Genomic DNA, 115,343 nt, shown 5'->3' with positions numbered 1-115,343 from the left:
CTTCGGAGTGGCCCGCGTCGTCCTCGGCATCTGGTCCTTCTTCGTCCCCGTGCTCGCCGAGACCGGCATCGGCACGGTGGCCGGGTTCCTCACCGGCTGCCTCGTCGTCTGCGGAGTCCTCGGCTTCTTCATGCCCAACACGACAGGGCGGACACTCGAAGAGATCGAGACCGGGCGGGCCACCGTGCGTGCCTAGGCCCTCTCGTCCGGACCCTGCCGGTGCCCGCACCCGACCCGTCACAACCCTACGGAGACACACCATGTCCGGCTCCGCCCTCGCGGCCGTCCAGGAGGCCTTCGACTCCCTGGTGATCGAGACCCCTTCGTGGGGATACGGCAACTCCGGCACCCGCTTCAAGGTGTTCACCCGACCCGGTGTCCCACGCGACCCGTACGAGAAGCTGGACGACGCGGCGCAGGTCCACCGGTACACCGGCGCCGCCCCCGTCGTCTCGCTGCACATCCCCTGGGACCGCGTACCGGACTACGGGCGGCTCGCCGCCCACGCCCGGGAGCGGGGCCTGCGCATCGGCATGATCAACGCGAACGTCTTCCAGGACGACGACTTCAAGCTCGGCTCGGTGACCCACCCCGACTCCGGGGTGCGCCGCAAGGCCGTCGACCACCTGCTGGAGTGCGTCGACGTCATGGACGCCACCGGCTCCGACGCGCTGAAGCTGTGGTTCGCCGACGGCACCAACTACCCCGGCCAGGACGACCTGACGGCCCGCCAGGACCGGCTCGCCGAGGCGCTGGAGCAGGTGTACGCGCGGCTGGGCGACCACCAGCGCATGGTCCTGGAGTACAAGCTGTTCGAGCCAGCCTTCTACGCCACCGACGTCCCCGACTGGGGCACCTCCTACGCCCACTGCCTCAAGCTGGGCGCCAAGGCCACGGTCTGCGTGGACACCGGGCACCACGCGCCGGGCACCAACATCGAGTTCATCGTGGCCTTCCTGCTGCGCGAACGGAAGCTGGGCGCCTTCGACTTCAACTCCCGCTTCTACGCCGACGACGACCTGATGGCCGGCGCCGCCGACCCGTTCCAGCTGTTCCGGATCCTGTACGAGGTCACCAGGAACGGCGGCCTCGACCCCGCCCGCGACGTGCGGTTCATGCTCGACCAGTGCCACAACATCGAGGCCAAGATCCCGGCGGTGATCCGCTCGGTGACGAACGTCCAGGAGGCCACCGCAAAGGCGCTGCTGGTCGACCACGAGGCGCTGCGCACCGCCCAGCGCGAAGGCGACGTGCTGGAGGCCAACGCCGTGCTGATGGACGCCTACCACACCGATGTGCGGCCGCTGCTCGCCGAGGTGCGCCGGAGCAAGGGACTGGCCGCCGATCCGTTCCGCGCCTACCTGGAATCGGGTCACCACGAGCGCATCGCCGCCGACCGCGTCGGGGGGCAGCAGGCGGGCTGGGGAGCCTGACCCGCCCACCTCGATGCAGACCGTGGCCGCCCCGGCCCCTCCACCACAAGCCCCGAAGGAACCGCGATGCCCGCCGCACACCCCGCAGTCGACGCCCTGCTCACGCGAGCCCGTACGCTCGGCTCGGACCCCCGCAACACCAACTACGCCGGGGGAAACGCCTCCGCCAAGGGCACGGCGACCGACCCGGTCACCGGCCGCGACACCGAGCTGATGTGGGTCAAGGGCTCGGGGGGCGACCTCGGCACCCTCACCGAGGACGGCCTTGCCGTGCTGCGCCTGGACCGGCTGCGGGCCCTGACCGGGGTGTACCGAGGCGCCGCGTACGAGGACGAGATGGTCGCCGCCTTCGACCACTGCCTGCACGGCAAGGGCGGCGCCGCCCCCTCCATCGACACCGCCATGCACGGCCTGGTCGACGCCGCCCACGTGGACCACCTGCACCCGGACTCCGGCATCGCGCTGGCGTGCGCGGCCGACGGCGAGCAGCTCACCGCCGACTGCTTCGGCGACAAGGTGGTGTGGGTGCCCTGGCGCCGCCCGGGCTTCCAGCTCGGCCTGGACATCGCCGCCGTCAAGCAGGCCCACCCGCAGGCGGTCGGTGTGATCCTGGGCGGGCACGGCATCACCGCCTGGGGCGAGACGTCCGCGGAGTGCGAGGCCAACTCGCTGTGGATGATCCGTACCGCGGAACGGTTCCTCGCCGACAACGGCCGCACCGACCCGTTCGGACCGGCCCTGGACGGGTACGGTCCGCTGCCCGAGCCGGAACGCCGCGCCAAGGCCGCCGCGCTGGCCCCGGTCATCCGCGGTCTCGTCTCCACCGACGCGCCGCAGGTCGGCCACTTCGACGACTCCGCGCCCCTGCTGGAGTTCCTCTCGCACGCCGCGCACCCGCGGCTGGCGGCCCTGGGCACCTCCTGCCCCGACCACTTCCTGCGCACCAAGGTCCGCCCGCTCGTCGTCGATCTGCCCGCCGACGCGCCCGTCGAGCAGGTGGCGGCCCGCCTCGCCGAGTTGCACACCGCCTACCGCGAGGAGTACGCGGCGTACTACCGGCGGCACGCGGACTCCGACTCGCCCGCGATGCGCGGGGCCGACCCGGCGATCGTGCTGGTGCCCGGTGTCGGCATGTTCTCCTACGGCAGGGACAAGCAGACCGCCCGCGTCGCCGGGGAGTTCTACCGCAATGCGGTCGACGTGATGCGCGGTGCCGAGGCCGTCTCCTCCTACGCGCCCATCGAGGAGGCGGAGAAGTTCCGTATCGAGTACTGGGCGCTGGAGGAGGCCAAGCTCCGGCGGATGCCGCAACCCCAGCCGTTGGCCACCCGCATCGCCCTGGTCACCGGCGCCGGCTCCGGCATCGGCCGGGCCACGGCACAACGGCTCGCAGCCGAGGGGGCCTGTGTCGTGGTGGCCGACATCGACGGCCGGGCCGCCGACACGGTGGCTGCGGAACTGGGCGGCCCGGACCACGCGGTGGCCGTCACGGTCGACGTGACCGACGAGGAGCAGATCGCCGCCGCCTTCGCCGAGGCAGCCCTGGCCTTCGGCGGCGTCGACCTGGTCGTCAACAACGCGGGCATCTCGCTGTCCAAGCCGCTGCTGGAGACCACCGCCCGCGACTGGGACCTCCAGCACGCCGTCATGGCCCGCGGCTCCTTCCTCGTCTCCCGCGAGGCGGCCCGCACCATGAGAGTGCAGGGCATGGGTGGCGATCTGGTCTACATCGTCTCCAAGAACGGCGTCTTCGCCGGCCCGAACAACATCGCCTACTCCGCCACCAAGGCCGACCAGGCTCACCAGGTGCGGCTGCTGGCCGCCGAACTCGGCGGGGACGGCATCCGGGTCAACGGCGTCAACCCCGACGGGGTCGTCCGCGGCTCCGGCATCTTCGCCGGTGGCTGGGGCGCCCAGCGGGCCAAGGTGTACGGCGTCGCGGAGGAGGAGCTCGGCGAGTTCTACGCCCGGCGCACCCTCCTCAAGCGCGAGGTGCTGCCCGAACACGTGGCCAACGCGGTCTTCGCACTCACCGGGGGCGACCTCACCCACACGACCGGGCTGCACGTGCCGGTCGACGCGGGTGTCGCAGCTGCCTTCCTGCGCTGACCACCGGCACTGACCGGCACTGACCGGCACCGACCAGCGCTGCTGAGACACCGTCACGCCTCCACCGCCTGCGCCGGTGCCCCGCGGCAGCGGGGCACCGGCCCGTTCCCGAAGGCCCTCTCATGACCGCCAGCTTCGCCGCAGTGGACCTGGGTGCCACCAGCGGCCGTATCATCGTGGGCACTGTCGGCACCGCCGGGCCCGGCACCCTCGACCTCACCGAGGTCCACCGCTTCCCGCACGCCCCGGTCCGTCTGCCCGACGGCCTGCACTGGGACCTGACGGGCCTCTACGGCAACGTCCTCGCCGGGCTGCGCGCGGCAGGCCCCGGCATCACCTCGCTCGGCATCGACAGTTGGGCGGTCGACTACGGGCTCCTCGACGCCGACGGTGCGCTGCTCGGACTGCCCTACAGCTACCGCGACCCCCGTAGCGGCCCGGCCGTCGCGCGGGTGCACCGGCTCGTCCCCCCGGCCGAGCTGTACGCCCGCACCGGGCTCCAGCACCTGCCCTTCAACACCGTCTTCCAACTCGCCGCCGACCACGGCACACCGCGGCTCGCCTCGGCCCGGACGCTGCTCCTCCTCCCGGACCTGCTGACGTACTGGCTGACCGGGACCGTGGGCGCCGAGGAGACCAACGCGTCCACCACCGGGCTCCTCGACGCCGTCACGGGCACCTGGTCGGACACGCTCATCTCCCGCCTGGGGCTGCGGCGTTCGCTCTTCCCCAAGCTGCGCCGACCCGGCGAGCGGGCCGGGACACTGCTGCCGCACGTGGCGGCCGGAACTGGACTGCCGCCGACCGTTCCCGTGGTGACCGTCGCCTCGCACGACACCGCGTCCGCCGTGGCGGCAGTGCCCTTCGAGGAGGAGGGGGCGGCATTCATCTCCTGCGGCACCTGGTCACTGGCCGGACTCGAACTCGACGCGCCCGTACTCACCGAGGCCTCCCGTGCGGCCGACTTCACCAACGAGCGGGGCGTCGACGGGACCACGCGCTACCTGCGCAACATCATGGGTATGTGGCTGCTGGAGGAGTGCCGCCGCACCTGGGACGACACCGACCTGGCCGCACTGCTCGACGCGGCCGCCGCAGCCGCTCCGTTCGCCGCCCTCATCGACCCGGACGACCCCGCATTCCTCGCCCCCGGCGACATGCCCGCGCGGATCGCCGCCGTGCTGGAACGCACGGGCCAACCGGTGCCCGGCACCCGCGGCGGGCTGGTGCGCTGCATCCTGGAGAGCCTCGCCCTCGCCCACCGCCGCACCCTGGCACAGGCTGCCGAACTGGCCGGGCGCACGCTGAGCCGCATCCACCTGGTCGGCGGCGCTTCACGCAACGCGCTGCTGTGCCAGTGGACCGCCGACGCCACCGGGCTGCCGGTCACCGCGGGGCCGGCCGAGGCCACCGCGCTGGGCAACCTCCTGCTCCAGGCCCGGGTGCACGGCCTCGTCGACAGCCTTCCCGGGATGCGCGCCCTGGTCGCTGAACGGCTCCCCCTCGTCCGGTACGAGCCGCGGCACACCGCCGCCTGGGACCGGGCCGCCGAACGGCTCGCCGGCGCCCTGCGCACATGAGTCTGCTGGGCTCGCGGTCGTCAGGCCGGGGCCGACGACTCCCGGCAGGGTCCCGGTGGTGTGCCGGGTGACTCGTACGGTCGGGAGCCGCCCCACGGTGCCGGGGGCCGTGCGTCAGGGCTTGCGCGCGACCCCGCCCCAGCCGGCCCGGTCGGTGGCTGTCCCGGTGGTCGCCTCCGGCTTCCAGCGCGGCCAGGAGGTGTAGCCGGGGTCGACCAGCTCAAGACCCGCGAAGAGCTCGACCGTCTGGGAGGGTTCACGGAAGATGTACGGGATGGCACCCGAGCGGTTGTACTCCTCCTGCACCCGCCGGTGCTTCTCATCTGCTGCGGTCGAGTGGCTCAAGGCCAGCCAGCTGCCCGACGGCAGCGCTTCCATCACCCGGTGCACGAGCCCGAGTGCCTCGTCCCAGTCCACGATGTGCCCCAGCACGTCACTGATCACCACGGCGACGGGCGCGGACAGGTCCAGCGTGTCACCGGCCCCGCGCAGCACGAGGTCCGTGTCCTCCATGTCCGCTTCGACGTAGGAGCTGGCGCCCTCCGGGGTGCTGGTGAGGAGCGCGTCGACGTGCGTGATCACGAGGGGGTCGTGGTCGACGTAGACCACCCGGCACTCCGGTGCGATGCGCTGGGCGATCTGGTGCGTGTTGTTGCTCGTGGGCAGGCCGGCGCCGAGGTCGAGGAACTGCCTGGCCCCCTCTTCCTGCGCCAGGAAGGTCACCGCACGGCGCAGCCAGTCGCGGCTCTCCGGAGGAAAGCGGCGCATGGGTGGATAGGTGTCGAGGTAGCGGTCCCCTGCGATGCGGTCGACCTCGTAATAGTCCTTCCCTCCCGTCCAGTAGTTCCAGATACGGGCCGAGTGCGGGACCGTGGTGTCTATCCTGCGGCGCGGCCGTGGTCCGTCGATCATGCGCGGTCTCTCTCAGTCGGTGGCTCTCGTCCGGTGGCTGCTCCGTCACGGAGCCCGAGGAACAACTGCTGGCTGAGGGAGGCCTGTTGGCCCCGCCGTCAGCCCCCACCCTAATCCTTGCGGGTGCTCGGTCACGCACCGCGCCGCGGCGGTCGTTCCGCAGCATCGCCGGGGGCGGGGGCGCCCTCCGGTGCCTGCACGAGGCGTTCACCGCCTGGCGCGGCCTCGCGGCGAGGGAGCAGCGGCACGGTACCGAGGAGGAGGACACCGGCGAGCGCGATCGCGGTACGGACGCCGGTGGCGGCGGCCAGCAGGCCCCAGGCCGCGGTCATTGCCGCGATGGCGAGGCTGCTGCTGACCGCCCACGCGGACAGGGTGCGGGCGACCCGGTCGGGTGCGGTGTGGTCCAGGCGGTAGGTGGCCAGCACCGGGTTGAAGACCGCGCAGCTCGTCACCAGTCCGAGCTGGACGACGATGACGAGCGCCACCCCCGGGACTCCGGGGCCGACGAACACCATGCCGAGCAGCCAGCATGCCCGAAGCGCCCCGGACCCCACCAGCACCCTGTGCTGCCCGCACCGCGCCACGAGCCGGTGGGCCATACGCGAGCCGATGAGCCCACCGGCACACGGGAGGGCGAAGACCAGGCCGTACTGCCAGGGCGCGAGGCCGAGATGCTCCAGCAGGAGCACGGCGAGCAGCGGCTCGGTCGCCATGATCAGCCCGTTGACCAGGACGGCGTTGCAAAGGAGCGGCCGCAGCGCCGGGTGGGTCAGGATGTGGCGCCAGCCCGCCAGGAGGTCGGCCCCGCGCAGCCGGTGCCCCCGGGTGCGGACGGGGCGGGGTTCGCTGCCGCCGACGGCGCGGAGGCCCAGGGCCGAGAGCAGGTAGCTGACCGCGTCGGCCAGCACGCCGGCCACCGGACCGAACAGCGCGATCGCGGCCCCGCCGAGCGGCGGCCCGACGACGGTCGAGGTCCATGTCGTCGACTCGAACCGGCCGTTGGCCACCAGCAGGTCCTCCGGGGGGACGAGCGCCTTGAGATACGCGCCGCTCGCCGCCCTGAAGACGATGTCGGCCGCCGCGGCGACGACGGAGACGAGGAGGAGCTGGGCGAAGCTGAGCAGGCCGAGCGCGAACGCCGCGGGGACGCTCCCCATCGCCGTGAACCGGACCAGGTCCATCGCCACCATGACCGGCCGCTTGCGGCGGAACTCCACCCACGGGCCGAGCGGCACCGCGACCACGGCCCCCACCACCCGCCCCACGGCGGCCAGGGCCGCCACCTGTGTCGGCCCGCAGTGCAGCACCAGGATCGCCAGCAGGGGGAACGCCCCGAACCCGAGCCCCGTGCCGTACGCGCTGACCGCGTACGCAGCCCACAGCCACCCGAAGCGCCGCCCCAGCGCCCGCCTGCCCGTCGTTCCCACCGCGCCCTCGTCCCGCCCTGGCCACCACCTGCTGACCGCCGGTATCCAAGCGGGGCGCGGCGGCCGGGATCAAACAACCGAGCGGCCCGCGGACACAACCAACGGGTGTGCGGATACGGTGGCCGGTGTGGATCTCGCAGCCGTGCGCACCTTCGTGGCCGCCGTGGACACGGGGCGGTTCCAGGACGCGGCCGTGGCCGCGTCGATCAGCCAGCAGGCGGTCTCCAAGCGCATCGCCACGCTGGAGAAGGCCCTGGGCGTGCGGTTGTTCGCGCGTACCGCGCGCGGAGCGACGCTCACCGTCGACGGGCATGCGTTCCTGCCCCACGCCCGGGACCTCCTCCGGGCCGAGGAGCGTGCGGTCGCCTCCGTGCGCCCCGGCAGCCGCCCGCTGCGCGTCGACGTGATCGGGCGGCGCCTCGGCCCGGCCGCCCTGGTCCGCGACTTCCATCGGGCACACCCCGACGCACGGCTCGATGTCGTGACCCTTTTCGACGCCGATGCGGCCGTCGACGCCCTGCGGTCCGGCACCGTCGACGCGTCCTTCCGCGCCGTCACCATGCCGGGCCGGCAGCTCCCCGACGAGATCGGCGCCGTAAGGGTGTACGACGAGCCCGTGCAGCTTGTGACCGGGCAGTCCCACGAGCTCGCCGCCGCCACCACGGTCACGCCCGCCGACCTGGCCGGGCACCGGATCTGGATGCCGGGCCTCGTCCCCGGGACCGAGTGGGCCGCCTACTACGACGCCCTCGCCGCCGCGTTCGGACTCACCGTCGAGGTGGCCGGACCCGACTTCGGTACCGCACCCCTGCTGGAGACCATCGCCGCCTCCCGTTCACTGGCGACCCTCGTCGGCGAGCACACCCACCTCCGGCTGCCGCGGGGAGGTGCCTTCGACGCCGGTCATGGCAGCCACGGGCTGCGGCGCATCGCCCTCCGGGGCCCCCAACCGGTCTACCCGCACTCGCTGATCCGGCACCGCGCCAACCCGCACCCGCTGCTGGCCGCCCTCCACGCCCACCTGTCCACCGGCCGCTTCCAGCACTCCGCCGACGCCACCTGGAGTCCGACGTGGGCCTAACACTCTGAGCCGACACGGCACCCACCACCGGGCCGTGCCACCATGCCGGTCCCGGTGCTCCCGTCGTGCCGCCCCGCGTGCGGGTACGCGTGCACCGGCGGCAGCCCGGGCAGCACGCCGGGCCACACCGCCTCCAGCGCCTGTGCGCTGGGCGCGAAAACAGCATCCAGGTTCGCCACGGCGTGCGGATCGTGCCACTCCCACCGAAGGAAGCGGTGCGGCTCGGGCAGCCCGAGCGTGCCCGTCCAGGAGGCGACGCGGACCACCGCCGAGATCCGGCACACGCCGTCGCGGTCGTCGTGCAGAAACGTCAGCAGGCGCGCCCCGCCCGGCGCCGCTGTCAGGCCGGTCTCCTCCGCCAGCTCCCGTACTGCCGCGGCCGTGACGGCCTCGCCCTCCTCCACCCGGCCGCCAGGAAGCTCCCACATGCCGTGCCGGGAACGTCCCAGCAGCACGCGCCCGCAGGCGTCGGTGACGACGGCGCACGCACCGAGGGCAGCATGCGGCTCGGGCCGGCCCTTCTCGGCCGCCGTCCAGGTGTCCACCGGTCCACGCAGTACGAGAACGGCCAGACCTTCCACGTCGAAGCGCTCAGCCTCTTGCCAGCCCCGCACCAGCAGGCCGATCTCCTCCTCGTCCAGGGCGATACGCCGTCGCTCCCGCGGCGTGTGCGCCGCCACCGGGGTGACCACCACCAGGGCACCACCCGGCCGCAACCGGGCCCCCAGGTCCCGCACCACGCGGGTGCGGTCGTGCAGGAACGCGTACACCAGCCGCAGGGTGATCAGGTCGTATCCTTCGGCGTTCAGCCCGGCCGGGGGACCGTGCTCGATGTCGGCCTCGTACCACCGCACCGCCTCGGCTCCCGCCCGCTCCGTGCGGGCCCGGGCCAGCGCGCCCCGGGCGAAGTCGACCGCGTCGACGGTGTAACCGAGACGGGTGAGGAAGACCGCGAGTTCGCCGGTGCCGCACCCCACGTCGAGTGCCTGTCCGCCGTCGGGGGCGGGTACGTGCCGTGTGAGCAGCTCGCCTTCCTCGGGACCCAGAGGGCGGAAGCCGTGTCCGGCGGCGTAGTGCTGGGACCAGTCGGCTCGGTCGTGTGCCACAGGCGGTCTCCTTCTCGGCGGTCGGGTGGGCCTGACGCGTCCTCAGCGGTGGTCGGTGGTCTCCTCACGCAGGTGGTCGGTGTGGCGGGTGAGGGCGTCGAGCCGGGCGGCGAGCTCGGGGTGGCCGGTGGCCAGATGGGGGCGCACTCCGGCCAGCGGGTCGACGAGGGCGGCGGCGTCGTGCCGTCCCAGGGCCTGCAGGAGCGGGGTGCGGGCCTCCTCCGGAAGGTCGGCGAGGGCGGTGATCTGCCCGGCCAACTGACGCAGGCCGGCGGCGTTGCCGCGGGCCCAGGCGGTGACGGTGCGGTCTGCGGCGCGGCGGTCGCGGGTGGCCTGGACGCGCTGCTCACCGGTGGTGCCCGGGGCGCCGGGGCGCAGCCGCAGGTAGCGGCGCTCGGCGGCCTGTCGGCTCGCGACCCCGAGGGGATGCGCCAGATCGGCCCAACTGGCCCCTGCCGCGCGGGCGGTCTCGATCAGCCCGGTCTCCCAGTTGGCGAGCCGGTCGCGTACCTCGCGGAGGACGAGCAGCGCGGCCAACGCCTGCTCGGAGCTGGTCGGGGCCCCGGTCCGTGGTCCGGGCCGAGCGGTCTGTGCGGTACGGAGGGCCTCCTCGATCGCGCGGAGTGCCGCTTCCGCCGCGGGGAAGGACGGGGGAGAGGGGAGGGTCTCCGACTCTTCCGCAGGCATGTGTCACCACCTGCTCCTGTCATCTCGCCGATGACGGACGAGGTTGTCATCTTTCTGACGACATGCTACAAGAGAAGACAGAAGAAGACAGGTGCAGGCATGAGGCGGAAAGCGGTCTGAACTCAAGCGGAGGTGTCCCACATGCTCAGGTGCACCGGTCCCTGCTGTGCGTCGGCCCCGGCGCACGCACCCGTGGCCCGGCTGGCAGACGTGTGGCGTCCGGGCGAGCGGCACCCGCTGACCCCCGGCTGAGCACCGCGGGCGGCGCCACCACACCGGCGTGCTGACGCCGCCCCCTCGTTCGGCGAACGGGCCGAGCCTTGCGAACACGCAGCCCACCGCGCGGCACGCAGGCACGGTCACGGCTGAGTGGGAGAGGGCACCGCGCTTCCCGGAGCGCGGTCGGCCGAGGACGACGGAAGCACCCTTCTCGATGCCCGCCCGCTGTCCGCGCATTCCCCGCGCGGCCTTGCACGCACACCGGCCACCGTCGTCCGGGCACCGCCGAGCCCCCCGTCCCGCCGGCCGCCGGGCCGGAGAAACCGCACCGCGAAAAATCCATACGGCGAAAGGCTTCACCCACCGATGCAGCCCATGACGTTCCCGCTGATGCTCGAACGGATCCGTTACAACGGCGCCTATCCCACCCGTGAGCGGGCGGAGGAGGTCGCAGCCACCGTTCTGGCCGCGCTCGGCCGCAGACTCAACGGTGAGGAACGCGTCGAACTCGCCGCCCGCCTCCCGCGCGAGGCCGCCGAGATCCTCACCGCTCAGATCCCCGAGCCCGAGCCCCTGACCGGCTGGGCCTTCGTGAAGGAACTGGCCACCCGCACCGGCGGCACCCACGCCACCACGCGCTGGGACGTCGGTTCGGTCCTCGGTGTCGTCGCGGAGCTGGCCGGCTCGGAGATCCTCGACCGCGTCCTGGCCCGGTTGCCCTCCGGATACGCCCTGCTCTTCGGCCGCGTCGAACTGACCCCGGCCGCCTGAACGTTCCCCGTGCGGGAGTCGAGGCGCGGCGCTGGAGGACCCGGCGGGAGCGCGGGCGCGGACCCCGCGCCTGCCGGGCTGGGGCGGTGACGGTCCCCGGGCGCCGACGGGACGTCCGGGGACCGCGGTCAGGCGGCTTCCGCCTCGGTGCGGAACTCCAGGTGACCGTCCGCGACCTCCACCAGCAGCCGGGTGTGCGGCTGCAGTTCGCCGCCCAGCAGCATGCGCGAGAGCCGGTTGTCGACCTCCCGCTGGATGGTGCGCCGCAGGGGCCGGGCCCCGTACTCGGGCTGATAGCCCTCGTGGGCCAGCCAGTCGACGGCCTCGGGGGAGAAGTCGATCGACAGGTCCTGGGCGTGCACCCGTCGCCTGGTCTCCTCCAGCAGCATGTCGGTGATCTGCCGCAACTGCGTGTCGTCGAGACGGCGGAAGATGACGATCTCGTCGATGCGGTTGAGGAACTCGGGCCGGAACTGCTCTCGCAGCGGCCGCAGGATCCGTTCGCGCCGGCCCTCCTCGTCGGCGTCCTCACCGGCACCGAAGCCGAGCACCGCGCCGCGTCCGGTGATGGCCTCGGACCCGAGGTTGCTCGTCATCACGATGACGGTGTTGCTGAAGTCCACCGTGCGGCCCTGCGAGTCGGTCAGCCGTCCGTCGTCCAGTACCTGGAGCAGCATGTTGAAGACGTCCGGGTGCGCCTTCTCGATCTCGTCCAGCAGGAGCAGCGAGTAGGGGTTGCGCCGCACCGTCTCGGTGAGCTGCCCGGCCTCCTCGTGACCCACGTAGCCGGGCGGGGCGCCGACGAGCCGGCTGACGGTGTGGCGCTCCTGGTACTCGCTCATGTCCAGCCGCACCATCTTGTCGTCGCTGCCGAACAGGCTCTCGGCGAGCGCCCGGGCCAGCTCCGTCTTTCCGACACCGGTGGGGCCGAGGAAGAGGAAGCTGCCGATGGGACGGTCGGGGTCGGAGAGGCCCGCGCGGGAGCGCAGCACGGCGTCGGAGACGGCGGCGACGGCCTCGTCCTGGCCGATGACCCGCCGGCGCAGGTGCTCCTCCAGGCCCAGCAGGCGGTCCTTCTCGTCCTGGGTGAGGTTGCTGATCGGGATGCCGGTCTGCCGGGAGATGATGTCGGCGATGTCCTCGACCGTGACCTCGGCGATCCGGTGGCCGTTGCGGCTCTCCTGCCTGTCCTCGTCCCGGCCGATGGAGGACTCCAGCTCGCTGAGCCGGTCGCGCAGCTCCTTGGCCTTCTCGTAGTCCTCGGCGGCCACCGCCTGGTCCTTGTCCCGGCGCACCTGTTCGGCCTCGCGCTCCAGGGCCCGTACGTCGGTGCCGCGGGTGGCCGTGCGCAGCCGTACCCGGGCCCCGGCCTGGTCGAGCAGGTCGATGGCCTTGTCCGGGAGGAAACGCCCGGTCAAGTACCGGTCGGACAGCTCCACCGCCGCGACCAGCGCCTCGTCGGTGTACCGCACCTGGTGGTGCGCCTCGTAGCGGTCGCGCAGTCCGCGCAGGATCTCCACGGCGTCCGCGACGGTCGGCTCGGGCACCAGGACGGGCTGGAAGCGGCGGGCCAGCGCGGCGTCCTTCTCGATGTGACGACGGTGCTCCTCCAGCGTGGTGGCACCGATGACGTGCAACTCGCCGCGCGAGAGCGGCGGCTTGAGCATGTTGCCGGCGTCCATCGAGCCGCCCTCGGCGCCGCCGCCGCCCGCGCCGACGACGGTGTGCAGCTCGTCGATGAAGAGGATCAGGTCGTCGGTGTGGGCGCGGACCTCGTCGATGATGCCGGTCAGCCGCTCCTCGAAGTCGCCGCGGTAGCGGGTGCCGGCCACGAGGCTGCCGAAGTCGAGCTGGACGACGCGGCGGCCCAGCAGGTTGTCCGGCACGTCGCCCTCGGTGATGCGCTGGGCCAGCCCCTCGACGACGGCGGTCTTGCCCACGCCGGCCTCACCGATCAGCACGGGGTTGTTCTTGCCCCGGCGGGCGAGGATCTCGATGGTCTGCTCGATCTGCTCGTCGCGGCCGATGACGGGGTCGATCCGGCCCTCACGGGCCAGCTCGGTCAGGTCCCGGCCGTACTTGTCGAGGTTGGGTGTGTTGCTGCCCTCCCGCGTCCCCGGGCCGTGTGCCGCGGCCTCCGCGCCACCCTGACCCGCGGCCTGGCCACCGCTGCCGGGGGCGGCGAAGCGCGGGTCGAACCGGGCGGCGTTGAGGATCCTGCCCGCCGCGGAGTCCCGGTTGGCGGCGAGTGCGACGAGCACGTGCTCGGCACCGATGTAGGAGGCGCCGCGTGCGCGGGCGATCTCGTGCGCGTCCAGCAGCGCGCGCTTCACGGCGGGGCTCACCGAGATGGAGCTGCGCGGCGGGCCCTCGTCGGCCTCCCGGTCGATCTCCGCCGCCAGTGCGTCCGGGTCGGCGCCCGCCCGCTCGACCATGGTGTGGGTCGGCTCCGCGGTGAGTGCAGCACGGAGCAGGTGCTCGGTGTCCAGGTCGCTGCTGCCGTGCTGGGCCGCGTACGAGGCGGCGTCGGAGACGAGCTGCCGGGCCGGCTCGCTCATCAGCCGGAAGAAGTCGAGGGAGCGCGGATCGCTGCCGCGCCGCCCGTCGCCCCCGGACGGGTTGCCGCCCCCCAGGAAGCGCGCGACGAACTCTTCGAACGGGTCCCGACCGAAGCCTCCGGGACCCATGTACCCGCTGGTCATGGAGTATCCGTCCCGCTGACCCGACCGAGCCGGGCCACGCTGTGTCGACTGCAAGTGGCTACCGACCGGGGTTCCCGGGAACGCCCGTACGACACTCCCGCGGCCCCGGCGACCGGGCGCACACGGACTGCTCACACTCGGACACCCGGCGGTCCGCCGTCAGCGTTCCAGCAGGGTGCCCAGCGGGCCCAGGTCCAGGTTGAGCTCGTCCCGGGTCAGCCCGTGCTGTTCGCACAGCTCGTCCATCCGTTCGTCCAGCAGCATCAGCGTCGTACCGATCCGTTCGATCTGCTCGTCGGAGACGTCGTCCTGGTCGCAGCGGTGCAGCGCCTGGCGCTCCATGAGCTGGCGCAGCAGCTCCACCACGGTCAGGACGAGGCAGACCAGGTCCCGTCCCACCCGGTCGGGGTCCAGCTCCAGCCGCCCGGTCGACCCCCGTGCGTCCCGCTGCCCGGCCGCGGGCCCGGGCGCGGGCGAAGGCGCGTCCGCGGCCGGAAGCGCGTCATCCGGTGTGGGCCCGGGTACGGAGGCGCGGGGGACGGTCACAGCGGTCCTCCGTCGCCCCAGGGGGCCGCGACCCGCTCGTTGACGGAGGACAGCAGGGCGTTCAGCGACAGCCGCACCAGCGGCACCTCCGCGATCGCCAGCACCAGATCGCCGCTCACCACCACGCCGGTGTTGAGCACCCGGTCCAGCAGGTCCACCAGAGGCACCCCGAGCGGCGCCCCGCTGTCGGGGCCTTCCCAGGGCACGGCCTCGCCCACCTGGCTACCCACGGGCATCAAGCTCACCTCCGTCCACGAACGAGTACGGCACCCACGGGCCGGTCAGCTCCACCTCGACGGCCCGGCACTGCGGGCTCTCCCGCAGCCGGCGGACCGCCTCGGCGACCTCCGCCTGCCGCCCCTCCGCCACCAGGTACGCGGCGTTGAGCAGCTGCGCCCCGCGGTCGCCGCCTTCCGTCTCGTGCGAGCGGAGCCGCCGCGAGGCCACGGCCAGCCCGCCCAGCGCGCGGTCCACCGCCTCGGCGGCGCCCAGACCGGCCTCCTGGCGCCGCTCGCGCTCCCGACGGGCACCCCGCACGCGCTCCAGGTAGGCGTGCGGCCGGACGCGATGAGGCGGCCGGACGCTCCGAGGCGTCGGGAGCCGCAGCAACCGGCCCCTGCCCCGCCCCCCGCGGCGGCTCGGACCCGGCCCTCGGCCCTGGCCCCGGTACGGGCCGAGCCGCGGAGGAGAGGCGCTCCTCCCGCCGTGCGAAGACCTTCACGCCCCATTCGACCCGGCCGGTGATGCGGCGGAGCGCCGAGCGGAAGCGGTCCGCGTCGGCGCTCAGCGCGGCCACCGCCCGCTGGTCGCCCAGGTAGAGGGTGGCCAGCGGCAGGGGGAGCGTCGGCGCGGAGGTGGCAGCGGTGGCGACGACCGCATGGTGGGCGCGGGCGCACCGTTCCAGTTCCGCGCGGTCGGCGAGTCGTTCCCGCAGCGCCTCCTCGCCGAACGCCTCCGCGGGTACGTCCTGCACCACCGCCTCCAGCTCGCCGAACGGCAGCAGCCGCACCGGTGCGCCCGGGGCGTGACCCGGCAGGTCCGCGAGCACCCGCGGGTCGCAGCCCGTGCAGACGGCGAAGACGTAGCTGGCGGTGGCGGTGGCAGGGGTGGGAGGCTGCGGCAGGTCGGCCGCCGCCGGGTGGGCGTCCGCCTGCGGCGCGGGTCCGCGTACCGTCCGCGTCATCTGTGAGGCCCTTCCTTCACGTGGCTCCAACTGCGGCTCCGGCCCTCGTCCCAGTTGGTCTCCCGGCGCGGGGCGTGCCGCTCCCGGCCGTCCTCTTCGGGGGCCTCCAGCTCCGCGATCCGCTCCCGCAGCCGCCGGTTCTCGTCCTCGACCGCGTCCCGGTGTGCGCGGGTGGAGAGCGCGGGGTCGGTCTCCCACCAGTTGATGCCCGCCTTCTTCGCCGTCTCGACGGAGGAGACGAACAGCCGCAGCCGGATGGTCAGCAGCTCGATGTCCAGAAGGTCGATCTTGATGTCGCCCGCGATCACGATGCCCTTGTCGAGGACGCGTTCGAGGATGTCGGCGAGGTTGGCGGGCCCGGAGGGGGTGGAGGGCGCGTGGGAGAGGGGACGCTCCGGGGTGCGCTCCACGGTGCGTTCCGTCACGGCCGACCTCCCTCCTTACCGCCGGTCATCGTCGTCGTCCTCCTCGTCGTCCTCTTCCTCCCCGTCCTCCCCGTCCTCGTCGTCCTCGTCCTCGCCCTCGCCCTCGCCCTCGTCCTCGTCCTCGTCCTCGTCGGGCCCGCGGTCCTCGTCCTCGTCGCCGTCCTCGCCCTCCTGCTGCTTGCGCTCCTCTTCCTCCTGCTGGACCACCTCGTCGTGGCTGCGGGAGACCTCGCCGTCGCGGATCTCGCCGCGCCAGCCGTCCACCTCCTCCGACTGGAGGGTGACGTAGCGCTGGAAGTGCTTGAGGTCGAGACGGAGCCGCCGGCCCTGGGCCCGCCAGATGTTGCCGGTCTTCTCGAAGAAGCCGGAGGGGTAGTACTCGACGACGACCGTGACGCGGGTCAGGTTCTCGTCGAGGCGGTGGAAGCTGACCGCGCCGTTCGTGGTGCCCTTCGAGCCCTCGGACGACCACACGATGCGCTCGTCGGGGATCTGCTCGGAGACGGTGGCCTCATAGCTGCGGGTCGACGGCCAGACGCGGACCTTCCAGGTCGTCTTCGTCTCGTCCTGCTCGTCCCGCGAGACGCTGCTGACGCCGTTCATGAAGCTGCCGAAGTCCTCGAACTGCGTGAAGTGGTCGTAGACCACGCGCAGCGGCCGCCCGATGTCGACGTGCTCGATGATGTTGATGGCCTTGAGGTCGCCGGCCTTGCTGCCGCCCCCGCCCATGCCGACCGCCTCCTTGGCCTTGTCGGCCACCTTGTCCTTGGCGCCCTTGGCCTTCTCGGAGACCAGAGCCTTGACCGGGTTCTCGCCCTTCATGGCGCGGGCGGCCGTACCGGCCAGATCGCCACCGCCCGCTTCCTTGAGCTTGCTCGGGTCGGCCAGGTCCGTGAGCTTGTCGGTGACCTTCCCGACGACCTGCTTGCCGGCCGCGCCCAGGTACTCCATGAGCTCGTTGCGGAGAGCCTCCAGGGGAGACCCGCCGTCGCCGCCCGTCGCTTTGTCCTGCTCAGCCATGGCGCTCACCTCCTGCGGCCGGGGCGGTCGGCGGACTTCTTGGCCGCACTGCCGGAGGACCGGCGCACCGACCCGCCCGAGGACCTGTCCGCCGACGAGTTCGCGGACCTCCCGGCGGACCTGCCCGCCGACCTCCCGGCGGACCTGCCCGGCGGCCTGCCGGCGGACCTGTCCGGCGACTTCCCGGAGGACGGGCCGGGGCGCGCCTTCTTCCGCGGCTGTTCGCGCGGCTGCTCGTCCTCACCCCCGTCGTCGCCCTCGCCCGCTCCCGCGTCGCCCTCCGGCCCGTTCCCGGACTCCTCGGGCTCGTCGTCCTCGTCCTGCGGACCGCCCTGGCCTCCGAGCCGTTCCGTGCGGGACCTGAGCGAGTCGGTGAGGCTCTCGATTCTGCGGTTGGCGACCGAGCCGGCCGCCGTCCGCGCCGCTTCCATCATCTGGTCCTTGACCTGGTCGGCCAGCTCCGCGAACTGGGGTGTCTCGGAGATCTTCCGGACGCCCTTGCTGATCAGTTCCTGCGGGTCGAGGCCGAGGCGGCGTCCGGCCAGCAACGACCCGAGGGCCAGCGCCAGCTTCGCCTTCTTGGTACGGCCGAGGAAGTAGCCGCCCGCGACACCCGCGAGAACGGCCGTTTTGCAACTGTCGGTCATGACTGGTTCCTTGCGCTCGATGGCGTCCCGGTCTCGTCGGGCGGTGCGGGGTGGGAGGTGTCGGTACGGGCGCGGGCCACGGCGCTCGACGTGCCCTGTTCCAGCAGGTCGAGCAGGCGTTCCTCCTCGCGCTCGAACTCCTCCTCGGTGAGCTCTCCTTCCTCGTACGCCCGGTTGAGCTCACCGAGCTGGGCCCGGACCGTCGCCGGGTCGCACAGCTCCTGCTCCGCGACGTCGAGCAGCCGGCCGGCCACCCACTCGACGCCCCGTACCGGCGCCAGCGGCAGCAGCAGTACCCCGCTGAAGAGCCCCACCGTCAGCTCCCCGCGATGAGGTGCTGGGCGGGGGCGGCGTCGGAGGTGCCCGGTTCCCGGCCCTCCCGGGGCACGAAGCTGTAGCAGGGCAGCGGCCCGGTCAGCCGCAGTTCGACCTGCTCCCGGTGGGCGGCGGCGAAGCGCTCCGCGTGCCGGCGGAACCGATCGCCGCGGGTCTGCGGTACGAGGAAGGAGGCGTTCAGCACACATCCGGGGACATCGGGCCCGCGTACCACCTCGTCGGCGAGGGCGCCCAGTTCCCGCAGAACTCTGTCCGCGGCCTCCGCAGCCCGGCGGGACAGCCCCTCGGCGACGGCCTGACCGAGCCGCACGTTGCCCTCGTAGGAGGGCCTGCTGCGCACGTCCGCCGCGAGTCGCCGCACGGCCGCGTCGTCGCGTACGAGGGCCTCGACAGCGGACTGGACCGGCATCGCCTTGAGGTTCATCTCGGTGCGGCGGTCCAGCCGCCGCAGCGCCGCGAGGTGAGTGGCGGACGCGGCGGCGACGGCCCGCTCCACCTCGTCCGCGTCCTCGGCGATCATCCCGAAGCGCATCGGCAGCACGGGGCCCTCGTTGCCGACGGCGGTCAGCAGGTCCTGATGAGCCATCAGGTCCCGGCGCCGCGCCCGCAGGTCGGGCGGCGTCTCGCTGACGAGCGCCGCCAGCGTCCCCACCGGCAGCAGCCGCACGCGGGCCGGCGGTCTGCCCACCCCGCCGGCGTCGGCCGGGAGTGTGCGGCCGGCGTGCACGATGCCGTACACGTAGAGGCGGGACGGGGGAGAGGGAGGGGACGTGCTCATGGCTCAGGCCTCCTGGGTGCGTCGGCTCGTGCGGGAGCCGCTCCGGGAACCGGCGGAGGCCCGGGAGCGGGTGGAGGCCCGGGTGCCGGAGCCCGTGGTGCGGTGTTTGCGGGGGGCCTCCTCGGGCTCCTCGTCGTACGCGTCGAACGAAGTGTCAGCAGCGTCGGCGGCCTCGTCCTCGTCGCCCATCCCGATGGCGTCCTTGACCTTGCCGCCCACCGACTTCGCGGCCTTCTTCGCACCGCCCCTGGCCGCGCCGCCGGCCATACCGGCGAACAGGTCGGGCACCGTCCTGCTGGACGCGTCCTGGTTGAGGTCGAGCCGGTTGCACACTTCGGCGAAGCGCAGATAGGTGTCGACACTGGCGACCACGATCCGGGCGTCGATCTTGAGGATCTCGATGCCGACGAGCGAGACCCGCACGAAGATGTCGATCACCATGCCGCGGTCGAGGATCAGCTCCAGGACGTCGTAGAGCGTCCCGGCGCGCGGAACGCAGACCGCGGCTTCGTTGTAGGTGGTGGTCGTCATGGCTGGCTCTTCCTCTCGGACGGTGCGGCGCCGTCAGTCGTCGCTCGCGCCTCGCCGGTAGCGCCTGATCCGCCGGTACTGGACGAGCTGCCCGTGGCTGTCGAGCTCCACCTCGTAGGTGGCCAGCAGGCTGGTGGTGTCCGGGATGCGCGGCACCTCCAGCACGTCGACGTGGACCCGCCAGCCGTGCTCGGCCTTGCGGACGGCGGAGACGCCCTCGGCCCGGTGACCGATCAGTCGGCCGAGGCTCCGGGCCGCGCGCCGCGCCGCGCCCTCCGGCCCTCCGGAATCGGTGGCGGAAGCCGACGTGTCGCCGCCCTTGGAGGACGACTTCGACGACGGTTTCGAGGTTTTCGCGGCGGTGCGGGTCCCTCGTTCACGTTGCTCCGGCATGACCACAGTCTGTGCAGGGCGAGTCGCTGTCGGCACGCGGAGCTGATCCATCCGGGTCCGCCCCGGGGGGCCGGAGCCGGCTCCGTGTCACCTGGCGCTGCCGCGCTGTCCCTGAAACCGGTGTGTCTTGCGGGACTGGTGGTCCAAACGGCTTCGGCCGGCGACTGGATGCTCCTGGGGACCGGGCCCGGGCCGCCGGTGCGAGCCGTGGGGCCGCCTCGACCGAGCCCGTCGAGGTGGACGTCACCGCCTTCCACCGGCGCCGGCAGTTCACCCACCCGGCCCCGCGGCGGCAGCAGGGACAGCGGGCGCCGCCACCCTGGTTGTGCCAGCCAGTCTCCTCGTGGCTGCGGGGGAAGCGGCCCTTGAGCCGGAGCCCCGTCGCGCGGTGGCAGTCGCAGCAAGACTCGTCGCAGCGGACGATCCACCGGCCCTCCTCGTCCGGACGGTCCGCCTGGTGGGGACGACGAGGGAGGGCAGGTGGCCGTCACAGCAGTCGTCCGCAGCGGCGGATGACCCCGGCGCCCGGCCGCGTCCGGGACCGCGCACCCTGCCGGGCTGCGTGTCCCAGGGCGCACAGACGGCGGAGGACTCCCGGTCGGTGCGTCCTCGCCGCCGACTGGCTGGTGTCGCTCACCGTCGGCCGCGTCGACCCCACCGTCTTCGACTCCGATGCGTGGAACATCGGCTACCACCACCCGTTCTGGTTCTACGGCCAGCCGGTGGTCTACCTGAGGTCCTGCCCCTGCTCGCGGGCTTCGGCGAGGTGTGGGCCGTCCTCGCCGACGCCGGTTCTGCTGTTGCAAGGGCACCGTCGTCTCCCTGCCGGCCTTCGCCCCCGCCTGTCGAAAAGCGTGCGGCGTGACCGCGTGTTCGCTACCGGCCAGGTGACCGATGCCTACTGCTCGCTGACCCCCATCGCGCTGCCGACCACGGTGCGCTGGTCCGGGCCGCCGGGTCGCTCGCCCTGCCGCTGTCCGTCGTGCTGCCCGCACCCGTTCCCGGCCTCGCGCGGCCGGGAACGGGTGCGGGCCCGGGTGAGAGATGCCTGTGTCGGCGGCCACAGGCCCCCGCGCGAGGCCGTCGTGGACGGATGAGCAGACCTTCCCGCAGGGGAGGCCTGGTCATCGGCGGCGTTGCTCCTACGTGAGGTCGATGACGGCGCGGTAGCGGGCGTGGCCGCCGCGGACGTGGTCGACGGCGTGGTCGATCCGGTCGTGGGGGAACACCTCGGCCTGGGCGTGGATGCCGTGCCGCGCGGCGAAGTCGAGGAGTTGCCGGGTGACGGCGGGCGGGCCGACCACGGCCGAGACGAGGGACTTCTCCTCCGGCAGAATGCTGAGTTGGCTGATTGTGAACGGGTTGGTGGGAACGCCGACGACGCACAGCTTGCCGCGGGGGCGCAGGGCGGTGAAGTAGTCGTCCCAGGGCAGGTCGGCTCCGACAGTGTCGAGGATGAAGTCGAACTGCCCTGCCGCCTGGGGAACTTCGTCGGAGGACATGAAGATGTGGGCCCCGAAGTGTCGAGCGTCCTCGGCCTTGTCGGTGCTGGTGGAGATGGCCGTTACGTGACAGCCCCATGCGGCCAGGATCTGCAGAGCGATGTGTCCCAGGCCGCCGACGCCCACCACTGCGACGCGGTCGGTGGGCCGCACGCCGTGGCCTACGACGGCGTTGAAGACGGTGGTGCCCGCGCACAGGAGTGGGGCCGCCTCCTCGGAGGCCAGCGCAGGCGGGATCGGTGGGACATGGCGCCAGTCGCCGGCCCGTACGTGGCTGGCGAAGGTGCCGCCTCGGTCGCGGAAGATCACGTCGTCCCTCGCCGCGCACAGGTGCTGTCGGCCGGTCAGGCACCATTCGCAGTGGAAGCAGGATCCGGCGACGGCGCCCACTCCCACACGTTGGCCGACCTGGAGCTGTGTGCGGTCGACGGCGGCCCCGATCGCCGCGACGACGCCGATGCCTTCGTGACCGGGCACCAGGGGGAAGCGGGCCTGCCCGTAGTGGTCGTCGATCATGCCCAGGTCGGTCTGGCAGATGCCGCTGTGGGTGAGCGCCACGTCAACTTCCAGTGGGCCAGGTGGAGTCGGTTCGTACTCCCTGGCTCGGACGGGTCCTCCGGCCCGGTCGACGGTGTAGGCGAGGACAGTCATGCCGTGGCTCCCCTGGGGTGGTGGCGGCGCAGAGTGGAGCTGAGGATGCGGTCGAGCGCGCGGTCGGGCAGGAACCGGGTCAAACGTGTGATCAGGGCGGCATCCCGGCCGGCGGTGTAGCGGGTGCGCGGTCTGCGGGCGGTCACGGCCTTCGCGATGACCCGGGCGGCGGCGTCGGCGGTCAGGCCCGACGCAGTGCCCGAATCCATCAGCTTGTTGTTCGCCTGGACCAGGTCGCCGTAGCGCGCGTGCTGCTCCGGTGTCATACGGGCAGCCAGCTCGTTCGCCGTCGCGGTCCCGCGGGCGGCGATCCTCGTGCGGACGCCGCCGGGCTCCACCACGACCACCTGTACGCCCAGCGGCTCGACCTCCCGGCGCAGCGCGTCACTGACTGCCTCCAGCGCGAACTTCGCGCCGGCATACGCGCCGTACGTGGCCATGGCGACCTTGCCACCGACCGAGCTGATGTTGACCACACGCCCCTTGCTGCCCAGCAGCGCAGGCAGGAGTGCCTGGAAAACGGCGATGTGACCGAACAGATTCACCTCGAAAACGCGCCGCCACTCCGGCATCGGCAGGGATTCGACCGGGGCGTTCACCTGGATACCGGCGTTGTTGACGAGCGCGTGCAGCGGGCGTGGGTCGTCGGCGACCCGCACGGCAAGTGCCTCCACGTGCTCGGGTTTCGTGATGTCGAGGAGGACCGGCTCGATGCCGGCCGACCGGGTGGCGTCGGCGTCCCGGTCGTGCCGCACACCGGCCAGGACGTGAAAACCCTGGCGGGTCAGTTCGCGAGCCGCCGACGCGCCCATGCCCGTGGAGGCTCCGGTGACAACGACCAGCTTCTGGGCTTCGGGTGATGTCATGGCATGTCCAACCGTGGGGGGGTTATGCGGGTGAGCCGAGGACGAGGGTGAGCGCGAGGTCGAAGTGCCGGGCGCGGTCCTCGGGCGGGAGAGTGAGGTGCTTGATGCCGGTCGAGACGGCAAGCAATTGCCAGGCGAGATCCTCGGCGGAAGTCCCTGGCGTGCGTTCCGGTGCCCCCTCGGCACGGAGGACGGCGGCCACCGCGTCGATGACGAAGCGTTCCAAGTCGTGCACGAGCGAGTCGCCCACCGTGTGTGCTGCGACGAGGAGTTCACTCAGCTCCTCGCTGGTCGTGGTGGCGGCGGGCCCGTGCAGGGCAGTGAGGGCGCCCAGCAGTCGCTCGCGCGTCGAGACGTCCGCTCTGGCCAGTTCCTGGGCGACGGTGGCCTGGGTCCGGGCCACCACCCGCTGGAGGCTGGCCTGGAAGAGCTGTTGCTTGTTCTTGAAGTGCAGGTACAGCCCTTGACGCGAAAGCCCGGCCGCTGCGGCGAGATCGTCCATCGAGGTCTTCCGCAGCCCGTACCGCAGGAAGACCGGCACCGCCGCGTCCGCGATCTCCTCACCGCGTGACCGGCCCTGTTCGTCCTCGCCCGCCATGCCGGCACCTGCCCTGGTCACTTGCGTGTCGTCCAACTCTTCTTTCAAGCTTTACAGAGTGAGACCAATCTGTCCAGTTCGGCAAGTTGAGTGGGCAGGCGAACCCGCCGGGCGCCAGGCACTTCCCGTCACCTCGCCGCTGCGACCGCGCCTTCGAAGCGGGAGCAACGACTTCTCGACCTGCTACAGCCCGTCAGGAACTGGCCGACTCGCGCCCCGCAGACGGACCGACGCCTGCTTCACCACAGAGAACACGGTCTCGGTGACCTGACGGGGCATGCCCCTTTCCCGTGAGCGATCCGCGCGGGCCCGCCGAAGGGCCTCAGCGGCTGGGCGGCGCCGGTTCCGTCCCTGGCGGTGTGGTGCCTGCGACGGGCAGTGAGGTGGCGGGCTCGGGCAGGGCGCGGGCCAGCAGCCACGCCAGTGCCGGCATGGCGATGAGGGGTGCCAGCGCGGTCCGCAGCGACGTGGCGTCGGCGAGCGTGCCGATGAGGGGTCCGGCCAGTCCGCCGATGCTGACCGTCAGCCCGAGGGTGACGCCGCTGGCGGTTCCCACACGGCTGGGCAGATAGTCCTGGCCGAGGGTGATCTGGAGGGAGAAGGGGAGGTACAGCCCCGCGGAGGTCAGCGCGACGCACACGTAGAACCCGGGGCCCGGCACGAGGACGGTACCGGCGACGGCCACCACGGCCACCAGGTAGGCGCGCCGCACCACGGCCACCCGGCCCCACCTGTCGGCCAGGTTGCCGCCGAGCACGGTGCCCACCGCGCCGCCCAGGTAGAGGACGCACAGCGCGGCCGTACCCGCCGCCGTGCCGCCCCCGGTGCGCTGCTGGGCGTAGAGCGAGAGGAAGGTGCTCAGCCCGACGAAGGCGACGGACCGGCAGACGACGGCCAGCGACAGCTTGACGAAGGCGCGCGTGTCGTCGCCGCCGGCCCGTGAAGGACCGCCGGCCCCGCGGCGGGCGGACCCCGACAACGCCCGCAGAACCGGCAGACACAGCACGCTGCCGGCCAGGGCCGGCAGCACGAACAGCGGGGTGAGCCGAAGCCCGCCCGTCGCGACGACGGCGGCCACCATCAGGGGTGCGGCCGCGAATCCCAGGTTGCCGCCGAGCGAGAACCAGCTCATCGCCGAGTGCCGCGCCCCGCCGGCGATCCGGGCCACGCGGGCCGACTCGGGGTGGTAGGCCGCGATGCCGATCCCGGAGACCGCCACGAACACCAGCGTCAGCGCGTACGACCCGCTCAGCCCGCTCAGCGCGATGCCCACCCCGCCCACCAGGGTGCTCACCGGCAGCAGCCAGGGCATCGCCCACCGGTCGGTGAGCGCCCCGAACAGCGGTTGGGCGACCGAGGAGAGCAGGGAGGCGGCCAGAACGAGGCCGGAGGCGGCGGCGTAGGTGTAGGAACGCTCCGCGACGAAGAAGGGCACGAGAGCGGCCACGGCGCCCTGGTAGACGTCCACGCAGCCGTGCCCGACGGACAGCATGAGCAGGGAGGCCCGTCCGGCTCCCCGCGCGCCACCCGCCGACGTGTCGTTCGCCGACGTATCGCTCGGCGACGTATCGCTCGGTGATGTGGTGCTCGGTGGTGCGGCGCTCGGCGGCATGTCGCTGCTCGGCGGGGTGTCGCTGGGCGGTGTGTTTCTCGGCACGGCACCAACCATGGGCGCCCGGACGCCTGTCCCGCTTCCGATAAACTGCCAACCACTGATGGAAAACCGCCAGGCGCACCCCACCGACCCGACAGGCCCCCTCCGTCGGCCGGGCCGCGTCCGCCACGAGACGAGCGCCCCGACCCGTTCCCGATGGCTGTCGCCCGGCGAGGTCATCGACCCGCACCGCCACGACGAGCACCAGATCGTCTACGCCGCCCGCGGCGTGGTGGTCATCACGACCGACGCCGGTTCCTGGGTCGCCCCGGCCAACCGCGCCCTGTGGGTCCCGGCCGGCACCGTGCACGCCCACCAGGCACGCGGGGACCTGGAACTGCACCTGGTGGGGGTGTCCGCTGCCGTCAACCCGCTCGGGCCGGCGGAGCCGACGGCGCTGAGTGTCGGCCCCCTGCTGCGTGAACTGCTCCTCGCCCTCACCCGCGCACCCGTGGACGACAGCCCCGAGCGGCGCCGGCTGCGCGCGGTCCTGCTGGACCAGTTGCGGGCCTCGCCGCAGCAGCCGCTGTACCTGCCCGAGCCCACCGCCGCGCGGCTCAAGGCCGTGTGCGACCTCCTGCACGCCGACCCCGCGGACAACCGCACCCTGGCGCAACTGGGCAGGCAGGTCGGCGCGAGCGACCGCACCCTCTCCCGGCTGTTCAAGGCGGACCTGGGCATGACCTTCCCGCAGTGGCGCGCGCAACTGAGGCTGCATCACGCGCTGTTGCTGCTGGCCGAGCACACCCCGGTGACGACGGTGGCTCACCGGTGCGGGTGGTCGTCCGCGAGCGCGTTCATCGACGTCTTCCGCCGCACCTTCGGCCACACGCCCGGAACGCACCAGCTCTGACCGTCCCGGGCACCGGGGCCGCAATACGGATGCGGCCCGGCACCCGCTGTCCTACGCTGGGAGTGCAGCCCGGGTGCGCTGGCCGTGGTTACTTCCTTCAAGAGGACGATGTTGAGGGTTCAAGCCCCGTCATTCACCCTCTACTTGGAGTCCCGTGACCTGCGGAAGAGCAGGTCACGGGACTCTTGTGCGTCGGCCGAACGCGGGCAAAACGCGGCCGGACCTTTCGGGCTAGCTTGCCCCCATGGCTGCGATCAGGAAGCGAGTCCGTCAGGACGGAACAGAGTTCTTCCAGGTCCGCTGGGTCGAGGGTGGCCGGAGGGGATCTTGGCAGAACGAGAAGTTCGCCGATCTGACGAGCGCGGAGACCTTCAAGAAGCTCGTCGACGCACACGGGCAGTGCTGGACCTACGGCTGGGTGCCTGGCGAAGGCTTTGTTGAGCCCGAACAGGACTCCGACGAGACTCCGTTGCTCGACTGGGCTCGAAGGTATGTGCATCGCCCCACCGGCATCGATGAGAGGACGCGCTCGGACTACCTCCGCGAAGTCGAACGCCATCTGTCTCTGATCGTGCACACCCCACACGCCGGCCAGGCAGTAACCGCTCGGGGGAGGAGAGCTGAGGCGCACGGCGCCGTTGCTGTCGCTCTTGCCGTCGCGGTTGCCGTTTTCTGCTGTTACGACGTGGCTCCCGCTACGAGGCGGCTCCCGCTGGAGCCCGGGCCTTCGGTGGAGCCGCGGCGCTCTTCTTGGCGCCGGGCACCACCACATCCCGCATGACCAACAGCGCCGCGAAGGCGAGCAGTCCGCCGGCGCCGCCCGTCCAGGCGACGGTGGTACCGATGGTGCCGCCGACTCCGGTGGCGAGGTGCTGGCTCATCAGGGTCTGGGCGAGCGCCAGCCCGAAGGCGCCGCCGATCTGCTTCATCAGCGCCGCACCGGCGGTCGCGGTGCCCATGTCGCTGTGTGGGGCGGAGCTTTGGGTGGCGATGGCAAGCCCGCCCATCGCCGGCCCGGTGCCCAGCCCGACCAGCAGCAGCCATACCGCGGTCAGCGGCAGCGAGGTCGAGGTGCCGAGGAAGAAGAACGGCATCGCCCCCGCGGTCATCAGCACCGCACCGCCCAGCAGCACCGGTTTCGTCCTGCCCCACGTCATGACGGCGGCGGCGGTGAGCCGGTTACTGACACCCATACCGACCATCATGGGCAGCAGCAGCAGTCCGGAGACCGTCGCTGAATTGCCCCGCGCATGCTGGAAGTAGAGCGGCAGCAGAATGCTCACCGGCATGGACGCGGCCTGGAAGAAGAAACCGGCGCTCAACAAGCAGAAGTAGCTGCGGCGTTGGAACAGATGTAGCGGCAACACGGGCACCTCGGCCCGCCGTTCGACCGCGACCAGCAGAATCAGCAGCACGATTCCGCCCAGCCCGCAGCCCAGCACCGCCGGGTCCGTCCAGTCCACGCTCCCCGCCGCGTTGCCCTTGAGGCTGAGCGCGACGAGGACGAGCGACAGCCCGGCGGACAGCAGCACGATGCCGCCGAGGTCGAGCCGCCCGGAAGGCACCGATTCGGGGCGCCGTTCGGGAAGGACCAGCGTCAGGATCAGCCCGGCGGCGAGACCGATGGGCAGGTTGATCCAGAACGCCCAGCGCCAGCCCGCGTGGTCGGTGAGCAGTCCGCCGATCAGCGGGCCGCCGACCAGCCCGGCGATCATCATGGCCGCCATGACCGTCTGCATCCGGATCATGCCGTGGGAGCGCCCCGGCGGATACAGATCGCGGATCAGCGCCATGCCGAGGGTGAGCAACGAGCCCGCACCGAGGCCCTGCACGCTGCGCGCCACGATCAGAAACGGCATGGAACCGGCCAACCCACAGGCCAGCGAACCGATCAGAAAGGTGGTCAATCCGGTCAGCAACAGCTTGCGCCGCCCGTAGAGATCGGAGAAGCGGCCGTAGACCGGCACGCTCACCGACGAGGTGAGCAGATAGGCGGTCACCATCCAGACATACCAGGTGCCGGAGCCGCCGATCTGCTCGACGATACGGGGCAGCGCCGTGCCGACCACCGTGCCGTCGAGCATCGCCAGAAAGGCGGCGCCCAGCACGGCGGCGGCGATCAGACTGCGCCGCCGGCCGGTCAGCGCGTCGTACACATCCGTCGTCACTCAGCCTCCTCGGTGAGCGCACCGTGCAGCAGGACCTCTACCAGTTCCGCGGGAGTCATGGGCTCGGTGGAGCGGTGCCGCGCCTGGGACAGCAGCATCAACTGGGAGTGCTCGGCAAGCTGTTCGGGCGGCAGGCGCAGCGACGCACGCTCCGGTTCGAACAGTGCGGCCAGCGCCCGGCGCGGTCCGGCCAGGCCGGCTTCACGGTCGGGGCGCTCGCCGTCCGGCCCGTTCTCCTCCGGCCTCCTGTCCTCCGGGGAGGGGCGCTCCGGCCGGCCGCGGGCGCTGGCCATGGCGCCGGCGACGGCGCCCATGTGCTCGAGGTAGCTGCTCATGGTCTCGGCTGCTTCGGTGAGCCGGTCGCCGAGCGGCTGCTCGAGGGAGATCGCTTCGAGGTGGGCGACGGTGTCCTCGGAGCGCAGGGCCTCTGCCGTGCAGGCGGCCAACAGCGCGTTCGTGTTGGGGAATACGCGGAATACCGTGCCTTCGCCGATGCCGGCGGCGCGGGCGACCTGGGCGGTGGTGACGGACGAGCCGTATTCGACGACCAGGGGCAGGGCAGCCGCGACGATCGCGCTGCGGCGCCCTTCGGGGCTGACGGGTGCGGCGCGACGGCGCTTCGGTGTCTCGGACATGCCGCCAGAGTACGGAGTGAGTGCTCACTCCGTCAAGAAAACGGCTGTTCTTTTTCACCGCGCACTGCCCGACCACACACCTATTGCGCGGCCCGTTGGGCTTGTGCCGCCGCCGTACCGCCCGTCTGTCAGCGCCACGCCCCCTTCAGCAAGGGTCGATGACGGTTCGAGGGCTCGCCGCGATCCTTTGCGGGCATCCGACGGAGGGGAACATGCCGACTCGGACGAACAACGACATCCTCAGCAAAAAGCGGCTGTTGGAGATGATGACGGCGTTCAAGACGACGTATCTGCTCCGCGCCGCGATCAAGCTGCGGGTCTTCGACTGCCTGGCCGCGGGACCGGCCGACCCGGACGACGTGGCGGCGATGCTGAAGACCGACCCGCGGGGGACGCGCATACTGCTGCGGGCACTTGCCGCCGCCGGACTGCTGGAGGCGGACGGCGAACGCTTCGGCCTCCCCGAGGGGACGGCAGACCTGCTGGTGACCACGAGCCCCGACTACTGCGGCGGCATCGTGCACGTCGCCGCCGGAGACAGCGAGTGGGACGCCATGCGGGATCTGGCGGACACCGTCCGGCACGGCGGCACCCTGCTCGACACCGACGCCGAGTCCCCCGACTTCTCGTACTGGGTGGACTTCGCCACCCATCTCACCTTCGCCACCGAGCCGGGCGCCGACCTCGTCGCCGAGACGGTACTGCCGTGGGCGGCGGACCGGGAGGCGCTGGACGTACTCGATGTCGGCTGCGGGCACGGCCTGTTCGGGCTGACGCTCGCCGCCCGCGATTCCCGCGCCACCGTCACCTGCCTCGACTGGAGCGACGTACTCGACGTCGCCGCGACGCACGCGAAGCGCCTCGAGGTGCAGGACCGTACGCACTACCTCCCGGGCGACGCCTTCGAGGTGGACCCGGGCGGTCCCTACGACGTCATCGTGCTCGGCAACTTCCTGTTCCAGTTCTCGTTCCGAAGCGGCATCGAACTACTGCGGCGGCTCGGCAGCGCGCTCAAGCCGGGGGGCGGCATGGTGATCGTCGGCTTCACCACCGGCGACCGCAGCCCGGCCGAGGAGTACCACGCGCACATGCTCAACCTGCTGATGCTGTCCTGGACCAGCCAGGGCGAACTGCACTCCTCCGCGATGTACCGGAAGATGCTGGCCTCCGCCGGACTGGCTCGCACGGAAGAGCATGAGCGGCCCGGGCTGCCGCTGCCAGCGTGGCGATCAGGCTCTCCGGCGGTGCGGTGCCGGTGTGGTCAGCGCCAGTCTGGGAAGAGCCGGTCTGGGACAGCGGGGCGGTGGTCATCGGGCTTCTCCTTGAGGGGCCGTGGCCGTGACCGGGTCCGGGGTACGCAGCCGTGCGGGGTCGAACAGCTCGATGGGGTGCGCGGTGCTGCCGTCGAGCGCGAGATCGGCGGCGGGCCGGAAGCTCCATCACAGGACAGGGCTCATGGGAACGGCGAAGCTGCGCGCCCGCTCAGCTCCCTGCGCCCGCTGCCTCACCCGATCAGGCACCGCAAGCAGCCGCCGTCCAGGGCTTCGGAAGATGCGTTTTCGAGGCCGTCCGTGTGCCGAGCCGCTGCCCGACAGATACGTGACTCAGAGCTCACCCGTCGTCGGACGTGAGACGTTTGGCCGTGGCCAAACCGGGCGTCATACGGCGCTGCGGAGCAACATCCTCCGACACCCTCATGCACATATTTGTCCAGGTTCTCGATTGCATCGCAGGTCACGATCAGAGCACAAAAATGGTTCGAGTCCCGTCACCGGCTCTCCGGCCGGTGTAGCTCAGCCGGCAGAGCGCGTTGTGTCACCGCTGCCGACATGGATCACAGGGCTGTCTGCCGTCCCCCGCCCGGGGCGCGGGTCAGTCGCGGAACGAGCCGTCCGCGCGCCGGGCGTGGTGGGACAGCAGGTGCCCGCACTGGGGGCAGTGACGTCGCAGCCCCCGCTTGAGGACGTACCCGATGCCCACCGTGCACAGGTACATCAAGCCGACCGCGCTCGCCTGCACGAGCTTTCCCAGCCCTGATTTCGTGCACGTCCCGCAGTCGCGGCAACCGGAAGCCATGGCATTTCCCCTCGTGTTCTGTCCTGCTGATGTCGCTGACCAGTAGGACGCGCGCGGCGAGAGGCAGGAGGGCCCCGGGAACCGGGTGGGGACAGGACGGCAACCGGACGGGGACCGGGCCGTGACGCAGGCCCGGGCGCGGGGAGCAGCCCTCAGTCGGCGGGCGTCTCCGTGCGGTCCCCGCCCCACCGGGTGTGGAACACGCCCTCGCGGTCGGTGCGCCGGTAGGTGTGGGCGCCGAAGTAGTCGCGCTGGGCCTGGGTGAGCGCTGCGGGGAGCCGGTCGGCGCGCAGCCCGTCGTAGTAGGCCAGCGCCCCCGAGATGCCCGGGGTGGGCACCCCGTGTCGGGCCGCCGTGGCGACGGTCTCCCGCCAGTCGTCCTGCGCGGCACCGAGTTCCCCGGCGAACTGCGGGTCGGCCAGCAGCGTCGGCAGACCGGGCCGCTCGGTGAAGGCGCCACGGATCCGGTCGAGGAACGCGGCCCGGATGATGCAGCCCGCCCGCCAGATCGCGGCGACGGAGGCCGGATCGATGTCCCAGCCGTACTCCTCGCTGCCCGCCCGGATCATGTCCCAGCCCTGCGCGTACGAGATGACCTTCGCCGCGTACAGGGACTGTTCGAGCCGGGCGGCGAAGCGTGCCGCCTCGTCGTCCGCCATGCGCGCCGGCTCCCCGCCGACGGACTCGCCGCCCGGCCCCGGCAGGGAGGCTGCCGCCTCACGCAGCTCCTGGTGGCCCGACTGCGAGCGGGCGAAGACCGCCTGGGCGATGCCCGGCACCGGCACGCCAAGATCGAGCGCGGTCTGCACCGTCCAGCGGCCGGTGCCCTTCTGCTCGGCACGGTCCGCGACGACGTCCACGAAGGGGCGGCCGGTGTCGGCGTCCGCGTGGGTGAGCACTTCGGCGGTGATCTCGATGAGGTACGAGTCGAGCCTGCCCTCGTTCCACTGCCGGAAGATGCGGGCGATCTCGGCGGGGGAGCGTCCCGCGACCTTCCGCAGCAGGTCGTAGGCCTCGGCGATCAACTGCATGTCGGCGTACTCGATGCCGTTGTGCACCATCTTCACGAAGTGCCCGGCCCCGTCGGGTCCGACGTGCGTGGTGCACGCCGACCCGTCCGGCGCGCGGGCCGCGATCCGCTCCAGCAGCGGGCCCAGCGACGCGTACGACTCCGCCGAGCCGCCCGGCATGAGGCTCGGCCCCCGCAGGGCTCCCTCCTCGCCGCCGGAGATCCCGGTGCCGACGAAGTGGATGCCGCGCTCGCGCAGCGCCGCCTCACGTCGACGGGTGTCCTCGAAGTGTGCGTTGCCGCCGTCGACGATGACGTCCCCGGGCTCGACCAGCTCCGCGAACTGCTCGATCACCGCATCCGTGGGGCGGCCCGCTTTGACCATCACCACCAGGCAGCGCGGCGGCTCCAGCGCCGCGACGAACTCCTCCGGCGAGCTCGTGGCCACGAAGTCGCCCTCGTCCCCGTACTGCTCCACCAGCTCCCGCGTGCGGGCCTCCGTACGGTTGTGCAGCGCCACCGTGGAACCGTTGCGGGCGAGGTTTCGCGCGAGATTGCGCCCCATCACGGCCAACCCGGTGACACCGATCTGCGCCGAAGCTGTCATCTGCGGAGTCCTTCCGGAGTGCGTCGTTCCCTTCGGGTACCTGCGCCCCTTCGCGGCCCGAGCCCGTCAGGGCCGGTGGCGTCCAAGGGCGTGCGGCACGACTGCCCTTTCGATCGTCCCCCGACACGCCCGTGTCCGCCTGTCCGCGCGTCCGCCCGCCTCCCTCGCTGCGCCGCGGGCCTCACTTCGCGTCGGCGTAGCACTTCACGACGGCGCTGGTGAAGGCGAACCGGACGGGAGTCGGACCGAAAGCGGCCTCGGCGGCCTGCTGCCCGGCCTCGTCGACGGCCGCGCGCACCTGCTCGGCCTCCTCGGCCGGGCAGTGCACGATGACCTCGTCATGCTGGAAGAACACCAGCTCGGCGGCCAGCTCCGCGAGTCGCTGCCGCAGCCCCGCCAGCATCAGGACCGCCCAGTCGGCGGCGCTGCCCTGCACCACGAAGTTCCGCGTGAAGCGCCCCCGCGCCCGCGCCGCCGAACCGGCCCGTCCGGGTCCCTCCTCCGTCGCCGCGAGGCCCTCACCCGCCTCCGGGCCCGTGCCGGGGGCCTCGTCCTCCGGCCCCGCACCGCCCCCGCTTCCCACGGGTGGGCAGGTGCGGCCCAGATGCGTACGCACGAGGCGGCCCTCCTCACCGGCCCGGGCCGCCTCGTCCACGTAGGCGACGGCAGCGGGGAAGCGTCTGCGCAGCGCCGCCAGGTTCTTCAGGCCGTCACCGCTGGTCTGGCCGTACACGGCGCCGAGCAGGGCCAGCTTGGCGCGGGCGCGGTCGCCGGAGAACGCCCGCTCCGACAGCGACGTGTACAGGTCGCGTTCGGTGCTCGCCACCGCCATCAGGCCCGCGTCGCGCGAGACGGCCGCCAGGACGCGCGGCTCCATCTGGGAGGCGTCGGCGACCACCAGGCGCCAGCCCGGGTCGGCCACCACGGCGCGGCGCACCACCTTGGGGATCTGCAGCGCGCCGCCCCCGTTGGTCGTCCACCGGCCGGAGGCCGCGCCCGAGGGAACGTACTCCGGACGGAAGCGCCCGTCCCGCACCCACGAGCGCAGCCAGCTCCAGCCGTGCGCGGTGTAGAGGCGGTAGAGCTTCTTGTACCGCAGCAGGGGCTCGACCGCAGGATGGTCCACCTTGCGCAGCTCCCACGCACGCGTCGAGCCGAGCCGGACGCCGGCCCGCGCGAAGGCCTGGAGCACCTCGGCCGCCAGGTCGGGCCGCACCCTCACCTCCGGACCGAACGCCTCGGAGACCTCCTCCTCCAGCTCCACCAGCCTGCGCGGCAGGCCACCGCCCGCGTACCGCTCGCCCAGCAGCTCGGTGAGCAGGGCGCGGTGGATCTCCGCACTCCACGGCACCCCGGCGTGGCTCATCTCCCCGGCGACGAGGGTGCCCGCCGACTCGCCGGCCAGCAGCAGCCGCATGCGTGCGGGGGACTGTGTGCGCGCCGTACGGGCGAGCTGCGCCGCGTACACCTCCAGCAGCGCCTCCAAGGGGTCGACGCCCTCGGGAAGCGGCACCGGGCCCGTCTCGAACAGGGACGGCTGCGGGTCCGTCTCGCGGTGCGCGGGCTGCCGGTCCGGCGGTACGGGCTGCCCGTGCAGGCGTGCCCACGCCGCGGGCAGCGACCGAGGGTCCCCGGCCCGGCCCTCGTGTCCGAGCAGCAGTGCCTCGGCCGCCTCCACGTCGTAGCAGCGCTCCACCCGCACGCGGGCCGCCAGCAGCCCGGCCTGCACCTGCGGCGTCGCCCGCCACACCCAGCGGGCCACCCGGGGCCGGGCGCTCACCGCGGCCTCGGCCGACTCCTCCGTCCGTACGGGCCCCGCGGGGCGTCCGCGGACGTCCACGGGGCAGATCCGCACCCGGCCACCGCCCACCGTGGCCAGCGCCCACCTCCCGGTGGCGGCCTCCCGGCCTGCCGCGCCGCGCGTCCCCGACTCCTCCGTCATGTCGTGAGTGTCCCAACCGCCTGTGACATTCCGCGGCCGTGAGAGCGCGCGCCCCCGGTCGGGCCGCCGTCGCCCGGCCGGGCCCGCTCAGGCCGACATTCCCTCCGGCTTCGGAGACACTCGGTGCCGGAGGAGTCTTCTTCCGGCCGAGAGGGAAGCCATGGACATCTCAGGGATCATCAGCGCGCTCGTCGTCGGCATCGTCATCGGCGCGCTCGGACGGCTGGTGCTTCCGGGCAAGCAGCGGATCGGGTTCCTGTGGACGGTCCTCGTCGGCATCGTCGCCGCGTTCGTCGGTACCGCGATCGCCGGTGCCGTGGGCGTCGCCGACACCCGCGGGTTCGACTGGATCGAGCTGATCATCCAGATCGCCCTCGCCGCGCTGGGAGTCACCCTGCTGGAACGCATCCGCGCGGGGCGCGGAGTGCGCCGCTAGGCGAGCCGGTCGCCGGCAGCCGACGCGGGCATCCCATGAGCCCACGCTGCGGGGGTGTCGAACGAGGAAGCGGTAACTCCGCACGCTTCACAGTGCGTTGAGGGCGACGCCTCGGCGGCGGGCCGTCGGCGGTTCACCGTCTACGCCCTCCTGGCGCCGCTCGCGCTGATGCTGGCCGCGGTGAACCTGCGGCCGTTCGTCGCCAGCCTTGGGCCGGTACTCGAAGAGGCCCGGGCCCAAGACTGGGGGTGAGCGCCACCACCGCCGGGCTGCTGACGTCGATGCCCGCGCTCTGCTTCGCCCTTGTGGGGTACGCGGCTCCGCGGCAGTTACCTGCTGTCGATCCCCGGGCCCGTACTGGTCGGGGCGCTCTACGACCACACGGCCGGATGGCGGGCGCCGTTGGCCTTGATGGCGCTGCTCATGGTGTGCCGGACCGTGGCGGGTTCCTGGCGGGGCGCGACCGGCAGATCGGCTGAGCCTCCGGCACCGCGCGCCTGCACACGCAACGGGTGGCGGGCCGCCGGCCCACCACCCGCGCGCAGGAGGCGCCAGGCCCCCTCCGTCGTCGGACGGCCGTTACTTGACGGCCTTGATCAGCTCCCCGTCCGCCGTGTCGCCGCTCAGCTCCCAGAAGAACGTCCCGGCCAGGCCCTGTTGCGCGGCCCAGTCGCCCTTGGCGGCGATCGTCTCGGGGGTGTCGTAGCTCCACCACTGGTCGCCGCAGTGGGCGTAGGCGGTGCCGGCGACCTTGCCGGTGGCCGGGCAGCGGGTCTTGAGGTCCTTGTAGTCCTCGATGCCCTGCTCGTACGTGCCCGGTGCTGGACCTGTGGCCGTGCCGCCCGGTTCGGACTGCGTCACCCCGGACCAGCCGCGGCCGTAGAAGCCGAGCCCGTACAGCAGTTTGCTGCCCGGCACGCCGAGCCCCTTGAGCTTGGCGACGGTTGCCTCGGTGTCGAAACCCTCCTTCGGGATGCCCTCGTACGAGGTCAGCGGGGAGTGCGGGGCGGTGGGGCCCTGCGCGTCCCAGGCGCCGAAGTAGTCGTAGGTCATCGGCAGGTACCAGTCGACGTACTGTGCCGCGGTCTTGTAGTCGGTGGCCTCCAGCTTGCCTCCGGGGGAGGCGTCGGCGGTGATGGCGGCGGTGACGAGCTGGTCGCCGAACTTCCCCCGCAGCGCCTTGAGTACGTTGCCGAACGCGTCCCGGCCGCTGGTGTCGCAGGACAGGCCGCAGGCGTTCGGGTACTCCCAGTCGATGTCGATGCCGTCGAAGAGACCCTTCCAGCGCGAGTCGTTGACCAGGTTGTAGCAGGACTCGGCGAACGCCGCGGGGTCCTGGGCCGCCTGGCCGAAGCCGCCCGACCAGGTCCAGCCCCCGAAGGACCACAGCACCTTCAGGTCCGGGTGCTCCTTCTTGAGCTTGATGAGCTGGTTGAAGTTGCCGCGCAGCGGCTGGTCCCAGGTGTCGGCCGTCCCGTCGACGCTCTGGTCGGCGGTGTAGGCCTTCTCGTAGTCGGCGTAGCTGTCGCCCACCGTGCACTTGCCGCCCTGGACGTTGCCGAAGGCGTAGTTGATGTGGGTGAGCCGGTCCGCCGAGCCCGAGGTCTCGATGTTCTTGACGTGGTAGTTGCGCTGGTAGACGCCCCAGTTGGTGAAGTAGCCCACCGTTCTGCCCGCTGCCGCCTGCTGCTGCGCGGCGGCGGAGTGGGGTGTCGCCGCCTGCCCCTGGCGGGTGCCGGCCGATGCCGTGGCCGACAGCAGAGTCGTCGCCAGCAGGGCCGCGCAGACCGCGCCGAGGAGGGCGAGGAGTCCCCGGCGGCGGGGGAGCGGAGAGGGCACGCGTGGGGTGCCGGGGGCGCGTGGGGAGGGGGGTCTGTCCGGTCCGAGCATGTGTCACCTCGCGTGTGGGATGCGGGGGTGTGAGTCGTGCTGCGGCCGTGCGTGTGTCGTACGTTCCGGGAATGTAGAAGGACTAGACCAGTGAGTCAATGGTTCGGACCAATCCTCGTCGTTCCGCCCTCGGCCCCGCTCACACCTCCCCGCGCCGCACGGCTCCCGCCCTGACGCCGGTGACGGCGGGCCCGCGATCGGGCATACTCCAACTCGCCGCAGCCGCTGATCAGCCACCGTCGCGATCCGACGGTGCACCATCACGGCTGAGGCAGCGGCACTCCCGGCCCCGCGCGGCCGGTGCCCCCTCGGCGACCCGCCACACCCCGGCGCGCTCGTCGTACTTCCCGAACCGAAGGAGAGCGCGCACCATGCCCCAGGACGGCCCCCAGCCGGTGGAACGTGAACTGCCCACGGACGAGGCGCGTGATCTGCTGGGCCTCGTACGCGAGTTGGTGCAACGCGAGATCAGGCCCGTGGCGGCCGAGGAGGAGGCCGTCGGCACATTTCCGCGCGCGACCTTCCGGCTGCTGTCGAGCTCCGGGCTCCTCGGGCTCCCCTACCCGGAGGAGCACGGCGGCGGGGAGCAGCCCTACCAGGTCTACCTCCAGGTGCTGGAGGAGCTGGCGGCCGCCCGCCTCACCGTCGGGCTCGGCACCAGCGTGCACTCGCTGGCCTGCCACGGGCTCGCCCGCTTCGGCAGCAAGGAGCAGCGCACCACATGGCTGCCCGACATGCTGGGCGGTGGCCTGCTCGGCGCCTACTGCCTCTCCGAGCCCGCCTCCGGCTCCGACGCCGCCTCGCTGCGCACCCGCGCCGTGCGCGACGGCGACGACTGGGTGCTGACCGGGACCAAGGCCTGGATCACGCACGGCGGCGTGGCCGACTTCTACACCGTTCTGGCCCGCACCGGCGAGGACGGCCCCCGCGGCATCACCGCCTTCCTCGTCCCCGGTGACGCCGAGGGGCTGAGCGCCGCACCGCCCGAGCGCAAGATGGGGCTGACCGGCTCGCCCACCGCGCAGGTGCACTTCGACGGGGTGCGGGTGCCCGACTCGCGCAGGCTGGGCGACGAGGGCCAGGGCTTCACCGTCGCCCTCTCCTCGCTGGACGCCGGCCGTCTGGGCATCGCCGCCTGCGCCATCGGGGTCGCCCAGGCCGCGCTGGACGAGGCGCTGACCTGGACGGTGCAGCGCCGGCAGTTCGGGCAACCTCTCGCGGACTTCCAGGGTGTGCGGTTCACGCTTGCCGACATGGGCACCCAGATCGAGGCCGGCCGCGCCCTCTACCTGGCTGCTGCCCGACAACACGACGCGGGCGAGCCGTTCTCCCGGCAGGCCGCCATGGCCAAGCTCTTCTGCACGGACGCCGCCATGCGCGTCACCACCGACGCCGTGCAACTGCTGGGCGGGTACGGCTACACGGTCGACTTCCCCGTCGAGCGGTATCTGCGCGAGGCCAAGGTCCTCCAGATCGTGGAGGGCACCAACCAGATCCAGCGCATGGTGATCGCCCGCCATCTGGCGGGCCCGGAGAGCAGGAGCTGAATCCGCGCGGTGCGGCCCGGGGCCGCACCGCGCGGCCCCCGCCTGCACACGAGCGCGCAAGAGCACCGCCCCGATCCGTGCCAGGAACCAGGGAGGACTCACATGACGTCGGTCGGATCGCGCTTCACCCGCCGCGGCGGCATCCGTACGGCAGCCGCGGCAGCCCTCGCCCTTCCCCTCGCGGCGGGCGGCGCCACCGCGCACGCCGCAGCCGCGCGCACCACCGCCCCGCGTGGCCTCCCCGCCCCGGCGCCACGGTCTGCGGAGGGCGGGGGCGGCGGCTCGCGGGCGCTCCGCCTCATGACGTTCAACCTCCGCTACGCGGCCGAGGAGCCGCCCGACAGCTGGCCCGAGCGGCGCCCGGTCACCCGGGCGCTCCTGCGGCGCGAGCGCCCGCACCTGCTGGGTACGCAGGAGGGGCTCTACCCGCAGCTCAAGGACATCGCGGGCGACCTGGGCGGCTCCGGCTACGACTGGATCGGCACCGGCCGCGAGGGCGGCAGCCGGGGCGAGTTCATGGCCGTCTTCTACGACGTCCGCCGACTGCTCCCGCTCGCCTACGACCACTTCTGGCTCTCCGGCCAGCCCGCGCTGATCGGCTCGGCCACCTGGGGCAACACCGTCGTCCGGATGGTCACCTGGGTGCACTTCCGCGACCTGGCGACCGGCCGGGAGCTCTACCACCTCAATACCCACCTGGACCATCTGAGCCAGTACTCGCGTGAGCGCTCCGCCGCCCTGGTCACCGAGCGGCTGGGCGGGCTCGACCCGGCACTGCCGCAGGTGGTCACCGGCGACTTCAACGTCCCGGCCCACGGCAACACCGTCTACGACATGCTGCTGGCCGACGGGAAGCTGACCGACACCTGGGAGGTCGCGAAGCGCCGCAGCAAGCTCTACGGCACCTTCCACGGCTACGAGCCGCTGGTGCCCGACGGCGACCGCATCGACTGGATCCTCGCCACTCCCGGTGTCCGCGTCCGGCGTGCGGAGATCAACACCTTCTCCCTCAACGGGCAGTACCCGAGCGACCATCTGCCGGTGCAGGCCCTCGTGGAGCTGTAGGCCACGGGCGGGGCAGCCGCCCGCTGGGGCGCGGGAGAGCGGCGAGGGCGGGCCCTCAGGTGCGGGCCGCCGCCCGGACCTCGTCGACCACCTTGGAGCTGAGCGCCGCCCGCACCAGTCCGGCCGCCAGCGGTGCCAGCTCGTCCTTCTTCACCAGGCCGGCCAGCTTCTCGGCCGACGTGGGCAGCCCCAGCTTCTCCGCACCCTGGAGCGCTTTGCCGTCCAGGTAGGGCTGGTACTCGGGCCAGACCGTCTGCGCCTCGCGCAGGAAGATCGAGACGCCCGTGGGCCCGATGCCCGGCACCTCGCGGAGGGCGGCCTGCGGGTCGTCGCTCCGACGCAGCCTGCGCAGATCGCCGCCCCACTTGTCGAGCACGAGCTCGGCCCCCTGCCCGAGCATGGTGGCCGTGCGCTCGTCGTAGCGCCGGTAGCCGCCCTCGCCCAGCGCGTCCACCCGCTGCTGCCAGGTGGCCTCCGCCATCCGCTTCGGGTCCTTCATGCCCGCCTTCGTGAAGGCACGGGCGCTGGCGACCGCGATGTCCGCGCGGATCCGGGCGGACAGCAGCATGGAGAGCACCAGCAACTGGTACAGCGGCATCGGGGTGTCGCGCAGGGTGATGCCCGCCTCGTGGGCGTACGTCTCGCCGTGCTGCTTCAGCAGTTCCCTGACCACCGCCTGCTGCCGCTCGGGGCCACCGCCGCGGCCGCCGTCGGCGCCGGACTGTTTTCCGGTGTTTCTGCTCCTGGTACCGCCCGCCTTGCCTGCGGTGTCGCTGGACCTGCTCCTGGTGCTCGTGCCGGCCATGTCCGTACCTCCTCGGCGCCCGGGTCCCCCGTCGTACGGGGCTCACGCAGGCTCCGTACACGGCTACCCGGTCAGCTCTTCCTCACGGAGACCCGCGCGAAAACGCCGGGTCTCCCGGATGTCCGGCCGGGGCCCGTGCGCTCTGGCCGCCGCCCGCCCGGGCCGGCTTCCGGCGCGGACCCGGCGCGGGCACCGCGCTCCGCCGCCACGTCGAGGAGCAGCGCGCCTGCTGCCAGTGGGTCGTCGCCCACCGGCCCCGCTCACCCGTCATCGAGCGTGCCTTCGCCTGGCTGGAGGCCAACTGGTCCGACGAGGAGGGTGAGCCGGTGGTGTGCTGGGGCGACGCCTGGAGCGGCAACATCGTCTTCGACGGGTTCCGCCCGGTCGCCGTCCTGGACGGGGAGATGGCCGCGCCCGGCCCCCGCGAACTCGACCTGGCCTGGATGGTGTACCTGCACCGCATCTTCCAGAACCTGACCGAATCCGGCGGACAGACCGGCCTGCCCGGGCTGCTGCGCCGCCGGGTGGTGGAGCGGCGCTACGCGGAACCGACCGGCCACCGGCCCCGTGCCATGGATTTCCACACCCTCTACGCGGCGCTACGGCACGCCGTCGTGATGCTCCGTAGCGCCTACCGGCGCGTCCACTTCGGCGAGTGCGCGCCGCCCCACGACCCGGACGACCTGATCATGCACCGCGCCGCGTTGGAGGCGATGCTGGAGGACCGGTACTGGACCGCGGAGCGGGCAGGCGGCGAAGAAGGGTGACCTCGATGCGGCTGAGAGGCCGGTGACCCGTGGCCCCGGTGACCTCACGTCACCTGATGACCGGTACTGGTGTGCCGCCCGTCACCTCACCGCAGCGGGGACGCGTCCCGCCGGGCGGGAGCCGGGAAGCATGACGTGGGAGAACGGCTGGGTGCGCCAGTCCAGCCCCTCGGGCAGTGTCAACAGCTCGCTGACCGTCCGCTCGGTGGGCTCCCTGTCCCACGGTGCGGCCTCCGCCACCGGGCGACCGGACCCCTGGCACACCGTCAGGCCGAACGGGTTCCACGGCGAGGCGCACAGCCCGTGCCGGGGCAGTTGCTCCTCCTGGGAGAAGACCGCGATGGCCTGGGCGCAGTCGGGACACTTGACGCGGAGAGCTTCGTACATCTCTTCCTCGAAGACGGATCCGGGCGGCTCGTCGGAGCCGTCCAGGGCGTCGGAGTCGTCGAAGACAGCGACCGCCTCGCCCGGCTGAGCGTCGCTCTGGTGAGCGGACTCCTGGCGGGCGGAGCGGGATTTCGTCGTGCGCATCTGATCCCCCTTGATGGAACGGCCGGGCTCATGGCTCCGGCCACAGCAAGCACTTCCCGTCGTGCCGCACCCATAATCGCCCAGCACCGCAGGACGCCGATGCATAAGTGTGGCCTTCATCACATACCTCATGGTGCCCTGTGCCACTCCCGCGCGCCGCACGCCACGGCGCGCCGCTTCCGTGCGCCGGAGCACACGCGCTGCACCGGGGGCGCGAGGGCAGTACGGTGATCCGCTGTGGAGGAACTCGACCGTCAGATCGTGGAACTGCTCGTCAAGGACGGGCGGATGAGCTACACCGACCTGGGCAAGGCCACCGGCCTGTCCACCTCGGCCGTGCACCAGCGCGTGCGCCGCCTCGAACAGCGCGGCGTCATCCGCGGCTACGCCGCGCTCGTGGAACCCGAGGCGGTCGGGCTGTCCATGACGGCGTTCATCTCCGTCAAACCCTTCGACCCCAGCGCCCCGGACGACATCGCCGACCGGCTCGCCGAGGTGCCCGAGATCGAGGCGTGCCACAGCGTCGCGGGGGACGAGAACTACATCCTCAAGGTGCGCGTCGCCACCCCCATCGAACTGGAGCACCTGCTCGCCCGGATCCGCACCCTGGCCGGCGTCTCCACCCGCACCACCGTGGTCCTCTCCACCCCGTACGAGGCCCGGCCGCCCCGCCTCTGACACCGGCGACCCCGCGCGGCGGCGGGGCGTCAGGAAGCGGGAGACTGTCCCCATGAGCGACAGCGCAACCCCTTCCAGGCCCCGCACCCTGCTGCTGCGCGGCGGCGAGGTCCACAGCCCCGCAGATCCGTTCGCGACCGCGATGGTGGTGGAGGGCGACAGCATCGCCTGGATCGGCTCCGAAGGCGCTGCCGACTCCTTCGAGGAGAACGTCGACGAGGTCGTCCACCTCGACGGCGCCCTCGTCACCCCCGCCTTCACCGACGCCCACGTCCATACCACGGCGACCGGGCTCGCGCTGACCGGCCTCGACCTGTCCGGGGCCGCCACGCTCACCGAAGCGCTGGCCCGGATCCGCGCCCACGCCGAGGCCCGGCCCGACGACCGGGTGCTGCTGGGCACCGGCTGGGATGCGAGCGCCTGGCCGGAGCAGCGCCCTCCCGGCCGCGCCGAGCTCGACGAGGCGACCGGCGGCAGGCCCCTCTACCTGACCCGGATCGACGTGCACTCGGCGCTCGCCACCACCGCCATGCTCGACATGGTTCCGCAACTCGCCTCCCGTGCGGGGTACCGGCCCGACGCGCCGCTCACCGGCGAGGCCCACCACGCCGTCCGCGAGGCCGCCCACGCCACCCTCACCCACCGGCAGCGCGCCGAGGCCCAGCGCGCCGCCCGGGACCACGCCGCCTCGCTCGGCATCGGCGCCCTCCACGAGTGCGCGGGCCCCGACATCTCCGGTGCGGACGACCTGACCGCCCTGCTCGCGCTGGCCGCCGAGGAGCCGGGCCCCCGGGTGTACGGCTACTGGGCCCAACTCGTCACGACTGCAAAGGAGGCGGAGCAGGTCAGGGAACTCGGGGCGCGCGGCGCGGCCGGTGACCTGTTCGCCGACGGGTCCCTCGGCTCCCACACCGCGCACCTGTGCGCCCCCTACGCGGACGCGCCGCACACCGCAGGCAGCGGCCAACTCGACGTCGACGCGATCGCCGCCCACGTCGCCACCTGTACCGAAGCCGGGCTCCAGGCCGGCTTCCACGCCATCGGGGACGCCGCGGTCCAGGCCGTCACCGACGGCGTCCGGCGCGCCGCGCGCACCGTCGGCCTCGCCCGCGTCCGTGCGGCCCGGCACCGTGTCGAGCACGCCGAGATGCTGACCGCGCACACCGTCTCCGAGTTCGCCGACCTCGCCCTCACCGCCTCCGTGCAGCCCGGTTTCGACGCGGCCTGGGGCGGCACGGACGGCATGTACGCGCGTCGCCTCGGTGCCGAACGTGCCGCCACCCTCAACCCGTACGCGGCACTGCTCCACGCCGGGGTGCCCCTTGCTCTCGGCTCCGACAGCCCCGTCACTCCGCTCGGCCCCTGGGAGGCCGTGCGGGCCGCGGCCTTCCACCGCACGCACGAGCACCGGATCTCCGTCCGCGGTGCCTTCACCGCACACACCCGGGGCGGCTGGCGGGCCCTCGGCCGCGACGACGCGGGCGTCCTCGCCCCCGGCGCCCCCGCCGACTACGCCGTGTGGCGCACCGGGCCGCTCGTGGTCCAGACGCCCGACACCCGCGTCGCCAACTGGTCCACCGACCCGCGCTCCGGCACCCCCGGGCTGCCGGACCTGACTCCGGGCACCCCGGCGCCGGTCTGCCTGCGCACGGTGGTCGCCGGACGGACGGTCCACGCACGGCCGTACGAGTGATGCGCAGGGGGCCGATAGGGCCGATCGGGACCCCCTGTGCGCCCCGCCCCGCGCGCTGTTCTCGCTACTGACCTGCTGATTTGGCGAAACACCCCAGGTCGCTGGGCTGTTGACAATCCTCGCCCGGAGCCCGGTAGGTTCGGCCGAGTCCACCACAGGACGTCCGACCGGGGAGCTTCCGCGCTGTCGTCGAATCCCGCTGGGCCAGGGGTGGTGTACCGCACCGGCGCACCACCGCTGCGAGCCAGGTCCAGCGCCCGCGACAACGAGGACAGGTACTGATCCGCCGGTCGGCGGGTGTGACCCGGGACGGGGCCCGGACGCTCAGTAGACAACGGCTTTCGGTCGATCCGCAGCCAGCGGGTCCCAGGTCGGCCCGAAGGGCGCCGGGCCCCGATCCGTAGACACCGCGCGCGTACTGCGCGTGCGGCTACGGAGCGTCGCCCGGCCTTCTTCCTGTGCCTTCCCCGGCTTTGCGGTCCCGGCCCCCCCTCGTGGCCCCGGCGCGTTGTACGGTCACCTCACCACCGAACGACCTGCGAGGAAGGCCGCGACCTTGGCATCGGGCCCCGACACCACCCCCGCCTCCGCCCCGGACGGCTCCCGGGAGCACGAGGCGGCTCCCGCAGCGCCCCGCAGCGCCCCCGACAGCGCGGAGTGCGCCGACGGAGTGGGCACGCCCGTACGCAGGGCCGAGGCCGCCGACCGCAGTGATGTTCCCTCGGCCCCTTCCGCGTCGGCGCACGCTTCCGAGCAGAGCAGCACCGGCGCGACGAGCGGAGACCCCGGGGACACCGCCGACTCCGGGGACGGTTCTGGTGTCCGCCGCGGGCGGTGGCGACGGCTCGGGGCGCTGGCACGGCGCGAGTGGCGCCGTTCGGCACTGGCAGCCCTGGCAGGAGTGGCGCTCGCCTTCGCGTTCCCGCCCTACGGACTGTGGCCGCTCTCGCTGGTGGCCGTCGCCGCGCTGAGCCTGCTCACCCGGGGCAGGACGGGCCGCCAGGGCGCCTGGCTCGGGCTCGCGTTCGGCTGGCCCTTCTTCGTCGTCCTGCTGAAGTGGCTGCACGTCGTCGGCTGGGACGCGGTGATCGGACTCGCCTTCCTGCAGGGCCTCTTCGTCCTCGCGCTCGGCGCGGGGCTCTCCGTCACCTCACGGCTGCCCGGCTGGCCGCTGTGGGGGGCCTGCCTGTGGGTGACCGAGGAGTTCCTGCGGGACCGCCTCCCCTTCGGCGGCTTCCCGTGGGGCCGGCTGGCCTTCGCCAACACCGGTTCGCCCTTCGTCCGGCTGGCCGCACTGGGCGGCGCTCCGCTGACCGGCTTCGCGGTCGCGCTGGCCGGCACGCTGTTGGCGGCCACGGCCCTGACGGTCTGGCGGCTCCGCTCGGCACCTGCCCGGACGGCCCGCTCCTGCGCCACCGGGCTCGGCGCCCTCGCACTGGCCGCCCTCGTCACCGTCGCGGGCTTCGCGGTGCCCGTCCCCACGAAGGCGGCCGACACGGTCCGGATCGCCGTCGTGCAGGGGAACGTCGAGCAGCCCGGGATGCACTTCCTGGGCCGTCCCATGCAGATCCTCAACAACCACGTCGAGGCCACCCTCGATCTCGCCAAGCGGATCAAGAAGGGCAAGGAGCCCCGGCCCGACCTGGTGCTCTGGCCGGAGAACTCCTCCGACCTCGACCCCTACAAGTACCCGGAGGCGGGCGCCCGCATCGACGAGGCGGTCAAGGCCGTGGGGGTTCCCGTCCTCGTCGGTGCCCTCGTCGACCACCCCACCAGGCAGGGGTACGTCGAGAACCAGGGCATCGTGTGGGACCCGAAGAAGGGGCCCGGCGCCTCCTACACCAAGCAGCACCCGGTGCCGTTCGGCGAGTACGTGCCCTTCCGCGACCAGCTCAGCAAGGTCATCACCCGCCTCCAGCAGATCCCGCGGGACTTCTACCCGGGCGACCACACCGGGGTGCTCCGTACCGGGCCCGCCACGCTGGGGGACGTGATCTGCTTCGAGGTCGCCTACGACGAGATCCCCCGCGACACCGTCCGGGACGGGGCCCGCGCCCTCGTCGTGCAGACCAACAACGCCACCTACGGCAACACCGGCCAGCCCGAGCAGCAGCTCGTGATGTCGAAGCTGCGGGCGATCGAGCACGGCCGGGCCGTGGTGACGGCGGCGACCAGCGGCATCAGCGCCGTCGTCGCCCCGGACGGGACCGTCGAGAAGCGCACCGACGAGTTCACCCGGGACGTGCTCACCCAAAACCTGCCGCTGCGGGACGAGCTGACCGTCGCCGACCGCGTCGGCGCCGCCCCGGAGTGGGGGATCGCTATCGTGGGCGTGCTCGCCTGCGCCGGTGCCTGGGTGCTGGGCCGCAGGTCGCGCGGTGCGCGTGAACCGGTCACCGCGTCGGCGCCGTATACCGCGCAGACCGCGGAATCCGCACCGGAGGCCACCGGCCAGGGGGACGGCCGGGAGGGCACCGACCGGGGCCCGGAGGACGCCGGGCGCGAGAGGGCCACCGGCCATGACCGAAGCGGCGGCCACGACCAGCAGGACCGACCAGCTCAAACGGAGGGGCAGCACCAGTGACGGACGGCGGACAGCGGAGGTACGGCCCCCTCGGCACGGCCCTGGTCATCATCCCGACGTACAACGAGGCCGACAACCTGGGGCCCGTCGTCACCCGGGTGCGCAAGGCCGTGCCCGAGGCGCACATCCTCGTCGCCGACGACAACAGCCCCGACGGCACCGGCAAGCTCGCGGACGAGATCGCCGCCGAGGACGACCAGGTGCACGTGCTGCACCGCAAGGGCAAGGAAGGGCTGGGCGCCGCCTACCTGGCGGGCTTCCGGTGGGGCATCGACAACGGCTACGGGGTGCTGGTCGAGATGGACGCGGACGGCTCCCACCCGCCCGAGGAGCTGCCCCGGCTGCTGACCGCCCTGGGCGGCGCCGACCTGGTCATCGGATCCCGCTGGGTACCCGGCGGCCGGATCGTCAACTGGCCCAGGTCCCGTGAGCTCCTCTCCCGGGGCGCCAGCACCTACTCGCGGCTGCTCCTGGACGTCGGCGTACGCGATGTGACGGCGGGCTTCCGGGCCTTCCGCAAGGAGACGCTGGAGGGCATCGGGCTGGACTCGATCGCCTCCCAGGGGTACTGCTTCCAGGTGGATCTCACCCGCCGCACCGTGCACGGGGGGTACCACGTCGTGGAGGTCCCGATCACCTTCGTCGAGCGGGAGCGCGGCGACTCCAAGATGAGCCGGGACATCATGGCCGAGGCCCTGTGGCGGATCGCGGCCTGGGGCGTCGAGGGGCGGGTCAGGAAGGTCATCGGCCGCAAGGAGCGCTGATTCCGCTCCTACGTGGCGCCAGGCACACTGGAGGAATGACCTCGCGCGCACCTTTTCCGTACGAGCCCCACGGCCAGGACCCGGGCGACGGCCCGGGCCGGGGCGGCGACGGCGGCCCCGACGGGACGCCCTCGCCCCGGCCGCCGCGCCGGCGGGGCCGGACGCTGGCACCGCTGGCCGTCGCCGCGTGGATCGTTCTGGAGATCTGGCTGCTGATCCTGCTCGGCGACGCGGCCGGCGGCTTCACCGTCTTCCTGGTGCTGGTCGCGGGCCTCGTGGCCGGCACCGCCGTGATCAAGCGGGCGGGGCGCCGCGCCTGGCGGAACCTGACCGAGGCGGTGCAGAGCGCCCAGGAGCAGGCCAGGGGCGGTGGCGCGGCCACCGGGGAACCGGAGGGCGCAGGGCGGCACGGCAACGGCACGGCCATGCTGGGCGGGCTGCTGCTGATGATCCCGGGGCTGCTCACGGACGTCGTCGGGCTGCTGTGTCTCTTCCCGCCGACCGCCAGGCTGCTGCGCGGCTCCACCCAGCGCTTCCTGGACCGCCGCAGCGGGTTCGCCCCCGGCAGCCTCGGCGACACCTACCAGCAGGCGCGTACGGCCGAGCAGCAGGTCCGCATGCACCGCCCGGACGGCAAGGTCGTCCAGGGCGAGGTCGTCCACGACGACGACCAGCGGGAGGGCTGACAGCCGACCGCCGCCAGGGCGCCCCGGGCCCGGGGCGCCCGCGGACGCACGAGAGGGCCCGGTCCACACGAACGTGTGAACCGGGCCCTCTCGCTGTGTTGCCGCCGTGACCGAGGAGGTCAGGCGGACTTGCGCTTGTTGCCGCCGCTGTCGTCACGAGGGTGCACCGCAAGGTTCATGGTGCCCGAACGCAGCACGGCGAGCCGCTCGGCGAGGACCTCCTCCAGCTCCTCACGGGTACGGCGTTCCATGAGCATGTCCCAGTGCGTACGCGCGGGCTTGCCCTTCTTCTCCTCCGGACCCTCGCCGTCGACCAGGAGGGCTGGTGCACCGCACACCTTGCACTCCCACTCGGACGGAATCTCGGCTTCTACCGAGAACGGCATCTCGAAACGATGTCCGTTCTGGCATGCGTACTCCACGGCCTGGCGCGGGGCCAGGTCGATACCGCGGTCGGTCTCGTAGCTGGTCACCACGAGTCGCGTGCCGCGAAGAGCTCGCTCACTCATGAATTCGTGCCTCCCGGGCTGGTCGCCCACAGGACAGGTGTCGCTGTCGTCGTCATCCGGTCAACGTCCGGCCGCCGGTGAAGATTCCCGTACGGGGAGATCACCCACCGTCGCGCACTCCACCCGTGACGGAGGGCCTACGCGCCGCTGCTCTTCGTGCTGCCGCTTCGTTGATCTGCGGTACCCCCCGGTGACCGGTTTGTCACAACTGACAGGAGATGTCACCCACTGTTCGCATCTCTTCGGCGTGCAGTAACGGTCCATCCGGTGGGCCAAAGGCGTACAGTACCGGCCCGGCACCCGTAGGTCTAAATCCTACCGGGTGCGACGTTGCCCACCGCCGCCGTCGCACGCCGCACGGGTACCCGCAGCAGCAGGGCGAAACCGAGCGCGAAGAAGACCACCAGCGACAGGATGGCGATCCGGTAGTCGCCCGTCATCTGGTACGCCAGCCCGAACACCAGCGGCCCCAGCCAGCTCGTGCCGCGGTCGCTGATCTCGTACAGCGCGAAGTACTCCGCCTCCTTCCCCGCGGGCACCAGATGCGAGAAGAGCGAGCGGGACAGCGCCTGGCTGCCGCCCAGCACCAGACCGATACCGACCGCCAGGACGTAGAACCACACCGGGTCCTCGCGCGGCAGGAAGTAGCCCGCGCCCACGGTGGCCGTCCACGCCACCAGAGAGCCCAGGATCGCGCGTTTGGCGCCGTACCGGGCGGCAAGCCGGCCCAGCAGCAGGGCACCGGCCACCGCCAGCACCTGCACCAGCAGAATGGCCCCGATCAGCGTCGTCTGACCCAGCCCGAGCCCCTCCGAGCCGTAGACCGAGGCCTGGGTGATCACCGTCTGGATGCCGTCGTTGTAGAGCAGGTACGCCAGCAGGAACAGCAAGGTCAGCGGGTAGCGGCGGATCTCGCGCAGCGTCGTGGCGAGCTGCCGGAAGCCCTGCCCCCATCCGACGCGCCCGCCACCGTGCGCCGCGGGGGACGGCCGCTCGCGGAGCCGCAGCAGGGGGACGACGGTGAAGACGGCCCACCACAGGCCCGCGGAGGACAGGCAGATCCGCACGGCCGTGGATTCCGCCACGCCCAGCGCGTCGTGTCCCAGGAACAGCCCCAGGTTCGCCACCAGCACCAGCGCGCCCGAGCCGTACCCGAACGCCCAGCCGCGCGAGGAGACGGCGTCGCGTTCCTCGGGCGGGGCGATCTGCGGCAGGAAGGCGTGGTAGAGCACCACCGACGTGGCGAAGCTGACGTTGGCGATCACCAGCAGCACACCGCCGAGCAGATAGCGCTCCCCGTCCAGGAAGAACATGCCCGTGGTCGCCCCGGCACCCAGGTAGGCCGCGGCGCCCAGCAGCGGCTTCTTGCGCCCCGTGCGGTCCGCGAACGCGGCGGCCAGCGGCATCACCAGAACCGACAGCAGCACGGAGGCCGAGACGGCGTACGGGAAGAACGAGCCGGCACGTACCGGGATGCCCAACGGGTGCACATAGCCGTCCGCGTCCGCCGCCGTCTTCGTGACCTCCGTCAGGTACGGGCCGAGGAAGACGGTCAGGACGCTGGTGGAGAAGACGGAGTTCGCCCAGTCGTAGAAGTACCAGCCGCGCTGCTCGCGCCGCCGCTCCCGTATCCCGTCCGACTCGTCCACAACCGTGCCGTCCTGCGGTGTGCCGCTGGTACCCGTGCCCATCCGCGATCCTCCCCGTCGAACGCTTCCCCCGGCTTCGAACGATCTTCGAAACCGGTGCGGGGAGACTACAGTTCCCCTTCCGCGGCACGGACAGCCGGAGCGTTCACCCCTCGAAGGGAAGGACGCCGGGCGCGGATCCGGCCCCGACGACAAGGAGACCGTGCACCATGTCCGCTTCCCAGGACCCGCAGGGTGAGGACGAAGTCGTCCGGCACCACCGGGTCGCGCACGTCGCCGGACGGCGGGTGGCCTACCTCGACTCGCCAAGCAGCGGACCCGTACTGCTCGCCCTGCACGGGCACTTCGGGAGCGGCCGTATCTTCGATCCGCTCGCCGGGGCACTGCGGGGCCGCGCTCGCGTCATCGCGCCCGACCAGCGCGGCCACGGGCTCTCGCCGAGCGCCGAGGACTTCTCGCCGGAGGCCTACGCCGACGAGGCCGCCGGACTGCTGGACGTGCTCGGCGTGCGGAGCGCGGCCGTCCTGGGGCACTCCATGGGCGGGGCCGTCGCCTTCGTGATGGCAGCCCGCGCACCGGAGCGGGTGAGTGCCCTGCTGGTGGCCGACATGACCGTGCTCAACCAGGAGCCGGAGGCGCACCCGGTGCTCGACTGTTCGGCCTGGCCCCGTCGCGCACCGAGCCGGGAGGCACTGGGCGCCGCGATCGAGGCGGCCGGCGTTCCGGACGCGGGCTACTTCCTCGACAGCGCGGTGCAGTACCGGGACGGTTGGGGACTGCGGTTCGAGGCCGCCGACATGATGGCCTCCCAGCGCGCCTTCGCGGGGGACCTGGGTGCGCACTGGCGGGCGTCGGCGCAGCCGGCGCTGCTGCTGCGCGCGGAACACAGCTTCATGCTGTCCGAGCAGGTGGCGCACCGCATGGTCGAGGAGCGGCCCGGCACCCGCCTGGTCACCTTCCCCGGCTGCGGGCACTGGCTCCACGAGGACGCCCCGGACCGCTTCGCGCGGGAGGTCGGCGGTTTCCTCGACGAGGTGTTCGGCCAGGGGCCGACGGGACCGGGCCTCACTCCTGGGGCCACGCGCCCCGCTCGGTGAACACGTCGCGGAGCATCTCCAGATGGTCGGTCATGATCCCGTCCACGCCCATGTCGAGGAGCGCCTCGGCCCGCGCGCGGTCGTTCACCGTCCACACGTGCACCTGGAGGCCGCGCGCGTGTGCGGCCCGCACGAAGGCCGGGTCCACCACCCGTATCCGGCCGTGCCGTTCGGGCACCTGAGCGCAGCCGGCCCCCGCCGGGAGCCGCCACGGCAGGCGGTAGGCGCGCATCCGCAACGCCAGTACGCCGCTGGTGCCGAGGGAGGTCAGCAGCTTCGGTCCGGCCAGCGTCCGTGCCCTGGCGACCCGGGCCTCCTCGAAGGACCCGACGCACACCCGCCCCCAGGCGTTCTCCCGCTCCAGCAGATCCAGCAACGGGACCAGTGCGGCCTCGGCCTTCACATCGATGTTCCAGCGTACGTGGGGGAACGCCCGTAGCAGGTCGGCGAAGAGCGGTACCGGCTCGCGGCCGGCGACGCGGGCCCGGCTCACCTCCTCCCAGCTCAACTCCGCGAGGGCGCCGCTTCGGTCGGTGGTCCTCTCCAGCGTCGCGTCGTGGAAGGCGACCAGCGCGCCGTCCGCCGTGGCGTGGACATCGGTCTCCATGCAGCGGTAGCCGAGCTCGGCGGCCCGCGCGAAGGCCGCCCGGGTGTTCTCCAGTCCGGAGGCCGCGCCGCCGCGGTGCGCGAAGGCCAGTGGCACCGGATGGTCGAGGAAGGGATGAGCGGGCTGCCCGGCAGAGCGCCGCCGGGTCGGTCGTACGTTCGTCACCGGCGCAGTATCGCGCGCCGCCGCCGGCTGCCGAAGGCCGCGCGCGGGTGTTCCGGACCCGTGCTGCATCTCGGGCTCATGGGGGCCGGCTGCGTGGTGCCGCTCGCCCCGTTGTCCGGCTCCGCCTGCGGTTCAGTCGGCCTCGCGGGCCCGCGCGTCCTCCGCGGCACCGCTTGCCGCGGCGGCGCCCTTGCAGCCTGCTGCGGGAACCGGTTCCGTGCGCTCGGCGGGGGAGTCGTCCGCGTGTGCGGCTACCTCGGCGGTGTGCGCCGCGGGGGAGATGTCGGAGATATCCATATGTGCGGTGTCCGAAGCGGTCGTGGGGGAGGCGCCCGAGCCGGCCGCGGGGGTGGTCCCGGGGTGGGCGGGGAGGGCGAACACGCGGAGGGAGAACTGGGCCAACGGCCCGATCGCGAGCGCGTACAGGACGGTGCCGACACCGGCCGAGCCGCCCAGCAGGATGCCGCTCACCAGCACCGCCACCTCGATCCCCGTCCGCACCAGGCGGATCGAGCGACCGGTGACCCGGTGCAGCCCGGTCATCAGGCCGTCCCGGGGACCGGGGCCGAAGCGGGCCGCGATGTACAGGCCGGTCGCGGCGCCGTTCAGCACCACGCCCGCGACCAGCAGCGGGATCCGGTAGCCGAGCCCTTCCGCGGAGGGCAGCAGCCACAGGGTGGCGTCCATGGAGAGCCCGACCAGGAACACGTTGGAGACCGTTCCCAGGCCGGGGCGCTCCCGCATCGGCCACCACAGCAGCAGCACCAGTGCCCCGACGAGGATCGAGACCGTGCCGATCGAGAGGCCGGTGTGCTCGGCGACGCCCTGGTGGAACACGTCCCAGGGGTCCAGTCCCAGCCCGGCGCGGACCATCAGCGCCGCGCTCGCTCCGTACAGCACCAGCCCCACGTACAACTGCACGACCCTGCGGACCAGGTGCCGGCGGGGCACCCCGGCACCGCCGGTGCTGTCGCCGACCCCGGTGGCGCCGGTACCGCCGGTGCTGCCGGGTCTGTCGGGACTGTCGGAGACGCCGGAACCCCTCGATATGGACAAAGACCTGCCCCTTCCCGTGCCGGTTGGACTGTCTCATGGCACTCTGTGGCATGGAAGCAGGCCACATCCATGGCCAATCTCGGAGAGGTGGACCGGAAAAGATGGCGCACTGGAACTCCGCCGTCGGTGCTGCGCAGTTGGCGCGGCTCCTGGGATCGCAGCACTCCGTGCGGCAGGAGGGGGCCGGAACGGCGACTGGTCTGCCGTCTGCGGACAGGAACGGCTCCGGCGGCCCCCGGAAGGCGCCCGCCTACCGTGCGCTGGCCGACGGCCTGCGGCTGCTCGTGCTGGAGGGGCGCATCCCCGTCGCGACGCGGCTGCCCGCCGAGCGGGAACTGGCGGGGGCGCTGTCGGTGAGCCGGACGACCGTCGCGGCGGCCTTCGAGGCCCTGCGTGCCGACGGGTTCCTCGCATCGCGCCGGGGGTCGGGGAGCTGGACGACCGTACCGGCCGGGAAGCCGCTGCCCACCCGCGGTCTCGATCCGCTTCCCCCGGAGAACGAGGGCACCGTCATCGACCTCGGCTGTGCCGCGCTGCCGGCGCCGGAGCCGTACATGAGCGAGGCCTTCCAGTGCGCGCTGCCCGCGCTGGCACCGTACGCGCACACCCACGGCGACTATCCGGCGGGCCTTCCGGTGCTGCGCGAGGCCGTCGCCGAGCGCTACACCGCGAAGGGGGTGCCGACGATGCCGCAGCAGATCATGATCACCACCGGCGCCCTGGGCGGCGTGGGCGCGCTGGCGCGGCTGCTGGTGCCCAGGGGTGAGCGCATCGCCGTCGAACATCCGTCGTACGCCAACGTATTGCAGCTGCTGCGCGAGACCGGTGGCCGCCTCGTGCCCGTCCCCATGGCCGACCGTCTGGCCGGCTGGGACCTGCCGGCCTGGCACCGTACGCTGCGTGAGGCCGCGCCGCGGCTGGCCTACGTCGTCGCGGACTACCACAACCCGACCGGCGCCCTGGCCGACGCCGAGCAGCGGCGGGAACTGGTCGCCGCGGCCCGGGGTTCGGGGACGGTGCTCATCGCCGACGAGACCATGGCCGAGCTGCCGCTGGGTGCGCCCGCCGGTGTGGGCACCGCGTCGCCGGAGCGGGAGGTGACCGGCCCGGACATGCCGCCGCCGATGGCCGCCTACGATCCGGGCGGCTCCACGGTCGTCACCGTCGGCTCGGTCAGCAAGTCCGTCTGGGCAGGACTGCGCATCGGCTGGATCAGGGCCGCTCCCGAGGTGATCCGCAGCCTCACCGCGGCGCGCGCCTACGTCGACCTGGGCAGCCCGGTGCTGGAACAGCTCGCGGTGACCGAACTGCTGTCCGGGGACGGCTGGGAGCAGGCCGTCACGCTGCGCCGCGACAAGGCCCGCGAGAACCGCGCGGCCCTCATCGCCGCTCTCCGCGACCACCTGCCCGACTGGGAGTTCACCGTCCCGCACGGCGGGCTCACCCTCTGGGTGCGCACCGGCGGGCTGTCCGGCTCCCGCATCGCGGAAGCGGGCGAGCGGCTGGGCGTGCGGGTCCCGTCGGGCCCGCGGTTCGGTGTGGACGGCGCGTTCGAGGGGTACGTCCGGTTGCCGTTCACCCTCGACGAGCCGCTCGCCCGGGAGGCCGCGAGCCGCCTGGCGGCCGCCGCCGACCTCGTACGCTCCGGTGCGGCCATCCCGTCCGACCTGCCGCGCTCCTACGTGGCCTGACCCGGCCCTGCGGAGCGGCGCTCGGGCACCGCGCCGCCGGATCGCTGCGCCGTCGCGTCGGGCCCGGTGCTACGGGGTCCGGCCCTCCTCGGCCGCTTCCCGGTGTGCGGCGGCGCGGCACACTCCGTCCGCGGCGCCCGACGGGGTCCGAGGGCGGGGATCCGTCCCGGGCCAGGTGCAGGAGGCGGAGGGTGTCCCGGCCGCGGGGTCCGAGCGCGGCCCGGCGGGGGCATGGGGGAGCACCTCGGTGGGGGGCGCGGACGGAGCGGGGGCGTGCACCGATACGGGCAGCAGCGCCTGGACGGCCAGCCGTTCGGGCTCGCCCGCGGTCTCGTCCAGCGGATCCGGGGTGGTGGGCACCTGGAGCCGCAGCACCGGCCCCTGCCCCAGCCTGGCGAAGCCCCGGCCCGGTGGTACGGGGGCGCCGGGCCCGGTCTGCGGAGCCGTCCCGAGCACGGTGCCCGCCTCCTCGGGCGAGACGGCACCCAGCACGACCCTGGCCCGCGTGCGGGTGAAGAGCTCCTCCGCCAAGTCCGCCAAAGCCTCGAACTGTTCGGCCACCACCACGGTCACTCCGGCGGCGCGGCCGTGCCGGAGCGGGACCCGCAGCAGCTCCTGCGGGTCGGTACGGTCCTCGGCCCGCGCCAGATGGCTCAGCGCGGCAGGCCGGTCCAGCAGCACCCACAGCGGCCGCAGCACGTCTGCCGGGACGCCCTCACCACGCTGCCGGGCCCGGCTGGTGGCCAGCAGCCGCCGTTCCGTCTCGCGGACCACCCACTCCAGCGCGGACAGCGCGCCCGGCAGTGTGGACTCCACCCCCAGCACCCCGTGCCGCGCCGCGAAGCACGCGAACTCGCCGCCTCCGTCGCCGTCCACGAACAGCACCTCGCCCCGCCCGAGCGCCTGCAGAGCAAGCGACCGCAACAGCGAACTGGTGCCGGCGCCGGCGGTCCCGACGGCCAGCAGGTGCTGCTCCGTCGAGCGGGGGCCGGTACGCCACATCACGGGTGGCACGTCCAGCGGTGCGGCGGCGCCGAGGAAGTGGACCGGGACGGTACGGCCGACCTCGTACCCGTCGGTGAAACCGAGCACCGTCTCGCCGGGTGCCGCGACGAACGGCTGCGCCGCGATGCCGGTGGGCAGCGGTTCGAGGGCCGTCATCTCCAGCCGGTTGCCCTCCTGGTCCCAGCAGAAGCGGTACTCGCGCTCCCGGCCGGTCTTGGCCGCCAGCACCCGCTCGACGCGGAGCCGTTCGGCCGGTTCTCCGTCGAGGAAGGCCGCCGGGTAGCACAGCAGCAGGGCGCTGATCCTGCCGTCGCGGAACGCGTACTCCTCGAACGCGCGCTCCCACACGCCGTCAGGGGAGTACAGCGGGTCGGGGCGCGGGTCGCCGACCGGCGTGAAGTAGGGCACCAGCGCCTCGTACAGCGCCTGGAGGCGTGCCCGTTGCGCACCGGTCGGGCCCGCGCCCCGGCTCCCGGTGGGCTCCGCGGGGTCCGCCGGGTCCGCGCGGCCGTACCACCCGGCGGCGGCCAGCAGCCCGAGGGCCGCCGCCGGGGGACCGTAGGGCAGCACCCAGACCAGGACGCCGCACGCGACGACGACGAACAGTGCGGGGCCGCGCCGCTCACCGGGCGTACGGTCCCACCAGGCACGCCCCCGTGCCGCCAGGCGGCGCGCCCCGCGGCCGAGCACGAGCAGGGGGTGCAGTACGTCGAGCACCCCTTCGGCGCCCGCCCGTGCCGCGTCCCGGGTGGTGCCGCGCGCCCGCCACCGTGGCCGCCCCCACCGCATCGCCCACCGGCCCACCGGCAACTCCTCCCGGCCCGTGTCCGCCGACCCGTCCGCGCGCGCGGCCGGTCAGAACTTCAGGCCGCCGAGCAGGCCGGCCAGGCTCTCGCCGCCCGCCTTGATGCTGGGGGCCATCGCTGTGCCGGCGAGATAGAAACCGAAGAGAGCACACACCAGCGCGTGGGAGACCTTGAGGTTGTCCTTGCGGAAGAACAGGAAAACGATCAGGCCCAGCAGCACGACGCCCGAGATCGAGAGAATCACCAGTACTCCTGATGTAGGGGACGGTCACCATGAGTTTCACCAGCTTCACAGATCGTGTAAATAGTAGGAAACGGGCAATCAGGTGATTTGTCCGCCAAGGACCCTGAACGGGTCGTGTCGCTGCCACTCCCGGGGTGGAAGTCCCACCGTGTGGCACACCGCGCGCACCCCACCGACACCCAGCCCGCGAGCGGCCCCGGCGACCGGCTGTCGCACCGTCAGATCCTGGAGGTGCTCTCCGGGCTGCTGCTGGGCATGTTCGTGGCGATCCTCTCCTCGACGGTCGTCTCCAACGCCCTGCCCACCATCCTGGCCGACCTGCACGGAGGAGAGTCCTCCTACACCTGGATGGTCACCGCACAGCTCGTCGCCATGGCCGCCTCCACCCCGCTGTGGGGCAAGCTCTCCGACCTGTTCAGCAAGAAGCTGCTGGTCCAACTCGCGCTGATCGTCTTCGTCCTCGCCTCCTCCGCAGCCGGGGCGGCGGACAGCACCCGATGGCTGATCGGCTGCCGCGTCTTCCAGGGGATCGGCGCCGGCGGGCTCACCGCACTCGCCCAGGTCGTCCTGGCGGCGATCATCGCGCCCCGGGAACGCGGCCGCTACAACGGCTACCTCGGGGCGACCTTCGCCCTCGCCACCATCGCGGGACCCCTGGTCGGGGGCGTCATCGTCGACACCTCCTGGCTGGGCTGGCGCTGGTGCTTCTACGTGGGGGTGCCCTTCGCGATCGCCGCGCTCGTCGTCCTCCAGCTCACCCTGCGGCTGCCCCAACTGGAGCACGGCAAGCGCCGACCGCACATCGACTGGGCCGGCGCCGCGCTGATCACCGGGGCGGTGTGCCTGCTGCTCATCTGGGTGTCGCTGGCCGGCAAGAACTGGCCGTGGATGTCCTGGCAGACGGCCGTGATGGTGCCCGGTGCCGTCCTGCTGGGAGTGCTCGCGCTGCTGGTGGAGCGGGCCTCGCGGGAGCCGGTGATCCCCCTGGACCTCTTCCGCTTCCGTACGGTCACCCTGTGCACGCTCGCCAGCCTGCTGGTCGGAATCGGCATGTTCGGCGCCACCGTGTTCCTCAGCCAGTACTTCCAGCTCGCACACGGCAAGTCGCCCACCATGTCCGGCGTGCTGACGATCCCGATGATCGCCGGACTCTTCCTCGCCTCCACCGTCATCGGCCGCGTCATCTCCCGCACGGGCCGTTGGAAGCGCTGGCTGGTGCTGGGCAGCGCCCTGCTGACGGCCGGTCTCGCCCTGATGGGAACGGCACGCGCCGACACTCCGTACTGGCACCTGGCGGTCTTCATGTATCTGCTCGGCACGGGCGTCGGCATGACGATGCAGAACCTGGTCCTGGCCGTGCAGAACACCATCCCGCCCAAGGATCTGGGGTCCGGCAGTTCGGTGGTGGCCTTCTTCCGCACGTTCGGCGGCGCCATCGGCGTCTCGGCGTTGGGCGCGCTGCTCAGCCACCGGGTCGCCGACTACACCCGGCGCAACTTCGAGGCCGCTCATCTGCCGCCCCGGCACGCCTCGCCCAGTTCCGGCATCCCCGACCTGTCGGCACTTCCGCCCCGCATCAGGCCGCTGATCTCGGACGCGTACGGGCACGGCATCGGTGACGCCTTCCTCACCGCTTCCGTGGCGGGGTTCCTCGCCTTCGTCGCGGTCGTCTGCATCCGCGAGACCGAGCTGCGGACACGGAACATGACCCAGCGCGCCGCAGAGGAGGCCGACGAGACGGCGGAGGGCCGGGGCGGGCCCGCGGACGGCGGCAGGGAGCCGTGAGGGAGTGGACAGGCGGCCCGTACCGCGTGCGCTCAGGTGTACGGGGCGGGTGCGCTGCCGGGTGTGCCGGTCCGCTGCAGGGCCAGGGCCGCCAGCAGCAGGGCGGCCGGGACGGCGAACGCCGCGGGCGCCGCGCTCGTGCGCAGCCAGGCAGCGGCCGCCGCGCCCGCGACGACGGCCACGAGGCGGACGGCCGCCCATGTGCTGGGCGGCGGCCCGCCCGCGGGCAACCGGGCGAACAGGGCGGTCAGCGTCCCGGTGAAGTAGGTGCTCGGCGCCGCTGTCGAGCCGCCCGCCAGCATGGCCGAGGACTGCACGCCCATCGCCACCGCCGCGCACGTCAGCAGCGCGGACCGCAGTACGCCGCCCGGCTCACCGTCCAGCACACCGGCCACAGCGGCGAGGGCCGCCAACAGTCCCGCCTCCAGCCACAGGCACCCCACGACGCGCGACGGCCACCGGGAGCCCGGCGGCGCGTCGCCGGCGTTCCGGCACAGCCGGGCGGCCAGTACCGCTCCCGCCGCGTAGCCGGCCAGGGCCAGCGCGCCGGGCACCCCCTCTGCACCTCCGCTGCCCGCCGCGACGCCCACCAGGACGAGGTTGCCGGTCATCACCCCGGCGAACACGTGGCCGAGCGCGGTCAGTGCCAGCGCGTCGACGGATCCGGACGCCGCCGCCAGGAGCACCAGGGAGCACTGCGCGCGGACGTTCGTGTCCTGAGCCATCCCGTCAACGTAAGCCGCGGCTCCACCGCCGCACGCCACCGAACCGCGCCCTTCGCAGCTCTCCCGGCCTCGCAGCGGCCCGCCCAGCCCGACAGCCCGCACAGCGGGACGCCCCGTGCCCTCGTACAGAAAGGCTCTCCGACATGAGCGACCGCTCCTTCGACGCGCCCCACGGCTCCCCGGACACCGACGAGCTCGCCGCCGGCGCCGCCGATGCCGTCCTGTCGGGCCTCGAAGACATCCGCGACAGGCTGGAGGAGCTCTACAAGGATCTGCACCGGAACCCGGAACTCGGCTTCCAGGAGCACCGTACGGCGGGTCATGTCGCGCAGGCGTTGCACGAGCGGGACTACGAAGTCACCGAGGAGGTCGGCGGCACGGGGGTGCTCGGGGTGCTGCACAACGGCGAGGGACCGACCGTGCTGCTGCGGGCGGACATGGACGCGCTGCCCGTCCGCGAACAGACCGGCCTGGACTACGCGTCGGCCGCGACAGGGACCGACCAGGACGGGGTGGAACACCCGGTGATGCACGCGTGCGGTCACGACGTGCACGTCACGTGCCTGCTGGGAGCGGCACGCCTGATGGCGGACCGTACGGAGGTGTGGCAGGGCACTCTCGTGGTCCTCTTCCAGCCGAACGAGGAGGGCGGTTCGGGAGCCCGCGCCATGGTCGAGGACGGGCTCGCCCAGCGGGTCCCCCGCCCGGACGTGGCGCTGGGCCAGCATGTGCTCCCTGCCCCCGCGGGGTGCGTGCTCACCCGGCCCGGCGTCATGATGGCCGCCTCCGACAGCCTCCGGATCACGCTCCACGGGCGCGGCGCGCACGGGTCCATGCCGGAGCGGGCGATCGACCCGGTGCTGCTGGCCGCCATGGTCGTCGTCCGGCTCCAGACCGTCGTGGCCCGTGAAACCGCCGCCACGACGCCCGCGGTGGTCACCGTCGGCTCGCTCCAGGCGGGCAGTGGGCCCAACATCATTCCCGACAGCGCGCGGCTGGAGCTCAACATCCGCTCCTTCGACGAGGAGACCCGCTCCCGTGTCCTGGCCGCGGTCCGCAGGATCGTCACCAGCGAGTGCGCCGCCTCCGGCGCCGAACGGGAACCGGAGTTCGAGACCCTCAGCGAGTTCTCCGTCACCGAGAACGACGAGGAGGCCACCGACCGGGTCGCCGCCGCGTTCCGGGCCGCGTTCGGTGCCGGCCGGGCGCTGGAGGTCGGCCCCGTCCCGGCCAGCGAGGACTTCGGCGAGATCCCCGCAGGCCTGGGCTGTCCCTCGACGTACTGGGGCCTGGGCGGCACCGACCCGGACACCTACCGCAAGGCAGAGAGGGCCGGGACCGTCCACCGGGACGTCCCCAGCAACCACAGCCCGCGCTTCGCGCCCGCCGTCCAGCCCACTCTCGACACCGGTGTCCGCGCCCTGGTCACCGCCTCCCTCGCCTGGCTGGCCCCCCGGCCGAGGGGTACGCACGAGAAGTAGGCACCAGCAGGAGGCCGGGGCACGGCCGTGTGGCTCGGAGGCATGTCCCGTACAGGTGCCGCGTCCTGGTCCGGTGCCGCGACGGTGTTCAGGCCATTCCCTTGTGGTGAAACACGTTCTAATCTGTGCAGCTGCCACCGGGGACCCGTCGTGGAGCGGAGGGGCCGTGTACCTCGACTACACCACCGAACAGCTGGAACTGCGCGATCAGTTGCGCGAGTACTTCGCGCGCCTCGTACCCGACGGCGCGCAGCAGCGCTACGCGGAACCTGCCGAGCAGAAGCGGTTCTACCGGCGGACCATACGGCAGTTGGGCCGGGACGGCTGGCTCGGTGTGGGGTGGCCGCGCGAGTACGGCGGCCGGGGAATGAGCGCCGTGGAGCAGTTCGTCTTCTTCGACGAGGCCGCACAGGCGAACGTCCCGCTGCCGCTGATGGCGCTCAACACGGTGGGGCCGACCCTCATGCGCTACGGCACCGACGAACAGAAGAACTACTTCCTGCCCCGGATCCTGGCCGGCGAGCTGGACTTCGCCATCGGCTACAGCGAACCCGGGGCCGGCACCGACCTCGCCTCGTTGACCACCCGTGCCGTGCGCGAGGGCGACACCGACACGGGTACCTACGTCGTCAACGGCCAGAAGATCTGGACCACGAACGGGGACACCGCCGACTGGGTGTGGCTCGCCGTGCGCACCGACCCCGGCGTCAAGCCGCACAAGGGCATCACCCTGCTGCTCGTGCCGACCGCAGACCCCGGCTACTCGTGCACCCTCATCACCACACTCGCCTCGCACGACACCACGGCCAGCTTCTACGAGGACGTGCGGGTGCCGGCCAGCCGCCGTGTCGGCGAGGAGAACGCCGGCTGGAAACTGATCACCAATCAGCTCAACCACGAACGCGTCACCCTCGCCGCGCACGGCACCATGGCGATCCGGGCGCTGGCCGACACCCGGCGGTGGGCCCGCCGCACCGAGCTCTCCGACGGCCGTCGCGTCCTCGACCTGAACTGGGTCCGCACCCGGCTGGCCCGCGCGCACGCCCGGCTGGAGGCCATGAAGCTGCTCAACTGGCAGATGGTGGACGCCCTCGACAAGGGGACGCTGACCCCGCACGACGCCTCCGCGGTCAAGGTCTACGGCAGCGAGGCGCGCCGCGACGTCTACGCCTGGCTGATGGAGGTCGTCGCCGCGGCCGGCCCGCTCAAGGAGGGGTCGGCGGGCGCCGCACTGGGCGGTGAGCTGGAGCGCGGCTACCGCAGCGCCGTCATCTTCACCTTCGGCGGCGGCAACAACGAGATCCAGCGCGAGATCATCTCCTGGATCGGCCTGGGCATGCCGCGGGTGCGCCGCTGAACATCCCCGGGGGACCGTACGGCCGCCCGCCGCGTCCGCCGCGCCGCGGTCCGCCCGGATCACGTACGCGCCACTACCGTGCTGAACCGGTCAAAGGCGTACACCCCGCCACCGGTTGGCATACACATGCAGGAACGAGGCCGCCATACTGGGCAGACAGGGGAGGGACGAGGACAGGACGCGACGACGGGGGCGAGACGGGGATGGTTCAGAGCACCCTGATCCATGACCGTTACCGGCTGCTCGAACTCATCGGGCGGGGCGGTATGGGGGAAGTGTGGCGGGCGCAGGACGAGTCGCTGGGCAGACGGGTCGCCGTCAAGTGCCTCAAGCCGTTGGCGCAGCGGGGGGACGCGGCGTTCCTGCGCGTGGTGCGGGAACGCTTCCGGCGCGAGGCACGCGTCGCCGCGGCGCTCCAGCATCCGGGCGTCACCGTGGTGCACGACTTCGGTGACGACGAGGGCCTGCTCTACCTGGTAATGGAACTGCTGGAGGGGCGCAACCTCAGCCAGTTGCTGGAGGAGGGCAAACGGCAGCCGCTGCCGGTGGCCGAGGTGCTGGACGTCGCCGAGCAGGTCTCGGCGGCCTTGGCCTACACCCACGAGCAGGGGGTCGTGCACCGTGACCTGAAACCGGCCAACGTCATGCGCACCACCGACGGAGCCGTCAAGATCTGCGACTTCGGTATCGCACGGCTGGCCCACGACATCGGCTTCACCGCGAAGTTGACCGGCACAGGTATCGCCATGGGCACCCCGCACTACATGTCGCCCGAACAGATCGCCGGCACCGTGGTGGACCACCGCAGCGACCTGTACTCGTTCGGGTGTGTGCTGTACGAACTGGCAACCGGCGGGCCCCCGTTCCGGGGCGGCGACGCCTGGTCCGTCCTCGTCGGCCACCGTGACGCCGCGCCGGAGCCGCCGCGCGCCCACCGCCCCGAACTGCCCCCGCCGCTGGAGGAGGCCATCCTGCGGCTGCTGGCCAAGGCGCCGGACGGGCGCCCGGACGGTGCCGCCGAGCTGTCCGCCCGGCTCGCGGCGGCCCGCGCCTGCCTGCCCGGCTGGTCCGCCGGGGACGCGGCACGGGACGGCGCCGCCACCCGGGGGAGCATGACGGGGGCGGTGCCCGGAACCTCAGCAGGCGCAGGCGCAGGCGCAGGCGCAGACGGGGACGCAGACGGGGACGCGGGTGCGGGCGCCGAGCCGGGCCCGGGTGGTGCGGTGGTGCTGGACGGGCGGGCGTGGCCGGAGAGCGGCGCGGTGCCGGAGCGCAGCGTGGCGGCGCAGAGCGCTGAGGCGGTACCGGATCTGGCGCTCTCGCAGGGCGCGGTGGCGTCGGAGAGTTTGGCGCCACCGGACGGCGCAGCGGGGGCGCGCGACGACGCGGCCGAGCGGCAGGGAGACGGCGCCGCGGTCGCGTGGCAGGGCGGCGGCGTACCGGTGCGGGAGGAGCGTGGGCAACTCCCGGTGGCCGCCGTCGCGGACGGGGGCCTGGCCGGGCACAGGGACGCCGCACCGTTGTGGATGCCCCGGTGGACGCGGGGCATGGGCGGCGGGCTGCCGGCGGGCGGCCCCGTGGTGCGGCGTACGCCCCCGTGGGGGTGGGTGGGGCTGAGCGGGCTCACCGGGCGGTGGACCCACGGGGCGCGGACATCCGGTTCCGCCCGTCCGGGCGTCGCGGCGGTGGGTGCGGGGGGACCTCGCGCGCTCTCGGCGACGCACCGCCCGCCCGGTGCGTACGGTGACGTACCCACGGGGGACGGCCCCTGGGCGCCGTACTCCACCCCTCGCCCGGCGCCGGGACCCGTCGCGGCGCACCGGCCCGCCACTCCCTGGCCGGCCGGGGACCGTTCCGGAGGGCTGCCCTCCGATGACCGCCGCCCCACCCCCTCGCCCGCCCTGTCGGCTGTGCTGGCCAGCAGGCACAAGGCCGGCGAGAGCCTGGGGCGCCTGGGGTGCTGGGTGGAGGCGTACGAGGCGCATGTGGCGGTCGCCGCCGAACGGGGCGAGCTGCTGGGGCCCTGCCACCCCGACACGCTGGACAGCCGCCTGGCGGCCGGGCACGCGCTGGGCCGGCTGCACCGCTGGGACGAGGCGTTGGCGGCGTGCCGGAGCGTGGCCCAGGACCGGGCCCGCGTACTGGGTGACGACCACCCCCGCACGCTTGCGGCCCGGGACGAATGGGGGCTGTGCCTGGACCGGTCGGGACGCGTGGCCGAAGCCGAGGAGCTCTACCGCGAGCTCGCCGCGGCCCGGAGCCGGGTGCACGGTGCCGCCGCCCCGGAGACGCTGCGGTCCCTGCACGGACTGGCGACGAGCCTCGGCGGTCTCGGCCGCTGGGAGGAGGCGCTGGAGGTGCACCGGCACGTGGCGTCCGTGCGCCACCGTGTCCTGGGACCCGGCGACCCCGGCACCCTGGCCAGCAGGGGCGAGGAGGCGCACTGCCTGGAGCGCCTGGGGCGCGGGGACGAGGCTGCCGACGTCTACCGGGCACTCGCACTGCGCTGCTGACACCCGTCCGGCCACGGTCCCGCCCCCGGTGCTGAGGACAGGAAGAGTGAACTGACGGCTCGTCAGAAAAAGTCTTCCCTCCGCAAGGCGGCTGCGGCATCCTGCGCCCATGCAGACGGAGCTGAGCAGCCAACTGGGAGCAGAGCACGCGATCTTCGGCTTCACGCCCTTCCCCGCCGTGGCCGCCGCGCTCACCCGCGCGGGCGGCTTCGGGGTGCTCGGCGCCGTGCGGTACGGCGCCGCCGAGGAGCTGAGACGCGACCTCGACTGGATGGAGGCGCACACCGACGGGCGGCCCTACGGGCTGGACGTGGTGATGCCGGCCCAGAAGGTCGAAGGGGTCACCGAGGACGACGTCGAGGCCATGATCCCGGCCGAGCACCGTGCCTACGTCCAGGACGTGCTCGCGCGCCACGGCGTCCCCGCGCTGCCCGAGGGCGAGCACGGCGGCTGGCGCATCACCGGCTGGATGGAGGAGGTTGCCCGCAGCCAGCTCGACGTCGCCTTCGACTATCCCGTGAAACTGCTGGCCAACGCGCTCGGTTCGCCACCCCGCGACGTGATCGACCGGGCTCACCGGCACGGCGTCCCCGTCGCGGCCCTCGCCGGCAGCCCGCGCCACGCGGAGCGGCACAAGGACGCGGGCATCGACATCGTCGTCGCCCAGGGGTACGAGGCCGGCGGCCACACCGGGGAGATCGCCACCATGGTGCTCACGCCCGAGGTCGTCCGCGCCGTCGATCCGCTCCCCGTGCTGGCCGCGGGCGGCATCGGGAGCGGCGAACAGCTCGCCGCCGCCCTCGCGCTGGGGGCGCAGGGGGCCTGGCTGGGCTCCGTATGGCTGACCACGACCGAGGCGGACCTGGGCTCCCGCGCCCTGACCCGCAAGCTGCTGGCGGCCGGGGCGGGGGACACGGTGCGCTCCCGCGCGCTCACGGGGAAGCCCGCGCGGCAGTTGCGCACCGCGTGGACGGACGCCTGGGAACCCGGCGAGGGGCCGGGACCGCTGCCCATGCCCCTGCAGGGCCTGCTGGTGGCCGAGGCGAACTCGCGCATCCAGCGGTACGAGGTGGAGCCGCTGCTGGGCACGCCTGTGGGCCAGATCGTCGGCTCCATGAACAGCGAACGCTCCGTACAGGCTGTCGTCGACGATCTCACCCGCGGCTTCGACCGTGCCCTCGCGAGGCTGAACGCCGCCGCCGGCACCGCCTGACAGCCCGCCCCGGTCCGCGGGGCCGGGCCTACCGCGTACCACCCGAGAGGAGAGCCGGCGTGGAAGCACCCAACGGTTTCTGGGCGCAGGCCCAGCGGGACCCCGCCGTGACAGCCCTGGTCGCTCCGGACGGCGAGGAGTGGTCGGCCGGGCGCCTGCACGCGGAGTGCAACAGGATCACGCACGGGCTGCGGGCGGCGGGGCTGCGCCAGGGCGACGCGTTCGCCACGGTGGTCCCGAACGGGCCGGAGTTCCTCGCGGCCTACCTGGCCGCCACCCAGTCGGGCTTCTACATGGTCCCGGTCAACCACCACCTGGTGGGTCCGGAGGTCGCCTGGATCCTGGCCGACTCGGGAGCCAAGGCGCTGCTGGCGCACACCCGGTTCGCGGACACGGCGGTCCCCGCGGCCGACGAGGCGCGGCTCCCGGCCGGGCAGCGCTACGCGGTGGGCGGCGACATCGAGGGATTCCGCCCCTACGCCGAACTCGTGCGCGACCGCTCGGAGGAGCCGCCGGACGACCGCACCAGCGGCTGGGTCATGAACTACACGTCCGGTACCACGGGCCGACCGCGGGGAATCCGCCGGCCGCTGTCGGGCAAACGGCCGGAGGAGACGTATCTCGGCGGTTTTCTCGGCATCTTCGGCATCCGGCCGTTCGACGACAACGTGCACCTCGTCTGCTCGCCGCTGTACCACACGGCGGTCCTCCAGTTCGCCGGCGCCGCACTGCACATCGGCCACCGGCTGGTGCTGATGGACAAGTGGGAGCCGGAGGAGATGCTGCGGCTCGTCGAGCGGTACCGCTGCACCCACACGCACATGGTGCCCACCCAGTTCCACCGGCTGCTGGCCCTCCCGGCCGCGGCCCGCGCGGCGTACGACGTCTCCTCGATGCGGCACGCCGTCCACGGCGCCGCGCCCTGCCCCGAGCACGTCAAGCGAGCGATGATCGACTGGTGGGGGAGCTGTGTGGAGGAGTACTACGCGGCGAGCGAGGGCGGCGGCGCGTTCGCCACGGCCGCGGACTGGCTGAAGAAGCCCGGCACCGTGGGCAAGGCGTGGCCGATCAGCGAGCTGGCCGTCTTCGACGACGACGGCAACCGGCTCGGCCCCGGTGAGCTGGGCACCGTCTACATGAAGATGACCACCGGCGGGTTCGCGTACCACAAGGACGAGGCCAAGACCCGTAAGAACCGGATCGGGGACTTCTTCACGGTCGGCGACCTGGGATACCTGGACGAGGACGGCTACCTCTTCCTCCGGGACCGCAAGATCGACATGATCATCTCGGGCGGGGTCAACATCTACCCGGCCGAGATCGAGGCCGCGCTGCTGACCCACCCCGCCGTCGCGGACGCCGCCGCCTTCGGCATCCCGCACGACGACTGGGGCGAACAGGTGAAGGCGGTCGTGGAGCCGGCCGCCGGGTACGAGCCGGGGCCCCGGCTCGCCGAGGAGATCCTGGCCCACTGCGCGGACCGCCTCGCGGGCTACAAGCGCCCCAGGACGGTGGACTTCGTCGCCGAGCTGCCCCGCGACCCCAACGGCAAGCTCTACAAGCGCCGGCTGCGCGCGCCGTACTGGCCGGAGCAAGACGGCCGCGGGGCCGCCACCGGATGACCCGAACGATGCGCAAGAGAGACCTCGTGGTCACTTCTCCACCGCTGCCTGTCGCGGCCATGATGATCACGCGCGGTCGCGGGCCATCCGCCCGCGGCGGCGCCGTCACATCCACCCACGGCAGGAAGAGGACCCATGGCCGGGCTCTGGAGCGGGGAAGGCGTACTGCGCCGCAAACCCATCGAGCACATCGAGGAATCGGAGGGAGGTTCCGGGCAGCAGCTCACCCGCACGCTGGGCCTGCGCCATCTGACGGCGATCGGCGTCGGCGGCATCATCGGAGCCGGCGTCTTCAGCCTCGCGGGCACCGTCGCCAACGGCAAGGCCGGCCCCGCCGTGCTCATCTCGTTCCTCATCGCCGGGCTCGCCAGCGCCTGCGCGGCCCTGTCCTACGCGGAGTTCGCGGGACTCATCCCGAAGGCGGGCTCCGCCTACACCTACGGCTACGCCGTGCTGGGCGAGATCGGTGGCTGGTTCATCGGCTGGGACCTGCTGCTGGAGTACACCGCCATCGTCTCGGTGGTCGCGATCGGTATCTCCGGCTACTTCTCGTTCCTGCTGAACGAGATGGGGGCCTCGCTGCCCGCCTGGATGCTGGGCGCCCCCGGCACCGGCGACGGCCACCGGGTGGACCTGTTCGCCGCGCTGCTGTGCCTGCTGATCGCGTTCGCACTGACCCGCGGCATCAAGAACGCGGCGCGGTTCGAACTGATCGTCGTCGTGCTGAAGGTCGCCGTGGTGCTGCTGGTCATCGTCGTCGGCGTCTTCCACATCAAGAGCGGCAACTACAAGCCGTTCTTCCCCTTCGGCCTCTCCGGCGCGTTCACCGGTGCCGCCACGGTCTTCTTCGCCGTGTTCGGGTACGACGCCATGTCGACGGCGGCCGAGGAGTCGCAGGACGCCCAGAAGCACATGCCCAAGGCGATCATCTACTCGCTGGTGATCTCCATGGTGCTGTACGTGGCCGTCTGCCTGGTGCTGACGGGCATGCAGAACTACAAGGACATCGACCCCGACAGCGGCTTCTCCACGGCCTTCAAGTCCGTGGGCCTCGGCGGTGTCGCCGACATCATCGCCGTCGGCGCCATCATCGGCATCCTCACCGTGATGTTCACCTTCATGCTAGGGGTCACGCGGGTGTGGTTCTCCATGAGCCGCGACGGACTGCTGCCCAAGTGGTTCGCCAAGACCGACCCGGTGCGGCACGTGCCGACCCGCGTGACCTGGATCGCGGGCGTCGCCTCCGCCGTGATCGCCGGCCTGCTGCCGATCGAGGAGGCGGCGGAGATGACGAACATCGGCATCCTGCTGGCCTTCGTCGTGGTGTGTGCCGCCGTGATCGTCCTGCGCTACCGGCAGCCCGAGCTGCCGCGCAAGTTCAAGGTCCCCGGCATGCCTGTCGTCCCGGCGCTCGGCATCGTCTTCTCCATCTGGCTGACCACCTACCTGGCCTGGCAGACCTGGCTGCGCTTCGGCGTGTGGTTCGTGATCGGCCTCGTCGTCTACTTCGGCTACTCCTACCGCCGCTCGGCACTGGCGCGGCGGCCCGCCGACACCGACCACGCCTCCTTCGGGAAGAAGGACGACTAGCGGGGTACGGTCCCCCGTATGAGCGAAAACGGAACGCAGACGGTACGCACGGACGGGGTCCGCCTCGCCTACCGCGCCTGGGGTGCCCAGGAGGGCGTCCCCGTCGTCCTGCTCCACTGCCTCGGGGAGGACGGCGAGGACTGGCGCGGCCCCCTCATCTCGGGGCTGGCGGGCGAGCACCCCGTCTACGCGCTCGACCTGCGCGGCCACGGGGAGAGCGACTGGCCCGGGTCCTACGCACTGGCCGACTTCGTGGCCGATCTGCGCGGGTTCCTGGACGCGCTCGGTATCGAACGCGCCATCCTCGTCGGGCACTCGTTCGGCTCCGTGGTCGCCTACCTGTTCGCCCAGGAGCACCCCAAGCGGGTGGACCGGCTCGTCCTGGAGGAGACCGGCGCGATGCGGCCGCTCGACCCGCCGCGCGAGCTGCCCGAAGCGCCGCCGGGTACACCGCTGTTCGACTGGGAGGCCGTCATCCAGTGGACGCGGCAGCGCAACGAGCCGGACCCCGCCTGGTGGGAGCGGCTGACCGCGATCACCGCGCCCACCCTGCTGGTGGGCGGCGGTGACCGCTCCCCTCTTCCGCAGGAGGACCTGCACACGATGGCCGAGCGCATCCCCGACGCCCGTGTCCTGACCGTCGAGGACGCCGGTCACCTCGTCCACGAGGCCCGCCCCATGGAGTTCACCCGGGCGGTGCTGGACTTCCTGACGGAGAGCTGACCGCAGCGCGGAGGTGACCGCGACGGCGAGCTGCGGCGCCTCCGTGCCCGTCCCTCTTCTCCCCTTGCCTTCCCCCGGCCGCGCGCCTCAGCCCGTCGGCAGCTCCCACGGCGTGGGCCAGTGGCGGGGTCGCAGCAGTGCCTCCGTACCGCCGTCCACGCACAGGACGGTGCCCACGCAGAAGGACGCGGCGGGGGAGAGGAGGAAGCGGACCGCGGCGGTGATCTCGGCGGGACTGCCGGGCCTGCCGAGGGGCACGGGGTAGGCGGCCAGGCCCTCGGCGGTCAGCGGGTCGGCCCGGCCGGCCGCCGTCATCGGAGTGTCGACGAGGCCGGGCGCCACCGCGTTGAGCCGGATGCCGGAGCCGGCCCATCGGGCGGTGCCGGCGTGTTCGCGTGTGTACCAGGCGAGCGCGGCCTTGGTGGCCGGATAGGCGGCGACGCCGCCGTGGCGGTCGGCGAGGGCGCGGGCCTCCTCCTCGTCCCCGGACAGGCATGCCTCGGCGAGTGCGGTCGGCCAGCCCGGCTGGCAGGCAGCGGAGTTGGACGAGGCCAGTACCGCCGCCGGGCCGTCGCAGGAGCGGGCCAGCAAAGGGTGCAGCCCTTCCAGCAGGCGTACGGCGCCGAAGTAGTTGACCGAGGCCAGCAGCGCACCGGCGCGTCCGGTCGCCGCGGCCAGCCCCGCGAAGGGCACGAACCCGTCGAGTGCGCCGTCCGCGAGCAGATCCCCGATCTGTCCCAGGGCGGATCGGCGGCCCTCCGCGGTCCCGAGGTCGGCGACGATCTCGGCCCCGGCCAGGTCGACGCCGACGACCCGGTGGCCCTCTTCACCGAGCGCGGTGGCGAGCGCGGCGCCCATGCCGGAGGCGGCACCGGTGATGACATAGGTGGACACGGCAACAGCCTTCCCGGGTCGGGCGACGGGGCCGGCCGGCACCCGCCTGTGCGGGAGGCGGCCGACATGCACGCGTGGCACTGTAGGCGCCCGGAGCACACGTCCTCACCAGAATTCCGCCTGCCGGGATGCGGCCCGCCGCGCCTTCGGCTGCCAGGTCCGGTCACCTCGGCAGGGGCCCGGCCCCGTGGGCGGGCCTTCGGCTTCTCACGCTTCGGTGACGGCCTCCTGGGCCTTCTGGCGCGCCCACCGGTAGTCGGCCTTGCCGCTGGGGGAGCGCTGGATGCGCTCGGCGAGGACGACCGTGCGCGGCACCTTGTACCCGGCCAGCCGGCCGCGTGCGTGCGTGCGCACCTCGTCCCCGGACAGCGGCCCGGCACCCGGGCGCAACTGCACCACCGCCGCGACGCGCGAGCCCCACTTCGCGTCCGGGACGCCCGTGACGAGCGCGTCGTAGATGTCCGGGTGGGCCTTGAGCGCTTCTTCGACCTCTTCGGGGAACACCTTCTCCCCGCCGGTGTTGATGCACTGCGACCCGCGCCCCAGGACCGTCACGACCCCCTCGTCGTCGACGGTCGCCAGGTCGCCCAGCAGCACCCAACGGGCGCCGCCCGCCTGGAAGAAGGTCTCGGCGCTCTTGGCGGGGTCGTTGTAGTAGCCGAGCGGGACGTGACCGCGCAGCGCGATGCGGCCGACCTCACCGGGCGGCACCGGCTCGTGGGTGGCCGGGTCCACCACGGCCGTCCCGTCGTTGACGGTGATCCGGAAACCTTTGCCGGGCCCTGAGTCGGGCGTGGCCGTGCCGTTGAAACCCGACTCCGAGGAACCGAAGTTGTTGATGAGCAGGGCGTGCGGCACCAGCGCGGCGAACTGGTCCCGGACCGTCTGCGAGAGGATCGCCCCCGAGCTGGAGACCGCCAGCAGGGACGTGCAGTCGGTGCCGCGCAGCGGTCCGGCCAGCGCGTCCACCAGGGGCCGCAGCATGGCGTCGCCCACCAGGGAGATCGCGGTGACCCTCTCGCGCGCGACCGTACGCAGGACCTCCTCGGGGACGAACTTGCGGTGCAGCACCACCTTCTGCCCGTAGTCGAGCCCGATGAAGAGGGTGAACGTGGAGGTGCCGTGCATCAGCGGGGGAGTGGGGAAGAAGACGAGGCCCTCGCCGCCTGCCGCCGCCCGCTCGGCCAGCTCCTGCGGCCGGGAGACGGGGTCGCCGGTCGGCGCGCCGCCCCCCAGTCCGGAGAAGAACAGATCCTCGGCCCGCCACATCACGCCCTTGGGCATACCGGTGGTGCCGCCGGTGTAGATGAGGAACAGGTCGTCGGGTGAGCGCGGAGGGAAGTCCCGGTCGGGGGAACCGGCCGCCTGTGCCTGGTCGAACGGTACCGGGTCCGGGACAGGACGCCCGGCGTCCTGTGGTGCGGTACCTGCCTGCACGAGGTGGCGCAGCGTCGGGGCGTTCCGCAGGGCGCCGGCCACCCGCGCGGTGAACTCGCCGTCGAAGACGAGTGCGCTCAGGTCGGCGTCCCGGTAGAGGTAGGCCAACTCGTCCTCGACGTAGCGGTAGTTGACGTTCACGGGTACGGCGCGGATCTTCAGGCAGGCCAGCAGCGTCTGCACGTACTCGACCCCGTTGTACAGATGCAGCCCCACGTGGTCTCCGGGGGCGACACCGCTGTCCGCGAGATGGTGCGCGAGCCGATTGGCGGCCCGGTCGAGTTCGGCGTACGTCAGTCTGCGCTCCGCGCCGGTGCCGGGGTGGTCGAGATGGACCAGCGCCTCGCGCTGCGGAACGGCATCGACGATCGACTCGAACAGGTCGGCAAGGTTGTACTCCACGGCGCGCTCCTCCATACCCGGACAGGTCCCGGTGCTCCTGCGGCGTGCGTGTGTGTCCCCCGCGCGTGTCGTCCGGCGCTCATCAGAGCACCGGGGCGCGAAGACGGGAAGAGGCCCCGCACAAGAAATATGACGACCTGTCAGAAACCTCTTGAAGTCCCCGTCGCGCTCCTGCAACCTGTTCCAGGTCCGCGCACACCCGCTGTCGCGCCCGCCGCCGACGCGCGCACCGGTGCCGCGCAACGCCCGCTGTCGCGCACACCTGCGTTCGGCCCTCTAGACGGGAGGTACCGCGATGGGCGGCACCGAACATCTGACCGCGGAGCGGGTGGGAGCCACCCTGGTCCTCACCCTCGACCGCCCCGAAGCCAGGAACGCCCTCTCGCTCCCCATGCTCGTCGGCCTTTACGACAGCTGGCTGGAGGCCGACCGGGACGACTCCGTCCGCTCCGTCGTCCTCACCGGCGCCGGCGGCACCTTCTGCGCCGGGATGGATCTCAAGGCACTGGCCGGGGACGGCATGGCAGGTCAGGACGACCATCGCGCCCGGCTGCGCGAGGATCCCGACCTGCACTGGAAGGCCATGCTCCGGCACCACCGGCCGCGCAAACCCGTGATCGCCGCTGTCGAGGGGCACTGCGTCGCGGGCGGTACCGAGATACTCCAGGGCACGGACATCCGGGTGGCCGGGCACAGCGCGGTCTTCGGACTCTACGAGGTGCGCCGCGGGCTGTTCCCCATCGGCGGCTCCACCGTCCGCCTGCCCCGCCAGATCCCGCGTACCCACGCCCTGGAGATGCTGCTGTCAGGACGCTCCTACAGCGCCGCCGAGGCCGAGCACATCGGACTGATCGGCCGCGTCGTGCCCGACGGCACCGCACTGGACGCGGCCCTGGAGACGGCCGCACGCGTCAACGCCTGCGCCCCGCTGGCCGTCGAGGCCGTGAAGGCGTCCGTGTACGAGACGGCCGCGATGACGGAGGAGGAGGGGCTCGCCGACGAACTCCGGCGCGGCTGGCCGATCTTCGACACCGCCGACGCCAAGGAAGGGGCACGGGCCTTCGCGCAGAAGCGGGAGCCGCACTTCACACGGGAGTGACGGCACGACGGAAAGGACCCCTTGATGAACGACGTGCTCACCGCGCCCCTGGTCGTCGAGTTCCCCTTCACCCGCTCGCTCGGCCCCGTCCTCAGCGCCTTCCTCACCGGTCTGCGGGAACGCACCGTCCTCGGGGTCAGGGCGAGCGACGGCCGCGTCGTCGTACCGCCCACCGAGTACGACCCGGTCACCGCCGAGGAGGTCCGCGACCTGGTGGAGGTCGGCCGGACGGGCACCGTCACCACCTGGTGCTGGAACGAGACCCCGCGCCGCGGACAGCCGCTCCAACGCCCCTTCGCCTGGGTGCTGGTCCGCCTCGACGGAGCCGACACCGCCCTCCTGCACGCCCTCGACGCACCGGGCGGGCCCGACTCCGTGCACACCGGCATGCGCGTGCGGATCCGCTGGGCACAGGAGCGTGCCGGGGCCCTCACCGACATCGCCTGCTTCGAGCCCGGGAACGGCGACGGGCCGGCCGTCTCCGCCGCCCCACCGACGCCGCACACCCAGGCGTTCGCCGACCCGGTGACCGGCATCGTCGCCCCGGCCCGCCTCGACTACACCTACACCCCCGGCCGCGCCCAGACCCGCTTCCTCGACGCCCTCACACAGCACCGCACCGTCGGCGAACGCTGCCCGCGGTGCCGCAAGGTCTACGTCCCGCCGCGCGGCGCCTGCCCCACCTGCGGTGTGGCCACCGGGGAACAGGTGGAGGTCGGCCCGGCGGGGACGGTGACCACCTTCTGCGTCGTCAACATCAAAGCCAAGGGCCTCGACATCGAGGTGCCCTACGTCTACGGGCACATCGCCCTCGACGGCGCCGGACTCGCCCTGCACGGGCGCATCGCCGGCATCCCCTACGACCAGGTCCGCATGGGTCTGCGCGTCGAGCCGGTGTGGACAGGCAGCGGCCGCTACCCGGACCACTACCGGCCCACCGGCGAGCCCGACGCGGACTACGAGACGTACAAGGAGCTGCTGTGAACAGCGCCGAAGCCGGCCAGGTCGCCGTCGTCGCCTTCGCCCAGACCGACCATGTGCGGGCGATCGACGGGCAATCCGAGGTCGAGATGCTGCTGCCCGTACTGCGCGATGTGCTCGGCCGGACCGGACTGTCGGCCAAAGAGATCGACTTCACCTGCTCCGGCTCCTCCGACTACCTCGCGGGCCGCCCCTTCTCCTTCACCATGACCCTCGACGGCGTCGGCGCCTGGCCGCCCATCGCCGAGTCCCATGTCGAGACGGACGGTGCCTGGGCGCTGTACGAGGCGTGGGTGAAGCTCCTGACCGGCGAGGCGGAGACCGCCCTGGTGTACTCCTGGGGCAAGTCCTCGGCCGGTGACCTGCCCGAAGTCCTCACCCGCCAGCTCGACCCGTACTACCTCGCGCCGCTGTGGCCCGACTCCGTCTCGCTGGCGGCACTTCAGGCCCGGGCCCTGATCGACGCGGGCGCCACCGACGAACGTGAGCTGGCCTGCATCGCCGCCCGCAGCCGCCGGGCGGCCACCGGGAACCCGCACGCCCAGCTGAGCGGATCCGCCGACCCCGACACCCTGCTGGACGCCGGCTACCTCGCCCAGCCGCTGCGCCGACACGACGTGCCGCCCGTCACCGACGGCGCCGCCGCGGTGGTGCTCGCCGCCGGGGACACCGCGCGCCGGCTCAGCGCCCGCCCCGCCTGGATCCGCGGCATCGACCACCGCATCGAACCCCACGCCCTCGGCGTACGCGACCTCACCGACTCCCCCTCCACCCGACTGGCCGCCGAGCGCGCCGGACTGTTCGACCCCGGCGCCCCGCCACCGGACCTGGCCGAACTCCACGCGCCGTTCACCTCGCAGGAGGTCGTCCTGCGCGCGGCGCTGCGGCTCGGTGCGGACACCGTGGTCAACCCCTCCGGCGGGCCGTTGGCGGCCAACCCCGTGATGGCCGCCGGACTCGTGCGGATCGGTGAGGCCGCCGCCCGCCTCAGCCGCGGCGAGGCCCGCCGTGCCGTGGCGCACGCCACCTCGGGCCCCTGCCTCCAGCAGAACCTGGTGGCCGTTCTGGAAGCCGACACCGTGGCCGACGAAGAAGCCGGCGCCCCGCCCGAGGGAGGAGAACACACATGAGCAACTCCACGGTCGCCTCCGGCGAACTCGGCTCCGCCAGGAGAAGCGGAAAGGAACCCGTCGCCGTCGTCGGCGTCGGCCAGACCGCACACGTCTCGGCACGCCACGACGTCTCGCTCGCCGGGATGGTGCGCGAGGCTGCGCTGCGCGCACTCCAGGACGCGGAGGTGTCCTGGGCCGACATCGACGCCGTGGTGATCGGGAAGGCGCCAGACTTCTTCGAGGGCGTCATGATGCCGGAGCTCTACCTCGCCGACGCGCTCGGTGCCGTCGGCAAGCCCATGCTGCGGGTGCACACGGCCGGTTCGGTCGGCGGGAGCACCGCACTGGTCGCCGCCAACCTGGTCGCGGCCCGCGTCCACCGCACCGTGCTGACCCTCGCGTTCGAGAAGCAGTCCGAGTCGAACGCCATGTGGGGGCTCTCCCTGCCCGTACCGTTCCAGCAGCCCCTGCTGGCCGGGGCGGGCGGCTTCTTCGCCCCCCACGTACGCGCCTACATGCACCGCACCTCCGCGCCCGACCACATCGGCGCCCTGGTGGCCTACAAGGACCGCCGCAACGCCCTGAAGAACCCCTACGCGCACCTGCACGAGGAGGACCTCACCCTGGAGCAGGTCCGCTCCTCACCGATGCTGTGGGACCCGATCCGCTACTCGGAGACCTGCCCCTCCTCCGACGGGGCCTGCGCCATGGTGCTGACCGACCGCACCGGCGCGGCCCGCGCCCCGCGCCCGCCCGCCTGGATGCACGGCGGCGCCATGCGCAGCGAACCCACGCTGTTCGCCGGCAAGGACGCCGTTTCACCGCGTGCGGGCAGCGACTGCGCCGCCGACGTCTACCGGCAGGCGGGCATCACCGACCCGCGCCGGGAGATCGACGCCGTCGAGATGTACGTGCCCTTCTCCTGGTACGAGCCGATGTGGCTGGAGAACCTCGGATTCGCCAAGGAGGGGGAGGGCTGGACGCTGACCGAGTCGGGTGCGACCGCACTGGACGGCGACCTGCCCGTCAACCCCTCGGGCGGCGTGCTGTCCACCAACCCCATCGGCGCCTCGGGCATGCTCCGCTTCGCCGAGGCGGCGCTCCAGGTGCGCGGTCTGGCGGGGGAGCACCAGGTCGAGGGGGCGCGCAGGGCGCTCGGACATGCCTACGGGGGCGGCGCCCAGTTCTTCTCGATGTGGCTGGTGGCCGCCGATCCGCCCGCCTCCTGACACCGTTGCGGCACCCTGGGCCGTTCGCCGAAGGCCTGCCCCGCCGCCCCCGCCTGGCGTAGGGTCGGCGCATCGGCGGACGAGCGAGGACGGCGGGGACGGGATCGTGGCGCTGCTGGAGCGGGAGGCCGAACTCGCCGCCGTCGAGCGGGAGCTGGACCTTCTCCGCGCCGCCGCCACCGGTGCTCCGCACGCCGGGCGGGCCGGAGTGCTCGCCTTCACCGGGGCCGACGGTCTCGGCAAGACGGCAGTGCTGCGTGCCCTCGCGGCACGGGCCGCCGCCCGCGGCTGCACCGTGCTGTACGCCCGGGGTGCCGAGCAGGAACGACAGAGCGGATTCGGCACGCTCCGCGCCCTCCTGGCGCCGGTCCGCCCCCTCCTCGGGGAGCGCACCTTCCGCGCCGCACCGGGCCGCGTGCACCGGCTGGCCGCCCCCGCCGTGGGACTGGCCGCGCCCGCGTGCGCCGTCGGCCCGCCGCCGTACCGGGTGCGGAGGGCACTCGACCGGCTCGTCGCCCACCTCGCCACCCGCTCCGCCCCTCTGGTCGTCCTCGTCGACGACGCCCAGTGGGCCGACCCCGCCTCGCTGGCCTGGCTCACCGGCTTCCTTCCGCGCGTCGGTCCACTGCCCCTGCTGTGCGCGGTCGCCTACGATCCCGCGACGGCACGCCCCGACCTGGCCGGGCTGCGGGCCGTGACCGAGAGCGGGACCCGACGCCCGCACGCCCTCGACCCGTTGACCGCTGCCGGCGTGCGCGCACTGGTCCGGGACGCCTACGGGCTCCCCGGCGCGGGGAACGATCCCGGCGCAGTGGTCCCGTTCGCCGCGGAGTGCCACACCCTCACGTCCGGCAACCCGCTGGCTCTCACCCACCTGCTGGCCCGCGCGAGGGCAGCCGGCCTCGCACCGCGCCCCGAGGCCCTCGGCTCCCCGGCCTCCTTGGCCGAGCTCGCCCGGGCGGAAGGCGCCGGTTTCCTCGACCACCTGCAGAGCCTGGGCCCCGACCGGGTCCGGCTCTGCTGGGCCGTCGCCGTCCTCGGGTCCGCCGCGACCCTCCCGCTGGCCACCCGCGTCGCCGGGCTCGACGCCGCGACGGCACGCGAGGCCGCCGCCGCGTTGCGCCGCGCCCACGTGCTGGCCCCGCCACCGTGCGAGCCAGGTGCCGCCCTGCCGGACTCCGCTGCGGTACCCGGTGCCGCCGTGCGGGGCACCGCCAGGCGGGGTGGAACGTACGGGAACGCGCCGGGCAGGGACGAGCCGCACAAGGGGGAGACGCTGGCTTTCGCCCACTCCTCCTACGAGGGCGAGGTCTACCGTGCGATCCCCGCCGGCCTCCGCACCGCCCTGCACGGCCAGACGGCAGCCATGCTCACCCTGACCGGGGGCGACCAGGCGGCGGGCGCCCGGCATCTGCTGGAGGTCCACCCCGACGCGGACCCCGCGGTCGTCGCGGAGCTGCGCCGGGCGGCCCGCAGCCACGCCGGGGCCGGGGCACCCGAGGCGGCGTACCGGCTGCTGGGACGCGCGCTGGGCGAACCGCCCGCTCGCCGGGACCGGCCCGTCGTGCTGTACGAGCTGGCCTGGTCCGCCCTCCGCTCCGGAGCCCCCGTCGCCGCGGCCCACCATCTGCGTGCCGCGCTCGCGGAGCCCTCCTGCGGCGCCGGGCTGCGCGCACGGGCGACCCGCGTACTGGCCCTCGCGGAACGGCATGCACCCGCCCCGCACCGGGGGTCCGCCGCAGTCGTGCGGCGCCCTCGGCGCACCCCGCGGCAGCGGCCCGGCGGCGAGGTCGGGCAGGAACAGGGCGCGGCGGGAACGCGGTAGCGGCCACGTACTATTGCGGCATGTCGTTCCTCCGCCGCCGCAGTGCCTCCGTGCCCGCAGGGCCGGATTTCGATGTCCTGGCCATGGACCCCTCCGACTGGCCGGGGAATCTCGGTGCGGGCCTGCTGCCCGCGCCGGACGGCACCTGCCAGGGCGTGTTCCTCCGGTACGACCTGTTCGGCGGCCGCGGTCCGGCGATGATCATCGGCAACCTCCCGGAGGGCTCCCCGGCGCGTGAGGTCGAGGAGAGCGAGGTGCCCTTCGAGGTGGCCCAGCTCCTGTCCGCGCTGGAGAACGACGAGCAGGTCGAGGTCCTCGGCACGGAGGACGACCCGGTGATGCACGAGGACAACCTGCTCATCGTGCGCCGGATCAAGCTCTCCGAGGACCGCATCTCCTGTGTCCAGTTCGACCGCAGCGACGGCGTCCTGGTCACCATCGCGAGCTGGGACCGCCCCATCACCGGCGACCTGTACGCCCTCCTCAAGCCGCTGCCGGCCGAGCTGTTCCAGCAGTGACCGCCGCCCGGCGCCGGGTGCTTCGGCGGCGGCTGCCCGCGGGGCCGGCCGCACTCGTGTGCGCACCGCCCCCGCGAGCGGGAACCCGTATGGTGCCTCAGCGCACCACGCGTACGTCCTCCGCCTTGACGAACGCGACCCGGTGGCCGAGCTGGATCTGGTAGTACTTCTGCTTGCCCCGCACCACCTGGAACTTCTCCGCCTTCGGGTCGTACTCCACCGCGTACAGGTACGCGCCCTTCGTCTGCAGCCCGGCCACATAGCGCTGGCCCGCCGACACCTTGTAGGGCAGGGGGGAGAGCGCCTGGACAGGCACGCCCTTCGGGTACGCGTCCGCCTCCGGGTAGGCGCGGCCGTAGACGGGGATCTCGTCGAGCCCCGCGCGGGGCTCGACCAGCATGCCTCGCCCGGGAACGGCGTTGGGCCGCCCGTGCGGGTTGTGGAACCAGGCCTTGTGGCCGAGATACCAGATCGCAGTCCAGGCACCCTTCCGCTCCGCGACGGCGTACTGCTGACCCACCGTGGCGCGCGCCCCCACGTCGTTCACATCGTCCGTCGCAGGGGAGCCGTCGGGGCGTAGACCGACGTCGTTGACCAGCGGCGAGGAGGCGTCCGGCTGCTGGTGCAGCCGGACCGCCGAGGAGCCGTGCGGCTCACAGGGCTTGCCCGCGGACCTGCACCCGGTGAAGACCGGCTCGTTGCCGTCGTAGGAGGGACGGATCGTCACGATGTCCGACCTCGGCCCGGCCTTCGGCGTGAACGGCTTGCCCAGCAGCGCGAAGTAGTGCTCCCAGTCCCAGAACGGCCCCGGGTCGGTGTGCATGTCCTTGATGCCCGAGGTGGTGGTGGCGGGCACGTTGTCGTGCCCGAGCACGTGCTGCCGGTCCAGCGGGATGTCGTACTTCTGGGCCAGGTACTTCACCAGCCGCGCCGAGCTGCGGTACATCTCCTCCGTGAACCAGGCGTCCGGGTCGCTCAGGAAGCCCTCGTGCTCCACGCCGACCGAGGTGGAGTTGAAGTACCAGTTCCCCGCGTGCCAGGCGGCGTCCTTGTTGCGCACGTGCTGGGCGACGTGTCCGTCCGACGAGCGGAGCGTGTACTGCCACGACACGTACGTCGGGTCGGTCACCAGGCCCAGCGTCTTCTCGTACACCTCTTCGGTGTCGTGGACGACGATGTAGTCGATCTTCTGGGACTCCGGCCGCCGCGTCCGGTCGTGGTTGCCGTAGTCCTCCTCGCCCGAGCTGTCGGTGAACTTCTCGTACGGAGCCGGGTACCACTCGCAGTCGACGGTGCGAGGGCACTCGGCCGTGCCGCGCGCCCCCGACGACCGGTCGTCGGCGGGGGCCGGGGTGCGCAGCCGGGGCGCGGCGTCGAGTGCGACCGTCTCCCCGCTGTCGTTGGTACGCCGCTCGCCGCTGCGCAGCACGTCGAACACGTCGTCGGCGAACGCGGTGGCCTCCGGGCCGCCCGCGCCGCCACCGGGGAACGCCGCCACGGCCTCGTACCAGTCGGCCGGGTCGGCGCTCAGCGGGTGGCCGAGTCTGCGCTGCGCGTCGGCCAGCAGGGCGGCCCCGCCGCGCACGTTCGCCGCCGCCGAGGAGCGCAGCGCCTCGTGGGAGAGCCCCGTCAGCTCGGACGCCCGCACGAGCGTGCGCAACCGGGCGGGCAGCTTCCCTGGGGCCTTCCCCTCCGTTCCTGTGCCGCCCGCCTGCTGCTCGGGGGCCTCGGCCGCGCGTACCGGGCGCGCCGCGTCGCCCCGGGCGTCCTCGGCGTCCGCGCGGTTCCGCGGCTTGGAGGCAGCCAGCGCAGCGCGGGCATCCGTGAGGTGCATCGGGCCGTAACCGCCCGAGACGCTCGCGGCACCGTGGTGGGTGTCCCAGCGCGACTGCAGGTAGGAGACGCCGAGCAGCACGTTCTCGGGTACCTGATAGCGCTCGGCGGCGGCCGCGAACTGCCCGGTCAGGGAAGCGTCCGACGGCCCACCCGCGGTCGCCTGGGTGCCGGCCGTCAGCAGGGGGACGACGAGTGCGGCCGCCGCCACCGGGACGGCCGCCGTGCGGGCGGCGCGCCGCCCGCGCAAGGGTCTGCCGCCGCGTCTGCCGCCGGCCGAGGTGCTCTCGGAGTCACGGAAAGGTCGTGGCAATGCCGCCTCCTCGGGGTGTGCGCCCGGGGATCACGGGCGCGAGCAGTCCTCAGAGGTACCGACTGGCCGACGATCCGTCAATCATTCCGCGCACACCCGGGCGCCGCCCGTCACCCGGGAGGTGGGGTGCCGGAGGTCTGCACCGGTGGCACCCCACCTCCCGGGTGACACACCCGCGCCCCTGCGGGTGCCCTCCGCAGGGGCGCGGGCGCCAGGGGCCGCGGGGGCGGGGCGAGGGCCCGCCGGACGTCGCCGCTCAGCGGGTGCCGACAGCGGCCCGCACGGCACGCCGCGCCGTGGCGCAGTCCTCGTGCAGCCTGCGCAGCAGCAGCCGTTGTGCCTCCCCGGCCGGCATCACGCCCGCTCGGGCCGCTGCCGCCGCCTCCGCCGCACCCTGGGGTGAGGTGTCCCGCATGGTGCGCTGCACCGCCGTCTCGCAGGTACGGATCTCCCGGGTGAGAATCAGCATCAGATTCACCAGGAAGGCGTCGCGGGCGGCAGGCCCCGACTTCTGGGCGAGCTGGCTGATCTGACGGCGGGCCAGCGGCGCGTCACCCAGGACCGACCAGAGCGAGGCCAGGTCGTACCCCGGCAGGTACCAGCCCGCGTGCTCCCAGTCGACCAGCGCGGGGCCCGTCGGTCCCAGCATCACGTTCGTCAGCAGCGCGTCCCCGTGGCAGAACTGCCACGGCACGCTGCGCCGCCTGCCGCGCGGGCCGCCGGGCTGGACCAGGCCGTGCAGCAGCTTGTGCAGATCGCCCAGGTCGCGGTCGGTCAGCAGACCCCGCTCGTGGTACCGGTCCAGCTTGGCCGGGTAGTCGACCGGCCGCTCGAACAGGCCGCACGGCGGCTCCCACTGGTTGACCCGGTGGAAGGAGCCGAGCACCGCGCGCAGGTCCCCGGCGGGCGGCGCCTGGACCGGATGCCGCTGGGCCGCCGCGACCCTGCCCGGCACCCGTTCGATGACCAGCGTGCAGGTGTCCGGGTCGGCAGCGATCAGCCGGGGCGTACGGATCGGCGGACGGTGCCGTACGAAGGCGCGGTAGACCGCTATTTCGTGCTGGAAGCGTTCCACCCACGCGGAGGAGTGATCCACCAGGCACTTGGCGATCACAGTGGTCCGCCCCGCCGTGCCCGCCAGGAGCACGGACCGCCCGCGCTTGCGGAGCATCTGGGCGGGGGCGAAGTCCGGACAGATGCGATGGATCGAGGCGATGGCGCTGCGGAGCTGCGCGCCGTGCGGGCCGGACAAGTCCAGCCTCCCGCTGACGGGTCGAGACACAGAGGGGGTCGCGCGCCCGGGGCTCGCGTCGGGATGTGCGCCGGCGCGCGGGCCGGGCGGAGCCGGGGTGCGCGAGGGGTCGCGCGACGGCTCGGGAGCCAGCAGCGCCGCTCGCCTTCCGTAAGGCTGCGGCGGAGCCGCCCGGGGCCGGCGCTGCACGGACACGGGGGACGGTGCTGAAGACATGGGCGCGCGGAATCCCTTCGTGTGCCGACGGGTTGCCGCGCCCCCCGGCTGCCCGCCACGAACCTGTGCACCCTGGGGAATGCGGGCCGGACAGCGGGACCGGGGTGACGCGTTCCTACAGCACACCCCGCGGCGGGTGGCACACCATCTGGCGCACCCTGGCGAACCCTGGCGAATGCGCCCGGGGCCGCCGCATCAGGCCCTACGGAGGCTACTGTCAACTCAGCCGAGAACCTGGGGGCTTGACGTGACCAAGGGACCCAACCCGCGCCTCGCGGACCTCTTCGCCCTCGCCGGCTGGTCCAAGGGCGAGCTTGCCCGGCTGGTCAACCGGCAGGCGGCGGTCATGGGGTATCCGCAACTGGCGACCGACACCTCACGGGTGCGGCGTTGGATCGACACGGGGGAGACCCCGCGCGATCCGGTGCCCAAGGTGCTGGCGTCCCTGTTCACCGAGCGACTCGGCCGTGTCGTGACCACAGAGGACCTCGGGTTCAGCCGGCCGGGGCAGACGGCCCAGGGCGAACCCGCCGAAGGGTTGCCCCTGCCGTCCGGGCAGGTTGCCGCGGTCCTCACCGAATTCACGGGAATGGACCTCATGCTCAACCGACGCGGCTTGGTGGGTGCGGGCGCCGCGCTCGCCGCAGGATCGGCACTCAGCAGTGCCATGTACGACTGGCTCACCGCGGACCCGGCCGGGTCCGCGCACACCGCGGGCCCGGCCCATGCCGGACCCGCTGCCTACGGCCGCTACGAGGCGGCCCCCGTGGGCCTGCAGGAGATCGAGGCGCTGGAACGCTCCGTCGACGTGTTCCGCGCCTGGGACGCCGCCCGAGGCGGCGGGCTGCAGCGCAAGGCCGTGGTGGGCCAGCTCAACGAGGTGGGCGGCATGCTCGCCTACCACCACCCCGAGTCGCTGCAGCGACGGCTGTGGGGGGTCGCGGCCAACCTCGCCGTGCTGGCGGGGTGGATGTCGCACGACGTGGGGTTCGAACCCACGGCGCAGAAGTACTTCGTCATCGCCGCGCACGCCGCTCGGGAAGGCGGTGACCGCCCCCGCGCCGGGGAGGCCCTCTCCCGGGCCGCGCGCCAGATGGTGCACCTGGGCCGCCCCGAGGACGCCCTCGACCTGGTGCAGCTCGCCCAGTCCGGGTCCGGTGACGGGACGCTGCCCCGCACCCGCGCCATGTTCCACACCATCGAGGCCTGGGCGCAGGCCTCCATGGGGCAGGGCCAGGAGATGCGGCGCACCCTGGGCAGGGCCGAGGAGCTGTTCGTCTCGGACAACGGAGACGCGCCGCCGCCCGACTGGATGCAGATGTTCGACGAGGCGGACCTGCACGGCATGGAGGCGCTCGCCTTCCGTACCCTCGCCGATCACGAACCGGTGGCGGCCAAGGCGGCCGAGCACCACGCCCAACGGGCCCTCGCGCTGCGGGAGGGGGGGCGGCAGCGCTCCCAGATCTTCGACTACATCTCGCTCGCGTCCGCGTACTTCCTCTCCGACGATCCCGACCAGGCCGACCGCTACGCCCGCCTCGCCCTGCTGTCCGTCAACGAGAACTCCTCGCACCGCACGTGGGACCGGCTGCGGGAGATGTACCGCCTCACCGGGCAGTACGCCGGTCACGGCAAGGTCGACCAGCTCCGTGAGGAGCTGCGGGAGGCGCTGCCCCGGGCCCCCAAGCCGTCCCGCGACGGCAGCGGACTCAAGGACGCCGACGCGCTGAAACGTGCACACGGCGACGTCCGGGACATACCGGGGCGCCCGCGAGGCGGCCGGGGAGGGGGCGGCCCGGCTCCGTCGAAAGGTGTCAGGCCGGTGTGAGCGACGCACCGGTGTACACCGGTCGTGCCCGGCGCCCCGTGGCGCCGCCCGGAAAGGTGGCCGCCGAGGTGCCGGGCGCGTCGGGCATCCGCAACTGTGCGGTCACAGCGGCCGGCGCGGCGCCGTCGGCGAACAGCCTCACGACGCGACGGCAGCGTGACGGCGGCTTCACGGCGTGACGCGCGCGACGAGGACACAGGCGTCGTCCTCGCGGCTGAGGTCGTCGAACTCCTCGGCGACCAGGCGGACGCACTCCTGCGCCGAGGCGGCCCGCGACAACTGCGGTGCGAGAGCGGGCAGTCCGGTCGCGCCGGGGTGCGGCATACCGTCGTGGCGCGGTGCCCCCGGGCGGCCGCCCGCAGGGGTGAGGCCATCGGTGTGCAGCACCAACAGGTCGCCGGGTGCGAGGCGTTCGGTGCGCTGCTCGTAGACGGCTCCTGATGTGACGCCCAGCAGTACACCCTCCGGGCGGGCCGGCATCCGTGCGTGCCCGGCACGGACGAGCAGCGGGGGCGGGTGTCCCGCCTGCGCCCAGGTGAGGGTCCGGGTGCGGGGCTCGTAGCGGCAGCACAGGGCGCTGCCGAGCGACGGCTGGGAGGCGGTGTCGAGCAGCTTGTTGAGGTAGCCCATCAGGGCGCCCGGCTCGACGCCCGCGACGGCCAGGCCGCGTACGGCGCCCAGCAGCGTGGCGACACCCGAGGTGGCGGCCACTCCGTGGCCGGTCAGGTCACCGGTCGTCAACAGAGTGGATCCGTCGGGCAGTTCCAGCGCGTCGTACCAGTCACCCCCGATCAGCGCGCCGGTGGCGGAGGGCAGGTAGTGGGCGGCCAGGTCGAGCGCGCCGGTGACCCGTTCGTCACCGTGCGGGAAGCGCAGCGAGCCCCGCCACGGGGGGAGCACGGCGCGTTGCAGCTCGACGGCGAGCCGGCGCTCGGTCTGGGCGAGGTGCCGTTCGTGCTGGAACGTCTCCCGCGTCTCGCGTACCGCCCGCTCGCTGCGCCGCAGTTGGCTGACATCGCGGACCACCGCCCACATCGAGGCGGTTCCTCCGTCGTCGTCGAGCAGCGGTTCGCCGACCAGATGCACCGTGCGTACGGAACCGTCCGGGCGGACCAGCCGGAACTCGTGGTCGACCGCACGGCCGTCGACCAGGCAGTCGGTGAAGGCGGTGGCCAGGGCCGACTGGTCCTCCGGCACCACCCACGAGGGCAGCTCGTCCAGGGAGAGGGGGCCGTCCTGCGTGGTCCGGCCGAAGATCCGGTAGAGCTCCGGGGACCAGGAGACCTCGTCCGTCAGCAGGTTCCAGTCGGCGCTGCCGACCCGGCCGGCCAGCTCGGACGGGGCCTCCCCGCGGGGAGCGGGGCGTGCCCCGTAGGCGGCGCCGGGGTGGCCTTCCGCGGGGTGACCGGGGGTGGAAAGCGGTCCGGTGGGGGAGTCCGGCCCGGGATGCATGGGGGGCCGGGCGTCCGGCTGGAGCGGGGGGAGGTCGGCGGGTGCTCCGGCATGCGGGACGTGCGGCGGCAGGCCCTCGCGTAACTGGTCGAGCTGCCCGCCCAGGTCGTCGAGCTGGTGGACGGCGAGCTCGCACAGGGCGCGCTGCCACCGTGCGCGCAGGTCGCCCGCGGCGATCCCGGGCTCCGTAGCGGCCCCGTCGCTCCTGTTCTCTCCCGCTCCCCGTCGGACCGCGTCGAGACCGCCGCGCAGGGTGCGGGCCTGGCTGATCAGAGCGTCCAGTGTGCTGCGGTCCGGGGGCTCGGCGGTGGAATGGTCCGCATGCGGATGGAAGGACATGAGGCGCTCCGATACGGGGGAGAGACGATTACGACTGTGGCACAGCCGGCGACTGCCCGTAAGGGATTCGGCCACACTCGATCCGGTGGTGCTGTCGTCATATGTCACCGTTCGCCCGTGCCCTCGCGGGCGGGAGCGCCGCGCCCTCGTGGGGGCGGCGGAGCCGGTGCGCGGCCCCTTGACCTCGGGGCTCGGCGGAATGCTTACTTCCGGGTAGGCTCCGGCCGGGCCGGCGGCACCGCATCCCGGGTGAAACCCAGGAGTAGAACCGCTGTCACCGGCAAGAATGCCCGGCAACGGAAATCCCGTTGCCAGTCGAATACCCCGCACCGGATGCTGACTCTTATGTTCGTCGATTCCGTCGATTCAGACATAGCGCCCAGCGGTACGCTGCTCGGTCTCCTGCAGAGGGGCCGTGGCGACGGCACGCTGCATGCCCTGGCGGCGCCGCGCGCCGAAGCGCTCGGAGCGCTGCGGCACTGCGTGCTGCACGACCCCAGGCGTGACTGGCAGATCGAACACCGCTCCCTCTACTACGCGCGCCTGCACAGGGAGCTGGACGCCGGGCTCGACGACATCGCCGCGCACCTCTTCGACCCCGCCGACCACGAGTGCGCCCCGGAGGAGACCGAGGCCCGCACCGGACTCGCGCTCTCCGTGCTCGGCCACCTCGCCTCCTACGCGACGGCACAGGGCACCACCTGGCAGCAGAACGCTCCGCTGCGGCTGCTGCGCCGCTACGCCACCGCCGGCAGCAACTGGCAGTGGGCGCTGGACGAACTCGCCGTACGTGACGACGACGCCGGACTGCGCCCGCTCGGTCCGGCGGTGCTGGCCCGGTTCCCGCAGACCCCCGAGGGCGATGCGGAGCTGGCGGCCGCCGCGCGCGACGCCTTCGAGCCCCGCCCCTGGCGGCTGTGGGCCGAGGACCCCGCGCACCCCGAGCAGGCCGACCGGCTGCGGCGGGTGCGGGAGTGCCGCTCCTTCGACCGCTGGCAGCGCCAGTTGCGTACGGACGGCCCGCGGCCCGGCTGGAACGTGGCGGAGATCCTCGACTGGGCCCAGGACGGTTACGAACAGCACCCGCCCCAGCACCGTGAGGCCCCGGCGGCACGCTGCCTGTCCGCCGTCGCCGGACCGGACGACCGGCCGCTGCTCCTGCAGGCGGCCCGCGGCCCCCGCGAGGCAGCGCGCGCCGCCGCCCTGCGGCACCTGGCCGACCGCAACGATCCCGCCGTACTCGACCTCGTGGAGCAGGCCGCAGGAGAGCTCGACGAGGCACTGGCCCGCTCCGCGCTCTCCTCCTTCGCCCGCATGCGCTCTCTGGCCGCGCTCGAACGCGCCCGGAAGTGGGCAGCCGCTCCCGAGGGCTCGCTGCCCGACGGGCTCGCCGCCGTCGCCGCTGAGATGCTCGCCTGCCGGGGCGGCGCCCGGGATGCCGACGCCGTGCTGGCCGCCCTGCGCCGCACCATCCGCCTGGAGGGCCCCGACAGCGCCGCCCTGTGGCCGCTGGTGGACGGCGCCGGGCGGCTTTCCATCGCCTGCGCCGCGCCCGTGCTCCGGCACATCTACCGGGAGACCGCTTCCTCACAGCTGCGGGGGCGCACCGCCCGCTCCCTGGCCGCCACGGACCCCTCGTTCGCCGCGGGGTTCGCCATCGAGTGCCTGTGGGACTGCGAGGAGTCCACCCGCCAGGTCGCCGCGGAGTGCGCCGCCACGGGGGACGCCCGCGTGGTGGAGCGCCTGCGCAGGCTGGCCGCCGACCCGGCTGAGGAGGCGGACGTCCAGACCGCGGTCCGCGGCCGCCTCACCCCGCCCGCCTGACCGCCTGCCGGTGCGGCGACGCCCAGGGCTGCGACCTGTGGCGGGGAGGTGAACAGCCGGAACAGCACCTCGCGCAGGACATTGCGGAAGACGCCCGGGGGCACGGTCGGTCCCGCTTCTCGCCAGTCGTGTGGCGGGCGGAGTCAGTGCCCGATGATCCGGCTGCGCCGGACGTCCGTGACCCGCTCGGCGGTGCCGGTTCAGCCTGACAGTTCGCGGTCGCCGCGGAGTCCGCCAGCACTGCGGCAGGGCTCGGGCCCAGCCACGGCCCATCGGCGAGCACCGACCCCCGCATGCCCCGCCACGATGTGCCGTTCCGGCCTGTGGCGCACTACGGACGGCGTCCGCCTCCCCACGGCTCCTCGTGCGCGAGCGGCACCGCGGGAGGGCCCGTACGGATGGCCGCGGTGAGACGCGGCGTGCCGGCCGAACTGCGTGCGTCACCGCGGCTCGTCCTCCACGTCGTGCGCGACCTCGGCCGCTTCCACGAGCTCTGCCGGCCGGCAGCCAGGAGGTCTCGGGCACGCCGCGGGGCGGTGACGCGCCGCGCGCCGAACGGATGCTCGCCGGCCGCCTCGACGGCTCCCAGTGCCGCCTCGCCGAGTCGTCCGCCCGTCAGCTAGGCTGACCGGTCGGCTCGCGGCTCAGAAATCGTCCCGGACAGTGCCAAGCGTGCCGTTACGGTGCCGACCGTGCCGTTTCGGACGTTGTCAGTGCGACGGCTTAATGTGTCCGTCGTGACTGAGAGCGCCACCGAGACGAGCACCTCGTGGGGGACACGTGCATCCGCACCCTCCCCCGCGCCGGGCCCCGCGGCCGACGAGGGCCTGGCCCGCCGCCTGCGCGCGCTCGCCTGCACGGCGCCGCTGCACGACCTCGATGCCCGCAAGGCCAACCTCGCCGGGGAGTACAGCACCTACGCGATGGCCGAACTGGCGCTGGCGGCCATCGACCAGGTCACCCTCCAGATGGACTTCGACACCGGCGCCGACCACGAACAGATCGTCGCCAGACTCCTGCCCCGGGTCGCCGCCCAGGCCCCCTCCCGCCCGACGGCCGAGCACGAACGGGTGGCCCGCTGGGTCCTGGAGAACATGATCAATGTCGGCAGCGTCGACCGCGGCTTCCGCGCCGTCTACGGCACGTTCGACCCCGACGGCGTCTACGTACGGCGGGACTACGACTTCAAACTCGTCGAAGAGGTCCCGGGACCCGGCGGCAGCGTCTACCTGCGCACCACCGACGAGGCCGTCAACGTGCTGGTGGGCGCCCTCGACACCGACGTCACCAGCGCCCAGATCGCCGCCGAGGTCAAGCTGGAGGTCCTCATCAACCGCGGCCGGCTCGCCGACGCCCAACTCGCCGCCGAACAGGCCCGCTACCGCACCGTCCAGTACGCCGAGTCGCTGCGCCGCACCCTGGAGGCCACCCGCCGCGATGTCCGCGCCGTCGACTGGCTCAACGCCGTCCCCGACATGATCGCCGAAGCTCTCGACCACGTAGCCGACCGCTACCGCCACGAGAACGCCATCCTCACCAACATCCGCAAGGCCCGCGACGAGGCCGCCTCCGAACGCGGCCCCGACCACAAGCGCCGCGCGGCCGAACTGGTCGACATCGTCAAGGACTGCATCCGCCGCCACACCCAACTCCAGTCCCGGCTGCTGGAGGCGGGCCCGCTCTTCCGCGCCGAACAGGACCGCCAGGCCTTCGCGCCGCCCGCCGCCCGCGCCGGACTCGACCTGTACGGGCAGCTCCTCGACCCGCTGCTGCCGCTCCCCTTCGCACAGGCCCTCCGGGTGACCGACGCCTTCTTCGTCCGCGGGGCCGGGCTGCGCACGCCCGGTGCCGTACGCCTGGGCGACCTGACCGACATACTCCTCACCCCGCCCACCCCCCGCGAACACCTCGGCGCCGAGATGCCCGAACCCGACCTGGTGGCCACCCCGGACGACAGCCGGTTCAGCGAGGCGCAGATGGCCGCGGCGACCGAGCTGCTGGAGCTGCCGCCCGACGCACCCCGCCGGCTCTCGGGCCTGTTGGCGGAAGCCCGCCGCCAGGACCCGGAGCTGCCCTACCTCATCGCCCTGCTCGCCGTCCATGCCGCGGGCCCGCCCGTCGGTACCGCCTACCGGCAGGGCGAGCAGAAGCTGTTGTTCGCCGTCGACGACGGCACGGAACTCGACGACCCGGAGTTCGGCGGCGCCGACCTCATCGTGGGGACGGCGATGCTGGACGCCGCCGGCATGGCGGCGGACCGGACGGAGGCGGCATGACGAAGGACCTGAGCACCCATGAGTGACTTCCCCCCGGAACCCGAACCGCACACGGCGTCCGGCCACGGCGGCCCCGCGCCGCAGGTGACCCCTGCGGACGCCTCCGACGCGGCACGGCTCGTCTCCTTCGGCCTGCACCCGAAACTGCCTCCGGCCCGCGACGCGGACTACACCGAACTGCTGCGCCGCTACCGCGACGAACCCGCCTTCGCACGGCTGGCCGACGCCGTGGCGACGGGCCTCGGCCTCGTCGTCCTGGAGGTCTCCACCCGTGCGGGCATGGCCCTCGCCGCCGCCGAGGACTCCGTCTTCGCGGTCCGCATGGGGGACTACGCACGCCGGGCGGCAGCCGACTCGGCGGACCGCTTCCTGCACGGGCTCGCCCACCTGGCCTGCGCCGCCATGGCGTTCCCCCGCCCCGAGGACCTGGCCGACGACGGCTACATCGGGCGGATCACCGTCAACGGGGTCGACTCGTTCGTCCGCCAGGCCTGCCGCAAGCTGGAGGAACGGGCCGAGGCCGAGGGCGAGAACACCGACCCCGCCACCGACGCGCCCGGCCTGGAGGCCGCCTGGCGGGTGTGGACGCGCCGCAGCGCCACCGGCGCCACCAAGGACGCACGCCGGCTCGCCGGTTCGACCACCGGCATCATCGCCAAGGCCGTCGGCTTCCTCGCCGACTCCGGATTCCTCCAGCGGACCGGGGACGACGCGGGCGGCACCTACCGCACCACCGCGCGCTACCAGCTCCAGGTCCGCGACATGGCCGGCAACGCGGCCATGGCCGAACTGCTGGAGCTCGGCGTCGTCCCCGTCTCCGACGGCACCGCCAGCCTGCTGCCACCGCGGGACGAGGACGGCCTGGACCTGGCGCCCGACGCCGGGCTCCCGTTCCACTCCTGACCGCCACCCTTCCGACGCCACACGAGAGCCCCGCCGCCATGTACGAGCTGTCCCGGATCCGCCTCTACTCCATCGGGCCCGCCGGTGCGCGTTACGCCGACACCGTGCTGGACCTGCGCGGAGTGGGGGAACCGGTGCCCAGCCCCGCCCCGGCGCAGGCGGACTTCTTCGAGGACGAGCCGCAGGGCCCGCCCCGCCGCCCCGCCCCCGCCGGGGTGCTCTTCCTGGAGAACGGCGGCGGCAAGTCCGTCCTGCTCAAACTGATCTTCTCCGTGATGCTGCCGGGGCACCGCAACACCCTGGGCGGTGCCAGCTCCGGCGTGCTGCGCAAGTTCCTGCTCGCCGACGACTGCGGGCACGTCGCACTGGAGTGGCAGCACACCCGCACCGGCGAGACCATCGTCGTCGGCAAGGCCAGCGAATGGCGCGGCCGGCAGGTCTCCGGCGACCCACGCAAGTTCGCCGAGGCGTGGTATTCGTTCCGGCCCGGCCCCGGCATGTCGCTGGACTCCCTCCCGGTCGCCGAGTCCGCCGCGCTGCGGCCGGCCGCCGAAGGTGCCTCCTGCGCGCGGGGCAGGCGGCGCACCATGAAGGGCTTCCGTGACGTCCTCACGGAGACCGGCAAGGCCTACCCCAACCTGGACGTGATCTGGGAAGAGGTGCACGAGCGCTGGAACGAGCACTTGACCACCCTCGGCCTCGACCCGGAACTCTTCCGCTATCAGCGCGAGATGAACGCCGACGAGGGCGAGGCGGCCGGACTCTTCGCCGTCAAGAACGACTCCGACTTCACCGACCTGCTGCTGCGCGCCGTCACCGACACCCGTGACACCGACGGCCTCGCCGACCTCGTGCACGGCTTCGCCCACAAGCTGGGACGCCGTGCCGAGCTGACGGCCGAGCGGGACTTCACCGCCGGATCCCTCGACCACCTGCACCGCATCACCGAGGCCGCCGAGGCGCGCGGCCGCGCGCGGGAGATCCACGCCGGTGCCGAACGCCGCACCCGGCTGCTCGCCCGCCGGCTGACGTCCCGCGGCACCCGGGAACGCGGCCGCGCCGCCGAGCTGGCCGAACAGCTCGGGCAGGCCCGGGAGTCCGTCGCGACGGCCGAGGAGGCCCGCTCCCGCGCCTCCCGCATCGCTGCGGAACTCGCCTACCGGCACGCCTCGCTGGCCCTGACGGCGGCGGAGAAGTCCGCGGCGGCGCAGAAGCGCGAGCTCGGCGAGGCCCGCACGCTGCACTCGGCATGGCAGGCGGCCGAGACGGTGCTGGCGCACCGTACCGCCGCCGACCGCTCCGCCCGGGTCGCGGCAGCCATCCGGGAGGCCGAGCGGGACGCGGCACCCGCGCTCGCCGCCCGCTCCCGGGCCGCGACCGCCCTGGTGCGGGCGCTCAACGGGGCCACCCAGGACAGCGAGCGCATCGCCGGCGAGGAGGAGGAGCGCTCCGCCTCCCTGCAGGCCGTGAGCGAACGCGCCCACCGGGAGGCCACCGAGGCCGCCACCGAGGCCCAGCGTGCCCGCAGCGAGACCGACCATCTGCGGCAGCGGCTCAGCGAGGTGGAGCAGGAGACGGCGCAGGCCGTGGAGGCGGGCTGGCTCGACGACGGCGACCCCGACGCCGACCCGGCGCGCGCCGCACTCGCCGCCGGTGACGCGGAGAAGAGCGCCGTCGCCGCCTTCGAGTCCGCCCGCGACGCGGCCGCCCGCAGCGCCGAGCGCGCCCGCGACCTGGCCGGCCGGCACGCGAGCGCCGAACTGGGCGCGGCCCGCGCCGTGGACGCCGCGGAGGCGGCCGAGGCCGTGTACGCGGCAGAACGCGCCACTGCCGAAACCCTGGGCGCCGAGGAGCGACTGGCCGAACTCCTCGGGCTGCCCGCCACCGGAGCGGCCGGTGCCGCCGCGGGCGCCCCGGGGGGTGCCGGGACGGCACACCGGTCGTCCCGCGCCACCGTTCCCAGCCAGCGCGACGCGGACAACTCCCCCGACGCGCTCGCCTCCGGGCAGGCCCCCGCGCCGGGGCACGGGCCCGGCAGCACCGGGCACCCGGATCCGGGCCGGACGGCCGGGCCCGGAGCAACCCCTGCCCCGCGCCACGGCGACGAGGACGGGCCGGCGGACGCCACGGCGGAAGGTGAGGGGGCCGCAGTGGGCGACCCCGCAGCGGACGATGCGGACTGCGCCGACGCGACCGGGCAGCGCACCGGCGCGTCGGACGTCGAGACCGGGAACCACGCCGGTGCGGACGGCGAGCACGGCCCGGGGGAGACAGCAGCGTCCGGCACATCCGCCGCGCCGGAGTCCCGGAGCGCCGACGTACCGGGGCCGGGCACACCTGGCACACCGGACCGCGGGGCGTCCGGCGCACCGTCCGGCCCACCCGGGGCGGAGTCTTCCGCGGAGCGGGAAGCCCCGTCCTCCGCGACGAACGGCGCACCGGCGGCCGAAGACTCCAGGGGGCTCAGCGGTGGCGGCTCTGTTCGGGAAGGGGAAGGCCCTGCATCGCCCCCTGCGGAGCCACCCGCTGCGCAGGGCCCGCTCAGCGCGGAGGAGGTGGACCGCAACGCCGAAGCCCTCCAGGAGTTGCTGGACGAGGGTGTGGCCCATGCCGAGCGGCAGCTTTTCGAGTTGCGGACGGCGGCGGCGGACGACGCGCGGATGCTCGGGGCGCTCGGTGACGGCGGACTGCTCCCGCCGGGCCCGGATGTGACGGCCACGGTCGAGTATCTGGGGGAGCACGGGGTCCCGGCGCTGCCCGGCTGGCGCTATCTGGCACAGGCCGTCGATCCCGCCGATCACGCGGCGGTGCTTGCCGCCCGTCCGGAGCTGGTCGACGGGGTCGTCATCACCGATCCCGACAGCCACGCGCGGGCCCGCGAGGTGCTGGCGAACGCCGCGCTGCTGCCGCGTTCGGCCGTCGCCGTCGGCACCTCGGCCGCGCTGCTGGCACCCGCGCCCGCGCCCGACAGCGGCGTGGAATCCGGCGTCTTCATGGTGCCGCCCAACCCGGCGATGCACGACGAGAGCGCCGCCGACGACGAGCGCCGCCTGCTGCGTGAGCGCGCTGTCGCGCGGGACGAGGAGATCCGCGCCATGGCGGCCCGGTTGTCCGCCGACCGCGCGCTGGCCGCCCGGCTCTCCTCCTGGCGCACCGGCTGCCCCGAGGGCCGCCTGGACGAGCTCGCCGAGGCCGCAGCCGAGGCTCGGCGGGCCGCGGAGGCGGCCGAACGCAGGCACCGTGAGGTGCGCGAGGCGCGGGAGGAGGCCGACGAGCAGGCGGCCGAGACCGCCCGGGTCCGCGACGGCCGCCAGGAGGCGGCCCAGCGGGCCCGCCGCAGCGCGGACGCGCTCGCGGGCCTGGCCTTCCGGCTGCGCGAGCGCACCACGTGGCAGACCCGGCTGCGGGAGCTGGCCGACGAGGCCGCCGCCGCCCAGGAGCGGGCCGAGCTCCGGATCGAGGAGGCGTACGCGGCCGACGAGGACCGGCGGACCGCTCAGCGTGCGGCCGACGACGCCCGCCGTACAGCCCGCGCCCTGCGTGCCGAGCGCGCCGAGATCGCGGGCGTCCCGGACGAGCCGGCCGCCCCCGATGCGGACAGCTCAGGGCAGGACGGACCACCGCAGGACAGCCCGGCGCAGGGCAGTTCGGCGGAGGGGAGTCGGCATGCGGAGCAGCAGCCCGGGGAGGAGTCCAGGCCGGCCTCGCTGCCCGACCTGCGCGAGGCCTACCGCTCGGCCTCCCAGCTCTACGAAAAGGTCGGAGTCGGTGCCGACCTGCGCGCCGAACAGGCCCGCGCCGAGGGCGACGAGTCCGCCGCCAAGGCGGCACTCGACCGGCTGACCAACAAGGTGCGCGCCCGCGCCGCCCAGCTCCTGGAGGGCCCGGACGGCGCAGACGGCCCCTCCCGCCAGGCGGCTGCCGCCCGTGCCGAGGCGCTCGTCCAACGGCTGGAGGCGCGCGGCTCCGACGTCAGCGAACAGCTCGGCAGGCTCCGCGGCGAGGCCGAGCGGCTCGCGCCCCCGGACGGGGAGGCCCACACGGAACTGCCCGCGGGGATGGTGCCCGGCGAGGCCGCCGAGGCGCAGGCGCTGCTGCGTACGGCCAACGCCGAGCTGGCCGCCCGCGGTGACGAGCTCGACGCCGCGCGTGCCGCCCACGCCTCGCTCCAGCGCGCCCACACGGCGGCCGAGGACGGGGCCGGCGGATTCGACGAGACCGCCACGACGCTCCGCGACCTGCTGCGCGACCCCGCGGCGTCCGCGCCCGGGTCCTCGGGCGGCGAGGAGGAGCCCGACGAGCCGTTCGCGGGCGACCTGGCCGAGGCCCGGGAGGCGGCGGCCGAGGCCCGCCGTTCCCTGCGCGGGTGCGCCGCCGACCTGAGCGCAGCCGAACAAGGCGTGCGGGAGGCGTGCGACGTGCTGGTCCGGCACGCCAACTCCAGCCGCTACGAGCAGGTCCGCACGCCGGCGCGACAGCAGGTGCGGGAGCTCCCCGCCTCGGCACTGCCCGACCACGCGGCCGCCTGGGCAGCGGCGTTCGCGCCCCGGCTGCGGGTGCTGACCGACGAGCTGGAGCAGTTGGAGCGCAACCGGGACAGCATCGTGGACCGGCTGCGCGGTCTGGTGGAGTCGTCACTGACGACGCTGCGCTCCGCACAGCGCCTCTCGCGGCTGCCCGAGGGGCTGGGGGAGTGGTCGGGCCAGGAGTTCCTCCGTATCCGGTTCGACGACCCCGACCAGGCCACTCTCACCGAGCGGTTGGGCGAGGTCATCGACGAGGCGACCCGCTCGGCCGTGCGCAAGAACTCCGACCTGCGGCGGGACGGCATGACGCTGTTGCTGCGCGGTGTCCATGCGGCGCTCCAGCCGCGCGGCGTCAGCGTGGAGATCCTCAAGCCGGACGCCGTGCTGCGTGCCGAGCGGGTGCCCGTCGGACAGATGGGGGACGTCTTCTCCGGCGGCCAACTGCTGACCGCGGCCATCGCCTTGTACTGCACGATGGCAGCCCTGCGCAGCAACGACCGGGGCCGCGACAAGCACCGGCACGCCGGCACCCTGTTCCTGGACAACCCCATCGGGCGGGCCAACGCCACCTACCTGCTGGAGCTGCAGCGGGCCGTCGCCGACGCGCTGGGCGTTCAGCTCCTCTACACCACCGGCCTCTTCGACACCACGGCGCTGGCGGAGTTCCCGCTGGTCATCCGGTTGCGCAACGATGCGGATCTGCGAGCCGGGCTCAAGTACATCAGCGTGGAGGAGCATCTGCGGCCCGGTCTGCCGCGGCCGGAGACCGAGGAGGGCGGGACCGTCGTGCACGGGGAGGTCACCGCGACACGGATGTACCGCCGCCCCGACCAGGAGCCGTCGGACGCGGAGGGCGAGCCGTCACGCGGGGCGCAGGAGGAGGCACCGGGCGGTGCACGCCCTGATGTTCCCGCTCCGCACCGTCCGCAGGGCGCGCCGGACGCGACACACTCCCCGCAGGCCTGACGTCGCGCCGTTCGGAATCCTGCCGCTCCCCTGCACCGTCGGTGCTCTCGCGGTGGCCCGCGCCGGGCGTGCCGGCGGGACGGCCGAAGGCCCCGGGACCGTCTGCCCCACCGGGCCGACCGGGGGGTTGCGAGCCGTGCGGCGCCTCCGGCTCGTCCCCGTCCGTGGCGGGGGACTTCTCCCGCCCCGGACGGCGGTGTGCCTCCGTCGCGCGGCGCCTGGCGGCGCTGCTCGGCTCCGAGACGACGCCGTGCCGCTGCACCCACACCTGCCGGGTGATCCACACGTCCAGCACCGCCCATGTCGCCAGGACGGTGCCGCCGATGGTCGCGAGCGCCATCGGGAACGCCAGCCACACGCCGGCCATCGAGCAGAAGAACGCGACCATGAGCAACACCAGCGTCACCGCGGCGACGACCACCGCGCGCACCGCGGCGGCTCGGACCGGATCCGCCAGGCGGGGCTTCGCATACATCCTGTTCACTCCCCCTTCACGACGCCATCGATCTTCGCACGGTTCGGCAAACGTGTCCTTAGCCACAAACGCAGAGCACGCGTCGGGGCATCGTCGGACAACTCAGGATGAGGCACCCGGGACAGGCTGTTTCAACGCCCGTACAGACCTACGAGTTGCCGTCGCCTCAGTAGTAAGCTCGCGCCGTTTGCTGTCGGTACACGCCCCGTGCGCTGGGGTGTACGTAGGGGAGGCCATGCGCTTTCGCGGGAAGTCCATCCGCCGGAAGATCGTGGTGCTGTTGCTGGTGCCGCTGGTGTCTCTGGTGTCCATCTGGGGCTTCGCGACGTACATCACCGCGGCGGAGGCCAACAGTCTGCTGCGGCTGGACGAGATCACCCGCAAGATCGGTGATCCCACCGAGGACACCGTGCAGGCCGTCCAGCGGGAACGGCGCCAGATCATGGTGCACATCGCCGACCCGCACAGCGGTGCCGACCTGAAAGCCCTGCACAGGGCGCAGGCGGTCACCGACGCGAAGGCCGCCGCGGTCCGCCGCAACGCCGCCGACAGCAGCCTCCGCTCCGACCTGGGCCCCGACTCGCGCGCCCGGCTCGGCGACTTCCTCGACGCCCTGGACGGCCTGGAGGAACTGCGTACCCGCGTCGAGAAGGACACCATCACGCGGGGTGGCGCCTTCCAGGCCTACAACGAACTCGTCGACCCCGCCTACGCGGTCATCAGCTCGCTGAGCGCGGTCGACGACGTCGACCTGGAGAAGCAGGGCCGCGCCCTGGTCTACGTCTCCCTCGCCCGCGAGTACCTCTCGCGCGAGGACGCCCTGATGGCCGCCGCCTACGCCGCCGGCGAGTTCACCCGGGGCGACCAGCGGGCCCTGTCGGACCGGGTCGCCGAGCGCAACATCACCTACCAGACCAACCTCCCCTCGCTGCCCGCCGCCGACCGGCAGTTGTACGAGAACTACTGGAACAGCGCCAACGGCCGCACCCTGCGCAGCAACGAGGACGCCGTCATCGCCGCCGGACCCAGCACCACCGTGGGACCGGTCGGAGAGGAGCGCTGGCGCCAGGGCGTCAGCACCGCGCTGGACGACCTCAAACAGATGGGCGTGGAGGCCCAGCACCGGTTCCAGGACCGGGTCGACCCGGTGGCCACGCGGGTGCTGGTACAGGCGGCCGCCGCCGGCGTGCTCGGCTTCCTCGCCGTGCTGGCCTCCCTCGTCATCTCCATCAGGGTGGGCCGCGGGCTCGTCCGGGACCTGGGTGCGCTGCGCAAGGAGGCCAACGAGGCGGCCGGCGTGCGACTTCCCAGCGTGATGCGCCGGCTGGCCGCGGGCGACCAGGTCGACGTGGAGACCGAGTCCCCCCGCCTCGACTACTCCGCCGACGAGACGGGCCAGGTCGGCCAGGCCCTCAACACCCTTCAGCGCGCTGCCGTGGAGGCCGCCGTCAAACAGGCCGACATGCGGCGCGGCGTCTCCGAGGTCTTCGTCAACCTCGCCCGGCGCAACCAGGTGCTGCTGCACCGTCAGCTCACCCTGCTGGACGCCATGGAGCGGCGCACCGAGGACGCCGACGAACTCGCGGACCTGTTCAAGCTGGACCACCTCACCACCCGCATGCGCCGCCACGCCGAGGGCCTGGTCATCCTCTCCGGCGCCGCACCCTCCCGGCAGTGGCGCAAACCGGTGCAGCTCATGGACGTGGTGCGGGCGGCCGTCGCCGAGGTGGAGGACTACGAGCGGATCGAGGTGCGCAGGCTGCCGCGGCTGGCCGTGGACGGCGGCGCGGTCGCCGACCTGACCCACCTGATCGCCGAACTGCTGGAGAACGCCACCGTCTTCTCCCCGCCGCACACCGCCGTGCAGGTGCTGGGGGAGCGGGTGGCCAACGGCTTCACCCTGGAGATCCACGACCGGGGCCTGGGCATGACCGCCGACGCGCTGCTCGACGCCAACCTGCGGCTCGCGGAGACGCCCGAGTTCGAGCTGTCCGACACCGACCGGCTCGGCCTCTTCGTCGTCTCGCGGCTGGCCCAGCGCCAGGGCGTCCGCGTCTCGTTGCAGCCCTCGCCCTACGGCGGCACCACCGCCGTCGTCCTCATCCCCGGTGCCGTCCTCACCGAGACATCCGGTCGAGACGACGAGCAGCCCCCGCCCCGCACCGCCATCGAGGCCGCCGGAACACCGGCCAGGCCTCTCGACGGGCCCGTCGAGCTGGAGGCCCCGATCGACGAGACACCCCCCACCCGTGAGAGCCGCACCCGGCCGTCACCGAGGCGCGAGCGCGGCACCGTCCCCGCCTCCTTCGCCCAGGCAGGGGAGCAGCACCAGCAGGCCGACGACGAGACCGCCTCCGCCTCGCGCGGCCGGACGCGGGCCGGAACCGGCGGCGGGGAAACCCAGGGCGAAGGCCCCGCACCGCTGCCGCGCCGGCGCCCCGGCACCCCGGTGCTGGTGGCCGACAACGGCCGCACCCTGGACCCGGACCGCGGCGGTGCGGAGACGGAGAGCGGTACGGCGGAACAGAGCCGAGGCGCGGCGGGGCAGGAACGCCGGCCGTCCGGGCCGGAGCCGTCCGCGGCCGAGCAGCCGCGTCAGCCGTCCGGGGACCACGCGGACGCGGGCGGCCCGGCGCCGCTGCCGCGCCGCAAGAAGCCCCGCACCGCCCCCGCAGCGGCCACGGAAGGTTCCGCGTCGGCACCCGACTCGCCCCGGACGCCCGGCCGAGCTGCCGGCACCGCGGACGGGGCCCGCGCCGGCCAGGAGACCCGTACCGGGCCCGGCCCGGCGGAGGTGTCCGGCAGCGCACCGGAGCAGCAGTCGTCGGGCGCCGCGGCGCAGCCCGGCGTGTCCGGGCAGGTCGGGGGCCTGCCGCGGCGGGTGCGGCAGGCGAGCCTCGCGCCGCAGCTCAAGACCGACAGCCCCACCGTCCACACGCGCATGCCCCAGGGCCGGGCGGGCACCCAGGATTCCAGCACGCCGGACGCCGCCGCACGCGACGCCGACGAAGTGCGCAGCAAGATGGCCTCCCTCCAGCGCGGCTGGGAACGCGGCAGACGCGAGAGCGAACCGCCGCACGAGACGGGGGAGTCAGCACCAGGAACGACACCGGGAGGGGACGGTCGATGACCGCACCGAACGCCGCTTCGCACGCTGCTGGAAGCGGGGAACTCAACTGGCTCCTCGACGAACTGGTCGAACGGGTCGGCAGCATCCGCATGGCGCTCGTGCTCTCCGGTGACGGCCTCGCCAGGGGCGCCTCCCAGGGCCTCACCAGGGAGGACAGCGAGCACCTGGCTGCCGTCGCGTCCGGGTTCCACAGCCTCGCCAAGGGCGTGGGCCGCCACTTCGAGGCCGGCGGCGTGCGGCAGACCGTGGTCGAACTGGAGGAGGCCTTCCTCTTCGTCACGGCCGCCGGGGACGGAAGCTGCCTGGCCGTCCTGGCCGACGCGGACTCCGACGTCGGCCAGGTCGCCTACGAGATGACCCTGCTGGTCAAGCGCGTCGGAGTCCACCTGGGCACCGCACCGCGCAGCGACTCCGCAGGCGGCGCCCGAGGTACCAACTGACGGCACGACGGGGGAGACGGGACGAGGGAATGAGGGGACGGGGCCGGCAATGACGGACCACTGGTTCGACGACGCGGCAGGACCCGTGGTGCGGCCGTACGCGATGACGAGGGGCCGCACCCGCAGCAGCGTCGACCCGGCGCAGCTCGACCTCATCGCCCTCGTCCTTGCCGACGGCCCCGACGGGGGCGCCCCGGGCGACGACCCGGACACCGCGCCGCCCACCGCGGACGAGCTCCAGACGGACCATTCGCTGGCGCCCGAGCATCTCGACATCGTCCTGCGCTGCCGCCGCTCCGCCCTGTCGGTGGCGGAACTGGCGGCCGAGACCGATCTGCCCGTCGGAGTCGTCCGCGTCCTGATCGGCGACCTGCTGGAAGCCGACCTGGTACGCGTCACCCGACCCGTCCCTCCGGCCGAACTGCCGGACGAGAGCATCCTCAGAGAGGTGATCAATGGTCTTCGGGCGCTCTAAGCGGGGCGGCAAGAGGGCCCCGGCCGAGCCGGTCACGCTCAAGATCCTGGTGGCCGGCGGCTTCGGGGTCGGCAAGACGACACTGGTGGGAGCGGTCAGCGAGATCAAGCCGCTCCGTACCGAGGAGACGCTGACCGAGGCCGGCCGCGGACTGGACGACCTCCAGGGGGTGGAGGCCAAGACCACGACGACCGTGGCCATGGACTTCGGCCGCATCACCATCCACGACGAGCTGGTGCTGTACCTGTTCGGCACCCCCGGCCAGGACCGTTTCTGGTTCCTGTGGGACGAGCTGGCCACCGGCGCGCTGGGTGCCGTGGTGCTCGCCGACACCCGGCGCCTGGAGGACAGCTTCGCGGCCATCGACTACTTCGAACGCCGCTCCATACCGTTCACCGTCGCCGTCAACTGCTTCGACGAGGCGGAGCGGTACCCGGCGGAGACCGTTCGCGAGGCCCTGGACCTGGACGGCACGGTGCCGGTGATGCTGTGCGACGCCCGGCAGCGGGACTCCGCACGCGACGTTCTGGTCTCGGTGGTGGAGCACGCCATGCACACGGCCGCCCAGCACGCCGCGCGCAGCCCGGCCGACGCCTGAGCGGCCGACGCGTTCCCGGCCCCCCTGGCCCTGGGCCCAGCCGTTGCGGGGCAGGAGGTTGTCGACAGGTCACGGACTTGGCGTGACCGCCCTCTCGGGTACGTGCTGACTTCCGCTCGACAACTGAATGTTCAGGACGCCATGGTGGTAGGTGGAGGCGTCTTCCGTGCTGACTGGTGATCAGTCCGTGCTTGTGCGCACGCGGCTGGCATCCCCGGTCATCTGTCTGGGAGGCTCCTTTGCCACGCATCCACCCGCGACCATCGCGGACCACCACCCCTCGTGCCGCTCTCCTGGTGGCTTTCGTCGCTTTGAGCACCGACATGCTCATCTACGGCATCGCAGTACCGGTCTTGCCGAAGTTCCCTGCCGTCGCGACCGGTGGCGACACCGCAACGGGCATTCTGTTCGCTGTCTACGCTGCGGCGCTGGTCGGCGTGACGCCTTTGGCGGGACGGTGGGTCGACCGTCGCGGACCACGAACCCCGTTGCTTGTCGGCATGATCGGATTGGCGACTGCCACAGTCGTCTTCGCACTTGTTGAACCGTTCCCCGCCCTGCTGTTCGCCCGTGCTGCCCAAGGCGCGGCAGCAGCGTGTTCGTGGGTGGCTGGGCTCGCCTTGGTCGCTGCGGTCACCCCTTTCCAGCAGCGAGCCCGCAATCTAGGTCTGGTGCTGTCGGCTGTCGGTATCGGTGTCCTCATCGGCCCCCCGCTCGGTGGCTGGCTGGCTGATCTCTTCGGACGTCACGTCCCCTTCCTGGTGGGGGCGGCGTTCGCAGTCCTCGACGGCTTGTTGCGCATCGCTCTCGTCGGCCCTGTCACCACGGCAGATGATGATCCTGGAACCATCAAGGGCGTCTGGCGCGTCCCCGGCGCGGCGAGCGTCTGCGCGGTGGTGGCGATCGGCGCCGGCCTGCTCGCCATCACCGAACCCGTGCTGCCCCGCCACCTTCACGATCTGGGCTACACCGCGACACAGGCAGGACTGGTCTACGGGTCAGCTGTCCTCGCCTCTGCGATGGTCACGCCGGTAGTCGGCTCTCTTACTCACCGACTGCCCACCGCGGCTCTCGTGGCCATCGGATCGAGTGTCGGTGCCGCAGGAATGGCCGGAGTCGGACTGGCGCACAGCCTCGTTGCCCTTACCGCAGCGATGGCGATGCTCGGTATCGGAGCCGGAGCGGTCCTGGGCGCGATTACTCCCGCCATGAGCACGCTCGGGTCGCAAGCCGGCCCGCCCGCTCTCGGTGCAGCCTTTGCACTGTTCAACCTCGCCTATGCCTGCGGGCTCCTTCTCGGCCCAGCACTCAGCGGCCCCTCCACCTCACTGGCCGGTTTCGGCCCAGCAACGGTTGGCTTGGCAGCGATATGCGCGCTGGCGGCCTTGGGTAGCTGCTGGCGCATGCGAAGCGCCTCAGCGCTGCATGGTGTTGGCGGCAAGGCAGAAGAATAAGCGCGTGCGGAGCAGTGCTCCGCTGTCCCCCAGAGGGCCGCCGCCGACTGCTCGGGCGCTGCCACCGTCGACCCATCAGCCATGTCGCACCAGCGAGCACGAGTGAGCAGTCGCGACCGCGGTCCGCAACATCCACTACGACCACCACCGCCCGCACGGTGGAGCTGGCGGACGCCCGCCAGCTCCACAGGTCCGGAACGCTGTCACCGACGTCCGGCCTGCACCTAGCCTTCGGCGGACTGTTCCCAGCCGAAGCTCCGCTCGACCGCCTTGTGCCAGTTCGCGTACTCCCTCTCCCGGTCCTCCTCGCTCATGGCGGGCGTCCACTCGGCGTCGCGGCGCCAGTGGGAGCGCAGCTCGTCCAGGTCGGACCAGACACCCGTGGCGAGCCCCGCGGCGTAGGCGGCGCCCAGGCAGGTGGTCTCCGCGATCACCGGGCGGATCACGGGCACGCCGAGCACGTCGGCCTGATGCTGCATCAGCAGGCTGTTGACCGTCATGCCGCCGTCCACCTTCAGCGAGGTGATCTCCACCCCGCTGTCCTGGTACATGGCGTCGACGACCTCGCGTGTCTGCCAGCTCGTCGCCTCCAGCACGGCCCGCGCCAGGTGCGCCTTGGTCACGTACCGGGTCAGTCCGGTCACCACGCCGCGCGCGTCCGAGCGCCAGTAGGGGGCGAACAGACCGGAGAAGGCGGGCACGATGTAGGCGCCGCCGTTGTCCGCCACGCTCGCGGCCAGCGGCTCGATGTCGGCCGCTTCGTCGATGATGCCGAGCTGGTCGCGGAACCACTGCACCAGGGCGCCGGTGATGGCGATGGAGCCCTCCAGGCAGTAGACGGGCGCCTCGCCGCCCAGTTGGTAGCCCATGGTCGTCAGCAGGCCGTTGCGGCTGTCCACGGGCCGGTTGCCGGTGTTGACCAGCAGGAAGGAGCCGGTGCCGTAGGTGTTCTTCGCCTCACCCACCCTGTAGCACGTCTGTCCGAACACCGCCGCCTGCTGGTCGCCGAGGGCCGAGGCCACCGGAACGCCCGCGAGCTGTCCCACCGCCGTGCCGTACACCTCCGAGGACGAGCGGATCTCGGGCAGTACGGCAGCCGGCACATTCATCGCGTCCAGCACCGACTGGTCCCACTCCAGCGTCCGCAGGTTCATCAGCATCGTGCGGGAGGCGTTGGTGACGTCCGTGACGTGCCGGCCCCCCTCGGTCCCGCCGGTCAGGTTCCAGATCAGCCACGAGTCGACGGTGCCGAACGCGATCTGTCCGGCCTCGGCGCGCTGCCGCAGCCCCGGCACGTTGTCCAGCAGCCAGGCCACCTTCGGGCCGGCGAAGTAGCTGGCCAGCGGCAGGCCCGTACGGTCACGGAACCGGTCCTGGCCCTCGTCGCCGCCCAGCTGCGCGCACAGTGCGGAGGTGCGGGTGTCCTGCCACACGATGGCGTGATGCACCGGCTCGCCCGTCGCCCGGTCCCACAGCACGGTCGTCTCACGCTGGTTGGTGATGCCGATGGCGCTCAACTGCTGAGCAGTCAGCCCCGCCCGCTCCAGCGCCCCGGCCACCACCGACCGGACCCGCGTCCAGAGCTCGGCGGCGTCGTGCTCCACCCAGCCGGGCCGGGGGAAGATCTGCCGGTGCTCCTGCTGGTCGACGGCGACGATCCCGCCCCGCTGGTCGAACACGATGCAGCGGCTGGAGGTGGTGCCCTGATCGATGGCTGCGACGTACTTGTCCGTCATGGTGACGACCCCTCGGTAGCGATCGGTGCGTTCGGACGTCGTGACCAGGATGCGGTCTGACCGGGCAGCACGCCGAAGCCCCGCCGGGCGCAGCGCCACGACCCCACCGATCGGCGGCCCGGCGTGCGACGTGATCGTTGCGACTGTCACGGGCACGTCACCAGATACTCACGCCCCCGTACGTCTCCCGGATCCCGCGAACCGGCCCCGGGGGGTGCACGTCCACACTCAACAAGGACGGTGGCACGGGACCGACGGGGGTGGTCCCGAGCCACCGTTCCGCATTTCCCGGTTCCCTGGTAGATCAGAGGAACATGAGACGCATCCGTACCGCACGCCACGTTCCCCTGCTGGCCGCCGCGGCCACACTCCTGACCGTCGCCGCCGTCCAGGCCCCTGCCGCCGCAGCCCCGGCCCCGGACCACCGACCGGGGCACGGCCCGGGCCACGGTCACGGCGGCGGACCGAAGGCACCCGAGGAGTTCGTCGCCCTCCACGACGTGGCGCCCACCATCCGCCAGGAGATCCGGTACCACACCCCGCACAACTTCGTCGGAGAGCCGATCGACGGCTACCGCGCACCCATGTGCATCGTCACCAAGGACACCGCCACCGCGCTCGCCAGGGCTCAGCGCTCCCTCCTGCGGCGGGGCTACACGCTCAAGGTCTACGACTGCTACCGCCCGCAGCGCGCCGTCGACCACTTCGTACGGTGGGCCAAGGATCTGGACGACCAGAAGATGAAGCCCGAGTTCTACCCCCGGGTGGAGAAGAACAAGCTGTTCGAGGACGGCTACATCGCCGAGAAGTCCGGGCACAGCCGCGGCAGCACCGTGGACCTCACCGTGGCGAAGCTGCCCGCGAAGCCCACCCGCCCCTACGTGCCGGGCGAGCCGTTGCACCCCTGTTTCGGCCCGAAGGACGAGCGGTTCCCGGACAACTCCGTCGACGCCGGCACCGGCTTCGACTGCTTCGACACCCTCGCCCACACCGACGACCCCCGCGTCACCGGCAAGCAGCGAGCCAACCGGCAGCTCCTCAAGACCACCCTGGAGCGGCAGGGCTTCACCAACCTGCCCGAGGAGTGGTGGCACTTCACCCACGAGCCGGAGACGTTCCCCGACACCTACTTCGACTTCCCCGTCGCCCGCGGTTCCCTGACTCGGCACCACTGAGTCCCCTGAGCCGCCGCACCGTCGCGGGCACCTTCCCGCCGGCTCCCGCTGCCCCGGGAAGGTGCCCGGAGCGCGCCGACGCTGCCGAACTCGGCCGGTTTCGTCGCGGACGACGCAGCACGCGGGTACGTTGAGGCGTCATCCGAACGAACAAGCGAGGCCCGAGCAGGGGAGCCGGCCATGACGGAGCGCTCACAGGAGCCCTCGACCCGCATCGACACGACCGTTCCGCACTCCGCGCGGATCTGGAACTACCTCCTCGGCGGCAAGGACCACTACGCCGTCGACCGGGCCGCCGGCGACAAGATCAGCGACATCTTCCCCGGCATGGTGGGCATCACCCGGCACTCCCGGGCGTTCACCGGACGCGTCGTCCGCCATCTCGCGGGCGAGGCCGGCATCCGGCAGTTCCTCGACATCGGCACCGGTCTGCCCACGGTCGACAACACGCACGAGATCGCCCAGCGGGTCGCCCCGGAGTGCCGCATCGTCTATGTCGACAACGACCCGCTCGTCCTCGCCCACGCCCAGGCCCTGCTCACCAGCACCCCGCAGGGCCGGACCAGCTACCTCCACGCCGACGTGCGCGACCCGGAAGAGATCCTGCGCGCCGCGTCGGCCACGCTCGACCTGGACCGGCCCGTCGGGCTGATGCTCATGGGCATCCTCGGCCTGGTCGACGACTACGACCGGGCGCGTGCGGTGGTCGCCGAACTCATGGCGGCGCTGGCACCCGGCAGCTACCTCGGTTTCAACGACGGCAGCAGCACCGACCCGGACTACGTCGAGGCCATCCGCCGCTTCAACACCGACAGCGGCGCCGTGCCCTACACCCCCCGCAGCCCGGAGGAGATGATGCGGTTCTTCGACGGGCTGGAGGTGCTGGAGCCCGGCCTCGTCTCCTGCCCCCACTGGCGCCCCGAGGCACTGCCGTTCGGCGAGCCGCCCAACGTCGCGGTCTGGGGCGGCGTCGGCCGGAAGGCGTGAGAGGGAGGGAATGGGACCCGCGGGGAAACACAGGGCCCTACCCCCGCGGCGCCGTACCGCCGGGCGGGGCCGCGCCCCAGGGCCGGCGCACCCGCACCCGGTACCCCGCCCCGCCGCCTCCCTCCCGTTCGACCGAGACGGTGCCGTCCCCGGCGGTCCGGACGGTGAACCGTTCGCCGTCCGGGCGCCCCCAGCCCTCGCCGGGATCGGGGATGTACAGGCCGCCGCCGGTGCGCCCGGGGGCGGGCGGCCACACCTCCAACTCCGTCTGCCCGCCCGGTCCCCGTACCGGGACGGCGCAACCGGCGCGGGCGAGCACCGGCACCCGCTCCAGCGGCGCCGCCAGCCGCACGGTCGCCGGACCGTCGTGGGGGCGGCCCGTGGCGGTGTCGTACCAGCGGCCCGCAGGCAGCCGCACCGTACGCGCCCGTACCCCCGGCTCCAGCACCGGCGCCACCAACAGCGCGTCCCCCAGCAGGAACGCGTCCTCGCAGTCCCGCAGCCGCCGGTCCCGCGGGTGCTGCCACCACAGCGGCCGCACGTACGGCGCGCCCGTACGGTGCGCGAGCTGAGCCAGCGTCACCAGGTACGGCACCAGCCGCTCACGCCCGGCCAGCACCGCCCGCACCTGCCCCAGCACCTCGACGCCGCACTCCCACGGGACGCCCGCGCTGCCGCCCTCCACCCGCGTGGCCGTGCTCCGCGTCCGGAACAACGGCAGATACGCACCCAGTTGGATCCCGCGCACATACAGCTCCGGGGAGAAGCGCGCCGGAGAAAAGCGCTCCCGCAAGCGCCCCGAGGGAGTTCGCACGAGGGCACCGCCCACGTCCGGGCCCGCGTACGGCACCCCGCACAGCCCCAGGCCCAGTACCAGCGACAGCGCCCCCCGCAGCCCCTCCCAGCCGGCTCCCTGGCCACCCGTCGCGGCACCGCCGTACCGCTGCATCCCTGCCCAGCCCGAACGGGAGACCAGGAACGGGCGCCGCGCGGGCCACACTTCCAGCAGCCCCGCACAACCGGCCCTGGCCATGGCGAGCGCGTAGACGTTGTGTGCCTCGCGGTGGTCACCGCCCCGCCCCTCCAGAGCATGCCGCGCCGAGCGGGGCAGCGTACGGTCTCCCACCGCGCACAGCGAGAGCGGCTCGTCCCTGGTGTGCCACACCCCGTCGAACCCCTGCTCCACCCGCTCCGCATACCGGGCGCCCCACCACTTGCGGACGCGCCGGTCGGTGAAGTCGGGGAAGGCCGCGTCGCCGGGCGGCCCGCCGCCCACCGTGGTACGGCCGACAGCCGTACGGCCCCCGGCCTCCCGGACGAACACGTCCGCGGCGCGCCCGCCCTCGAACACCCCCTCTCCCGGCTCCACCGGCACGGCGGGCGCCAGCGCCGCGACCAGCCGCACCCCGTCGCTCCCGGGCGCGCCGGCACGACGATGCAGCGCGCGGACGCGTCCCTCCGGCTCGTGGCTGCCCTCCAGATGAAGGGCGCTCAGCGGCAGCCCGTGCGCTTCGAAGGTCTCCGCGACCCGGTGCACGTGCTGTGCGTCGACGGGGCCGCCTCGCGCGTGCTGGTGGCCCAGCGCCCACCGCGGAGGCACAGCAGGCGCACCCGTCAGCGCGGCCCACCCGTGCAGCACCCGGGAGGGAGCACCGGCCAGGACCCAGTACCGCAGCGGCCCGCCCGCCATCCGCACCTCGCACCGCGCCGGACGGTCGTGCCCCGACCCGCGCCCTTCCGCCCCCTCCCGTATGTGCACCCAGCCGTCCCACGAGTTGTCGTGGAAGACGAGAAGCGTTCCCGCGTCCCCGACGCCGACCAGAACCGGCATGGTGACCGACAGCGGGTCCCGCCTGCGGCCCGCGGGATCGGGGGCGGTGTTCCACAACCGGAAGGCCCCCTGCCGAAGCCGCGGCCCCGCCACCCTGCCCCCCAGCCCGAAGAACCGGACGTCGGCCGGCAGCTCCGACCGTTGCAGCCACCGCGGACCGGCGAACGCCGCCTCCCCGCGCTCCCCACCGCCGTCCCCGCCCTCCGTCGGTGCCGCCGAGGTGATACCCACCCTGTCCGTGCCCGGCAGCGGCGACGCCGCCCACCAGCAGGGCGGGTGGTCACGGCGCAACAGCGCACCGCCCGGCGTCCGCACCTCCACGGCCCCCCGCCGGGAAACCGTCACCAGCATCCGCTCGGAGACCACCCGCCAGCCACCGCCCTTGTCCGCCTCCAACCGGGCCCGCTCGTCCGCCTGCGGACACACCCCGGACACCGCGTACGACGGCTCGGGCTCCGCGCCGTCCCAGCCGACGAACAGCGCACCCGTCACCGTCACCCGCACCCGCAGCACCGACCGCGCGAACCGCACCACCCCGCCCCCGGGATCCGGCTGCGCACCCACCGCCTCACCCGGTGTCCGCGCCCGCTCCCCGCGCTGCTGCGGCAACTCCGCCGCGTCGGCGCGCCGTCTCCGCCACGCCGCGCGCCACGCCCCCACCCCCTGGCCCGTACCGCCCACCGTCACCGACCGCACCAGGTCACGCGCGTCCATGCTGCTCAGCCTGCCATCGACGGCCGCCCCCGTCAGCGCCGTTCCCTGGCCGTTCACCCGCTGGTCACCATGGGTTCCGCACACCCCGTACGCGTGCGGTGTGTGATTCCCGCCCTGGCACAACGGATGATCACATGGCATCGTCCCGGCCGAAGGACGCGACGACGCGTACAGGACGTCAGGGAGCCCGGCATGACCGCAGCGCACAGCGACAGCAGTACCTCGCACCCCTCCGCGGAGGCGCTCTGGCGGCCCGACCCCGGCGGCTTCCCCACGGCACGCCTCACCCGCTTCCAGGACTGGGCGGCCCGCCACCACGGCGCACCGGCCCCCGACCCGGCCGATCCCGTCGCCTCGTACGCCGCCCTCCACCGCTGGTCCACCGCGCACCTGGCGACCTTCTGGGCCGCGTTCGCCGACTGGTCCGGCGTCCGCTTCACCACCCCGTACGAGACCGTGCTGGCCGACGCCACCATGCCCGGCGCCCGGTGGTTCCCCGGAGCCACCCTCAACTACGCCGAGCACGCGCTGCGCCCGGCCGACGACCCCGCCCGCGCCGACGAGCCCGCCCTGCTGCACGTCGACGAACGACAGGAACCCGCCGCCGTCAGCTGGCGGGAACTGCGCGACCAGGTCGCCTCCCTCGCCGGCGAACTGCGCCGGATCGGTGTCCGCCCCGGCGACCGCGTCAGCGGCTACCTCCCCAACGTCCCGCAGGCCGCCATCGCCTTCCTGGCCACCGCGGCCGTCGGCGGCGTGTGGACCTCCTGTGCCCCCGACTTCGGTGCCCGCAGCGTGCTCGACCGCTTCCAGCAGGTCGAACCCGTCGTCCTGTTCACCGTCGACGGCTACCGGTACGGGGGCAAGGAACACGACCGCAGCCGGACCGTCGCCGAGCTCCGCGCGGAGCTGCCCACCCTGCGCGCCGTCGTCCACGTCCCGCTGCTCGGCACCCCCGCGCCCGAGGGCGCCCTCGACTGGGCGGACCTGACCACCGGACGGACCGGCCCCGAGTACGAGCAGGTCCCCTTCGAGCACCCGCTGTGGGTCCTCTACTCCTCCGGCACCACCGGCCTGCCCAAGGCCATCGTCCAGTCCCAGGGCGGCATCCTGCTCGAACACCTCAAGCAGCTCACCCTGCACAACGACATGGGGCCGGGCGACCGCTTCTTCTGGTTCACCTCCACCGGCTGGATGATGTGGAACCTGCTGGTCTCCGGACTGCTGACCGGCGCCACCGTCGTCACCTACGACGGCAGCCCCGGCTACCCCGACACCGCCGCACAGTGGCGCGTGGTCGAACGCACCGGCACCACCGTCTACGGCACCTCGGCCGCCTATGTCATGGCCTGCCGCAAAGCCGACGTCCACCCCGGTCGCGACTTCGACCTCTCCCGCGTCAAGTGCGTGGCCACCACCGGCTCCCCGCTGCCGCCCGACGGCTTCCGCTGGATCCACGACGAGGTCTCGCCCGACATGTGGATCGCCTCCGTCAGCGGCGGCACCGACGTGTGCAGCTGCTTCGCCGGCGCCGCCCCCACCCTCCCCGTCTACACGGGGGAGCTCCAAGCACCCTCCCTCGCGGTGGACCTGGCGGCCTGGGACCCGCACGGCGAACCGCTCGTGGACGAGGTCGGCGAGCTCGTCGTCACCCAGCCGATGCCCTCGATGCCGGTCCGCTTCTGGAACGACCCCGACGGCTCCCGCTACCACGACAGCTACTTCGACATGTACCCCGGCGTCTGGCGCCACGGCGACTGGACCACCCTGACCAGCAGGAACACCGTCGTCATCCACGGCCGCTCCGACTCCACGCTCAACCGCCAGGGCGTGCGCATGGGATCCGCCGACATCTACGAAGCCGTCGAGCGCCTCCCCGAGATCCACGAGTCCCTCGTCATCGGCGTCGAACAGCCCGACGGCGGCTACTGGATGCCCCTCTTCGTCCACCTCGCCGAAGGCGCCGTCCTCGACGACGCGCTGCGCGACCGCGTCAAGCAGACCCTCCGGACGAACCTCTCGCCCCGCCACGTCCCCGACGAGATCATCGAGATCCCCGCCGTCCCCCACACCCTTACCGGCAAGCGCCTGGAGGTCCCCGTCAAGCGCCTCCTCCAGGGCACCGCCATGCAGAAGGCCGTCAACCCGGGCTCCGTCGACAATCCCGCGCTGCTGGACTTCTACACCAGCCTCGCCCACGAACGCGCCTGATCCGCCCGGCCCATCACCCTCACCCCGAACATGACGGAGGGCCGCCCCGCGCCCGGCGGGACGGCCCTCCGTCTCGTACTCCGGCCCGCGACCAGGCCGCGCGGACTCACTCCCCGGACAGCACCGCCTGCGCCGCTGCGCGCGCCTCCGGGCCGCTCTCCGCCGCCCGCGCCGCCGCTGCCGCCCGCTCGCACTGCGCCAGCGTGTGCTGAGCCAGCTGCGCACGGACGAACGGGATCGCGGAGGAGCCCATCGACAGGCTCGTCACCCCCAGCCCCGTCAGCACACAGGCCAGCAGCGGATCGGAGGCCGCCTCACCGCAGACGCCGCAGCTCTTGCCCTCCGCACCTGCCGCCTGGGCCGCGGCCGCCACCAGGTCCAGCAGCGCCGGCTGCCACGGGTCCTGCAACCGCGAGACGGCACCCACCTGACGGTCGGCGGCGAAGGTGTACTGCGCCAGGTCGTTGGTACCCAGCGACAGGAACTCCACCTCCTGCAACACCGAGCGGGCCCGCAACGCCGCCGAGGGGATCTCCACCATCGCCCCGAACTTCGCGCTCAGCCCCGCCGCACGGCACGCCTCGGCGAACGCCCGGGCATCCGCCCGGTCCGCCACCATCGGCGCCATGACCTCCAGGTAGACCGGCAGCCCCTCGGCAGCCGTGGCCAGCGCCCGAAGCTGCCCCTGCAGCACCTCCGGGTGGTCCAGCAGCGTCCGCAGACCCCGCACGCCCAGGGCCGGGTTCGGCTCGTCGGCAGGCGTCAGGAAGTCCAGCGGCTTGTCGGCCCCCGCGTCCAGGACCCGCACCACGACACGGCCCTCCGGGAACGCCTCCAGCACCTGCCGGTACGCTGCCGCCTGCTTCTCCTGAGACGGAGCGCGCCCGCTCTCGTCCAGGAACAGGAACTCCGTACGGAACAGGCCCACGCCCTCCGCACCCGCCTCCAGGGCGGCCGGCACATCGGCGGGACCGCCCACGTTCGCCAGCAGCGGCACCTTGTGCCCGTCCGAGGTGGCTCCCGGCCCCTTGGCCGCCTCCACCGCCGCCTTGCGCTCCTCGGCGTCCCGCGACAGGGTCTCCCGCTCCGCCCCGGTGGGGTTCACCCCCACCTCGCCGGTGCTGCCGTCCACCGCGATCACGGTGCCCTCGGCCAGCTCGCACGCGCCCGGCAACGCCACCACGGCCGGTACCCCCAGCGCCCGCGCCAGAATGGCGCTGTGGCTGGTCGGGCCACCCTCCTCGGTGACGAAACCCAGCACCAGGGCCGGGTCCAGCAAGGCGGTGTCCGCCGGCGCGAGATCCCGCGCGATCAGCACGTACGGGTGGTCGCTGTCCGGGACACCCGGCATCGGCACCCCCAGCAGCCGGGCGACGATCCGGTTGCGCACGTCGTCCAGGTCCGCCACCCGCCCGGCCAGGTAGTCACCCGCCTGCGCCAGCAGCGCCCGGTACGCGGCGAACGCGTCGTACACCGCGCGCTCAGCCGTGCTGCCCACGGCGATACGGCGCTCGACATCGGCCAGCAGCTCCGGGTCCTGCGCCATCATGGCCTGTGCCTCCAGCACGGCCTGCGCCTCTCCGCCCGCGAGGTTGCCCCGCGCGACCAGATCCGCGGCGACGGCCTCCACGGCCTGCCGCGCCCGCTGCTGTTCACGCGGCGCGTCCTCGGCAGCGATCTGCTGGGCCGGCGGCTCCAGCACGGCCGTGCCCATGTGCCGCGCCTCACCGATCGCCACGCCGTGGCTCACACCCACGCCTCGAAGCGTTGTGTCCATCTCACCCGTCTCCGGTCAGCGGCGGCACCAGACCACCGCGGTCGTACTCCTGCCCGGCCCGCACACGCGCACGAAGCACGCTTCGGGAACGCGCGCCCGGTACAGGGAGCATCCCCGGTGCCCCGGGACGCCGCGGCACGGTGCCGGCCTGGACGTCGTCGGGAGAGAGGGCCGGGCCCGTGCAGTCAGCTCCAGCCGAAGAGCGTCTGTCCCCGCTCCACGTCGCCGTCCTCCACCAGCTCACCGAGCGCCTCGGCGGTGGCTTCCAGCGCGATCACCGGTGAGATGGGAGACTTCCCCTTCTCCTCCACGGCCGTAGGGTTCCAGCGCACCATCGGCTGGCCCCGGGTGACGGTGTCCCCCTTGGCGGCGAGCAGTTCGAAGCCCTCGCCGTTGAGCTGCACGGTGTCGATGCCCAGGTGCGTCAGCACCCCGTGCCCCTCCGCGTCCACGACCACGAACGCGTGCGGGTGCAGCGAGACGACCACACCGTCGACGGGCGCCACCGCCTCGGTGGGCTCCCGCACGGGATCGACGGCGGTGCCGGGGCCCACCATCGCCCCGGAGAACACCGGGTCCGGAACAGCAGCCAAACCGATGGCCCGTCCGGTCAACGGGGACGACACGGTGGTCATGGGAGGCCTCCAAGGGGCGGAGTTTTCGATCAGCCGCCGTCGCTACCTGTCCAGGACGGCGCCGCTGAGAAGCGTAAGTCATGGGAACAAGTGATTCCGTCCGAGTGCACAGGCGCGCCGCTACCTGCTGTTTCGACCCGCTCGCAGTGCGTTCGCAGCGGATCGTCTGCGAGGACTGCGGTGTGACCGCGGGGCCGCCCGAGGGGCCCAGCAGAACCGATTTGCCTCTGTTCCCCCGAGGCCTGTAGCGTCTGACGCCTGCCCACCGCCGAGGCGCCGGGCAGGCCCCCAAGACCCCACTGGATCCGTCCAGTTGGTCAGCCGCGTTCCGACGCGGGAAGGATCGGGCGGATTTCGGGTCACCGAAACCACGGTGGTAGGCTGGGGAAATACCGAAAGGGCAAACGTCCGGAGAAGCCGGTGAGATGGTTTCGATGGAAGCGTCCGTTTCTTGAGAACTCAACAGCGTGCCAAAAGTCAACGCCAGATATGTTGATACCTCGGCCTTGCCGGTCTTGATGGCTGGTTTGGTTGTGGTTCCTTTGATTGATTTGAACAGCGAGGATGCTGTGAACGGTTCCGGGTTATTCCTCCGGGATGGTTCCGCTCTTCCTGTGGATGGTTGATGCATTCACGGAGAGTTTGATCCTGGCTCAGGACGAACGCTGGCGGCGTGCTTAACACATGCAAGTCGAACGATGAAGCCCTTCGGGGTGGATTAGTGGCGAACGGGTGAGTAACACGTG

90 protein-coding genes, 1 rRNA gene and 2 pseudogenes (1 of these 93 running past the window's edge) are annotated in these 115,343 nt (G+C 73.0%); 49 read left to right on the top strand and 44 right to left on the bottom strand.

What is annotated here, in order from left to right; translation table 11 throughout:
- From H297_RS0110690 to H297_RS0110675, 4 genes are all read left to right on the top strand, one after another.
- Nucleotides 1–196, top strand: the 3' end of a protein-coding gene (locus tag H297_RS0110690) for an MFS transporter (protein WP_027737030.1). It extends 1,100 nt beyond the left edge of the window; the window shows 196 of its 1,296 coding nt (coding positions 1,101–1,296); the start codon falls outside the window, past its left edge; it ends in the stop codon at nucleotides 194–196.
- A gap of 64 nt (nucleotides 197–260) precedes the next feature.
- Nucleotides 261–1,433: an L-rhamnose isomerase gene (gene rhaI / locus H297_RS0110685; RefSeq protein ID WP_027737029.1), complete on the top strand. Its 1,173-nt coding sequence runs from the start codon at nucleotides 261–263 to the stop codon at nucleotides 1,431–1,433.
- 66 nt (nucleotides 1,434–1,499) lie between these two features.
- On the top strand, nucleotides 1,500–3,542 hold the full coding sequence (locus H297_RS0110680; RefSeq protein ID WP_027737028.1) for a bifunctional rhamnulose-1-phosphate aldolase/short-chain dehydrogenase: 2,043 nt from the start codon (nucleotides 1,500–1,502) through the stop codon (nucleotides 3,540–3,542).
- Between the two features lie 122 nt (nucleotides 3,543–3,664).
- Entirely contained in the window at nucleotides 3,665–5,122 is a 1,458-nt protein-coding gene (locus tag H297_RS0110675; protein WP_027737027.1) for a rhamnulokinase, read from the top strand.
- Between the two features lie 114 nt (nucleotides 5,123–5,236).
- Here H297_RS0110675 and H297_RS0110670 read toward each other — a convergent pair whose 3' ends face one another.
- Together H297_RS0110670 and H297_RS35765 are read right to left on the bottom strand one after the other, a co-directional pair.
- The gene (locus H297_RS0110670) at nucleotides 5,237–6,034 is read right to left on the bottom strand and encodes an SAM-dependent methyltransferase (RefSeq protein ID WP_027737026.1); all 798 of its coding nucleotides are present in this window, start codon (nucleotides 6,032–6,034) and stop codon (nucleotides 5,237–5,239) included.
- 131 nt (nucleotides 6,035–6,165) lie between these two features.
- The gene (locus tag H297_RS35765) at nucleotides 6,166–7,464 is read right to left on the bottom strand and encodes an MFS transporter (RefSeq protein ID WP_037793729.1); all 1,299 of its coding nucleotides are present in this window, start codon (nucleotides 7,462–7,464) and stop codon (nucleotides 6,166–6,168) included.
- Nucleotides 7,465–7,591: 127 nt separating this feature from the next.
- Here H297_RS35765 and H297_RS0110660 point away from each other — a divergent pair, with 127 nt between their 5' ends.
- On the top strand, nucleotides 7,592–8,545 hold the full coding sequence (locus H297_RS0110660; protein ID WP_027737025.1) for a LysR family transcriptional regulator: 954 nt from the start codon (nucleotides 7,592–7,594) through the stop codon (nucleotides 8,543–8,545).
- On the opposite strand, the gene H297_RS35760 is transcribed toward H297_RS0110660, so the two are convergent.
- Entirely contained in the window at nucleotides 8,542–9,651 is a 1,110-nt protein-coding gene (locus H297_RS35760) for an NUDIX domain-containing protein (protein ID WP_064744807.1), read from the bottom strand. The genes H297_RS0110660 and H297_RS35760 overlap by 4 nt on opposite strands.
- A gap of 42 nt (nucleotides 9,652–9,693) precedes the next feature.
- Nucleotides 9,694–10,338: a hypothetical protein gene (locus H297_RS0110650; RefSeq protein WP_027737024.1), complete on the bottom strand. Its 645-nt coding sequence runs from the start codon at nucleotides 10,336–10,338 to the stop codon at nucleotides 9,694–9,696.
- Between the two features lie 594 nt (nucleotides 10,339–10,932).
- Between H297_RS0110650 and H297_RS0110645 the strand changes: the two genes are divergently transcribed.
- Entirely contained in the window at nucleotides 10,933–11,328 is a 396-nt protein-coding gene (locus tag H297_RS0110645) for a DUF2267 domain-containing protein (protein ID WP_078513912.1), read from the top strand.
- 128 nt (nucleotides 11,329–11,456) lie between these two features.
- Here the strand turns inward: H297_RS0110645 and H297_RS0110640 are convergent, their stop codons facing one another.
- The 16 genes and pseudogenes from H297_RS0110640 to H297_RS0110570 all read right to left on the bottom strand — a co-directional run bounded on the left by H297_RS0110640 (nucleotide 11,457) and on the right by H297_RS0110570 (nucleotide 24,998).
- Complete coding sequence (locus tag H297_RS0110640) at nucleotides 11,457–14,030, bottom strand: ATP-dependent Clp protease ATP-binding subunit (RefSeq protein WP_027737022.1); 2,574 nt, start codon at nucleotides 14,028–14,030, stop codon at nucleotides 11,457–11,459.
- 159 nt (nucleotides 14,031–14,189) lie between these two features.
- Nucleotides 14,190–14,450, bottom strand: a complete 261-nt coding sequence (locus H297_RS0110635) for a gas vesicle protein K (protein ID WP_027737021.1) — start codon at nucleotides 14,448–14,450, stop codon at nucleotides 14,190–14,192.
- 122 nt (nucleotides 14,451–14,572) lie between these two features.
- A complete protein-coding gene (locus H297_RS0110630) occupies nucleotides 14,573–14,812 on the bottom strand; it encodes a gas vesicle protein (RefSeq protein ID WP_027737020.1) in 240 nt (79 codons plus the stop codon).
- On the bottom strand, nucleotides 14,799–15,113 hold the full coding sequence (locus H297_RS44145) for a GvpL/GvpF family gas vesicle protein (RefSeq protein WP_486589475.1): 315 nt from the start codon (nucleotides 15,111–15,113) through the stop codon (nucleotides 14,799–14,801). The genes H297_RS0110630 and H297_RS44145 overlap by 14 nt, the downstream gene beginning before the upstream one ends.
- Before the next feature lie 211 nt (nucleotides 15,114–15,324).
- Nucleotides 15,325–15,759 (bottom strand): annotated as a pseudogene (locus H297_RS44140) (GvpL/GvpF family gas vesicle protein); the annotation flags it as partial.
- Nucleotides 15,756–16,169 (bottom strand): gas vesicle protein, encoded by a 414-nt coding sequence (locus H297_RS35750; protein WP_051351780.1) that lies wholly within the window; start codon nucleotides 16,167–16,169, stop codon nucleotides 15,756–15,758. The gene H297_RS35750 and the pseudogene H297_RS44140, both read right to left, overlap by 4 nt.
- A 30-nt stretch (nucleotides 16,170–16,199) precedes the next feature.
- A complete protein-coding gene (locus H297_RS0110615; RefSeq protein WP_027737019.1) occupies nucleotides 16,200–17,204 on the bottom strand; it encodes an SRPBCC family protein in 1,005 nt (334 codons plus the stop codon).
- Nucleotides 17,205–17,209: 5 nt separating this feature from the next.
- On the bottom strand, nucleotides 17,210–17,851 hold the full coding sequence (locus tag H297_RS35745; RefSeq protein WP_037793727.1) for a hypothetical protein: 642 nt from the start codon (nucleotides 17,849–17,851) through the stop codon (nucleotides 17,210–17,212).
- Nucleotides 17,848–18,165, bottom strand: coding sequence for a gas vesicle protein GvpG (locus tag H297_RS35740; RefSeq protein ID WP_199787179.1), 318 nt, complete (start codon nucleotides 18,163–18,165; stop codon nucleotides 17,848–17,850). The genes H297_RS35745 and H297_RS35740 overlap by 4 nt, the downstream gene beginning before the upstream one ends.
- A gap of 2 nt (nucleotides 18,166–18,167) precedes the next feature.
- Complete coding sequence (locus tag H297_RS0110600; RefSeq protein WP_027737018.1) at nucleotides 18,168–18,965, bottom strand: GvpL/GvpF family gas vesicle protein; 798 nt, start codon at nucleotides 18,963–18,965, stop codon at nucleotides 18,168–18,170.
- A 3-nt stretch (nucleotides 18,966–18,968) separates the two neighbouring features.
- Nucleotides 18,969–19,496 (bottom strand): gas vesicle protein GvpJ, encoded by a 528-nt coding sequence (gene gvpJ / locus H297_RS0110595; protein WP_027737017.1) that lies wholly within the window; start codon nucleotides 19,494–19,496, stop codon nucleotides 18,969–18,971.
- Nucleotides 19,497–19,529: 33 nt separating this feature from the next.
- Nucleotides 19,530–19,889: a gas vesicle protein GvpO gene (gene gvpO / locus H297_RS0110590; RefSeq protein WP_027737016.1), complete on the bottom strand. Its 360-nt coding sequence runs from the start codon at nucleotides 19,887–19,889 to the stop codon at nucleotides 19,530–19,532.
- A gap of 1,142 nt (nucleotides 19,890–21,031) precedes the next feature.
- On the bottom strand, nucleotides 21,032–22,042 hold the full coding sequence (locus H297_RS0110585; protein WP_027737015.1) for an NAD(P)-dependent alcohol dehydrogenase: 1,011 nt from the start codon (nucleotides 22,040–22,042) through the stop codon (nucleotides 21,032–21,034).
- Entirely contained in the window at nucleotides 22,039–22,908 is an 870-nt protein-coding gene (locus tag H297_RS0110580) for an SDR family oxidoreductase (protein WP_027737014.1), read from the bottom strand. Before H297_RS0110580 ends, H297_RS0110585 begins: the two co-directional genes overlap by 4 nt.
- 22 nt (nucleotides 22,909–22,930) lie before the next feature.
- Nucleotides 22,931–23,542, bottom strand: coding sequence for a TetR/AcrR family transcriptional regulator (locus tag H297_RS40225; RefSeq protein WP_158693667.1), 612 nt, complete (start codon nucleotides 23,540–23,542; stop codon nucleotides 22,931–22,933).
- A 286-nt stretch (nucleotides 23,543–23,828) separates the two neighbouring features.
- Entirely contained in the window at nucleotides 23,829–24,998 is a 1,170-nt protein-coding gene (locus H297_RS0110570; protein WP_037793724.1) for an MFS transporter, read from the bottom strand.
- Between the two features lie 223 nt (nucleotides 24,999–25,221).
- On the opposite strand from H297_RS0110570, the gene H297_RS35730 reads away from it, so the two are divergent.
- Complete coding sequence (locus H297_RS35730) at nucleotides 25,222–26,013, top strand: AraC family transcriptional regulator (RefSeq protein ID WP_078513956.1); 792 nt, start codon at nucleotides 25,222–25,224, stop codon at nucleotides 26,011–26,013.
- A gap of 695 nt (nucleotides 26,014–26,708) precedes the next feature.
- Here the strand turns inward: H297_RS35730 and H297_RS35725 are convergent.
- Both H297_RS35725 and H297_RS0110555 read right to left on the bottom strand, forming a co-directional pair.
- The gene (locus H297_RS35725) at nucleotides 26,709–28,181 is read right to left on the bottom strand and encodes an MFS transporter (RefSeq protein WP_037793721.1); all 1,473 of its coding nucleotides are present in this window, start codon (nucleotides 28,179–28,181) and stop codon (nucleotides 26,709–26,711) included.
- Complete coding sequence (locus H297_RS0110555; RefSeq protein WP_027737012.1) at nucleotides 28,178–28,816, bottom strand: TetR/AcrR family transcriptional regulator; 639 nt, start codon at nucleotides 28,814–28,816, stop codon at nucleotides 28,178–28,180. Before H297_RS0110555 ends, H297_RS35725 begins: the two co-directional genes overlap by 4 nt.
- A 212-nt stretch (nucleotides 28,817–29,028) precedes the next feature.
- On the opposite strand from H297_RS0110555, the gene H297_RS35720 reads away from it, so the two are divergent.
- The gene (locus H297_RS35720; RefSeq protein ID WP_051351739.1) at nucleotides 29,029–30,447 is read left to right on the top strand and encodes a methyltransferase family protein; all 1,419 of its coding nucleotides are present in this window, start codon (nucleotides 29,029–29,031) and stop codon (nucleotides 30,445–30,447) included.
- 241 nt (nucleotides 30,448–30,688) lie between these two features.
- Here H297_RS35720 and H297_RS0110545 read toward each other — a convergent pair whose 3' ends face one another.
- The 3 genes from H297_RS0110545 to H297_RS0110535 all read right to left on the bottom strand — a co-directional run bounded on the left by H297_RS0110545 (nucleotide 30,689) and on the right by H297_RS0110535 (nucleotide 34,450).
- Entirely contained in the window at nucleotides 30,689–30,892 is a 204-nt protein-coding gene (locus H297_RS0110545; RefSeq protein WP_027737011.1) for a hypothetical protein, read from the bottom strand.
- 152 nt (nucleotides 30,893–31,044) lie between these two features.
- A complete protein-coding gene (gndA, locus tag H297_RS0110540; RefSeq protein ID WP_027737010.1) occupies nucleotides 31,045–32,508 on the bottom strand; it encodes an NADP-dependent phosphogluconate dehydrogenase in 1,464 nt (487 codons plus the stop codon).
- A gap of 181 nt (nucleotides 32,509–32,689) precedes the next feature.
- Nucleotides 32,690–34,450 (bottom strand): bifunctional 3'-5' exonuclease/DNA polymerase, encoded by a 1,761-nt coding sequence (locus tag H297_RS0110535; protein WP_051351738.1) that lies wholly within the window; start codon nucleotides 34,448–34,450, stop codon nucleotides 32,690–32,692.
- A 160-nt stretch (nucleotides 34,451–34,610) separates the two neighbouring features.
- Between H297_RS0110535 and H297_RS0110530 the strand changes: the two genes are divergently transcribed.
- Both H297_RS0110530 and H297_RS43690 read left to right on the top strand, forming a co-directional pair.
- Nucleotides 34,611–34,886 (top strand): membrane protein, encoded by a 276-nt coding sequence (locus tag H297_RS0110530; protein ID WP_027737008.1) that lies wholly within the window; start codon nucleotides 34,611–34,613, stop codon nucleotides 34,884–34,886.
- 54 nt (nucleotides 34,887–34,940) lie between these two features.
- Nucleotides 34,941–35,138, top strand: a complete 198-nt coding sequence (locus H297_RS43690) for a hypothetical protein (protein ID WP_027737007.1) — start codon at nucleotides 34,941–34,943, stop codon at nucleotides 35,136–35,138.
- 327 nt (nucleotides 35,139–35,465) lie between these two features.
- Here H297_RS43690 and H297_RS0110515 read toward each other — a convergent pair whose 3' ends face one another.
- Complete coding sequence (locus H297_RS0110515) at nucleotides 35,466–36,776, bottom strand: glycoside hydrolase family 18 protein (protein ID WP_051351737.1); 1,311 nt, start codon at nucleotides 36,774–36,776, stop codon at nucleotides 35,466–35,468.
- Between the two features lie 371 nt (nucleotides 36,777–37,147).
- Between H297_RS0110515 and H297_RS0110510 the strand changes: the two genes are divergently transcribed.
- Nucleotides 37,148–38,323: an acyl-CoA dehydrogenase family protein gene (locus H297_RS0110510; RefSeq protein WP_027737005.1), complete on the top strand. Its 1,176-nt coding sequence runs from the start codon at nucleotides 37,148–37,150 to the stop codon at nucleotides 38,321–38,323.
- A gap of 102 nt (nucleotides 38,324–38,425) precedes the next feature.
- Nucleotides 38,426–39,388 (top strand): endonuclease/exonuclease/phosphatase family protein, encoded by a 963-nt coding sequence (locus H297_RS0110505; protein WP_027737004.1) that lies wholly within the window; start codon nucleotides 38,426–38,428, stop codon nucleotides 39,386–39,388.
- 55 nt (nucleotides 39,389–39,443) lie between these two features.
- Here the strand turns inward: H297_RS0110505 and H297_RS0110500 are convergent, their stop codons facing one another.
- A complete protein-coding gene (locus H297_RS0110500; RefSeq protein ID WP_486589474.1) occupies nucleotides 39,444–40,193 on the bottom strand; it encodes an HhH-GDP family DNA glycosylase in 750 nt (249 codons plus the stop codon).
- Here H297_RS0110500 and H297_RS35715 point away from each other — a divergent pair.
- Nucleotides 40,151–40,960, top strand: a complete 810-nt coding sequence (locus tag H297_RS35715; protein ID WP_078513909.1) for a phosphotransferase — start codon at nucleotides 40,151–40,153, stop codon at nucleotides 40,958–40,960. The genes H297_RS0110500 and H297_RS35715 overlap by 43 nt on opposite strands.
- A gap of 81 nt (nucleotides 40,961–41,041) precedes the next feature.
- Here the strand turns inward: H297_RS35715 and H297_RS0110490 are convergent, their stop codons facing one another.
- Nucleotides 41,042–41,491 carry a hypothetical protein gene (locus H297_RS0110490; RefSeq protein ID WP_027737002.1) on the bottom strand — a complete coding sequence of 150 codons (450 nt, stop codon included), beginning with the start codon at nucleotides 41,489–41,491 and terminating at the stop codon, nucleotides 41,042–41,044.
- A 237-nt stretch (nucleotides 41,492–41,728) separates the two neighbouring features.
- On the opposite strand from H297_RS0110490, the gene H297_RS0110485 reads away from it, so the two are divergent.
- The 5 genes from H297_RS0110485 to fxsA all read left to right on the top strand — a co-directional run bounded on the left by H297_RS0110485 (nucleotide 41,729) and on the right by fxsA (nucleotide 47,896).
- Nucleotides 41,729–42,169, top strand: a complete 441-nt coding sequence (locus H297_RS0110485) for an Lrp/AsnC family transcriptional regulator (protein WP_027737001.1) — start codon at nucleotides 41,729–41,731, stop codon at nucleotides 42,167–42,169.
- 52 nt (nucleotides 42,170–42,221) lie between these two features.
- A complete protein-coding gene (locus tag H297_RS0110480; protein ID WP_027737000.1) occupies nucleotides 42,222–43,862 on the top strand; it encodes an amidohydrolase in 1,641 nt (546 codons plus the stop codon).
- A 556-nt stretch (nucleotides 43,863–44,418) separates the two neighbouring features.
- A complete protein-coding gene (gene lnt, locus H297_RS35710; RefSeq protein WP_078513908.1) occupies nucleotides 44,419–46,446 on the top strand; it encodes an apolipoprotein N-acyltransferase in 2,028 nt (675 codons plus the stop codon).
- Nucleotides 46,443–47,210: a polyprenol monophosphomannose synthase gene (locus tag H297_RS0110470; RefSeq protein ID WP_027736999.1), complete on the top strand. Its 768-nt coding sequence runs from the start codon at nucleotides 46,443–46,445 to the stop codon at nucleotides 47,208–47,210. The genes lnt and H297_RS0110470 overlap by 4 nt, the downstream gene beginning before the upstream one ends.
- Nucleotides 47,211–47,245: 35 nt before the next feature.
- Nucleotides 47,246–47,896: an FxsA family membrane protein gene (gene fxsA / locus H297_RS0110465; RefSeq protein WP_027736998.1), complete on the top strand. Its 651-nt coding sequence runs from the start codon at nucleotides 47,246–47,248 to the stop codon at nucleotides 47,894–47,896.
- A 119-nt stretch (nucleotides 47,897–48,015) separates the two neighbouring features.
- Here the strand turns inward: fxsA and H297_RS0110460 are convergent, their stop codons facing one another.
- Together H297_RS0110460 and H297_RS0110455 are read right to left on the bottom strand one after the other, a co-directional pair.
- A complete protein-coding gene (locus H297_RS0110460) occupies nucleotides 48,016–48,405 on the bottom strand; it encodes an RNA polymerase-binding protein RbpA (protein WP_027736997.1) in 390 nt (129 codons plus the stop codon).
- 308 nt (nucleotides 48,406–48,713) lie between these two features.
- A complete protein-coding gene (locus tag H297_RS0110455) occupies nucleotides 48,714–50,096 on the bottom strand; it encodes an MFS transporter (RefSeq protein WP_027736996.1) in 1,383 nt (460 codons plus the stop codon).
- 167 nt (nucleotides 50,097–50,263) lie between these two features.
- Between H297_RS0110455 and H297_RS35705 the strand changes: the two genes are divergently transcribed.
- Complete coding sequence (locus tag H297_RS35705) at nucleotides 50,264–51,151, top strand: alpha/beta fold hydrolase (protein ID WP_051351736.1); 888 nt, start codon at nucleotides 50,264–50,266, stop codon at nucleotides 51,149–51,151.
- Here H297_RS35705 and H297_RS35700 read toward each other — a convergent pair.
- Nucleotides 51,120–51,923 (bottom strand): glycerophosphodiester phosphodiesterase family protein, encoded by an 804-nt coding sequence (locus tag H297_RS35700; protein ID WP_037793824.1) that lies wholly within the window; start codon nucleotides 51,921–51,923, stop codon nucleotides 51,120–51,122. The two genes, H297_RS35705 and H297_RS35700, sit on opposite strands and share 32 nt — an antisense overlap.
- Before the next feature lie 300 nt (nucleotides 51,924–52,223).
- Nucleotides 52,224–52,874: pseudogene (gene yczE / locus H297_RS35695) on the bottom strand (membrane protein YczE); the annotation flags it as partial.
- Nucleotides 52,875–53,080: 206 nt separating this feature from the next.
- On the opposite strand from yczE, the gene yczR reads away from it, so the two are divergent.
- Nucleotides 53,081–54,670 (top strand): MocR-like transcription factor YczR, encoded by a 1,590-nt coding sequence (gene yczR / locus H297_RS0110435; protein WP_027736995.1) that lies wholly within the window; start codon nucleotides 53,081–53,083, stop codon nucleotides 54,668–54,670.
- Between the two features lie 69 nt (nucleotides 54,671–54,739).
- Here the strand turns inward: yczR and H297_RS35690 are convergent, their stop codons facing one another.
- Together H297_RS35690 and H297_RS0110425 are read right to left on the bottom strand one after the other, a co-directional pair.
- The gene (locus H297_RS35690; protein ID WP_486589473.1) at nucleotides 54,740–56,479 is read right to left on the bottom strand and encodes a P-loop NTPase family protein; all 1,740 of its coding nucleotides are present in this window, start codon (nucleotides 56,477–56,479) and stop codon (nucleotides 54,740–54,742) included.
- Between the two features lie 51 nt (nucleotides 56,480–56,530).
- Nucleotides 56,531–56,725 (bottom strand): hypothetical protein, encoded by a 195-nt coding sequence (locus H297_RS0110425; protein ID WP_019356234.1) that lies wholly within the window; start codon nucleotides 56,723–56,725, stop codon nucleotides 56,531–56,533.
- Between the two features lie 207 nt (nucleotides 56,726–56,932).
- Here H297_RS0110425 and H297_RS35685 point away from each other — a divergent pair, with 207 nt between their 5' ends.
- Complete coding sequence (locus H297_RS35685; RefSeq protein WP_486589494.1) at nucleotides 56,933–58,510, top strand: MDR family MFS transporter; 1,578 nt, start codon at nucleotides 56,933–56,935, stop codon at nucleotides 58,508–58,510.
- A gap of 32 nt (nucleotides 58,511–58,542) precedes the next feature.
- Here the strand turns inward: H297_RS35685 and H297_RS35680 are convergent, their stop codons facing one another.
- On the bottom strand, nucleotides 58,543–59,235 hold the full coding sequence (locus H297_RS35680) for a YoaK family protein (protein WP_051351734.1): 693 nt from the start codon (nucleotides 59,233–59,235) through the stop codon (nucleotides 58,543–58,545).
- A 143-nt stretch (nucleotides 59,236–59,378) separates the two neighbouring features.
- On the opposite strand from H297_RS35680, the gene H297_RS0110410 reads away from it, so the two are divergent.
- From H297_RS0110410 to H297_RS0110380, 7 genes are all read left to right on the top strand, one after another.
- Entirely contained in the window at nucleotides 59,379–60,716 is a 1,338-nt protein-coding gene (locus H297_RS0110410) for an amidohydrolase (RefSeq protein ID WP_078513906.1), read from the top strand.
- A gap of 166 nt (nucleotides 60,717–60,882) precedes the next feature.
- The gene (locus H297_RS0110405) at nucleotides 60,883–62,073 is read left to right on the top strand and encodes an acyl-CoA dehydrogenase family protein (protein ID WP_027736993.1); all 1,191 of its coding nucleotides are present in this window, start codon (nucleotides 60,883–60,885) and stop codon (nucleotides 62,071–62,073) included.
- A gap of 203 nt (nucleotides 62,074–62,276) precedes the next feature.
- Nucleotides 62,277–64,586, top strand: coding sequence for a serine/threonine-protein kinase (locus H297_RS0110400; protein ID WP_027736992.1), 2,310 nt, complete (start codon nucleotides 62,277–62,279; stop codon nucleotides 64,584–64,586).
- A gap of 109 nt (nucleotides 64,587–64,695) precedes the next feature.
- The gene (locus H297_RS0110395; RefSeq protein ID WP_027736991.1) at nucleotides 64,696–65,799 is read left to right on the top strand and encodes a nitronate monooxygenase; all 1,104 of its coding nucleotides are present in this window, start codon (nucleotides 64,696–64,698) and stop codon (nucleotides 65,797–65,799) included.
- 59 nt (nucleotides 65,800–65,858) lie between these two features.
- Nucleotides 65,859–67,421 carry an acyl-CoA synthetase gene (locus H297_RS35675; protein WP_037793718.1) on the top strand — a complete coding sequence of 521 codons (1,563 nt, stop codon included), beginning with the start codon at nucleotides 65,859–65,861 and terminating at the stop codon, nucleotides 67,419–67,421.
- A 135-nt stretch (nucleotides 67,422–67,556) separates the two neighbouring features.
- On the top strand, nucleotides 67,557–69,011 hold the full coding sequence (locus H297_RS0110385) for an amino acid permease (RefSeq protein ID WP_027736990.1): 1,455 nt from the start codon (nucleotides 67,557–67,559) through the stop codon (nucleotides 69,009–69,011).
- A gap of 18 nt (nucleotides 69,012–69,029) precedes the next feature.
- Complete coding sequence (locus H297_RS0110380; RefSeq protein ID WP_027736989.1) at nucleotides 69,030–69,734, top strand: alpha/beta fold hydrolase; 705 nt, start codon at nucleotides 69,030–69,032, stop codon at nucleotides 69,732–69,734.
- Between the two features lie 87 nt (nucleotides 69,735–69,821).
- Here H297_RS0110380 and H297_RS0110375 read toward each other — a convergent pair whose 3' ends face one another.
- Together H297_RS0110375 and H297_RS0110370 are read right to left on the bottom strand one after the other, a co-directional pair.
- A complete protein-coding gene (locus tag H297_RS0110375) occupies nucleotides 69,822–70,628 on the bottom strand; it encodes an SDR family oxidoreductase (protein ID WP_027736988.1) in 807 nt (268 codons plus the stop codon).
- A 207-nt stretch (nucleotides 70,629–70,835) separates the two neighbouring features.
- On the bottom strand, nucleotides 70,836–72,467 hold the full coding sequence (locus tag H297_RS0110370; RefSeq protein ID WP_027736987.1) for an acyl-CoA synthetase: 1,632 nt from the start codon (nucleotides 72,465–72,467) through the stop codon (nucleotides 70,836–70,838).
- Nucleotides 72,468–72,762: 295 nt separating this feature from the next.
- Here H297_RS0110370 and H297_RS0110365 point away from each other — a divergent pair, with 295 nt between their 5' ends.
- The 6 genes from H297_RS0110365 (at nucleotide 72,763) to H297_RS0110340 (ending at nucleotide 79,231) form a co-directional block, all read left to right on the top strand.
- Nucleotides 72,763–73,566 (top strand): crotonase/enoyl-CoA hydratase family protein, encoded by an 804-nt coding sequence (locus tag H297_RS0110365; protein WP_027736986.1) that lies wholly within the window; start codon nucleotides 72,763–72,765, stop codon nucleotides 73,564–73,566.
- A 24-nt stretch (nucleotides 73,567–73,590) separates the two neighbouring features.
- Complete coding sequence (locus H297_RS0110360; RefSeq protein WP_027736985.1) at nucleotides 73,591–74,550, top strand: OB-fold nucleic acid binding domain-containing protein; 960 nt, start codon at nucleotides 73,591–73,593, stop codon at nucleotides 74,548–74,550.
- Nucleotides 74,547–75,677, top strand: a complete 1,131-nt coding sequence (locus tag H297_RS35670; RefSeq protein ID WP_051351733.1) for a thiolase domain-containing protein — start codon at nucleotides 74,547–74,549, stop codon at nucleotides 75,675–75,677. Before H297_RS0110360 ends, H297_RS35670 begins: the two co-directional genes overlap by 4 nt.
- Nucleotides 75,674–76,888 carry a thiolase domain-containing protein gene (locus tag H297_RS0110350; protein ID WP_027736984.1) on the top strand — a complete coding sequence of 405 codons (1,215 nt, stop codon included), beginning with the start codon at nucleotides 75,674–75,676 and terminating at the stop codon, nucleotides 76,886–76,888. Before H297_RS35670 ends, H297_RS0110350 begins: the two co-directional genes overlap by 4 nt.
- A 106-nt stretch (nucleotides 76,889–76,994) precedes the next feature.
- A complete protein-coding gene (locus H297_RS35665; RefSeq protein ID WP_051351732.1) occupies nucleotides 76,995–78,713 on the top strand; it encodes an AAA family ATPase in 1,719 nt (572 codons plus the stop codon).
- A 20-nt stretch (nucleotides 78,714–78,733) separates the two neighbouring features.
- The gene (locus tag H297_RS0110340; protein WP_027736983.1) at nucleotides 78,734–79,231 is read left to right on the top strand and encodes a hypothetical protein; all 498 of its coding nucleotides are present in this window, start codon (nucleotides 78,734–78,736) and stop codon (nucleotides 79,229–79,231) included.
- A 97-nt stretch (nucleotides 79,232–79,328) separates the two neighbouring features.
- Here H297_RS0110340 and H297_RS0110335 read toward each other — a convergent pair whose 3' ends face one another.
- Together H297_RS0110335 and H297_RS0110330 are read right to left on the bottom strand one after the other, a co-directional pair.
- Nucleotides 79,329–81,377 (bottom strand): peptidoglycan recognition protein family protein, encoded by a 2,049-nt coding sequence (locus H297_RS0110335; protein ID WP_027736982.1) that lies wholly within the window; start codon nucleotides 81,375–81,377, stop codon nucleotides 79,329–79,331.
- Nucleotides 81,378–81,633: 256 nt separating this feature from the next.
- On the bottom strand, nucleotides 81,634–82,845 hold the full coding sequence (locus H297_RS0110330; RefSeq protein WP_027736981.1) for a phosphotransferase: 1,212 nt from the start codon (nucleotides 82,843–82,845) through the stop codon (nucleotides 81,634–81,636).
- Between the two features lie 247 nt (nucleotides 82,846–83,092).
- Here H297_RS0110330 and H297_RS35660 point away from each other — a divergent pair, with 247 nt between their 5' ends.
- Nucleotides 83,093–84,673 (top strand): DNA-binding protein NsdB, encoded by a 1,581-nt coding sequence (locus tag H297_RS35660; RefSeq protein WP_051351731.1) that lies wholly within the window; start codon nucleotides 83,093–83,095, stop codon nucleotides 84,671–84,673.
- A complete protein-coding gene (locus H297_RS0110320; protein ID WP_027736980.1) occupies nucleotides 84,670–84,852 on the top strand; it encodes a hypothetical protein in 183 nt (60 codons plus the stop codon). Before H297_RS35660 ends, H297_RS0110320 begins: the two co-directional genes overlap by 4 nt.
- On the opposite strand, the gene H297_RS0110315 is transcribed toward H297_RS0110320, so the two are convergent.
- Nucleotides 84,842–86,464 carry a SpoIIE family protein phosphatase gene (locus H297_RS0110315; protein WP_027736979.1) on the bottom strand — a complete coding sequence of 541 codons (1,623 nt, stop codon included), beginning with the start codon at nucleotides 86,462–86,464 and terminating at the stop codon, nucleotides 84,842–84,844. The genes H297_RS0110320 and H297_RS0110315 overlap by 11 nt on opposite strands.
- A 345-nt stretch (nucleotides 86,465–86,809) precedes the next feature.
- On the opposite strand from H297_RS0110315, the gene H297_RS0110310 reads away from it, so the two are divergent.
- From H297_RS0110310 to H297_RS41480, 9 genes are all read left to right on the top strand, one after another.
- The gene (locus H297_RS0110310; protein WP_027736978.1) at nucleotides 86,810–88,288 is read left to right on the top strand and encodes a hypothetical protein; all 1,479 of its coding nucleotides are present in this window, start codon (nucleotides 86,810–86,812) and stop codon (nucleotides 88,286–88,288) included.
- 737 nt (nucleotides 88,289–89,025) lie between these two features.
- Nucleotides 89,026–90,564, top strand: a complete 1,539-nt coding sequence (locus H297_RS0110305; RefSeq protein ID WP_027736977.1) for a hypothetical protein — start codon at nucleotides 89,026–89,028, stop codon at nucleotides 90,562–90,564.
- Between the two features lie 18 nt (nucleotides 90,565–90,582).
- Nucleotides 90,583–91,467 (top strand): hypothetical protein, encoded by an 885-nt coding sequence (locus tag H297_RS0110300; protein ID WP_027736976.1) that lies wholly within the window; start codon nucleotides 90,583–90,585, stop codon nucleotides 91,465–91,467.
- Between the two features lie 38 nt (nucleotides 91,468–91,505).
- Nucleotides 91,506–96,959, top strand: a complete 5,454-nt coding sequence (locus H297_RS35655) for a hypothetical protein (protein ID WP_078513904.1) — start codon at nucleotides 91,506–91,508, stop codon at nucleotides 96,957–96,959.
- A gap of 710 nt (nucleotides 96,960–97,669) precedes the next feature.
- A complete protein-coding gene (locus H297_RS0110285) occupies nucleotides 97,670–100,564 on the top strand; it encodes a nitrate- and nitrite sensing domain-containing protein (protein WP_027736974.1) in 2,895 nt (964 codons plus the stop codon).
- On the top strand, nucleotides 100,561–101,004 hold the full coding sequence (locus H297_RS0110280) for a roadblock/LC7 domain-containing protein (protein ID WP_027736973.1): 444 nt from the start codon (nucleotides 100,561–100,563) through the stop codon (nucleotides 101,002–101,004). Before H297_RS0110285 ends, H297_RS0110280 begins: the two co-directional genes overlap by 4 nt.
- A gap of 49 nt (nucleotides 101,005–101,053) precedes the next feature.
- Nucleotides 101,054–101,479: a DUF742 domain-containing protein gene (locus tag H297_RS0110275; RefSeq protein ID WP_027736972.1), complete on the top strand. Its 426-nt coding sequence runs from the start codon at nucleotides 101,054–101,056 to the stop codon at nucleotides 101,477–101,479.
- On the top strand, nucleotides 101,460–102,077 hold the full coding sequence (locus tag H297_RS0110270) for an ATP/GTP-binding protein (RefSeq protein WP_027736971.1): 618 nt from the start codon (nucleotides 101,460–101,462) through the stop codon (nucleotides 102,075–102,077). The genes H297_RS0110275 and H297_RS0110270 overlap by 20 nt, the downstream gene beginning before the upstream one ends.
- 296 nt (nucleotides 102,078–102,373) lie before the next feature.
- Nucleotides 102,374–103,531, top strand: a complete 1,158-nt coding sequence (locus H297_RS41480; RefSeq protein ID WP_078513903.1) for an MFS transporter — start codon at nucleotides 102,374–102,376, stop codon at nucleotides 103,529–103,531.
- Between the two features lie 224 nt (nucleotides 103,532–103,755).
- Here H297_RS41480 and glpK read toward each other — a convergent pair whose 3' ends face one another.
- Nucleotides 103,756–105,267, bottom strand: a complete 1,512-nt coding sequence (gene glpK, locus H297_RS0110260) for a glycerol kinase GlpK (RefSeq protein ID WP_027736969.1) — start codon at nucleotides 105,265–105,267, stop codon at nucleotides 103,756–103,758.
- A 314-nt stretch (nucleotides 105,268–105,581) separates the two neighbouring features.
- On the opposite strand from glpK, the gene H297_RS0110255 reads away from it, so the two are divergent.
- Together H297_RS0110255 and H297_RS0110250 are read left to right on the top strand one after the other, a co-directional pair.
- On the top strand, nucleotides 105,582–106,442 hold the full coding sequence (locus H297_RS0110255; RefSeq protein ID WP_051351730.1) for a M15 family metallopeptidase: 861 nt from the start codon (nucleotides 105,582–105,584) through the stop codon (nucleotides 106,440–106,442).
- A gap of 180 nt (nucleotides 106,443–106,622) precedes the next feature.
- A complete protein-coding gene (locus H297_RS0110250; protein ID WP_027736967.1) occupies nucleotides 106,623–107,429 on the top strand; it encodes an SAM-dependent methyltransferase in 807 nt (268 codons plus the stop codon).
- 37 nt (nucleotides 107,430–107,466) lie between these two features.
- On the opposite strand, the gene H297_RS35650 is transcribed toward H297_RS0110250, so the two are convergent.
- A complete protein-coding gene (locus H297_RS35650) occupies nucleotides 107,467–109,974 on the bottom strand; it encodes a glycoside hydrolase family 31 protein (protein ID WP_037793805.1) in 2,508 nt (835 codons plus the stop codon).
- Nucleotides 109,975–110,166: 192 nt separating this feature from the next.
- Between H297_RS35650 and H297_RS0110240 the strand changes: the two genes are divergently transcribed.
- The gene (locus H297_RS0110240; protein WP_027736966.1) at nucleotides 110,167–112,185 is read left to right on the top strand and encodes an acetoacetate--CoA ligase; all 2,019 of its coding nucleotides are present in this window, start codon (nucleotides 110,167–110,169) and stop codon (nucleotides 112,183–112,185) included.
- A 106-nt stretch (nucleotides 112,186–112,291) separates the two neighbouring features.
- Here the strand turns inward: H297_RS0110240 and ptsP are convergent, their stop codons facing one another.
- Both ptsP and H297_RS0110230 read right to left on the bottom strand, forming a co-directional pair.
- On the bottom strand, nucleotides 112,292–113,962 hold the full coding sequence (gene ptsP / locus H297_RS0110235) for a phosphoenolpyruvate--protein phosphotransferase (RefSeq protein WP_027736965.1): 1,671 nt from the start codon (nucleotides 113,960–113,962) through the stop codon (nucleotides 112,292–112,294).
- 185 nt (nucleotides 113,963–114,147) lie between these two features.
- Nucleotides 114,148–114,597, bottom strand: a complete 450-nt coding sequence (locus H297_RS0110230; protein ID WP_027736964.1) for a PTS glucose transporter subunit IIA — start codon at nucleotides 114,595–114,597, stop codon at nucleotides 114,148–114,150.
- 630 nt (nucleotides 114,598–115,227) lie between these two features.
- On the opposite strand from H297_RS0110230, the gene H297_RS0110225 reads away from it, so the two are divergent.
- Nucleotides 115,228–115,343, top strand: a 16S ribosomal RNA gene (locus H297_RS0110225); the annotation flags it as partial.

The organism is Streptomyces sp. CNT360, from assembly GCF_000424785.1.
Note: the sequence above shows the minus strand (reverse complement) of the source record. Positions and strands in the feature narration are given on the sequence as shown.

Coding starts and splice junctions, on each gene's coding strand:
- rhaI (WP_027737029.1), top strand. CDS start 261: ATGTCCGGCTCCGCCCTCGCGGCCGTCCAGGAGGCCTTCGACTCCCTG.
- H297_RS0110680 (WP_027737028.1), top strand. CDS start 1,500: ATGCCCGCCGCACACCCCGCAGTCGACGCCCTGCTCACGCGAGCCCGT.
- H297_RS0110675 (WP_027737027.1), top strand. CDS start 3,665: ATGACCGCCAGCTTCGCCGCAGTGGACCTGGGTGCCACCAGCGGCCGT.
- H297_RS0110670 (WP_027737026.1), bottom strand. CDS start 6,034: ATGATCGACGGACCACGGCCGCGCCGCAGGATAGACACCACGGTCCCG.
- H297_RS0110650 (WP_027737024.1), bottom strand. CDS start 10,338: ATGCCTGCGGAAGAGTCGGAGACCCTCCCCTCTCCCCCGTCCTTCCCC.
- H297_RS0110645 (WP_078513912.1), top strand. CDS start 10,933: ATGACGTTCCCGCTGATGCTCGAACGGATCCGTTACAACGGCGCCTAT.
- H297_RS0110640 (WP_027737022.1), bottom strand. CDS start 14,030: ATGACCAGCGGGTACATGGGTCCCGGAGGCTTCGGTCGGGACCCGTTC.
- H297_RS0110630 (WP_027737020.1), bottom strand. CDS start 14,812: ATGCCCGTGGGTAGCCAGGTGGGCGAGGCCGTGCCCTGGGAAGGCCCC.
- H297_RS0110615 (WP_027737019.1), bottom strand. CDS start 17,204: ATGGCTGAGCAGGACAAAGCGACGGGCGGCGACGGCGGGTCTCCCCTG.
- H297_RS35745 (WP_037793727.1), bottom strand. CDS start 17,851: ATGACCGACAGTTGCAAAACGGCCGTTCTCGCGGGTGTCGCGGGCGGC.
- H297_RS0110600 (WP_027737018.1), bottom strand. CDS start 18,965: ATGAGCACGTCCCCTCCCTCTCCCCCGTCCCGCCTCTACGTGTACGGC.
- gvpJ (WP_027737017.1), bottom strand. CDS start 19,496: ATGACGACCACCACCTACAACGAAGCCGCGGTCTGCGTTCCGCGCGCC.
- gvpO (WP_027737016.1), bottom strand. CDS start 19,889: ATGCCGGAGCAACGTGAACGAGGGACCCGCACCGCCGCGAAAACCTCG.
- H297_RS0110585 (WP_027737015.1), bottom strand. CDS start 22,042: ATGACTGTCCTCGCCTACACCGTCGACCGGGCCGGAGGACCCGTCCGA.
- H297_RS0110580 (WP_027737014.1), bottom strand. CDS start 22,908: ATGACATCACCCGAAGCCCAGAAGCTGGTCGTTGTCACCGGAGCCTCC.
- H297_RS0110570 (WP_037793724.1), bottom strand. CDS start 24,998: ATGCTGTCCGTCGGGCACGGCTGCGTGGACGTCTACCAGGGCGCCGTG.
- H297_RS35730 (WP_078513956.1), top strand. CDS start 25,222: ATGGAAAACCGCCAGGCGCACCCCACCGACCCGACAGGCCCCCTCCGT.
- H297_RS0110555 (WP_027737012.1), bottom strand. CDS start 28,816: ATGTCCGAGACACCGAAGCGCCGTCGCGCCGCACCCGTCAGCCCCGAA.
- H297_RS35720 (WP_051351739.1), top strand. CDS start 29,029: ATGCCGACTCGGACGAACAACGACATCCTCAGCAAAAAGCGGCTGTTG.
- H297_RS0110545 (WP_027737011.1), bottom strand. CDS start 30,892: ATGGCTTCCGGTTGCCGCGACTGCGGGACGTGCACGAAATCAGGGCTG.
- gndA (WP_027737010.1), bottom strand. CDS start 32,508: ATGACAGCTTCGGCGCAGATCGGTGTCACCGGGTTGGCCGTGATGGGG.
- H297_RS0110535 (WP_051351738.1), bottom strand. CDS start 34,450: ATGACGGAGGAGTCGGGGACGCGCGGCGCGGCAGGCCGGGAGGCCGCC.
- H297_RS0110530 (WP_027737008.1), top strand. CDS start 34,611: ATGGACATCTCAGGGATCATCAGCGCGCTCGTCGTCGGCATCGTCATC.
- H297_RS0110515 (WP_051351737.1), bottom strand. CDS start 36,776: ATGCTCGGACCGGACAGACCCCCCTCCCCACGCGCCCCCGGCACCCCA.
- H297_RS0110510 (WP_027737005.1), top strand. CDS start 37,148: ATGCCCCAGGACGGCCCCCAGCCGGTGGAACGTGAACTGCCCACGGAC.
- H297_RS0110505 (WP_027737004.1), top strand. CDS start 38,426: ATGACGTCGGTCGGATCGCGCTTCACCCGCCGCGGCGGCATCCGTACG.
- H297_RS0110500 (WP_486589474.1), bottom strand. CDS start 40,193: ATGGCCGGCACGAGCACCAGGAGCAGGTCCAGCGACACCGCAGGCAAG.
- H297_RS0110490 (WP_027737002.1), bottom strand. CDS start 41,491: ATGCGCACGACGAAATCCCGCTCCGCCCGCCAGGAGTCCGCTCACCAG.
- H297_RS0110480 (WP_027737000.1), top strand. CDS start 42,222: ATGAGCGACAGCGCAACCCCTTCCAGGCCCCGCACCCTGCTGCTGCGC.
- fxsA (WP_027736998.1), top strand. CDS start 47,246: ATGACCTCGCGCGCACCTTTTCCGTACGAGCCCCACGGCCAGGACCCG.
- H297_RS0110460 (WP_027736997.1), bottom strand. CDS start 48,405: ATGAGTGAGCGAGCTCTTCGCGGCACGCGACTCGTGGTGACCAGCTAC.
- H297_RS0110455 (WP_027736996.1), bottom strand. CDS start 50,096: ATGGGCACGGGTACCAGCGGCACACCGCAGGACGGCACGGTTGTGGAC.
- H297_RS35705 (WP_051351736.1), top strand. CDS start 50,264: ATGTCCGCTTCCCAGGACCCGCAGGGTGAGGACGAAGTCGTCCGGCAC.
- yczR (WP_027736995.1), top strand. CDS start 53,081: ATGGCGCACTGGAACTCCGCCGTCGGTGCTGCGCAGTTGGCGCGGCTC.
- H297_RS35680 (WP_051351734.1), bottom strand. CDS start 59,235: ATGGCTCAGGACACGAACGTCCGCGCGCAGTGCTCCCTGGTGCTCCTG.
- H297_RS0110410 (WP_078513906.1), top strand. CDS start 59,379: ATGAGCGACCGCTCCTTCGACGCGCCCCACGGCTCCCCGGACACCGAC.
- H297_RS0110400 (WP_027736992.1), top strand. CDS start 62,277: ATGGTTCAGAGCACCCTGATCCATGACCGTTACCGGCTGCTCGAACTC.
- H297_RS0110395 (WP_027736991.1), top strand. CDS start 64,696: ATGCAGACGGAGCTGAGCAGCCAACTGGGAGCAGAGCACGCGATCTTC.
- H297_RS0110385 (WP_027736990.1), top strand. CDS start 67,557: ATGGCCGGGCTCTGGAGCGGGGAAGGCGTACTGCGCCGCAAACCCATC.
- H297_RS0110380 (WP_027736989.1), top strand. CDS start 69,030: ATGAGCGAAAACGGAACGCAGACGGTACGCACGGACGGGGTCCGCCTC.
- H297_RS0110365 (WP_027736986.1), top strand. CDS start 72,763: ATGGGCGGCACCGAACATCTGACCGCGGAGCGGGTGGGAGCCACCCTG.
- H297_RS0110360 (WP_027736985.1), top strand. CDS start 73,591: ATGAACGACGTGCTCACCGCGCCCCTGGTCGTCGAGTTCCCCTTCACC.
- H297_RS0110350 (WP_027736984.1), top strand. CDS start 75,674: ATGAGCAACTCCACGGTCGCCTCCGGCGAACTCGGCTCCGCCAGGAGA.
- H297_RS0110340 (WP_027736983.1), top strand. CDS start 78,734: ATGTCGTTCCTCCGCCGCCGCAGTGCCTCCGTGCCCGCAGGGCCGGAT.
- H297_RS0110330 (WP_027736981.1), bottom strand. CDS start 82,845: ATGTCTTCAGCACCGTCCCCCGTGTCCGTGCAGCGCCGGCCCCGGGCG.
- H297_RS0110315 (WP_027736979.1), bottom strand. CDS start 86,464: ATGTCCTTCCATCCGCATGCGGACCATTCCACCGCCGAGCCCCCGGAC.
- H297_RS0110310 (WP_027736978.1), top strand. CDS start 86,810: ATGTTCGTCGATTCCGTCGATTCAGACATAGCGCCCAGCGGTACGCTG.
- H297_RS0110300 (WP_027736976.1), top strand. CDS start 90,583: ATGAGTGACTTCCCCCCGGAACCCGAACCGCACACGGCGTCCGGCCAC.
- H297_RS35655 (WP_078513904.1), top strand. CDS start 91,506: ATGTACGAGCTGTCCCGGATCCGCCTCTACTCCATCGGGCCCGCCGGT.
- H297_RS0110285 (WP_027736974.1), top strand. CDS start 97,670: ATGCGCTTTCGCGGGAAGTCCATCCGCCGGAAGATCGTGGTGCTGTTG.
- H297_RS0110280 (WP_027736973.1), top strand. CDS start 100,561: ATGACCGCACCGAACGCCGCTTCGCACGCTGCTGGAAGCGGGGAACTC.
- H297_RS0110275 (WP_027736972.1), top strand. CDS start 101,054: ATGACGGACCACTGGTTCGACGACGCGGCAGGACCCGTGGTGCGGCCG.
- H297_RS0110270 (WP_027736971.1), top strand. CDS start 101,460: ATGGTCTTCGGGCGCTCTAAGCGGGGCGGCAAGAGGGCCCCGGCCGAG.
- glpK (WP_027736969.1), bottom strand. CDS start 105,267: ATGACGGACAAGTACGTCGCAGCCATCGATCAGGGCACCACCTCCAGC.
- H297_RS0110255 (WP_051351730.1), top strand. CDS start 105,582: ATGAGACGCATCCGTACCGCACGCCACGTTCCCCTGCTGGCCGCCGCG.
- H297_RS0110250 (WP_027736967.1), top strand. CDS start 106,623: ATGACGGAGCGCTCACAGGAGCCCTCGACCCGCATCGACACGACCGTT.
- H297_RS35650 (WP_037793805.1), bottom strand. CDS start 109,974: ATGGACGCGCGTGACCTGGTGCGGTCGGTGACGGTGGGCGGTACGGGC.
- H297_RS0110240 (WP_027736966.1), top strand. CDS start 110,167: ATGACCGCAGCGCACAGCGACAGCAGTACCTCGCACCCCTCCGCGGAG.
- ptsP (WP_027736965.1), bottom strand. CDS start 113,962: ATGGACACAACGCTTCGAGGCGTGGGTGTGAGCCACGGCGTGGCGATC.
- H297_RS0110230 (WP_027736964.1), bottom strand. CDS start 114,597: ATGACCACCGTGTCGTCCCCGTTGACCGGACGGGCCATCGGTTTGGCT.